This is a genomic window from Prevotella sp. BV3P1 (genome assembly GCF_000479005.1).
Lineage (GTDB): Bacteria > Bacteroidota > Bacteroidia > Bacteroidales > Bacteroidaceae > Prevotella.
The window spans coordinates 1-83937 of record NZ_AWXC01000021.1 but is presented as its reverse complement, the minus strand read 5'-3'; the positions used below and the strand labels follow the sequence as shown (position 1 = coordinate 83937).

Here is an 83937-nt window from a genome sequence, read left to right as displayed (position 1 = left end):
CATTTTATCATGGTTCGAATAAGGCACAAAAGAAGCCGCATGGCTCTTTTGAAGTTGAATGCAGCCGCAGCGAGCATCACATTGATGGCATCACCCAAGAGACCCTTGTAGAAGTTCCTCCCCAATCGATGATCTGCCTTGCAGTGCCCTATGACAGGTTCTATTCCTGCTCTCTTGCGGAAGAACCTTTGTTTTTTCTTTTTCGTGTGTGGCGAGTAGCTTGCCTTGGGAACACCGGGTATCATGATGTTCATCTCTCCGCACATTTCCTGCCCGCGATACCCTCTGTCCCTCGCAAGTCTTTTGATTTTCCTGCCATAGACCCTGCCGACCTGCTCCATTGCCTTGTCTATCGTATGACCGTCGTATTCATTGCGGAAAGATAATGCACCGACAATGAGACCATTCCACAGTCTGACAAGGGAAACTTTATGGCCGAACTCGTATTTCTTGTGGTCCTTCCCCTTGCTGATGCACAACACGTCCGGCTCATGAAGGGAGTAGATCTTGTGACCGTCCATTCTCTCGCCGTTAACAGACTTCAATACGTTCTTGGTAAGAGTTCTCAGGGGGCAAATTCCGAACCAGTTCGCGCAACAGCTTTCCGGCGATGGTGCGCATCCGACGATCGGCTTTCCTTACCTTGGTTGAACTGTTCTTCCTGCCACGGAAACGCTGCACAAGCTTAAGTCTCTTGATTTCCCCGGCATAGCTTTGGCGCACCTTGAGATGCTCTGCATGAGCCACGTCGCGGCAGAAACCGATGCATAGAGTCAACCAGCAAGTGCAAAATTACAAAACGTGTTTGAAGAACTCTCGTTTTGGTGTAGAAAAGTTTAATTTTTCTCTCTGCACTGTATCTATAACGTTAACTACCATGTGTACTGTACGCCAAATAGATGTTTCTCCTTCCCTTATGATGAAGCCTCGGAGATAGTTCTTTGATAACTGCTCTTCCGTCGCACCCAAAGCTTCGAAGACGTTCCCCTCCCAATCCTTGGAAGTCGTTACGCTGGTTGGCTTCCGCTTTGCTGTCATAAAGCCGTCAATCACGTTGAACACTCTTTTTAGATCGCTCTTGCTACCCTCAATACGATAGCTTGTTGTTGCCCAGTTTGCCATATTCTCGATGTTTATGATGATACGTTTCCCTTTCGTTCTGCTGTTTTGCAGCATCGCTGTCGGGATTTCAAATTTTACTTGCGTGAGGTAAGCAAGCCCGTAAGGCAGATAAGCGAAATAATTTTGGTAGATTATTATGGAAAACCCAAATCTATGATTTGTGGAAGGCTGCCATAAGAATATTCCAAAATAGCGCAGCGGTACTTCGGCGTTCTGACAGGACTTGCTACCTTTGCTTAGTAAAATTAAATCCAGACAGTGACGGCAGGAGTGTAAACGACAACATACATAAGGCATAAAGTGCAGACATAGGGGAACAAGTAAGGATTGCCTGATAAGGCACTACAATAAGACATTGACCTTACCGCTCTCCCGAAGTCGCACGAAAAACTCTGTTGATGATTCAGTATGAGCGGCAACCGTGTTTTTCGTGGAATTAAAACAGCACAGACTGTTTTAAGGGTTTCTTGTGGAGCAGGTGTTCCGCAAGGCAAAAAGTCGCACATCCTCATTCTGAGCGTAGTGAAAGTATGACGACAGTATGCTTTCCGCATAGCGTGAATGACAATGTGCAAACTGATGCCTGGAGGAACACTGGCTCCACAAGGGGCAAATAGGTGTAGGAATAAGGGTATTGGTTGCTCGACCAAAACTTACGTCAGTGTGTTTTGTAAATGGCCGAACAGAAGCGGCTGTCATGGCAGCGTCTTCAAATTCACGGCATTGGGCTGTAAGACTTAGGGCTGTTGTAAAAAGTGTTGCGAGCATGGCCGCAGTACACGGAAAAAACGATTTTAACATTTCAGTTTTTGACACAAAAACGGCAAAAATGATATAATTTGAAACAAAGGTTCGATTCCGCCCTTCTAATAAAACTGTAAATCTTTAATTATCAGTAATATGTGAATTATAAAAATACTTTACACCAAATAAAAAATATTTCATGCAGAATTTTTCTTCGGAGAAAAAAGTGGGTCAAAAAGTGGGTCAAAAAGTGGGTCAAAGAAAAACTAAGAGCATTAAAAAAGCCTTTAAGTTATTGAAACTTAAAGGCTTTCTCAAATTTTTTAAGCGGAGAGAGAGGAGATGAAAATGCAAAGCACCATTGGCTATGAAATGTGTAACCAATGGTGCTTTGTGAATCGTTATAGAATTTTCGTTTCAAAGAAATTCTTTATCTTGTATATACCTATATCATGCTTATAGCGTCCGAACAGAAGTTGTGGATTGACATTATGTTTTTCTGCTTCTGTCTGAATATATGGTGCTATTTTATAAGGTACAACATCACGAGTCCTTGCCATGAACTTTTTCCACTCCGCATTTGGTAGGGCCGCATTTAAAGCAAACTCGTCAGCCTCAGACTCCTCGATGTTCTTCTTGTCCTCCATGAGATTAATCATTGCCTTACCATTTTGGGTAATGTGCTTGAATACATGACCGACCTCATGTAAAGTGGTGAAAGCAAAATTGTCAATGGAAGCTATTCTCTCAGTGATGACAATCGTTGGTGTATCTCCTATCCAAAAGGACATTCCATCAACAGGAACTTGCCCAACCTTATTGACTACAAGAAAACGAATGCCATACTTGTTAAGAACCTCTTGGGTTTTGTTCACCGTATTCTTGTTTTCTTTAAACACATTGTTCAGCTCTCTTGCCAGCATCTCTGTATCTGCCCCCTTGTCAAATGTGCATAAAGTTGAATCATCATTTTTAGAGAGATGATAGCAATAATATTTCCAAGACAGAATGTCCACGGGATTGGTTTTCACCTTTTCTGACTTGCGGTAATAAGAAAGTTCCATTTCTTCTGCCTTCAAACCAAAGAAATCATCCAAGTTATCCACGGAAAAGACCTCGAAGATGCGTTTTACATCCTCGATGATGTTTCCTCTAACGATACCGACTTTTCTGAAAAAGGGAATTGATACTTGGTCTTTGAGTACATTCCAAATCTCAAGCATTTTAGTCTGCAACACAACCCTTTCGCTCTGTTTGGCGCAATCCAATTCGTATTGCGTCTGGATGTTCATGAAATATGTCGCAGAAATGCCGAGAGCGTTTTCCAACAACAATGCCATTTCAGGTGTCAGAGAACGTTTACCTTTTATGACATCATTCAGAATGGATTTCTGTATGCCAGTGAGTTCGGACAATTCGCTCTGCTTCATATTACGAGCAGACAATTCGTCCTTAATCACCTCGCCCACATGAGTTGCCTCAAATGGGACTGCCTGATTGAAACTAAACTTAGTCATAATGATGTGATATTTCAATTAATTCTATTTCGGTAATGATAATACTGCCATCGGCAGGAGAGCTTTGGAAAATCAATCGCCAGACATCATTGCATCTTACGGATTCTTGATCTTTTCTGTTTCCATGCAATCTTTCGTAGCGCAAGCCATGATCACGCATAATGTCTTCAATTCTTGTTGCAGCTCTCATTTTGTTGACAGCCTTAACATAACCCTTGATTGCGGCTACAGGAAGTCTTTTATACTTCTTGTCAGATGTCTTTCCATTTTCGAACAGTTCCAACAAAGCCTCGTCTTCACTTGTTATGTTCATATATATTATTCAGCCATGTTATTTTTATTTGTGTGCAAAATTACGATAAATATTTCGATTATCAAAATTGATAACTAATTATTATCTATATTATAATCATTTTTAACTATTATTCTTGGCACTCGCGGAAAAAGCAATAGGACAAACCTATTTATATTCAACTGTGAAAAGCGCATTTATGCCTTTTGTATCAAGTGCTTCAAATTCTCATCGTTGGCGATACGCCCCAGCTCATCCTTGACTATCTGCTTGACATCCTCCTTGATTTGGTTGTAGTTGTCCTGTATGGTCTGCTTCATGCAGTCGTTGCCATCCGCATCCAAGAAATCGTTGATGATGGGGAGTTTCTGATAACGACTTTCCTCCCGTTTCAACTTTTCGGTATCAACTACTATCTCGGCATGGAATATCTTCTGCTCGATACGCTCGTTGAAGTTATCGGAAACAGAGCCGACAAACATTCCTTGGGTGAGTCCGCTAATCTTGCTCGGCGGAATGAGACTGGCCATTTGGGTATTGATGGATGTAGAAACATCCTGACGGTTGATGGAAATAGACTGGCGCTTTTGGAGTACTTTTCCAAAACGCTCGGATAAAGTCTCCTGACTTCGTCATTGCGTACCCCAAAAATCTTCGTCAAAGAGTTTAGCTATTCTCTGATGTCTTGCCATCAGCATAGGCTGCGTATAAACCTCCTTGTTCAGAGGTAGCTTGATTTGCATCGTTGTAATGGTCTTTGCCAATGTAAGCACCTTGTCTATGCTCATCTTAATCTCTGAGACTTTCAACATACGCTCCAATTCCTTGTATACTTTCAAAGCCACGAAACAGATACATATATGGGCTTCGATTCTTTTGCGTGTAAAATGGAACATGGGACGTATTTCTATCTTTGATTTGGCTATGCGGAAAGCCCGTTCCACATGCCAAAGGTTGTGATATGCCGTGTATACATCCTGTATTGGTATATCCGTATTGGTGAGATATCCTTTAAGACCATCCCATTTGGAGTCGTCGGCAACACGGTCATAGTTGATGGCGACTCTCACTTCGCCATCCATCGATAAAAACTTATTATAGCCTCTTTTGTTAATATTGCCTTTCGTGAGCGCACCATGCTTGTAAGCCTTTTCCAGCCTGCGTATACCCTTTTCCCGGTTATAGGCATCTTTCTTTGCACGGTCATCTGTATAGCCAACCAGGAGACGGCGTCCGCCTCCTTTGTTATATTCAACCATCTGGCAGTCGCGCTTGGGCTGTTCCAGTATCCAGTTCTTGACTTCCTGACTTTCATTCTTTATCTTCGCACCTATTATATACTTGTAGCCTTGCAATTCAAGTTCTGCTATGTTGGCATTGTTCATCAGACCGGAGTCTGCCACCACAACGAAGTTCTCCAAACCGTATTTACTAACAAACTCATTTATTGTCGGCAACATCGTGTGACCTTCATATTTGTTGCCCTCATGGATGCAATAGGCAAGCGGATAGCCACCAAGACTGACAAGCAGTCCAAGTATGATTTGAGGATTACTGTGACGTCCCTCTTTCGAGAAACCTGTCTTGCGTAATTCGTCCTCATAATCCGCTTCAAAGTAAAGTGTGGTAACATCATAGAATAACACACCGATATTTCCACCGAACAGTTTAGCTGTATGTTGCACGCTTATATCCTGTACAATTTCGTGCTGATGGTCGCTAAGCTTGTCAAGATAACGATAGATTTTTGAGAGATCCACATCTTCGTCAAAGTGGTTTTTCAGGTATTCCACCGTGGCAGCCTTACTTGTTGGATATGCCAAACGAGCCTTTACAAGCTTGCGGAATACATCATCGTCAATACGATTGAAACCAATCCTGTCAAACGTGCGGTCCAATATCAAGTCGCATCCGTTGAGAAAGATATTGCTGACATTGGACAGGACACGGCGGACTTCTTCACGCTCACGGTCGCAGGCCTCACGTTCCTCACCATACAAATCGAGCTGAGGATGACGGCGACATTCTTCTTTGGAAATCCATTCATGACCTGCATTTACAAGACTTTCTATTTCGTTTGAATCTTTGGCGACACCAATAGTAATCAATTTTTTTATAAATGCCCTTTGTTTTTTCTGCAACAACAATGCTTGTTGTTCCAGACCGATTCTTCTTTCTTTTGACAAACATAGTTAAAAAATCTTTTGCGTACCCCAAAATTAGGGTATGCAAAGATACAAAATGTTGTTTATCAATCAATTACAAAATGGATATTTTTGAGTGACGAAGTCAGGAAAAAGTCGCACATCCTCATTCAGAGCGTAGTGAAAGTATGACGACAGTATGCTTTCCGCATAGCGTGAATGACAATGTGCAAACTGATGCCTGGAGGAACACTGGCTCCACAAGGGGCAAATAGGTGTAGGAATAAGGGTATTGGTTGCTCGACCAAAACTTACGCCAGTGTGTTTTGTAAATGGCTGAACAGAAGCGGCTGTCATGGCAGCGGCTTCAAATTCACGGCATTGGGCTGTAAGACTTAGGGCTGTTGTAAAAAGTGTTGCGAGCATTGCCGCAATACACGGAAAAAACGATTTTAACATTTCAGTTTTAGACACCAAAACGGCAAAAATGATATAATTTGAAACAAAGGTTCGATTCCGCCCTTCTAATAAAACTGTAAATCTTTAATTATCAGTAATATGTGAATTATGAAAATACTTTACAACAAATAAAAAATATTTCATTCTGAATTATTCTTCGGAGAAAAAAGTGGGGCAAAAACCGGGGCAAAAACCGGGGCAAAAAGTGGGGCAAAATAAAATAACAACCAAACAAAAAGTCCCTAAGTTGTTATAACTTAGGGACTTGGCTCGCTATGCGAAGCGGAGAGAGAGGGATAAAGACTATAAAACAAAATCATTTAACATCATTATCAAATAATATCAAAACATCTTGAAAATCAACTCCTTGTTAATATGTTTTGAAAATATATTGTTCGATTGATAGTGTTAGTTCCAATAATCCGCCTCAAAAAGTGGGTCAAGCGGTGGGTCAAGAAAAGGAGTTCAAAAATTCCTTCACTAATATAACTCGCCCAATTATTCAAAAAAAAATTTTTACAAAACCATTTTACAGCCAAAAAGTGGGTCAAAAGATAGGTAAAAGATGATGTATTTGATTAACTTTGAAATAAAAGTTATCAGATATGATCATCAAGCGAACGATAAAATACTCTATTCAAAACCAGCGTAATGCTGGAAGCAGACTTCGTATGCGTGTTTCGTACAATGGTTGCAGGGTGGATTTTCAGACAGGAATCGTTTTGAACAAGGAGTATTGGGATGATGTGCAACAGCGTGTATTACCTTTGAACTCTAATGTTGTCATGGCTACTGATCTAAACGATCAGCTTTCTCAGATGTTGACAGATATGATAGCAGTATTTCGAGAATATGAACTTCTAAATGTAGTACCGACGGTGCCAGAACTTCGCAATTCTTTCACAAAACAACGTTCCTCTCACACACAAACCGCACAACAGAGCAAGAAAAAAGATAGTACTCTAACCGTTCAACAAGTAGATAAAAAAAGGAACGGAACAAAAGATAAGGGTTTCTGGAAGTATTTTGATGAATTTGTCAAAGTTAATGGAAAACTGAATGATTGGACTTCTGCAACCTATGAAAAATTTGCTGCACTTCGGAATCATCTATTTACTTTCGACAAAAAGCTCACCTTTGACAAGTTTGATGAAGATGGCATAGCGAACTTTATTGACTATCTTGGCAAAAAAGGTATGAAAAACAGTACCATCAACAAGCAACTTGGTTTCTTGCGGTGGTTTTTGCGCTGGTGCTACGAGAAAGGCTATCATACAAACCATACATTTGAATACTACAAGCCAAAGTTGAAAAATACGACCAAACGTGTTGTGTTCTTGACAGCAGAAGAACTGAATACGCTTGAAACATTTCAAATACCTGACAAGTATGTAGCCCTCGGTCCTGTACGTGATGTATTTCTCTTCACTTGCTACACTGGCCTACGTTACTCGGACGCTTGCAACCTTACATGGGATGATATACATAATGGAAAGATAGAGATTGTAACCGTCAAGACCTCTGATCGTCTTCTCATAGAAATCAATTCGAAGGCACAAGCTATACTGGATAAGTACGCAGAAATACATTTTCCTAACAAGAAGGTTTTGCCGGTAGTAAGTAATCAAAAGATGAACAAACACCTGCATACACTTTGTAAGTTGGCAGGCATAGATGGATCTATCAAATCAACCCACTATGAGGGAAATAAGCGAGTTGACGAAGTACACCCCAAATACGAACTTATAGGTACACACTGTGGACGACGTACTTTCATTTGCACCGCATTGGCAAAAGGAATACCGCCCAGTGTAATAATGAAGTGGACAGGTCATAGTGATTATAAGGCCATGAAACCCTATATCGATATAGCCGACGAGGTAAAATCTGAATATATGAAACAGTTTGATCAATAAAAGCATAGCTCAAAACACGCATTATGAAATAATTTTTATTATATTTGCAATGTCGTTACGATGCACTTTAATACATTTGTCGATTTGGTAGATAGTTTTCTTCCCGACAGCCTTTAATACATTTTCGAAACGACAAGTGACCTTCCAAACCAAAGGTCATCATTATGTCTAAACGTATTAAAGTGTAAAATATGGAATTATCAGAATCATTCTTGAAAACCCCATTGGCAGAGCTATCCGTTAAGGATTTCGTTAGTCTTTTGAAAGAATACCAAGGCAGCTATGAAACATCATCAGAACAGTTGTTTGATGAAGACGTATGGGTGTCAGGGTATAAGAACCTTGCCAAATATTTGCATTGCAGTGTACCTACCGTATGCCGTCTTGTAAAAACTGGTAAAATTGATCCTGCCATCAGGAAGATAGGCGCAACCTATTGGTTTAACAAGAATAAGATACGAGATTTAATGAAGGTATGAGGCATGAAGAAATTCTTTAAATCAATAAATTTAGTAGAATGGCTCCAGATTAGAAAAAAAAGGAATTATCAGTTCCATACTACTAAATGCAGAATAAATTCTTGGCAGCAGTTTTCAGATACTATGTCACTATTGGCTATCGTTGCTGGTGTCATAACTATCATTACTAAAAGAATAAACAAAAAAAGTGAATTAGCGATATAACTTATGCTTTAGCAACCATATTCACGTCAGACCGCAACAAGGATGAATAAACTTATCAAAAGAAGGTATAACTTGGTATATTGTTTGAGAAAGAAGGGAGTCAGATGCCTGTCCAAGGAGTGTATGAGGGTGCTCAAACCCAATGGCACACTCATCTTCAAGTGGAATGAGGTGCAGATACCTATTCGTAAAATCATTGATGTGATAGGATGCGAGCCCCTCTTCGGGCACACGACCAGACGCAGCAGTACAACTGTTTGGATGGCATTTATGAAGTAATATATACAATTTTTGAAAGAACATAGCAATGAATAATATAAGATTACTCTATATTGACCTGTTTTGCGGTGCCGGAGGAACTTCTACCGGCGTTGAAAAGGCAACATTGGACGGTCAGAAATGCGCAAGAGTGATTGCCTGTGTCAACCATGATCTTAATGCAATCCTCTCTCATCAGGCAAACCACCCCGACACCCTTCATTTTAGGGAAGATATCCGCACTCTTGACCTGACAGGCTTGCTTGCCCACTTGAACCGAATGAGACAAAAATATCCTGATGCACTGGTGGTGTTATGGGCCTCGTTGGAATGTACCAATTTCTCCAAGGCCAAGGGAGGACAGCCTCGTGACGCAGACAGTCGGACACTTGCGGAACATCTTTTTCGCTATATCGAGCAACTCACCCCAGACTACATACAAATTGAGAATGTAGAGGAGTTCATGAGTTGGGGAGATATGGATGATAAAGGTCATCCAATTTCAAGGTTGAAAGGACGCAGTTTTGTCCGCTGGTGCAATAAGATTATGTCTTATGGCTATCATTATGACTGGCGTTTACTAAATGCTGCCGACTTCGGGGCTTACACCTCACGCAAAAGGTTTTTCGGTCAATTTGCAAAGATAGGACTGCCAATAGCTTTTCCTATACCGACTTACTCAAAGGATGGTGATGATGGAATATTCCATATATACAATAAATGGAAGCCTGCTAGGGAAGTTCTTGATATGAATGATTCCGGACAAAGTATCTTTGACAGGAAAAAAGCCTTGTGCGAAAAGACCTTGAATAGAATCTATGCCGGTCTTATCAAGTTTGTGGCAGGAGGAAAAGATGCCTTCTTGATTAAATACAACTCAATGAACCAAAGAGGCAGGTATGTGGCCCCAGGAGTAGACGAACCTTGCCCAACGGTCGCTTGCCAAAATCGTCTGGGCATTGCCAATGTCTGTTTTATATCCAAGGCTTTCAGCGGAGATCCGTACTCCAAGAACCAATCAATAGACGCACCTGCAGGTACCATCACAACAAAAGACCATCATTGCTTTGTAACTGCTTACTACGGTAATGGTGGAAACCGTTCCGTTGATGCCCCATGTCCAACACCTACTACAAAAGATAGGCTGGGACTTGTTTCAAGTAGATTTCTTGCTAATGAATATTCTTGCGGCGGCCAACTGTCAAGTATTGAAGTTCCTTGCCCTGCCGTGCTGACAACACCCAATCAGAAAGTGGTAGATTGCTTCCTGATGAACCCACAGTTCAACTCGGCAGGAGGTGATGTGAACAAGCCATGTTTTACGTTGATTGCCAGGATGGATAAGATGCCTCCCTATCTTGTTACAACAGAACATGGAGTCGGTATCAGGATTTTCGACAATGACAGTGAAATGACCGTCAGGATTAAGGAGTTTATGGCTATGTACGGCATTATTGATATAAAAATGCGGATGCTTAACATCGGTGAACTCAAACGCATAATGGGCTTTCCTGACAGTTATATTCTCGTCGGGACACAAGCAGAACAGAAGAAGTACATTGGCAACGCTGTAGAGGTGAACATGAGCAAGGTGCTCTGTGAATCGCTTTGTGCAGCTTTAATATCCAAGGCAATAGCAATATAAATTTAACCAAAGAAAAAAATATGACACGAAAAGAATTTTATACACGACTAAAACAAGAAGAGATATCTATTAACGAAGAGATTCTAAACGAAGTGCTCGACTTTATGAGTGAATTGGATTTTGATGAAGTTATGGACGTAATAACAAATTGCTAAACGCAATCAGGCAGATAAGTTGCTTGTGTCGAGAATATCACTTTCACGTTCAGTTAGAATTGTAAAAAATAAATAGTTATGCGCAAAGAAAATAAAATTTTAGTAACCAAAATTGGTGATATTGAAGAGGCAGATGTCATCTTTGATGATAATAATAACCTATATTTATATTCTTTTAGTGGAGAAGACGAGTTTTATAGACTAGATGGGGCTTATAAAATATTCGATAATAAGGAACAAGCCGAAGAGTATGTGAGAGAAAACATAATTCCGTTCGACAAAAATAAAGTCAAAGAATATCTTACTAAAAGATATGAAGTTAATTCTATCAGAGAAATGGAAGATATTTTACCTGACAGTATTATTAAGAGGTTTTCGCGCCCCTTCCTTCACATATGCGATTTGGGGAGTATTCAATATGGTCTTCTTAGAAATGCACTAAAAGGTATTTTCTGTATTAATGCAATAACCTTTAGAAAAGAAGAAGTTGCATACATCAAGCATGGGAAAGATGACTGGGTTGAAATTACATTAAAAGATGGTACAAAAGTAACACCTCGAAATGAGGATGAAAATTTAATCATCCTCTGGTGCTTCGGAGGCAATCCTTCAGGAGTCCATTATACGAATATAAAAAAACCTGTGGAAACAGAAGAGGATTAAGCAAAAAATAAAAAATACCAGAATAAAGTAATATAAACTAAACATATTATTGTATCTTTGCACCATAAAAGATACATTATGACAAAGTTTACTAAAGCTAACTGGATGACCAGAGCATTACAAGAGAAGTTAAACGTGGTGGGCGAGCAGTTTCGCCTTGCCCGATTACGTCGAGACCTTACAATGGACCAAGTGGCACAACGTGCGCAATGTACAAGGCTTACCCTCTCACGTTTGGAGAAGGGTGAGCCTACAGTGTCTGTCGGTGTGCTAATGCGAGTACTCAATGCCCTGCAACTCGAAGATGACATTCTTCATTTGGCTAAAGACGATGAGTTAGGACACATGATACAGGACTTGGGAATCAAGAATAAGAAACGAGCTTCAAAAAGATAACACATGGAAAAGTTAGATGTTATAGCCAGTTTTGACTGGATGGATAAAGAAGAAAAAGTGGGTACCCTTGGATATGAATACCTAAGAGGCTCTGACGTGTTCTCCTTTGAGTTTGATAAGAACTGGCTCAAAGCCTACCCCAAAATTGACTTGGGACAAGATCTCCGTCCTTATACTGGTGTGCAATATAGCCAAGGCAATCACATATTCGGTTGTTTCTCTGATGCACTTCCTGACAGATGGGGACGGCGACTGATAGACCTCCGTACATCACTGGAAACAGAAGGGAAAGCAAGCCACACCTTATCTGATTGGGACTATCTCAAAGGTGTGGAAGATGAGATGCGTATGGGTGGCTTCCGCTTCCAAGACCCAGCAGACGGTACTTTTATCAGTTCTACCCCCGGTTACAGTGTTCCACCCATCATACACATTGACGAACTTTTGCAAGCAGCCAAGGAGATTGAGAAAAGCGAATACAAGCATTTGGAGCCTGAAAAGAAATGGGTACAACGACTCTTTCAGCCTGGTTCCTCGATGGGAGGCGCACGTCCGAAGGCTTGTGTGCAAAGTGGCGGTCAGCTTTATCTTGCCAAATTCCCTTCCATCAATGACGACATCAACGTATCTCGATGGGAACACTTTGCCCACCTGATGGCTAAGGAGTGTGGCATCACCGTGGCAGAAACACAAGTCATCAAAGCTGGCACAGGCCAGGACATACTTCTATCTAAGCGATTTGACAGAACCGAAGACAACAAGAGAATCCATATGGCGTCCTCGCTCACTGTCCTCGGCCTTACTGACGGCGACGGACAAAGGAATGGCAAAGGCTATTTGGATATAGTGGACTTTATCATTTCAGGCGGTGGCAACCATATAGAGGCTAACTTGGAAGAATTATACAGGCGAGTTGCCTTCAATATCTGCATTGGCAATACCGACGACCACTTTAGAAATCATGCCTTCTTGCTTGGAAAAGACGGCTGGGAGTTATCCCCTGCCTACGACATGAACCCAACAAACAGTATGTTTCAGGCTTTGCTTATTGATACCAATACAAATGATAGCTCCCTCAATCACCTTTACAATGCTCATGAGCTTTATATGCTGGATGAGACAACTGCAAGAGGCGTTATCTTGGACATAACAAGGAACATGAAGTATTGGGAGAATATGGCAGAGGATACAGGACTCCCCCGACGAGAGATCACATACTTCACGGATCGTTTTGAGCAAGGTTTGGAATTTCAATATGGAGCAGGACTTCGTCGATAAGGTTAAAAAAGGGAGGCATTCTATCTGCCTCCCCCTTTTGCTTATATTGTATAAAAACATCATTTATGCTTTTATGCAAGATAACTTAACATAAATGCAAAATAACAAATAAGCATAAAAACAAAACATATACTTTCCAAACAAGCATAAAGTTTGCCAAACAAGAAATTTGATTTTATGTAAAACAAAAAATTATGCCTTTTTTCTTGCAACATTGGCAGACTTTTTCTATCTTTGCAACATCATATTAATTGCTCTCCCCCTTTGTTCGGGTGTCAAGGCAGACTTGTACTGTTGTGAGCGAATTACATGTTATGGGGTCCCTCTCCAATGGGTATTTACCCAAGTGACCTACCAAACTATGGAGATTGTTGTTTTAGCAGGTTTTCTTTAAAACCGCAACAATCACGCCCTAAGTGGGTGCATAGTTTAGTAACGTGTATTTAAATATGATAAAAATGAAGAAACATTATTTTTTGATTGCAGCAATGGTAGCGAGTCTATCTTTGCCAGTGTCCTTTACCTCGTGTGGTTCTAACGGCTCCGATGACGGTATTGAAGCTATTGATGCAGCAAACTCTGTCCTCAGAATGGAGATCTCCATGTCAGGCACTTATGCCAAATTCAATCCGTTCCTTTCCTTTAATGCCTGGGACTTGAAAGGCAAGGGTAAGGATATTCACACCTCGACAGGTAAGGACGTGAATATGATTTGGGAGCAGCATTATGAGAAAAGTCCATTCTCTACGGCATCTGCTCAAATCAAAGGCTCTTATTCGTCTTTTTCTGCCTCACTTATTCTTACTAACTCTGACAGACAGGAGGGTAAAGTAAGTGTCCGTGCCACGGTGTACAAAGATGAAAAAGTTATTCGTGACCAGACTTTGAACGTCGAAATACTTCCTTCTGACATATCAATCAGTATAGGCTATGTACCAGAAGAAGGTTTTACCAAAATCAATTAGGAGGACTGACGATGGAACAACAAGAAAACAGAATCGTCCTTTTTGCAAACCAAAAAGGCGGAGTCGGTAAGACAACCTTATGCGGTTTATTCGCAAACTATCTCTCCGTTGAGAAAGAAGTGCCATTACTTGTTATTGATGCTGACCCACAACAGACTTTCTCCGGTCGCCGTAAAGACGATTTGCGCAGACAGACAGATGTACCTTATGTAGTTCAGTCTATGACCATTAAAAGTACTGATAGTACCCGCACCATCATGCAGAATTTGCGCACACTGCCAGGTACGACGGTGATTGATACCCCAGGTAGTTTGACACAAGACGGTATGCTCCAGCTCTTGATCAATGCCGATTACATCATTTGCCCCTATCACTACGATCTCAACACGATAGATTCCACTCGTGCCTTTATCCTTGCGGTATTCCGTTTGCGTCAGACTCACCCACAAATCAAAGCACAATTCATCTTCGTCTGCAACAAGTACGATGTGCGAGTTGGAAAAAGTAGCGAGCTGAAAGCATGGAAGATTGTGGATGAGTATTTCCAGAAGTTCGGTATTCTTGCCCCTCGTATCGGTAGTTATGCTGATTTGGAACGTTACAATACCATCGGCAACAATGACAAGGTGGCAAAACACACCAAACGTTGCTTCGATTTCATTTACAAAACCATATATAACATAGATGACAATGACTAAGTATAAATCAGATATAACCGACTCTGCATCGAATATGATGCAGTTGCCAGGAACGTTGGAAGGGATGCTCCAGGATATTCATGGACAAAAGGAAGTTTCAACTTCACAAGAAGAGAGTATTGAAATTGCAACACCAACAGCGCCACCTCCTACACCAGTAGCCCCGAAAAAGGCTAAAAGGCAGAAACAGCCTGTTTTATCCCAGGCTCCTGCTCCGACAATGGTAGATGGTGATGAGCTTTGGACAGCCTTCTGTACCCAGTGTGCAGAAGAAGACAACTTGCCCAAAGTAGTAGGGAAAGGTGGCAATATGACCCTTTGCAAAGTTAACAAGGATATTCTTGCCACATTCCGTAAATATGCGGTCGGTGGCTACTCCACCCAAACCATCGTCAACGCCATCCTTCATAGTTTTGTGCTGTATTACAAGAAGGAGTTTAGTCAATACAAGGTTACAGGTAAGCCTCTGTTATAACACCGGTATGCTTAAAGAGTATTTTCAGAAACTTGGCAGAAATGCTATTTCCAAATGTTCGAAATGGCTCTTGATTGCGGTCATTGCTTGCATCACATGGATTGGCTTCATTGATGAGCAAGTCAAATCAACAGGCCAAAGACTATACGAACAAGGGCAGCAGCTTTACAAAGAGACTGAAAGCCTGCCTTTGCCTCCAGCTAAGAAAGACAGTGTGCTTAATAAGTATATCGAAAAGAATAAACACTATGAGTAGAATTGCAACCATATGGAACACCGACAAGATTAACTTCTTGGTCGAGAACTATGCACATGCGAGCAATCGCAAGTTAGCAGATACCCTTAATGTATCAATCCCTTCTGTTAAAATCAAGGCTCGTGAACTGGGATTAAAGAAAGAGTGCGCCAAGCGCAAGATATTTTCTTCCTTGGAGGCTAATATTCTTAGAATGAGCGAAAGCAGCTCCTATCGGACGATTGCGGACAAGCTGAACATATCCGTTTCTTCGGTACACTCTACCATCAACGATGCTGTTACAAAAGGCTTTCAAAAACGTAGCCGTGAGAAGACCCTCAAGATAATGTCCGAAACAAGGGTGCGTCTCATCAAGAAAGAGCGAGCAAGAGCCGTCTTCGGACTCAACCAGAAGACAAAAATCAAGCTGTTCCCCAACAAACAGAAATACCATATGCGAGACCGCCTGAAAAGATGCAGATATGAAGTTGAGCATAATGGGATGGATGTTTATATTGATGATGAGACACGCCGTCATGCCAATATCGAGACGGAAGCACAGAAAATAGGATTTAATATACAACTCCCCTACATAACATATTATCCATTAGACTTTGTTACGGAAAACGGTGATGCAGAAGAAGATATTTTCACCGAGCTTAAAAAAAAGAACATTCATGATTAAAAGATTAACTTAAAACAAAAAAATTATGTCACAATGTAAAGGAAAGGTCATCGCAATAGGCGAGACCAAAACTGGCGAAAGTCAGAGAGGTAAGTGGGCATCCCAACAGTGGGTGGTCGAGGAGCAAGGGCAGCAATACCCTGAACATTGGGTGCTTGAAACCTTCGGTGAAGAGAACATCAACAAATACGACCTTCATGTTGGCGATGTGGTGGATGTGAAATACAATGCACGCTACACGGAGAAGAATGGCAGCTATTACCCTTCAAACCGTCCATGGGAGGTGGTGAAGGAACAACAACAAGCCTAATCCACAGAACCAGCTAATGATAGATACGGACAGCATAAAAAGTGTTGTCCGTATCTTTTTTGTTACACTATGTGGATAATAAAGCCATTTAATCACTGAAAAAGCAATCAACAAGTCAGTTTCTTTCCCTTGATAGTTATAAAAGACACAAGTATTATTGTGTTTTGGTTCCAAAGCCATACTTTTGTAATCGTTTTTGCAAAGAACTTTATTTGAACTTTGAAATTTTGCAAAAAACAAAGAAACATAAAACTTATTTGCGTCTATGTTTGGAACATTCATGACCGTTATCATTATCGGGTATATAGGCTATTATGGATATAACATCATTCATGATCTGTACTTTGACAAGTCAGGTGAGATAGTCGTTGCTGCCCACGTCGAGGAGCAGGAAGTAGACATCAAAGACGAATTAGGAAGTTTTACCCAATACGATGCCAATGAAGACCGAAAGATTGCCGAACAAAAGAAAATGCAAGCCAAAGCTACCGAAGGAAAGTCAGCGGAGGAAAACGGTTCTGCCTTCTCTCAAAAGTCTGCCATACCCAATCCTGATGAGCCAGCCACCATGACTGGAGGGATAGAGGCAGACCAATTGCCTAATCTTGTTGATTCTTTGGAAAACACCGAGGAAGGTTCCGACTTCTTTGTCATCAAGTCGGCCTTTACACCTGCTGGTCTATAGCGTTATCATTTTTAAATACACGATAGGTTCAAAGCCGTCCTGTGCAGTTTCCTGTTGTATGGGAAATTACCGAAAGGCTTCTTTGTACGGTACTTTAATTCGAAATATTATAAAGATTTAAATTTACATGTTTCAATTAAAGCAAGTTTTCAAATCAGTAAAGAAAGGATTAGAAAGAGTCAATGGCTCATGCAAGCGTGGCTTCGCTGCCTTCGTTCTCGGTGCCATGTATGGCGTTCAGACCTTTGCACAAAGTGTAGGTGGAAAAGGATTTGCTTCTGCTACAACCGAAATTCAAAGCTATGCCACTCCTGTCAAGAATCTCATGTATGCTATCGCTGCGGTGATTGCACTGGTAGGTGCGTTCAATGTGTACTTCAAGATGCAGAACGGCGATCAGGATGTAAAGAAGACCATCATGATGACAATCGGCGGTTGCGTCGCAATGGTTGCCATGGCTACCGCTCTCCCAATGTTTTTCAAGTAAGAATAGGCAAGATATACCCGATATTAGGATTGCAAAATCCTCTTATCGGTGTATATCACGCTAACTTAAAGAATCTTATCTATGGAAGAGATCATTAGTTTTCCAGTATTCAAAGGACTTCAAAAACCCTTAGAGTTCATGGGAATCCGTGGCAAATTCATCTATTATGCTGCTGCCACCTTTCTCTGTGGGTTTATTGGCTTTTTGGTATTCAATATCTTGATGGGATTCTTTACAGGACTGATTGCTTTGGTTGCTATCGCTGGTACTGGTATCATTACCATTTTTATTAAGCAGAAACTCGGCTTGCACGCCAAGAAACGTTATAAGGGTCTTATACATTACACTGGTTTATTTGATTATTGATAGTCCTAAGATACACCCAAAATATGCAAATATAGATGGCAAAGAAGAAAGAACGCCCATTTGACAAACTATACGCAGAACTCGAAGACATCAAGGATGCTCGTGGCGACCTGATGAATACTGTTCTTTTCTCGAAGAATGGCAATTGGTCTGTTATTATCGAAATAGAAAACCCTGTGCAACAGTACTGCACGGACTCCGCCTTGTACTATGGCTATGCAGATATTCTAAGCAATATCATTCAGACTTTGGGTGAAGGCTACTGTCTGCAAAAGCAGGATGTGTTTTGCAGACAAGGCTATGAGCATGAAATTACCGATGATATGAGCTTCTTGTATCAGTCGTATTTTAAGTATTTCAAAGGGCGCGAATACACCAACATTCGTACTTTCCTTATTATCACCCAGGAAGTCAAACAAAGCTCCTTTGTGAAGTATGATCCGAAGGCATGGCTCGACTTTCACTCAAAAATCGGCAAGGTCATCAATATCTTAGCCGAAAAGGGCATCCCATACTATAAATTGAACAAGAAAGAAGTGGCCGAGTACGTCCACCGCTTCCTTGCCTTCGACTTCAAACCGCATCCATTCTCGTTGAACAACATGAATGTTACGGATGAGTACATCAAGACAGGTGACCGTGCCATTAAGTCGTTTTCGCTTGTCAATATCGACACGATAGACCTGCCCACCTTTATTTGTCCATTCAACACGATGGCAGTAAACGGTTTCAACATAGCTACCGACCTATTATCGTTTCTCGCTGATATACCATTTACCGACTGTGTAATCTACAATCAGGTCATACAGATACCACAACAGCGTCCGCTGATGCGGAAACTGCAAGGGAAAGCAAAGAGACACGACTCCATGCCTGACCCAAGCAACAAGATTGCCAAGGCCGACATCGACCTTGTGTTAGACCTCCTTGCCAAAGAAAGCCAGTTGCTCGTCTATACCAACTTCAACATTATCACATCTTGTCCTCTTGCTAAGGTCAATGGTGTTACCTCATATTTGGAAACCAAGCTATACGACTGTGGCATCATGCCTTCAAAGGCCTGCTACAATCAGCTGGAGCTCTTCACGTGCAGCTTTCCTGGCAATGGCTATGCCTTCAATCATGATTACGACCTATTCCTGACGCTCGCCAACTCTGCCCTCTGCCTGATGTACAAAGAGCACATGAAGCATAGTGAGGAATCAAGGCTCAATGTGTTCTACACCGATCGCCAGGGCATCCCTGTTTCCATTGATATTACTGGTAAGGAAGGTAAGGTCAAATACACCGACAATGCCAACTTCTTTTGTCTCGGTCCAAGTGGAAGCGGTAAGAGTTTCCACATGAACTCCGTTGTTGCTCAACTCCTTATGCAAGATACCGATGTCGTGATGATTGACACTGGTGATAGTTATGAAGGCATCAGCCATTATTTTCATGGAACCTATATAGCCTATAGCAAGGAAAAGCCAATCTCGATGAATCCCTTTAGCATTACTCCAGAAGAGTACAACCTAAACTTCGGAGAGAAAAAGCAGTTTCTCAAATCCCTTATCTTCCTCATCTTTAAGGGCAATGAGGAGCCTACAAAGATCGAGGATAAAATTATCAATCAGACCCTCGTGGAGTATTACGACGAATACTTCAACCCCTTTGAGAAGTTCTCCGAGAGGGATCGTGAGAAATTGCGTGAACGCTTGATGCTCGAAGACAAGAAGAATGGCGAGTATGAGCGTTATGAAGAGAAACTGGAGGAGAAATATGGCGATGACTATACCATTAGTGAACTGGAGGTAAAAGAAACAACCACTTCCGTTGCTGGTAATAATGATGATGAGAAAACAAACAAAGAATCGGAAGAATTAGAGTTTACCAAAGAAGAGAAAGACCATCATGTCAAGATAGAGCGACTAGTAAACAAACTGCGTGGTGTAATCAGTGACAATGCGGCCACAGATGGTGAAAAGGTCAACGCCAATCGTCAGCTTGTACGCTTAATGCCAGAACTGATAGAAGGCAAATATCTCATGCGCATTGAGAAGAAGATAGACAAGATAGAAAAGCAGCGTAAGAAACTGAATGTCAAAAATCTATCATTCAACACCTACTATGAGTTTGCGCTGGAACGCATCCCTCAAATCATGACAGAGAAGAAGATTGACTTTGATATAGACAACTTCGCTGCCATATTGGAGCAATTTTACATCGGCGGAGAGTTGGAGCACACCCTTAACAACGACCTCGACAAGTCACTCTTCGATGAGAAATTCATCGTTTTCGAGATAGACAAAATTAAGGATGACCCTATTCTCTTCCCTATAGTTGTACTGATTATTATGGACGTATTCCTACAGAAGATGCGTCTTAAAAAGGGGCGAAAGGCACTTATCATTGAAGAAGCATGGAAGGCTATTTCTTCCCCGACTATGGCTGGGTATATAAAATATCTTTATAAAACGGTTCGTAAATTCAATGGTATTGCAGGAGTTGTAACACAAGAGTTGAATGACGTGATAGACTCGCCCATTGTAAAAGAGGCAATTATCAACAACTCTGATGTGAAGATACTCTTGGATCAGAGCAAGTTCAAAGACCGTTACAGTGATATATCCGCAATCCTCGGTTTGACCGATGTGCAGAGGCAACAGATCTTTACGGTCAATGCCTTACCACCCAAAGAAGGCATCCCTTATCATAAGGAGGTATGGATTGCTCGTGGCCAGTATTCAGACGTGTATTCTGTGGAAGTTCCCCCTGAATGGTATTGGGCATTCACCACCGAGCGAGTAGAGAAAGAGGCTTTAAAAATCTATGAGCGTGCCTTTGATAACAACATCGAGCAAGCCATCACACATATTGAGGAAGATCGCAAGAAGATGAAGATAGGACGTTACTTTGATTTTGCCGTACTGGTCAATAAACATCAAAACATAATGAGCTTATGGGAAAGATAAAAAAACTGATGATTGTCATGGCAATCATGTTGTTCTCGGTCAATTCTGCCAATGCCTGGGTCAAAGTGGTGTTTGATAAGAACGCTATCGCTGCCGTTGGTGCCAATACAGCCTTTCAGACACTTATAGAAAATAAACATAATGCCCAGCTGGACTCTATCCGTTCCAAACAAGACAAGATTATGTCCTATACTGCTTCGATGGCATCCATCAAGGAACTCTACCGTATATCTATGCAGAATATTAGTGGTTTTGGCGAGGAATCGGCTTATTACAGACAGATGGCAGAGCAGTTTATTCAGGTGCCAGGCAATACAGCAAGAGCTGTCAAAGCCATAGGCAGATGCCCCGGTATCAATTACATCAACAGTCTCAATGAGATTGTTAATATCCAGGCGGAGGTAGTCGGCTTGATAGAAGATTTCGTGGATATTGTCAATAATGGTAAGATCGACATTTCTGCATTTACCAGTGGGAAGAGCAATGATAAGATTTCTGCATTTTTGAAGAACGCCCACTTAGGCAAAGGTGATGGTTACAACTTCCTTGACCGTTACGAGCGTCTGACACTCGCCAATAAGCTACTCTCACATATCGTTGATATAAATATGCGCCTCCAGCAGATTGAGTACATCTGTGAGTTTTGCTGCACATTCAGCAATCTTATGTATTCCATCGATCCTTTGACGTGGGCAACTTTCTTTTCGGGGAAGAACATAGTGGATGATGTCGTCAGCGACTGGAACTATCATATGAATAGCTAACAATAAGTAGAATCTAAAAATGAGAATCGTATGAAAAAAACACTTCTATCCTTGCTACTGCTTGTTAGTTTCCTAACATCAAGCCAAGCAGGTATTATTGGTCCAGATGACCTACTAACCATTTCAGCCTTGATAGAGCTTCACAAGAAGATGGCCAAGGCCGAAGATGTTGCCGTAAAGCAAGTAGGCACAAGTTATGGTGAGCAGAAAATTGCAACCAACAATTCATCGAAGTTCAACGATGTGCGCACAACGCTCAACACCAAACTCAACAACGCCAACCAGTGGATCTTTCTTGCAGCAGCCGTTTCCAAGACCACACTCGACATTGGAAATACTACCAAAGAATACATACAGTTTGTAGAGCTTACAGAGAAAAATATCTTCCGCAAACCCCAGATTGCGTGGTATTTTGCCGAGGCCAACTATAATGTCAGCAAGCGAGTGTCACTGTTAAAGAAATCCGTGGCTATGTTGGTAGCCTCTGAAACAAACATTCTCAAAGCCTCTCTAAGCGAGAGAATCCAAATGATATGTGAGATACAAGACCAAATTGCCGTGATACGAGGAATCATCAGTCAGGCTCTATTTTGGAGCAGGTGTGTTGATATTGGGGGGTTTAAGTATGACTACGTTTGGGATATTCTTAACAGCGATGTGTATGACGGAATTGCTCATGATATTATTGGGGAATGGAACCAAAACCTCACAACAATATGAAAAAATATTTATCCATATTATTCACCCTCTTTTTCTCTACGGCAGTGTTTGCCCAAGTGCCAGTAAGGGACAAGCAGAAGGAGAATCAAATCCGTTCTATGGAGCAAGGTCATTGGGACTTTTCCCCTGATTGGTGGTATTATCTCTTTCATCAAAATTATAGTGGTGCATCTCTGAAATGGCATTGGAGAGGATTGAAGTCAGGGTATAGGGTTCACTTTGATGAAAGCAGATCAAATGTAAAGACGGTTGGACCACGACGTGAAGCACAACTTGCAACATTGTTGCTGAAAAAGAAAATTGTTGAAACTGAGCGTAAGCAGATAGAGGAACTCAACAAAGAAGAAATAGCTCGTGCAGCCGACCGCAATGTTGACCTTGTATATGGAAAGTATAAAGACCTATTCGCTGGTATGCAATCTTCCATTACCGAAGGTCTTACCTATTGCATGATTCGGAGTAAGGGGAAGCTTTCCAAGAGCATAAAGGAACTCACAGATAGGAATGAAGTCATTACCTCTAACATCTCCTACCTCCGAAAAACAGGGATAGGTTATGAACTTGAAAATGTCAAAAGGGAAAAAGGCTTTGCCCAAGCCAAGAAAGACATGGAAGAGTTGGTGAAGAAAGTAACCTCCCTTGCTCGTGTTGCCAAAGCCTTCTATTAAGATAACATTATAAATCAAGATTATGAATGATTTACTGTTAAGTATAAATCTTACTTTGTCCATCTTCATTGATCAGTTGCTGACAATGGGATTGCCTGTCATTGATGAAAGCCTTAACAAATTGTTGGGCGTAATGAAGTCTGCGCCAACGCAGGGCTTATATGGTGAGATGGTAAATATGGCAAAGTGGTTGGGTGTTAGTTTTGCTCTTTGTGTCGGTTCATACGAATGTTGGATGATGATGTTGGGTCGTCGTGGTATGGATGTAATGAAAATTGCTCGTATTATAGGTCTTGCCCTCTGCATACAGTTTTCAGATACAATTTGTAGTGCATTAGATATTCCAGGGAATTGGCTTGAAAGCAGGACGCACGGTATGGCCACTGATCTCAACAAGAAAGTTGCAACATATGAGCTTGACGTGGCAAAAAAGCAGCAAGAATATGTAGATTCTCTCCGCAGTCAGCAGGCTAAACAAGAAGAACAAAAAGCAGCCCAGGACGCAGCTACAGAAGATGGATTATTGGATAAAATCCAGCACAGTGTGGAGAATATTGGTAATAGCATTAAGAATTATGCCCAACAAGCAGCAGTTCTTGTAGAAACAAAGATTAGCGAGTGGGCTAACGATATTATCCGATTTATCGGCGAAATTATCTTCCAAATGACCTATTACGGAATGTTGCTCGGGCAAAGGATTTTCCTAAGCGTACTAAAATTGTTCTGTCCTGTAATGTTTGCACTGTCTATTGTACCACCATGGAGAAGTGCATGGTCGCAGTGGATTTCTAAATATCTGACTGTTTCCCTTTGGGGATTCCTCGTCTATCTTATCGTATATTATGTCGATTTTATAATCATATATTATTTAAGATCTGACTTGACAGCTTATAACAGCCTTCTTCATAACGCAGCCGACTGGAACAATATTGGTGCCCTTGGTATGCAAGCTATTGGTACAACCTGTATGTACGTTGTTGGTATGCTTGCTGGAGCCAAGATATTAAGCATGGTGCCAGAGGTATGCTCATGGCTTATCCCAGGCGGCGTGTCGTCAAGCGCAGGTTCTGCTGCCGGAGGAGTCGCCGCTGCCGCAGGTGCTGCTGGAGTTAGTGCTGCCGTAGGAGCTGCTGCTGGTGCAGCTTCTGTTGCAATGCCAGCTGCAGGAAGTGTTATAAGTCATACTGCGACAACAGGAGCAGCTGCCGTCGGAGGTGCCATGAGCGGTGCTCGTGGAACAGTTGATGGTGGTCTTAACACACTGGCAGGTGCAGTTGGGGGAGGAATTATGGCTGCAGGTCGCCAAATGGGGCATGACATGTCCCAATCATCTTTAGGAAAATCAGTAAAAGGCGCAGCTGGCACAATGAAGGATGCCTATAATCGAGGCAAAAAATAAAGAAGATAATTATGCTTATACAAAGTTTAGAAAAAAAGACAAGGCTTGCCCTTACAACCGTATTGCTAACCATCGTTGGCAATGTGGTCGTATGTGGTATGCTGATAGCCTATGGAGCAAAGATACTATCCGAGGAGCGCAGTCAGGTATATGTTCTCGACGGAGATATACCGTTCCTTGCTCAACGTAGCCAACAAGAGGCCAACTTCGTCATGGAAGCGAAGGCCGCTATACAACTCTTTCATCAATACTTCTTCACCTTGCCACCTGATGACGACTATATCAAATGGACGCTGGGCAAAGCTATGTACATGGTCGATGGAACAGGTATGAAGCAGAAGCAAGCCATGGAAGAAAACGGTTTCTTCTCTGATATAGTCTCTTCGTCGGCTACTTGTACAATCATGTGTGATAGTATCAAGTTGGATGAACACAGCAGAAAGTTCACCTATTATGGAACGCAGAACATCAGACGGCGTACCAAGAGCATCCGCCGTACCCTGATCACCAGTGGAGAACTGGAGAATGTGCCAAGGACACAGAACAATCCTCATGGATTGCTCATCACCCATTGGAAGACATTGAAGAATATAGACCTTGAATATTAACGACATGACAACAAAAGGGAAACAGAAAGAACTGCCCAAGTATAAGCGGCAGATACGTTATGTATGTTGGAAACTCGCCAAAGGGTGGAATGTTAAGAACAAGATAGAGAAGATCAATCAATGGGCATCGGAAAATCGCAAGACCTTCTTTGCATTGGTGGTCGGCATTCTCTCCTTTGCTTTCGTGACAACAGCCATCTCTATTCTGTATGATATGACCCGGCCCAGCACTGATACAGCACAGATGGATTTCAGTGGAAAGACCGAGTCGATTGAGAATATCCAACCCATGATGAATGGACTTCGGCAAATTGATGAAAGAAAGAAAAGCGAGAAGATAGAACTCAAACAGCTCACAGATAAAGGAGTAGCCATCCACAAGGAGCTGGATTCTCTGCTTGCCATTGACGTGAAGAGTCATGAAGATTCTGTTCGCATCATACAGGACTACCGTCAGTTAGAAAACATCGTAAACTTTTTAAAGAAAGGAAAATAATGAAGAAACTAAATCTTAAACAGCCGAAATACATCTTTCCGCTTGTTGTTTTCCTCCCTTTGACGTTCCTTGCATATGAGGTTTCCAATATGTTTGACGGTAACAGTACCGCATCCACAAAGGTTGCTACCGACTCTCTCAATATGGAACTTCCCGATGCCGATAATCAGGCAATGAAGGATAAAATGGCATCAATGGGAGACCGTGGAATGGGCGAAGATGGCTATTCGGCTATTGATGGACTCGGCAGCGATGAGCAAGAGAAAGACTCTTCGGGTAACGGCTATAGTGAAGGAGAATTGGATCAGATTGACAAAGACAATGCCGATCGTATAGCCCAGCAAAAGGCACAGGAAGAAATGGAGCGCAGTCTTGCCGAATCAAGAAAACATATCAACCCCTATTCAGGCGGTGGATATGGTGGCAGCTACGGCGGAGGATCAAGAAGAAGCAGTGGTAGCAACAGCCGTCGGGACGAACTTGATGACTATGCCAAGGAGCTTGAATACATACAGAAGCGCAGTCAGGCAGCACAGCGTGCCATTGATGCTGGCAGTGGCAACTATGGAGGCTATAGAGACGACAATGATTCTTATGGCAATTATGACAACCCTTATGCAGGAGGCTATGGTGGAAACAGACGTTCTAATCGCCAGACTGGAGGGAAACCAAAGAAGAATAGTGAAAAGGTGCAGACTGTAGAAAAGGTAAACAGTCCTAATGCCGACCGTTTCAACACCGTGTCTGCCACGAAGAATGTAGATGCTCCTCTCATCAAGGCTATGATCGACAAGACCACCAAAGCCCATGAAGGAACTCGACTGCGCTTCAAGCTGCTCGACGATGTTACCATCAATAAGGTACTCTTGAAAAAGGGTACTTATCTCTATGGTCTTGTCACTGGCTTTGGACAGCAACGAGTCAGAGCTAATATCACGAGTATTCTTGTGGGTAGCAAGTTTATCAAGGTTAACCTGTCTGTTTATGACAATGATGGTATGGAAGGCTTTTATGTGCCTGAATCAGCTTTTAGAGACTTGATGAAAGAGGCTGGTTCGCAAGCCATGCAGCAGAATATGCAGTTTGGCAACAACTACGGATCGACGCTCAACGGCGAGTCGGTAGCACTGCAAGCACTGCAAAACATCTATCAGTCAGCAAGCAATGCCGTCTCTGCCAATATGCGCAAGAATAAGGCTCGCATCAAATATAACACTATCGTCTATCTTATCAACACTTCTGCCGAAGAATGACACCATTAGTCGTTAACGGACATACAGAATCAAAACAAATAAACCAATGAGAAATTTAGTTTTTACGCTATTAGCAATCCTTTGCACCACTTCAACCTGGGCGCAGAAGAAATACCGTGACATCGTACCCGATACATCCAAGGTACATTATATCCATCGTGAGAGTATGGAGGATGCCTATCTCTTTGATAGCGATCTCCGCAAGAATACGGTATATGTGAATGAGCAGGTGACTACACATATCGTCATGCCAGAGAATATCAAGCTCGTCGATATTTCCACCAATAGTATTATTGGCAACCAGTGTGCCGATAACATTGTCCGTATCAAACCTGCTGGCAGAATGTACGACCATGAACTGGCTGGCACTATGACAGTGATTGGTGAACGACATATTGCCCAGTTTAATGTCGTCTATGTCAAGGGGCCAGCTCGTGCCAACTCCATCTTCAACATCGACATCAAGGACACCAAGCGTTACAACAACCCCGATGTACTGATGCCCGAAGCAGACATGGCTCGCTTTGCATGGGCGATATACGGTATGCCAGCGAAGTTTCACAATATACATTATAAAAGATATGGCATCAAAGTCGTGGTCAATAACATCTATGCCATCGACGACTACTTTTTTATCGATTTCTCTCTTTACAACAGTACGAAGATTAAATTTGATATTGACGAGATACGTATTAAACTCACCGATAAGAAAGAAACCAAGGCAACCAATACTCAAACGATAGAACTTACCCCAACCTATATGCTCAACAAGGTCAATTCATTCAAAAAGGGCTACCGCAATGTGATTGTGCTGAACAAGCTCACCTTCCCTGATGAGAAAATCCTCAATTTGGAGATTTCCGAAAGTCAAATTTCAGGTCGTGTTATCTATATCCCTATAGAATATTCTGATATTCTTCATGCCGATGGATTCGATGAGCAGATGATGAAGAGCCTAACGAGAAACTATAATTATAAAAAAGGAGGACAGCGATGAAAAAGATATTCTTATCCCTGATGTTGGCTTTCTGCCTACTTCCGCAAACCCATGCTGGCGAGGATGACGAACATATCACCCTCAATACAGGACTTTTGTTCCAAAATACCCTCAATGCTACATTTGGGTATGAGAAGGAACTGAAATATGACAATGCCTTTGAAATCTTCGGTGAAGTTGGCAACCGCTGGGCTAAAGACCCTGAATGTGGCAAAGTATGCAACAAGTCCTTTTGGAAGAACTACTACTGGAATGGCGGAATCTTATACAAGAAGAGTTTGGTGCGTTGGAAAAATTCAACGCTCCGTCTCGACCTCGGTCCAGTGGCAGGTGCCTTTCGTGGAGATTACTTCTTTGGGGCAGAGGGCAGCTTTGAATACAGCTATACCTTTACGAATGGTTGGAAGTTCGCTCTCAAACAAAAGAACAACGTGAATTTCATGCACGGTGATACCTTCCGTAATGGTTTCACCATTGGTGTGAAGATACCTCTTTAACGATAACTGATATGAACCAAAAAGTATGAAAAGAAAAGTCAACTTTATGATATGGGCAGTAGCTATAATGCTACTGTCTTTTCAGATGTCTTCATGTTCAGAACATATAGAAGACTGGCATGGTAATGTTACGGTAGGATCTATCCTTCTGTCAAACTACAGTATCATATCCGCACAGGGATATGACGCTTCAAAGATGACCGCAGTGGGTGTCGTCATTGGAACAAGACAGGATAGTATGTGGGTTATCTCTACAAAGAACTTGGGACAAGCTGCTTATCTTGATACACTCATGAGTGTTCCCAGCGTTTCGGCAGACGAAAACGCACTTTGTGGCATCGACAACACATCCGCCATACTCAAATCTGATCGCAAGAGTCCTGCCGTCAAATCTATTATCGATTATCCTTCGCCAGTGAAAGGTTGGGCATTGCCTTCCATTGGGGAGTTAAGGATGTTGGCAGCTAATGTTGGGACAATAGGGAATGTTATGGATACCATTGACGGTGATGCCTTCCTTACAGTTCCTTACCTTAGCTCCACACAGGACGGTTCTTCCACACAGACAGAAGAACTGTATGCCAAATGTATATCTTTACATTCGGGCTACATATCCTCTATCCTCAAAACCGACCCTGCACAGGTTCGCCCGATCCTGCGCATGAAAATGAACTAACCGATTATCCACTCTTGATATGGCAACAGAAGAAACCAAAGAGCAGCAACAGATATACAATATATTCCGCAGTTGTATCTATATCGTCCTGATATTTGAGATTGTGATGAATCTACCCATCGCTTCCAGCGATCCCATCGCAAAATTTCTCTTATCCTTCCTATACAAACTCAAACTGTTTAACAGTGTCCTTGGCTGTAAGTTTATGGAGCTTGTTTGTATCGGTGTGACGTGTATAGGTACTAAGGCCCGAAAGGAATTGAAGTTTAATATGAAAACAATGGTCATCTATCCGTTGTCCATAGGCTTCTACCTTATACTAACCAGTGTCCTTGTGCATAAGGACACCTGGGGGGGTACAATGATGGGCTTCCCGACCAACCGAATTATCTATGTCGTTTGTTCCGTCATTGGTATCATGCTTGTCCATCAAGGGTTAGATGCCATCAGTAAGTATTTCAACCATAAGCTGGGAGACGACCGTTTCAACTTTGAGGAAGAGAGTTTCCAACAGATGGAAGAGAAGATAGAGAATGATTACTCGGTCAATATACCCATGATTTTCTATTTCAAGAAACGTATGAGAAAGGGATGGATCAACATTATCAACCCCTTCCGTGCCACTCTTGTCCTCGGTACTCCAGGTTCGGGTAAGTCGTTCGGCATCATCGACCCTTTCATCAGGCAGCACAGTGCCAAGGGGTTTACTATGATGGTGTACGATTACAAGTTCCCGACGCTGGCCAAGAACTTGCTCTATCAGTACTGTAAGAACAAAAAATATGGTCATCTACCAGAAAACTGCGGATTTCACGTCATCAACTTTGCCAATGTACGCTATTCCAACCGCATCAATCCTATTCAGAAAAAATATATCCCCGATCTCGCTGCTGCCTCCGAAACGGCAGCGACTCTGCTTGAATCTTTGAACAAGGGAGGTGGCGACAAGAAAGGTGGTTCAGAGGCTTTCTTTAAGAACGCTTCCGAGAACTTCCTTGCTGCCATCATTTATTTCTTCGTCAACTTTCACCCTATGGGATATTCTAAAGGGAAGAAACTGAAACGCTTCTTCCGCTATACAAGGGTCGTTAATATAGACAATGTAGAAGAGGGTACACTCCAATTGGTCTATAAAAACTGGACAGATTACGCTGGTGTCAATGAAAAGGGTGAGATAGTCCTTGATTTCAATAATAAGAATTGGAGCAACGTTTCCATTGACGACAACGGATTGTATGTTGAATTGGACGATTTCTCTTATGAAGATACAGAAGGATGTTTGGTGACCATACAAGAAACTTGGTATGAGGACAACAAGGGAAATAGAGTTGTTCCTGATACACGAACAGGCGAGTTCTCTGACATGGCTCATGTTCTCCAGTTTTTGAATAAGCCCTACAATGACGTATTCAACATTCTGATGAGTGATCGTGCCATCAAGCCACTTATGGCTCCCTTTGAGTCTGCTTTTAAAAACAAGGCTATGGACCAGTTGGAAGGTATGGTGGGTACGTTGCGTGTCGCAGCAGGTCGTCTTGCCACACAGGAAGCCTATTGGGTGTTTACTGGTGATGATTTTGACCTAAAGATTTCAGACCGTGAGCATCCCAGCTATCTTGTCATTGCCAACGACCCAGAGAAGGAGCAGGTCATTGGCTCACTCAATGCCCTTATCCTCAATCGTCTTGTCATGAAGATTAACAGTAAGAACAACTATCCCTGTAGTCTGATTGTCGATGAGTTGCCAACGCTATACTTTCACAAGATTGACCGCTTGATAGGTACGGCCCGAAGCAATAAGGTTTCCGTAACGTTGGGTTTTCAAGAGTTACCACAGCTGGAGGCGGACTATGGCAAGAATGGTATGCAGAAGATAATATCCACTTGTGGTAATGTATTCATGGGTGCAGCTCGCAACAAGGAAACATTGGAATGGGCGCAGAACGATATATTCGGTAAAGTCAAGCAGACAACAAAGTCTATTTCTATCAACGATCAAAAGGTTTCCACCTCCATATCCGAGAAGATGGACAACCTCTTACCAGCCGCAAAGATTGCGGATATGGCCACTGGTTGGTTAGCTGGTCAAGTAGCAAGAGACTTCACACCCACGCCTAACGATGCGATGAATACCTTTGAAATAGAGAACTCGACGGAGTTTAAGACTTCAAAGTATTTCTGCAAAACTAATTTCGATATGAAGAAGATCAAGACCGAAGAAGCCTTGTATGAGGATATACCGCCTATTTACAAATTCGGTTCTGACCGCGACATGGAAGTCATCCTTAATCGAAATTTCATTAAGGTCGATGATGATATTACCAGGATGATCAAGGAATTATATCCCGAAGGCGAAAAAGTAAAGTCAAAATAAGACAACAACATGTACAAAGATACCACTGATCAAATAGAGAATATTGGCGAGCGTCTAAAAAACGTTCGTCAATACCTTATCATGACGCAACATCAGGTCTCTCAATCAACAGGAATACCAGTTATTACCATATCGAAAATAGAACATAACAAGATTGTAAACTCAGATTCCTTTATCAAAATACTGCAATTCTATTCGAACTATATATCCGTGGACTTCCTACTGGCCAAAGATTTTAAGATTGCAGATGCTGACCAATTCGCAAAATCATTTTCTATCAACACGATAGTAAAGGCTAAGTTGGAGCTTTTCCAGCAGCAGTTTGTCAAGCAAATCGAAAATACGAGGAATGATTTTATACAAAAGGTCTCTGCGACTATAGACCTACTTTAGCCGTAAAAATCCCTTTGGAAGTTGGATATAGTGAAAATATTTTGTATCTTTGATAAAAGAGTATATCATAATCTGATACAAAAATCAATTATTCACTAATATTCGTTTGCTATGCTTACACTGATTGCTGGATTGATAGGCTATTTGAGCTACTGCATATTTGCGTTTCTCACTAAAATTGTGATTTGGACCGCCTATGCAATAGGTGTCGTTCTTTGTTTCATGATAAGGCATGGTATCAAACTCTTAGGATATTGTGCCAAGTTCCTACTCCTTGTCGGTTATTGGATTTTTCAGCAGTTCTATCTTTTCTATCAGAAAAGACAAGTAAAAAATAAAAACGCTGCCTTTTACGCAGAGCCGAAAACATAGAATTATAATAACCACAATAAGTGGATAAAAATATAATTTAGGTAATTTTTTGCCCTGTAAGGAAAGAAATTTACTCACGAAAAAAGAAGGGAAATAGATGCTGAAATCTGTCTCCCTTTTTTACCTTATTCTTGTCAAAAAATAGCTATAAAGAATTACTAATACTCTTCACCTTATATAGATAGTTTGAATCCTCCGCATAACCTATACGCTGGAGAAAGCGGAAATAGTCTCCGCCTTTGTATTTGTACTGCACATAATCTTTGTACGCCTTCACCGACTCTTCCCAATTGTTGAAGAGATAATAACTTCCATCGTTTGGTTTCCGTAGTCCGAATAGGTTATTGTAGTTTAGACAGACGTTAGAGGTGAAATAACCAGTTTCCAGCAGTGCCTGTGCAACTACAATCTTAGGAAAGGCAACCCCATACTTATCCAATGCCTGATAGAGATTGTTGATATTCAGTTCCTTCGGTGGTCGTGTTCCAAACCTAACATAGGCTATCTTATCACGAAGCCCTGTTATGTACTTATTCAAATAGGCAATGAACGGTGCAGGATTAAGACTCTTTCCGTTGGCAGTAATCTTGATATGCAAGTGTGGTCCCGTCGATTTGCCTGTATTTCCTGATATTCCGACGATTGTACCAGCATATACCTCGTCGCCCTCCCTGACCGTAACAGCTGCCAAATGACCATAGAGGCACTGTATATGACCGTAGTCGAGAACGACATGATTGCCATATCCCTTCTTGCTATAAACCACCTTCGTCACCCTTCCTGGGAGCATGGAATACACATGGCTCATATTACATTCAAGGTCAACACCGTCATGGAAGGAAGAACACTTCTTAAAGGGATCCTGCCGAAAACCATACCGAGACGTAACGCTGATAAAATCCAATGGAAGACACACATCCATCCTCTCCTTAATCAATCCAAAAAGCATACTGTCTTTGACATTGACAAAGACAGGCACATCCTTCTCAATGGATATTTCATGCCCCTCCGCTGTAGAGAAGAAATCAGTAAAATCCATTTTTGCATCACGTTCTTTTGAAGAAACTTTCATTGAATCTTGATAGGCATAAAAGTAGTCCTCATCTATCTTATCCGATTTGGCTTTGTTTATCACTTGCTTTTTATCCTCGCTTTCACGCATAATTGTGTAGAATTGTGCCCTTGATTGATAAGGAAAAGCGAGAAGTGAAACGCCTACAAATAACAACGATTTTACTTTCATCTTAAACTATTTTTTCCTAAATTTGAATCAAAATTACTACAAAAAATAATGTTATGGCAATGGTAAATCGTTTTTTAGAAAAAGACATTCCATATGGTAAGTTGGCCAATCTTGGCATCAGCAAAGAGAAAACGCTCTCTATGCCGAAGGACTTGTTGGAAACTTTTTTAAGTGGCAAGGTCACGCCACTTATTCAGGCCCAGGTTCAATCCCAAAGTGGCAAGGTCTATGATATTCCGTTAAAGTTACAGCTCGTCCAAGACAGGGCTGGGAAGATACAGTTGATGACCTATCCTGTCAGAAAGGAAATGGTCAGCGACATATCGCTCACTGATAACGACAAGGAGCGACTGCGCCGAGGTGATACTATTCGCAAGGAGGTTAAGGAAGATGGCATCCGCCGTACTCAATTCATCCAAATGGATAATGAAACAAAGTCGCTTATCAAGCGCAATGCGAGTAATTTGCGTATTCCAGAGCAGATTGCCCAAATGGAGAAGATCAATGACATACAGTTGGGTGCCAATCAGAAGCAAGCCATCAAGGAAGGCAAGCCTATTGAACTCGAAGTCGGCCATGAGAAGGTTTCCGTTGGTGTAGATCTGAAAGAGCCACAAGGTTTTAAGGTCGTCAAAGGAGACATGGCAGAATGGGATCGCCAACAGAAGATAAAATACGACATCGCCAACGAAGGTTTCATGGGCTATGTTCTCACAGACCAAAACCGCTGGGAATACAAGCAGGTAGTCGATAAACTGCAATACAAGGAACAAAAGCGTGAGGTCAAAGAAGAGCAAAAAGTTTCTACTGGTATGAAGCTATAACCCATATTATCTTCTTATCACAACACTAAGAGTTCAATAAAACTCAATCTATAACCAATCCCTTGATTGGGACTCTTTAATACAATTACCGAACACAGCTGACAGTCGTCTTCTCGGTAGTCTTTAATATATTTCCCCAGTTTTAAAGACTGATTTTCAAGGAGCATAAGATCATTGTTTTATGCCCAGAGAAGACTATTCTCCTGTCACGGGGAATCACACAAAAAACATACATTTCTATCAGAGACATGCCTATGTTTCTGACGGGACTTACCGTATGCTCGGCTTTGGCAATCTCGATTTACAGATTGTCATGGCCGGGCTTTTTGCGTTTTGTCTTCTCTGCTTTTCCATAACACATAATTCATTTCACCTATGACTAAGGAAATTAAACCGTTGGTGGAGCAGGAAGATGCCATTCAGAAGCAAGCGAAGTCTGTTTCTGATAAAAAGACTGCAAACAAGTTAGAGGTGTACTACTCATCTGTTGCGTATCTGCAATTTGAGGAAGACACCCAAGTGTTGGCCAACCTACACAAAAAAGGCCATGTCAACAAGCTCCTGAAAGAAGCTGCCAACTACGACCAGGGCGATGCCATCGGACTTGACAAGACCTTCAAGTCGCCTCTGCAAAACAAAGGCGATGACCTCGTGAAGGAAGATAAAAACTATGCGATAGTCTATAATAATTCTGTTGGTGGTACCTATGAGGTGTATCGCAAAGTGAGCGAACAGAACGTAAAAGAGAACATTGAGCGTTATGGACTACCCGATAATGCTACCCAAGATGTAAAAGACCTTGCTCGTGCCGCAGAAAAACAGCAGCATGCAGCCTCTCCAACAGAGGAAAAGCTTTCGCCAATGTTGAATCAATACGACTCGATGAAGGCAAAGCATCCTGATGCAATGCTACTCTTTCGCTCTGGCGACTTCTACATGGTCTATCGTGAAGATGCCGCAAAAGCTTCGAAAGTGCTTAACCTTTCGCTCACACAAAAGGCCCCTGGCATCGACATGGTAAGTTTTCCGCATCATGCCCTCGACACCTATCTTCCCAAACTTATCCGTGCAGGTGAGCGTGTGGCCATCTGCGATCAGCTCGAAATGTCCCGAAAGGAAAAGGTGGAGCAAACGAAGGCTGCTAAGAACGCCACTGATGCTAAAGAGCTAAGGGATCAGCTTGCCGGCAAGATAGTCGAGACCGTAGGGAAAAACAATCATCATGCCTTTGTACTCCCTCTTTCTGATAAAGTCGTAAGCGTGGAGACGGTCAAGGGTGAAACCATAGAACTGGCTAAGATGCAGGTGTTGCGTGGACGTGTTACCTTCACGGACACCGAAGGTAATAAGCTCCAACTGCGAGATCTAAAGCCTGATGCCATTCAGCAGCTCACCGAAAAGCTGCCAACTATTGCCAAAAACCATATAGACGGATTGCGAGCCAAGGAGACTCTTTCGCAACCAAATCAGCAGTCTGCCTCTGCATCTACCTCTCCCCATACGGCCACTACCGATCAGCAACAGCAATTCATCGATGACATCAAGGCTGCAATGGGCAGCTCTAAGATGGTTGTTCTCCCTGACTTCGGTACGAAGAAGGGCGTGGTTGCTGGCACAGACGAAGACAAGGGCATATCGCTAAACCGTGTTTATGCCTGGAATGACAATATATCATTTGCAGGTTCTGTACCTGGTGACGACTCAAAGAAGCGCAGATACTATCACCCAGAAAACATCCGTCCCGATTTTTACAACTACCTCATTAGCGAAGTGAAGAAGGCCGTTGCCCCTCAACTCATCACGGAGAATGGTCAGAAGGTAACTTCTGCCAACCTCTTCGAATCGCCCAAGCAAGAGGGAAAGTATTTCTTCTATGCACGCCTCGACGGTGTGGGCTTGCACCCCAAGGCCGTCAAGGAGCAGGACGTGGATGCTTTTATGAAGAAAGAAATATCTGTCAAGGATATGTTCGCCAAGTACTATCCTTCCAAGATGGCCAAGCAGCTTAGTAAGGAGGACTTCGACAACCTGAAACTTTCTGATGGCAGGGAGCTGACAACTTTCCGTGTTTACAAGCAGCGTAACGAAAGCAAGCCTCATTTCGGAGAATACATGTTGTATGCCGAAATGGGAGACAAGCGATTCCATGCCACACCTCTCACGCACGACCAACTGGATGTGTATTTTGATCGAACACAGAGCAAAAGTCAGATTGCGGAGAAGGTCATTGGTGAGCAGCTGCATCTTAAATCAGCCTACGAAAAATACAGATTCCCAGAGAATATCCCAGTGCAGGAAATCCGTGTCAGGAAAGATGCGGAGGGTGCATGGCTCATATCTGCGACTGTCCAAGACAGAGGTCAAACGCCCGAAAGGAAGATGTCTAACAACGACCTCTATTCTCTTTTCAAGTCGAAGACGGCCTCTAGAGAACAACTCGGAGCTAAGTATCTGACGGAGGATGTAAAGGAGCTTTCCCTTACCAAGAAGTTAGACCGTTCGCAGGGGTTAAAGCTTTGATTTCTCATTAGCAATTCAAGACAAAATTATAAACCTAATGTCATTCCCCTCACCGATGAGGGAGAATGACAATCATACAAACAATACTAATTCAAAATGGAAAGTAAGTCATTCGAAGAACTTGAGCGCCTCAAACAGGAAGGGCGCATAGGCTGGGTCGAATTCCTCCAGCAGAGTGAATACAGTGAGAGTTATCAGCAGTGGCTCGCTGATCGAGGTGCCGAGCCTGACGAGGACAATGCCGAGTTGTTCCTTGAACAAACCGATGCTATGTTTCTCGAAAGTCAAGATTTATTGATGTAAGTTATGGCGTATCAATATCACAACAATTCGCAGTCATCCAGCGACAGAGCCATTGAGAAATTTTCAGAAATGATGATTTCTCGACTCGAAGAAGCCAAGACAAACAACTGGCAAAAAGGCTGGATAGGTGGTGAGGGAAACTTCGGTATGCCACAGAATCTGAACGGCCGAAACTATTCAGGTACAAACTCTCTATTCCTCTTCATGGACACGGCCATCAATCATTATGCAGCCCCTGTATATATGACCTTCCTGCAAAAGGAGAAAGAAGGATTGCGCCTAAAGAAAGGCTCGGAGGCCATGCCAGTTATCTACTGGGACATGAGCATCAAGGACGGCAATGGCAAGAAGGTGTCCGTTGCAGATTACAAGAACATGAGCAAAGCAGAGAAGGAGGCGTGCGAGATTCGCCCATTTCTCCGCTCGTTCCGTGTTTACAACATTGACCAGACCAATATGCAGGAGGTCAACAAGGAAAAGTATGACCAAATTATAGCACGTTTTCAAAGTCCTAAGATTGCTGACACCGAAGGTATGTATCAGAATAAAGCCCTTGACAGAATGTTTGAGCGTCAGGAATGGCTATGCCGTATTCAGTATGATAAGCCTTCTGATGGTGCCTACTTTAGTCCATCACGTGATATGATTGTCCTTCCTCAAAAGGGACAATTCAAGAAAGGTACATCGGAGTCGGAGATTTACAAGGATGGTATGGAGTTTTATTCCACTGCTCTCCATGAAATGGCTCATTCCACTGGTACGGAGGAACGGTTGAACCGCAATATTCATAACCATTTTGGCGACCCGAAATATGCCAAGGAAGAGCTTGTGGCAGAACTTTCATCAGCTATGGTTGGGAACACCATGGGATTTGATCGCCGTATTCAGGACAACAACGTTGCATACATCGATGGCTGGCTCAAAGCATTGCATGAAGAGCCTAAGTTTATTGTATCAGTAATGGCTGATGTCAACAAGGCTTCCAATATGATTTTGGAAAAGGTAGATGCACAGAAAATTGCTTTGGGGGAGTCTCCAATTCTTGGTGCCAAGCACGTTGAGCCACCTGATCTGACGCAGGGGAAACATAAGACACAAACCGTTGCTTCTTCTAAGACCGAAAAGCAAGGAGAAGAGAAAAAGGCAATCACGGCAAGTGTCTATAAACTGCCAACTGGATCCTATGTCATTCAGGCTTCTGTCAATGGTCAGAATTTAGATCAGAAACCTATCGACAACAAAACCGCAGTAACCTATCTCCGCCTTAGTGATGACTCGCAGAAAGCAACAATGCTATCCTCCATTGTGAAGGATAAGTATGGTGATGAATTGCAACATCCCAAGGCAGAACGGCAAGTATCAACAGGATTAAAACTATGAGAGACTTATGAGAGAACATCAAGTAGATTTCAAGGCTTTGAAGGCTAAGGTTGGTATTGACGACATAGCCTACAGTCTCGGTTATCAAATTGACAGAAAAGCAGGAATGGGACGGTACGTTGAATTTGTACTGCCCGATTCCGCAGGAGGAAGAAAGGACACCATCATAGTTAGTCATATTCACGATAAGGCACAACAAACTTTCTTCCGTCGTAACGGTCAGCGTGGCGACGTAATCAACTTTATCCAAGAGAACGCCAATTCCTTCGGTGTGAGTGGTCGTAACAACTGGGATTTAATCAGTAAAGTCATAGCGAAGTTTGCCAACCAACCCATCGACGATAAGCCACAGAGGGCATACGCTCAACTCAACGGTGCGAGTAAGCCTTTCGACCCCAAACTTTATCATACAGAACCAATCCTGCAAAATATGGACGCTGCCCAATACATCTTCCGTCAGCGCAACATCAAGAAAGAGACTATCGAGGATTTTGCGCCCTGGATTCAGAGAGTGAAGGACACACGTTTTAACAGCGATTATGTCAATATAGGCTTTCCTTACGTCAAGCCTGGATCAGATAAGGTGGAAGGTTATGAGATACGAGGCTATGGCAGCTTCAAGCGCAAGGCCACTGGCACCAATTCCACTACCGCTGCATGGATTGTGGACTTCTCAAAAAATAACAATCCGCAGGACATCAAGCATGTCTATTTTGCCGAAAGTGCCTACGATGTGATGGCTTTCTATCAGGCAAACAAGGCAAAACTAAAGGGAGAACTGGAGCAGTCAGTCTTTGTCTCCATTGGTGGAACATTCTCCAATCAGCAGGTCTGTGGTATTATGGATTACTACTCCAATGCTCGTGCCGTCGATTGTTTCGACAATGATGTGCCTGGGCGTATCTATGGGATGCGTATGGTGGGGGTCGTAGAGAAGATACCTTTCAATATCGTACAGGCCGATGAAGCTATCAGGGTAAGTTTCAATGGTGTTGAGCATAAGCTGGATCCACGAAAGGCAACGCTGAATAGCCTTCATGATTTTATACGCTTCAAACGTAAATATGGAGTCGAGAAAGCACCTGCTGCTTTCAAAGATTGGAATGATGTTGTGATGAATAAGCCTACGTTTCAAATCCTTTCCAAAAGTAAGTTCGAGCGTGAGGACAATCTTAGGGAAAAGCGGATGGGTGGGCTAAAGATGTAGAGACTATGGACGTATATATCAAACCGGATTACAGACAGTTCTTTGCCGAGCAAACAGGGCTGACCCTGATGTTTATAATGTCGATCATTGCCACGCCTTTTTCCTCCATCTTAGGCAACGGATATATCCAAATCTGCTTATCAGCACTTTCCCTGCTGTTGGCTATCGTGGGCATCGTAAGGTATATCACACTTACGGCCATAGTGTGGATTATCAGCGATAATAAGCTCTGCCGTATTCGTGGCGTATTCTCACGCCACACCGACTATTTAGAACTATATCGTGTGGTGGACTATAGCGAGTCGCAGAGTTTTTTGCAAAAGCTATGGAAGGTAAAGACGGTAAGTGTCATTTCCACTGACAAGACAGATAGTACGATGGTGATGTATGGCGTGAATGCCAGGCATGATATAGTCCAGCTTATCAGAAACAGAGTAGAAAATTGTAAAAAAGAAAAGAGAATATATGAAATCACAAATCAGTAAAAAAGGATTATTCCTCATCGCTTTGGTGTGCTGTTTCAAAAGTTCTATCCAAGCTGCTGTCGTACAGGTAGATCCTGCTTTGGCAGGTGCTATTACATTGCAGATGAATACTTTGAAAAACATCTATTCTAAGCGTGAGAAGACGCAGAATAAGATTATTGCTGCCGAAGCATCAGTAACGGTAGCCTTGGATCAGATGCACAAGGTAGAGGATAAAGTGTTGGGGTATATGGCAAACGTGCAAGGTGCCTTTAAAAACCTTTATCAGATAAAGCGTGCTGGTGAATTAGTTGTGAAGGAAATTCCCTCCAACATGAATAATGTGCGTCATGCCATCAAGGTTGGTGGCTTTGAAGGAACGTTTCTGGCTACAACGGTTGGTACGGAGCTTAGCAGTATGACCATGGATATGATGAGCCTCTATCCTTTCTTAGAGCAGCTGGTGACCACTGGCACATACAACACGACCGATTACGATAGCCAGGGAAACATTATCAAAAAGAAGAACAAGGTGAATCTTCTCAACTCCGCAGAACGCTATTACATCTGCAACACCGTGGTTGACAAACTTGAAAGCATCAATACCTCGCTTTATCTTCTCGCTTGGGAGATACAGACCATGCGCTGGCGTGACCTCTTCTTCAAACTCGATCCCGAAGGATGGGCAGCGGTCATGACTGGAAAGAATATCGTGGAAGGCGTTGTGAGCGACTGGAATTATAATCTACGCAGATACAATTAAACATTAACCATAATAAAAAGGTACTTTAATGGAACAATCAGATAGAGAGTTTGGCCTATGCCCTGTATGTGGGCATGGTCATATTATCAAAACTAATAGAGATTACGTTTGTACTAACCGATTAAATCCATCATCAGAGCATGGTGGCTGTCGTTTTTCAATACCTCTGCATACACATGGTATTGATATAACCGATGGAATGATTCGCCAGCTAATAAGAAATGGTTGCACTGAATATACGAAAATGTGCGATCAGAAAGGATTCCCTTATCAGGGACGCTTTATTATTAACCCTGGTAAGGGTTATGATATAGAGACCGAAACACGACCTATTGATGCAGTGTGTCCTAACTGTGGAGGACAAATCATTCAGACAAGGTTTGGGTATGCTTGCGTCAACCATCTATCCGTCAACTCACTATGTAACTTCATCATACCCAACTTCATCTGTAATCGCTATATCACCGTTGAAGAAGCAGAAGCCTTCTGTAATGGGAATGGTGATATTCTCGACGGTTTTTTCAACAAGCAAGGCAAGTGGTTTTCTGCCTACCTCACAAGGACAGAGAATGGTAATGTGGAACTATCTTCAATCATTGGCAAATGTCCAGTATGTGGACAAGACGTTTTGGTTGGTCCGACAGCCTTTAACTGTTCCAATTATAGACACGGATGCGATTTCAAAATATGGAGGCACTACTATGGCCATAAGGTAAATCTCCAGGACGCAAAGGAACTGCTGGATCATGGTAAGCTAAAAATGCCTTTCGAGGCCTTCGATAAGCTCGGTCACGTACATGCCCTCACGTTGAAAGTTGGCCTTCATAACGAAATACAAGTAACATCATATAAATAAAGATGAACATGAAAGAGAATCAAGTTTCTTTAAATGAACTTTTGCGAAAGGCAAAAGAACGGTCAGGCTTGTCGCAGGAAGTATTGCGACAGAGCCTTCATGCCCTGTTGGGTGCAATCAGTGAGATTATGGACGATGGCAAGGGGGTCGTACTGGACAACTTTGGTAGTTTCGAGCTACGAACTGTCAAGGAGCGTACCATGACCCCTCCACCGCCCAACAACACACCCATCGTTGTGCCAGAGCATCAGGTGGTGCGCTTTAAGCCATACAAGAATTTACTCATTTACCACATGAAATATTAAGGAACGATGAAAAAACTGACATATATTCTCATCTTCGCAGTATGCGCCTTTGTAAGTGCGTGCCATTCACCCAAGGACGGAATGTTTGAAAAGGCGCAGGAAAATCTTAAAGCCTCGCTTGACTATCCCAAGCAGCTGAAACTGACTGCCCATACAGAGCCTGATTCAGCCTTCGGCGTAAACTACTTTACTCGTAAAGAGATTACTGGTATGCTAAAGGTGATGGACGTTGTGACGAAGAACCTCATGGCCAAAACACAGGGAGTAACTGATATATCCAAAGCTGATGTATATACGGTAAATCTGATGCGTCGGCAGATGAACGCAGCCACAGAAGTACAGACGATGATTTTCAAGAACACTCCAAAAGGTGAATGGTCGGGCTGGAAAGTGAAGCTCGACTATGAATGTGTCGATAAAGACGGTATCAAATATCGTGCTGAACGCTGGGTATTCTTCGACCGAGAAGGCAAGAATGTAGTAAAGACCTTTGAAATACCTTTGCCGTGATAGAATCTACAAAGAGGTTAGAAAACCTCGTGAAAGAATTGTACAAGTGCCACTCTCTGCATGATGCAGAGAAGGCACTTGTACTTTTTGATGTCGGTACCTCTTTTGTCGTCATTGGTGCCGATGCCGATAAGCTATACCTTACGTTGGGCTGGGAAATCACCGATTTCTCTGACGGAGATACCATCTATTCCTATATGGTTATTTCTCGCTACGGTGCAAAGATTTTGCTGGATTTACGACTCCATATTGAGACGTCCAACGTTAGGAAAAACAATCAAATCAGCGTCCTGACTACAGCGACAACCCAACAAACACTGGACTATTTGCGCATACTGGTTGGCCAGGATTGCCTGAACTATCCTATCATAACTATCCCTGTTACAATGGAAGGAGTCGGATATATCAGAGAGGTACGCATTACTTCGATCGTTATTACAGCACATTCTGTTGCGGTATGCATCGACAATAACGAACAGATTGAGTTGGTCAAAAATCATGAATGGAATTTCAGCCGTATAGGACTTACTCTGTTAGGTTATCTATCAGATTTGATTGCACAGCAAGCACCTTATATGATAAGCCTTATACAAGCCACTGCGCAGACTCTTAGAAACCAAAGAACACAGAACACGGCATTATATAAGATGTTCCTTGATAAGAAACGTGAAATCTCGCCTGATACCATCGTTTTTATTCAGGTCGAGGATTCTTATCTGACCTTCGATGATGATGCAATTGATGCTTTTGCCTGTCAGAAGGGAGTGTTCTTGTATGAATATAATGTGTTTGGCTTGCGTGGCCGAACCGTTGCGCTATTGGATAATAGCCAAGTCGAGACTTTGCGTTCCGTCCAACCTCTATTAGTAGTGAATAGTAAGAAAGACGTTCCATTATATAAGTTAGGATTAAAGGAAAGTTTCCTCAACCTGAAATGCAATGATGAACTTACCTATTCTGATGTACTCATCCGTAAACAAAAAGATGGTGAATACGTCATTTCAGCAAGCTATTGTGGGCATCCACTTCCCGAAACACCAATCCTCAATACCATTGGAGGATATTACTGTAATTTGCCGTCCTGTAAGGAACGCAGTGCCATACTCTCATCACTCGCTCACCGTACCTACGACAGCCTGGTTTCGTCAGTTTTTGGCTCCAGTGAGTGAAATAAATGACAAATAGCAATAAAAATCCATATCATAACGTTATCTTTGTAGTCTTTAATCAAAAACAGTAATGTATGATTCGTCGATACACCCTACTAATCCTATCAGTGCTTTTCTCATGCACCGTCTTTGCGCAGGAGGACACTGGTAATAAGCCACAAGAGCCTATCTTGGGCTATTATCAGTTGGGAATGAACTTTGATGAATACTGGAGCCAAACACAGAAGAAGAAAGAGGCAACAGAAGTAACAGATTCCATTACCATGCTGTCAAAATATATTCTTTCCATCAATGGGATTGGTTTCGATGTTGATAATATTATCTCCCCAGCCGCCGACATCACGGCTTCTGACAATGAAAACTATACAAAAGGAACATCACCACTTTATTTTACAGATTGCGACTATTTCCTTGAAAACAAATTAGTTTCTGTTACAGTTAAAACTCCTTTACCTGAAACGGAAGGTTTTTGTTATATGCCATCAGCCTTATATGAGCAAGAGCGTTTGCCCAAGAATCAATGTTTATTTGATGTCCATAATGTTGATCAGCACAACCAACTGGTTAGCCTTACTGAAAGATTAGAAACCTATCTCTCTCAAAAGTACGGCAAACCAACCAAGGAGTACTCCATTGTTAAACTGCAACCTTTGCACCAAGGTGAGCTTTTCCGCCAATTCTCTGCTCACTGGTTTAGCTTATGTAAATCGGGGGCAATCTTGCCCAAAGCAGAGTGGCAATCAGGGAATATGAAAGTTATAATGGGAATAACCAATTCAGCGACCATCTTCATATCCTTCTTAGATGAAGTTTCGTTATCTCATCAGAATCTTAACAGAATCTTTGCACCAGCAAAGCAACCAAAGCCTACTGCCGAGTGGTAGTCATGGCTTAACGCTTAAACCTTCTCTCGTCGTCTATATCATCCCAGTTACTTCCTCCGCCAACTTCCCACTCACGATTAGAATTATGGGCAGAGCCAGTAGGACGCAATAAGTTCCCAGCATTGATATGTTGGGAATTTGTGTTTTGTGGACTTGTAGGAGGTGGCATAGCTACCGCCCCCCTCTCGTGCGTTGCAAACTGGGATAGGTCTATATCCGTATCCCGCAGATTGACGATTGTGGAGTTACCCATATCGACGGCATAGACCGAAACCTCTCTTCTGAATATAAGGATTTTAGCAATACGTAGATTGTCATATAGTTGTCCTCTTTCAGCAGTCCCCAATATCTCCTTGATTTGGTTTACAGTACCATCACTCTTTTCTTTGTTCCTATCAGGACAGATCTGAATAACACCCTCATCATCGATATGTCCAAGCTTGCAAAGGATAGCCCTCTCTTCTTCGGTCGCAGGATTGAATCCCTGGATCCATTGCCTCCTGAAATTCTTGCGTAAAATAGAAAAGTCCTTCTCATCAACCGCAATCGAAATTTTGCGCTGCTTATCTCTGATATACCCATCGTGATAGATATTGACCCTATATTTCCACCACAGCGACTTGTTTATCTCGCCGATAGTAAGTTTATCGTTTTCCTCAATCAGTTTGTGTACAAAGCCTAAAATAGCCTTCTCACTTTCTCCGACAAGTATATCTTGCTGCTGCTTGAAAGCAAGTAAAGTCTTTATGTCTAAGATGTCGCTACCTTTATATACTGCCTTGTTTTTGTGATCCACCACCATATATCCATAAGGAACATCTTTCTTCCCTATAAAGACGAGAGATATGCCCAGCTTCTTTTTCAGCATCTTATTTAGATCTTCTTTGTTTGAAGTCAATCCCCTATATTTCAAAAGGATGGCCTTTAACCTTTTGCGCTGCTTGCTGCTTTCCTCCTTCGTCGTCTTTGTCATCGCCAGTTCTATCTCTTTGATGACAATGCTATCAAGCACAGTACCCCCTTTCTTGACATTGAGCTGGTCATCTTCCACATAGCTCTCATACCCATTGCTCTCCAGAATAGCCTGAAATTGTCCCAACGTTGCAAAAGAATACTCCATAGCCTTCTGAATGATACTCTTTGCTTCATGCTTTGGTTCTATTCCCATGATTTTATTGATGATAGCCTGAGAACGTAGTCTTTCGTTGTCATGTTCTATCTTCTTGCCTTGTGGATTAACTCTGCTCGTCACAATGTGGATATGATTGTTGCCTGTATCGTGGTGCGCATAGATCAAGACTGGTTGTCCCTTGTCAGCATACCCCATTTCTTTAAGGTACTGATGCGCAATATCCAGTAACTGGTCATGCGTATATTCCTGCTTCTTACATGATATGGAGACATGAAACTGGGTATTCTTGATGTTTTGATTGATAGACGAATACTTCATTAGATACTCCTGTAAGTTGGCAGCTGTAACGTTTCCTGTTTTTTGAAGATAGTCAAAATTTGAGATTTCCAAGAGTTCTGCCGAACCCTTAGACACCTTTCTTTCGTTATAATTGACAGCATTGAATGTGCTGCTTGAATGGAGAATAGTTGCTATCATCGCACTTTAATTGATGTAAAGGTAGTTTCGATAAAGATAACCAGGATGGCATCTGCTAAATCACATTGGTCAATAAATTAAAGTGCCTCGAAACTACGATGCAAATATAACATTTTTAGCTGAATTAAAGTTCTATAGCCTCGCCGAATTTTAGTATCTTTAAGTAAGAATATCATTGAATCAGCGCATGAAAGAAGACAAAAGGACAAATCGTATCAATCTCCATCTTAACAAAAAGGAGTTGGACTTATTCAAAAATAAAGCCAAAAATTACAATCAAATGGCTTCTATGATTCGTGATGCAGTGGCACAATTCGATGACAAAGGAACTGTAAAACGCATCGAATCTTTGAATAAATTAGCCGACTTGATAACCGAATTTAATCACGAAATTTCTAAGCAAGGAGTAAATCTTAATCAGATTACCAAGCGTGCTAATGAACTAATTTACAAAGGAGCATTAGACAAAGAATACTACGAAGAAATTATTCTCCCTCATGTTTCTGACCTAAAAAAAGTGATGGCCACCATGAAAAAGCAGCAATCTGATATCTTCAAAAGATTGCTAAAAATCTAAAAGACGCATCATTTTTTTGTCCTAATATCGGAGTTGCGACGATATTTCTCCCACTTTTGTGGGCAAGTAACCTTTATGTGCCGATTTGAAAAATAGGCGCCTAAAGGTACAACTTGCTACACATTTTCTACGCCCTGTTTCAATCCCTTTGTACATGATGTTTCTATCTCATTTTCCCCATTTCTTTCTAAATTCATCCTGAAACCCTGTGCTAAGTTCGATTTGTCGATATGTTTTATTGTTAATCAAAAAACCAAAATAACAAACAAACAATAAAACAAAGTATATGCTTTTCAACCGAATATAATCGTTGCTAAACAAAAAAACAAAATATATGTTATTCAAACAATCATAAACTTTACCAATCAAAAAACCAAAATAATAAACAAGCAATAAAACAAAGTATATGTTTAGCAACCGAATATAAACGTTGCTAAACAAAAAGGCAAAATATATGTTATTCAAACAACCATAAACTTTGCAAATCATAAAAACAAAATAGCAAACAAGTATAAAAACAAAATATATGTTATTCAAATAACCATAATCTTTGCCAATCATAAAACCAAAATAACAAACAAGCATAAAAACAAAAAGGGTAAAAGGTAATCGGTGACACCACTACTCGGAATGGTAGAACTGGAGGGAAAAGGTCGATCTGACATCAATGCTGCATATAGTCTTACTGGTTGCCTTTGAAAAAGTCGTAATCTTATCGTTGTTTTATCGGGATAAAAATAAAATAACCTTGATTTTTTTGGGGAGTTTATGAAAAATATCCACGGTCATTAGTCCACTTCGTAACCTTTTGAGAAGACTGGAGACTCGGCTTCTGTACGGCATCGACCTTATTTTTTTCCCTTTAGTTAAAAGTTTCTCTCGCGCGCGTATAAAGCTTTATTTATTATTTTTATTTATAAGCTTTATTTAAGAGCGTTGTAAGCTCTTGAAAATCAGAGTGCTTACCTGTTATTAAGTAACCTTTTGAGAACGATTAAGTAACCTTTTGAGAACGATTAAGTAACCTTTTGAGAACGATTAAGTAACCTTTTGAGAAGAGTCCTCCTTCTTTTCCTTGATTATTTAAGGCAACAATCTGACTTTTTGAATTTTTGTCGCATTTCCTTTGCTCTGTCTTGTAATTTACCTACATTTGAATTGTCGTTTCGATGCGCTTTAATACAATTACCGAACCAGCTGACAGTTGTCTTCCCGGTACCCTTTAATCAAATTTTCGCTACGACATCAAGGATTATCAATTCTGAAAATTTAATTAAAGGGGTTAACAATGACAAAAAGACGAATCACCCTCATTGAAAATGGCGACGTGGGCAAATGCTCATTCAGTTTCAACAACCTTATTCTTCGTTCTCCTCTTCGCTATACGATGATGGAACGCCGTTTTCTCTATAAACTATCGGAGGCTATCAAGATGCGGTATGAGGAAATGAGATTGGAGATGCGTGATAACTGGCAGAACCTCGTGTTCAATATGACGGATCGGGATTTGGCTTCGGTCGGTGGAAATACCAACGTTATGCGTACCTACAAGACGGTGCGGTCTCTGGCCCAAAAAGCAATCATCCAGTTTCATGAGAATGAAGACAAACAGCTGGTGGTGGATTACTTTCACTGGATAGATGCTTTCAGATGGAACACCTCGACAAATGATTATACCATACGTGTCTCTCCAGAACTGTATGAGTACGTAATCAATCTTACCAAGTCGTTTACCATCCTCAATCTGCATACGGCAATCTTGCTGAATTCGAAATACTCGCAAAAATTCTATGAGATATGCTGCCTCTATTCGGGTGATTTCCGCTATATCGACCCTACGACTCCCGATGAAACTTACAAGAAGAGAATCTTGAAAATGTCGGTCGAAACCTTCCGCTTTACCTTCGGACTATCAGAACTCCATGATCCTAAGACTGGAGAGCTGCTGGAAAAAGAGAAATATCAGCGTTTCAAAACGATGGTAGAGAAAGTTATCCTGCCAGCACAACGAGAATTGTATGAGCTTTATCAAAACAATCAATGTGATGTGTGGTTCGATTTTGAAGTGGCAGACCGTTATGGGCGTGGCAGAAACGGCTCACCCAGGAACCTGCGCTTTTACGTTTATTCAAGAGAGTTTCCAAAGTCTAAAGATGCCGATAAGGATCGACCATGGCAGGAAGGCGATACTCCGCTATTTCCATTCGAAAAGAAAGATGACAAAAAGATTTCAAAGGAAAGGACTTATAAGCAAACTGACTGGCTTAGCCTCGATGGAGATTTCCAAAGAGACACGGTACGCCAACTGCTGAATTTTTATTTGGATGCCGATGCAGCAGATTACTATATGGCCAAGATTGACGAGGAACAACGGCAAAACAACGATACCTATTCACAGGTGATTCAGGTAATCTACGAAAAACAGAAGCAGCCAAAATTTCAACAGGGTTCTAAGAAATACCAACAGAAATGCTTAATAGATTTTGTTTTTTCTAAAAATTTAAAAGTATATGGCTGGCATATAGATCCAATAAATATTAAACCAAATAATTATTCAAAATGAAACATTTTAATTTATTACATTCAATGGCTTTGTTTATAGCCATGTTATCATTGGGCTTCACGTCTTGTACGGAAGAAGAGCTGGAGGATAGAAGCAAGATGCCGAGCGATGCCATTAAGTTCACTGTTTCCGAAGAGAAAACAGGAACTCGCACTTCGTTTGACTCGCAAAACTATGTCAAGAAATTGAAAAACTTTTATGTGTATGCGTTCCTTGACGACCCAGGAGAAGAAGAACCATATATGGATAATGTTGAAATAGTCAATCAAGGTAATGGCATATTCTCATATAAAGACAAGAAAGAGAGAAAGAGATGGTTGGAAAATGAACCCCTGCATTTTGTTGCGGTCAACTCTCCCAATAATTTTGGAAGCAGACCGGAAATAGATGTATGGAGCAACCACGAGGTAAGCCTTGGTGCATATTCGGGGGGAAACGAGGATTATATGGCAGCTTTCGAATCAGATGAATATAAACAAACAAATCATGGTACCGTAAAATTACAATTCCATCACCTCCTTTCACAAATCAAGTTTGGAATTTCCAATAAGTCAAACAATCTTGAAATCATGGACATCAAGCAAATCGGCTTAAAGGGGGTGTATCATGAAGCAGAGTTTACAATGCTGGGAAATGGGGCGGTTCAAACACGCATGGCAAGGGATTTATTAGGACTTGGCGAATATTCATTTGATATAGACAACTTTGAAAAAGCAGATAAATCATATCTTAATGCCAGCCAAGACATTTTTTTAGTTCCGTTGAATCATCAACCGTGGAATCCCAAGTCAGGCGTTAGAATTGCAGACATTAATAAGGCTATTGATGAGAATGACGAACAAAACGTTTATTCCTATGTATGGATGAAATGTAAAATTTATGACCACAGCACAGGTCAATATGTTGTTGGCGACTACAATAGTTATGGCATTACTTATTTTCCTTTCAAAGCTGATTTGAAAGCAGGAAAAAGATACAAATACACGATTACTATAACGGATGACTTTATTGGTTACCCAGACCAAAAACCTAAATTACAAGAACCTAAACTGGGTTGGGTCATTTCCGATGCTGGAAATATTTACCAATATAGTGAGGATGCTATTGCAGCTCACGAAAATCCCGTCGCTATGATAGCATATATAAACGAGAATGGCAGTGGACAAGCACCTTATAGTAAGCATGGACTTGCCATTTCATTGAGATGGTTGCGAAAATATGACGGTAATATATTTTTCTCTTACTCGGATTTAGAAAATATAAATACATGGTTTTCACAAAACAAATATTTAGGCAAAGCTCCTTCATGGACTCAATGGTATGTACCAGGTTTCCGTGAATTTGATTTGATATTTGCTGCTTGTGGCGGTACTCAATATGATGGGCAGCTACACTATAAAAACCAGCCCAGGGATTATGGTGCTCTTGATAAATTGTTGTCAGGGACCGAACAGTATCCAGGGTCAATTCACGGAGGAGAAAGACGCTTAGCTTATAATTCTTTTTATGTATGGGACTTGGGACATGATGACGAGTATTGTCGGTACTGGCTAAATCCATCTGAAAATATAGACCCTTCGAAGGTATGGTTTTATAATACCAGAGTGAAGCAATACCGGCAATGGGCACGTACAACAAAAACTGAAAACATGGTACGCCCTGTTTTTGAATTCTGATGTCTAACAAATAAAATGATAGGAAAAGAAAAATATACATAAGATGAAAAAGAAATATATATCACCTGAAATTACTATTTTTGAAGTGGGTGAACCCATATTGGCAGCTGCTTCTCCAGGTAAAGATCCAAAAATGAACATAGATGTTGATGACTGGGAAGATGAAGAAATCGGACCAAATGGTGCTAAGTACTTTGACTTTCCTATGAATAAATAGAAGTTAGGTAACCATACTATAAATATAGGGGCATAGTATCAATAATCTATGTCCCTATATTTTTCTTCAAAATATTAACTAATTATCAACTACAACATTAAAATGGATATCGTCGTCATTTTCATTGTGAAGTCCGTCCCCTTCATGTCTTTTATCAGCAAAAGATTTGTCGCTGTAGAAAATTATCCATGCTTTTGGTTCTTTTAAGTTGATTGTATAAGTTACTTCACGTACCAATTTATCTTTGATAAAAGCTTTAATATTTACATTTATATCGCCGCTTTCCTCTTTTCTGTAGTTTGGCTTTGTAACAGTTTGGCTAAAATCTTCATAGTACCCAAAGCAGGCAATATCTGCATACGTATAGTATGTTCTACTAATCAATTTTTGTTTTTGATCCAATACTGTAGAAGGCAAATAGATTTTATTCAATGTAGGCAGTTCATTACCTTGCATTACCCAATTTAATCCAGTATAAAAGTCTTCTTTGTTATCAACAAACACACTATGCCGAGATAGTTTATGGGCATCAATGGCATAAACATAACTTTTAGAACTAAACATGGTTGTATCGCCTGTGTAAGTTACAATCAGTTTGGCTGTCACTGGCTTAGTTGTTTCTTTCGTGTCATTCAAGTCTTCTTTCTCGCAAGCGGTTAAGCAGAATACAGCTACACAAAGAATAAATAAGTGAAATAAATTTAGTCTTTTCATATGGCAGATTTTTTTGTGTGAAACAATTTTGTTTAATGTTTTATCAATTTTGTGTGTAAAGATACATATAATAATTTTAAAAATATTGTTTTTATCAGGAAATTACTATTATGTTCAATTTTTATGTAAACGAAACTTTCATACACTGCTTTGAAAGCAATATCAATTCGTTGTTTTGTCTGTTGCCACTTTCGTCTAAGGTATCAATAACAACCTTTCCTTGTTGTAACAAGGTCTTGATTTCACCTACGGTTATCTGATGACCATTATACATACGCTGAACTCTGAACTTAATAGATTTTTCTCGTTGGAAAGGCTCACAAACAAAAGATTTGGTACCCACCACAATACGTCCTTGTTGAAGTAGGGCTATTGTATTGTCAAGAACAATCGTATAGTTTTGTATAACCGGAATGGAAGAGAACATTTTTCCAGTATTAGTAGAAAAACCGTCTATTATTATTTCTTCTCCCATTAGTACTTTTTCTATTTCTTCTTTATTAAAATGTCGATTACAAATATAATTTTTTACTTGAAAATTACAGTGTTCACATTGATAGCCATGACTATTACGATAGATGCGACTACCACAATAAGGACAATGAGCTGATAAATATTCTTTATTCATAGTTGTTCAAATAGTTTAATAATGATTGACCATTCTTTGAGTAAAACAGCCACAAAAATGCAGAAACAATAAACAGCAGAAAGAAAGCGCATTTCATCAAGTCGGATAACTGATTCGCAACAATTAAGTTTATACTGTTTACAACGAAACAAGTTAATAACATAAAATCTTTCATTGGAAGTTATTTTGTAGAGGGATGGTTAGTCCCTCCGTTTCCTTGTTAGTCTGTTACCTCGTAGAAGTATTGCAACTCCTTACCGTGCAGATTCTCCTGCGCCCACTCATCAGCTTTGCGCCAAAGCTTGTCGTACACCCTTGCGATGGTGTCGTTCTTCTCATACCACTGCCAAATCTTGTGGTTGAGCACCATCACAAGCTCGGTGAGGTAGATGTGGTCGGTGTGCCACTCCTTGAAAGCACGATTGAAAGTATCAACGATAGCCTCGATACCAAACTTGTCTGCAATCGAAAAGTCCATCCAAAAGGTGGTCTTCGGTTCATAGCCAATCATCGACATCGCTGTATCGACACTGGCAGGAATTTGAATTGTTACCATGTTTTAAGTTTTAATGATGTGATACTTTTCCCTTTAGTTTTCCACTGCTTGCCAGTGGGAGCTGACCGGGATTGAATTTTATGTGCATGGTAATAGTGGGGACGCAATGGATGCGCAAGGAATTTTCAGGGAATTTTGGATGGATACCCAATTTTGATAGAAATTGTGGAGGGTTTGTCCAAAATTCCCTGAAAATAGCTTCTGCGGTACTTTCGCAGGAATGGAGGCCACACTACCTTTGCACAATAAAATCAATACTGGCAGCTACCTGGTAAGAAGTAGGCAACGCTTACTGAATAAATAACTCCGCAGGAGTAATGGAGGGATTGGGATAAGAACAAAACTTACGATAGTGTGTTTTGCATGGGCTAAATGAAGTCTGTGCCATTGGCTCAGACGAAATGGAGAAAAGACTTTAGGGAAAAGGCAAAGATACCAGGGCTGTGTAGGTTGGCAGTGCGTTGAATACCGCCAACTGATTTGGGACTTACTCGCAGATCGGAAATCAAGGTCGGACACAGTACGAAAAAGATAAAAGTTAATCGAACTCTAAAATTAGATGCAGAAATACCGCTTTAGAGTTGTTTTTGTGTTCGATTTGCATTATCTTTGCAAACAAATAATAATCGAACACTATATGGCGAATATAGGTTATGCAAGGGTATCAAGTAGAGAGCAGCATCTTGATATGCAGCTCACAGCTTTGAGGGATAAGGGATGCCAGACTATCTTCCAAGAGAAGGTGTCGGGCATCAGACAACGCCCAGAGCTTGAAAAGTGCCTTTCCTTTCTTAGGGAAGGCGATACGCTTGTGGTTTATAAGTTTGACCGATTGGGGCGGTCGCTCAAAAACCTGCTGGAGATTTTCGACTCCCTCCACAATCGAGGCATCACCCTCATATCGATCAAAGACGGCATAGACGGCAATTCCAACACAGGCAAACTCATGATGACCTTGATGGCAGCATTGGCCGAGTTTGAACGGTCGGTGATTGCCGAAAGATGTTCGGCTGGGCGAAAAGAGGCCCAACTTAAAGGAAAGAGATTGGGAAGAGCACCAGGCATCAATCAGAATAAGATTGATGCTGTTGTGGGTCTTTATAAACAGGGCATGGGAATCGAACCGATTATGCAGCAGCTTGGGATTAAGTCAAAATCCACCGTTTACAGGTATTTGAATATCAGGAAAATTAAGTTGGACAGGAAATGACATATGGTAGCATTAAGTGAAACTATAAATAGGACTTCGTCTTTTGTCTGTGGAAATTCCAAAGCAGACAGAAAGAAGTACGGTCAGTTCTTTACACCAGGTACAACGGCAAAGTTCATGGCTTCTATGTTTGATATAGACATGGATAGGCGCAGCTTGAAAGTTCTTGATGCTGGTGCTGGAAGTGGAATCTTATCAGTAGCTCTTATAAGCAGAATGCGTGAGAGCGGATATAATGGGAACATCCATTTAGTGTGCTATGAAAATGATGTAAAGGTACTCGGACTACTCGAAGAAAACCTTGCCTCTATCAAAGACGCTAACTTTTCTTTTGAAATTCGTCAGGAGAACTATATCACATCACAGCCTTTTGGAAATAAGGCTTCCATTTTTGCACAGGCTAATATGGATGAATATGATTTGATAATAGGTAATCCACCATATAAGAAAATATCAAAAGATGCTCCAGAAGCGAAGCATATGCCAGAGGTCTGTTATGGTGCCCCCAATCTCTACTTCCTCTTTTGGGCAATGGGAATATATAATCTTAAAGAAGGTGGAGAACTGGTTTATATTATTCCGAGATCTTGGACTTCGGGAGCATATTTTGAGAAGTTTAGGAAATATTTGCTGGCACATGGAATAATTACCCGAATACATCTTTTTGGGAGTAGAGACAAGGTGTTTGACGGTGATTCCGTTCTGCAGGAAACCATAATCGTAAAGATAAAGAAAGAACAGACCTTCCCTAAAAAGATAAGGATGTCTTTCTCCCAAACTTCTAATTTTTCTGATATAAGATTTTTCGATGTAGACTATAATACTATCGTAGCGCCCAATGGGTACATCTATTTGGTGACAAACCAAAAAGAAATAGAGGTGCTATCAACATTGGGAAAGTTGTCTGAAACCCTTGTTTCAGATGATTTACGCATGAAGACTGGCATTATAGTAGACTTTCGTACCAGAGAAGTTCTAAGAAGCAAAGGTGAGAAAGGGGCATATCCTTTGTTCTACGCTCAACACATTAAAGACGGTAGAATAAAGTGGCCAACAGGCAAAGAAGACGAATATATCTGTACAGATAAGAGTGGGTATTTGCAAGAGAATGCAAACTATTTGTTCATTAAAAGGTTCACATCAAAAGAGGAAAAAAGACGTTTGCAATGTGGTATATATCTCCGATCGGATTACCCAGAGTATAAATACATAAGTACACAGAACAAGATCAATTATATAAAATGCAATAGTATGGAGGAAGTTTTTGGGTTGTATGTCCTCCTGAACTCAACCATATATGATCAATACTACAGAATCCTTAATGGTTCCACACAGGTCAATTCAACAGAAATAAACAAGATGCCTGTTCCATCGAAAGACACAATATGTTTGATGGGTAGAGAACTTATAGGAAAAGATTATAGTGAACTAACGTGTAATAGAATATTATCAAGATGGATAAGATAGAAGCCATTAAGAAACTATTGGCAGACTTAGACATGCCTGTAGCGCAACAATCTGACCTATGCGCCTTAACTATATTGGCCATGGGAGGAATAAAAGAGGAAGATAATTTTAGTGATGCAACGAATGAATGGATTAGAATACATGATGTAATTGCTTTTATCAATGCCTATTACAATGTATCCTATGCCGAAAATTCGAGAGAAACTTTCCGCAAACAGGCAATGCATCACTTTAGAAATGCTGCCCTCATCGAGGATAATGGTAAGGCTACGAATAGTCCAAATTACAGATACCGCTTGACCAATGAGTTTTTGGCGGTACTCCGAGAGGTAACAGAACTTGATTGTGGCGTCGGTGAAGAAGGTGCTGCTTTGACATCATTTTTAAAAAGGCACCAAAGCCTCACTGAAATTTATGCTTCAAAAAAGGTCATGCAAAAAATGCCAGTAAAGATAAATAACCAAGACTTCACCTTTAGTCCTGGTTCACACAACAGATTACAAAAAGCCATTATTGAAGAATTTGCTCCACGATTCGCCCCTGGGTCAGAATGTCTTTATGTAGGTGATACTATAAAGAAAGACATGATCAAGAACGAGTCAAAACTCAAAGACTTAGGTTTCGAGATTACACTACACGATAAGATGCCTGACGTAGTTCTATACCGTGAAGATAAAGATTGGATTTACTTCATTGAGGCTGTAGATTCGGTTGGTCCCATGGATCCAGAGCGTATCAAGGATATAAGCAAGATGACAGAAAAGGTAAAATCAGGAAAGATTTTTGTTACAGCATTTCTGAATTTCAGCAAGTTTAAAAAGTTTTCTGAACAATTAGCTTGGGAGACAGAGGTTTGGATCGCTGATATGCCTGACCACATGATACATCTGAACGGTGATAAGTTTTTAGGACCTCGATAAGAATTGAAAGAAAGAATTCCACATTATGTATCAAATGTTGATTTTGCTGTTGCTATCAACATTCAGGACTCCCAATCGAAAACTGGAGGTGCAAATATAGAAGTATTTTCAGTACTGAATATAGGTGGGAAAGGAGAAAAAGGTATAATAAACACATCAATAAATAGGATTAAGTTTACTCTTCCCTTGGCACTTCCAACAGAACCAGAAGACAAACATTTTACAACAAGGCTTACTCCTCCAAAGAGACCCGAATTTAAATAAAGACATATAGCCAGTCAAATTCCCATGACTGGCTACTGTACTTCTTTAATCGTCCTCGTCGGGTAGGGCTTCAAGGATGATGGCTATGTCGTCGGGCTGGAGTTCAGTCCAACCAACTTCATAATATTCTCTGTCCTCGTCGGGCATGATCAAAATACCGCTATGCTCGGTTATAGGGTACTTTACTGCCATAACTTTTGCTTCAACTTGACCTTCCATACCACCAATGGCTGCCTCGACATAAGGGTAATCGGCGAACCAATGGTATTCCTGATCGAGACGGTTTCGCATATTCTCATTGAGTGAGCGTACTACTTCCTGTAATCCGCTGGTAGGCTGTTGTAAAATATCTTTCTGTTTCATTTTTGTCTTTTTTGTGGAGGGGTGGTTAGCCCCTCCGTTACCTATATAGAATTACTTTAATAGCGTCTAAGCGATACAGACCACCCTTCCAACAAGAGATCCTTATGTATGACTTTTTGTCTATCAAAGTCTGCTTGTGCAGCATCCTCATTATTAATATAAACCTGTTGATAATTAACACCTGTCTCTGATGATACAACTGTTACAACCTGTATTGATATTGGTATATTCATGATTTTATCTATTGTGGAGGGGGTGGTTATCCCCCTCCATTACCTTTGTTATGCAACTACCTTATACTCGTGAACGTAGATGTAAGCATCGTAGTCTTCCTGTTCTTCATTCCACTTATCAAGTTCTTCCTTGCTCACGTTCTCTCTACCCAACAGTTCTGCTACATAGCTCATAGCATCTTTTTTCTCTGTGAAGTACTCGTGAGCATAATTGTTATTGACCGCAGATTCCACATAGAACCTATCAGCAAAATACTTACCCTCGGCATCGTTGGTGGTGTATATCTCACATCCCGGCTCCTCCACACTGAAATAGATAGTCAGGTTAGGCATAAGCTCTCCCAAAACCTCGTAGAAATCCGTTGCACCCCATGCCTCTTCTGCGTCGATGCGAAGTACATCCCCATCATATTCATAATACTGGATGAAACCACGAAGATATTTCTTCATCTGCTCGTCGGTAGCTCCCAACATCTTTACGATGTTACCTTCCCAACCGTCGCTTGCCGTTTCTGCCACTGGCTGTTTGCGACCGCTCATAAAGTCGTCGATGACTTGATAAACCTTGCTTACCTCTGCCTTGCTACCCTCGATAACGTAGCTTGTACTTGCCCAATTTGCCATAATTCTAAAAGTTTTGATTGTTATGATATGTCTATTATCACGCTTTCCCTTAGTCTGTAAAAGCATTGAGACGCTGCGCCTCAAACTCCCACTCATATCCTCGGTTGTTACATTGTGTCTGCAAGATGCACCTTATCGCCTTGGCATCGTCCTCGGTCATCCCCCGATGCGCTATCAGTTGTGCGATAATGTCCTCCATATCCTCACCGATATAGACAAGCTCCCTCGATGCGAGGGAGTGCCATTCGTCTGTTCGGTAAACAAGTAAATAACCTTTGTTTCCATCATCGAAATGTTAGAAGTGAAAATCTATGATACCGCCAACATAAATCTTGCTGCCTACCTCCAAATTTTCAATCCAGCGCATCAGCTCCACCGACTCTTCGGCATAGGTCTGGTCGGTCTCTGCGCTCAGATAGAACTGTGATGCGGTGTCGAGTGGGTTCTTTAGCTCCCTTTCGAGCTTGTAGGAATGCCCAACAAATTTCAAAATATTCTCGACATTCAACTCCGATGCAAGGTCTTGAATACGCTCTACCCACTGCTCCTTCCACTCATCGATACCACCTTGATACTCAAAGGTTGTCTCATCTATCTGTCGAAACATACCAAAAGGTAGAATGTAGCCTTTCAGTGTTTCGATAGCACTCTTGCGACCTTCTTCCGAAATTTCTGCACAATAGTCGTAGTCTGTGCCGTCACCCTGATATAGTGTGTCCTCGTTGATAGTCTCCTTAATTGGAGTGTCTGAAATCTGATAAATCCATGCGTGCATAGTCGTAATGTTTTAAGTGATACATTTCCCTTTAGTTTAGCTGCTATTGCAGCATCGCTGACGGGATTTCAAATTTTATGTGCAAATGGTAAGCAAGTCCATAAGGCAGATAAGCCAGGTAATTTTGCGATATTGTTATGGAAATCCCAAATCTCTGATTTGTGGAAGGCTGCCATAAGAATATCACAAAATAGCGCAGCGGTACTTCGGTGTTCTGACGGACTTGCTACCTTTGCTAAGTAAAATTAAATCCAGGCAGTGATTGCAGAAGTGTAAACGATACATATAGGGCTATGATTATGACACCAGGTGTAATTTAGTAGCTATTGCCTGGCAAGGCACCAATATTGGAAGATGTCCTAACCTCTCTCCCGAAGTCCCTTGAAAGACTCTGTTGGCGATCCTGAAAGGTCAGAAACAGTGTCTTACATGGGATAAAAACGGCATAGACCGTTTTAGGGTTTCTGCGTAGCCTGTGTTCTATCAACCTGCCTCCCTCTTAGCCGTTGTCGAAGTGAAGCGGATGCGAAACAGGACTGAGGCGTAGATGGGTGCAGAATGATGGTACACTGGCGGAGCAGCTGAGAAATGAGGTAATACAACATAAGGGAAAATGTATAGACCAAAACTTGCAGCAGCGTGTTTTGAAGGGGGCGGTAATAGCTATTACGCAAAGTAATGGCTTTTGCTAACCAGGGCTAAGTCTTAATGAATAGGGCATAGAAAAAGTATGCTGCGAACTGTGGGAGCAGCACCTGGCGCACAAAATGCCCCTACGACAAAGTAGGGACATCATGCAAGTGGATTATGGACGAAAAGTATTCAAATCTACCATCATTGAGTTGTACACTGCTTTTGTGTAGCCTTCTTCTTTCAACTTGGCGACCTCTCGCCTTGAATATGCCATTGCTTGACTTTTATCCATACCAAACTTACTTTTCATTGGGCGATTAGGGCGCATAGTTTGTACCTCGTAATGCTCTTGATAGATGGGGACGTATGTCTTGCGCTTGATAATTTCTACTCTTGGATAACGTAACATATAAGAAGAAATTTGCGCCCTGATGGTTGGTCAGGGCATTACCTTAGATTTAGAGGGTTGCAAGCCTTTCAGCTGCCTTGCAAATGAGGTCTTTTAGTTGCTCTTTGTTGAGTTCGGGCAAAAGGTCTATGACCGTAAACTTTTCTGTGTCCTCGATAGCTACACCTCGCTTGACAAGGATAGACTTGATGTCTAAACTGCTGAAATCGTTGTATGCCTTACCACTACCAACTTCATTGCTTGGCTCAGCATTTGTGAAAGATGCGTGGTTGCTACTTTCCAACTCGGCAGGTTCTCCAATACCGATGAAAGCATCAATACGAAACTTGCGTTCTTCGCCCTTGTCGGTGTCGAAATAGACAAAGTATCTGCCAGATACATCAATGTTGTCTGAAAGGATGCCATGTGCATATCTGATGGTTCCGTCTGCCTTGCGGTAGGCAAAAGCTGTCTTGCCCTCTTTCTTCATCTTCTCTTTGAGTTTGACTACCAATGCAAGGCAAATGTCGTGATGCTCGTCAATGGTACTTTGACGAAGTTCGCCCACCTCGACAAGGTTCTCAATTATAAATGACCTCCAACCTTTGCAATCTACATCATAGTAGGCAAGTGTATAGCTGCACTGATGATGGGTAGTTGTGCCTTTGATAGTATGTCCGATGCCGTATAAAGTGCCACACGCATGACGTTCTGTGCCGTCTTTCTTACGATACACAAAGGAAACGATACCCATACGAAGTTTCCCAACCAATGTTTCAAATAGTTTTTCCATATCTTGAATATTATTTTAATGATACATTTCCCTTTAGTTTAGCTGCTTTTACAGCATCGCTGACGGGATTTCAAATTTTATGTGCAAATGGTAAGCAAGTCCATAAGGCAGATAAGCCAGGTAATTTTGCGATATTGTTATGGAAAACCCAAATCTTTGATTTGTGGAAGGATGCCATAACAATATAGCAAAATAGCGCAGCGGTACTTCGGCGTTCTGCCGGACTTGCTACCTTTGCTAAGTAAAATTAAATTCCTGCAGTGATTGCAGGAGTGTAAACGACCCACATAGGGTTATGGAAATAACGATTTAAGGGAAAGAAGCTAAGATAGCCTGGCAAGGCAACCAAATAAGATGCTGACACTACCGCTCTCCCAAAGTCCCTTGAAAGACTCTGTTGGCGATCCTGCAAGGTCAGAAGCAGTGTCTTTCATGGGATGAAAACGGCTACGACCGTTTTAAGGGTCTTTGCGTAGCCTGTGTTCCATTAAGCAGTCTGCCATCTTCGCCGCTGTCGCAGTGGATCGAAAGAGGAACAGGACAAAGGCGAAGATGACTGCAGCGTGATGGAACTCTGGCGGAGCAGGCATGAGGAGCAAGCCGAAAGGGAAAGAAGTTGTAACAAAAACTTGCGTTAGCGTTTTTTTGCTATGGGTAAAAGAAACGATAGCTTTAGTAATAACTTGCAATTTCAGAAAACAGCGTGGATGATAGGTAGTAGGAATGGAGTGTGCTGCGAACTAAGAGAGCAGCACACGGCAAATGTTGTATATGGAAAGTCAATTTATGTTTTCGGAATGCGAAAAGACATGCTTACACTGCAACTGTTTTTCAAATCGACACCCGTCGAGTAGGCGGGTGTCGATGTTCCTTTAATCTTCGTTATTGTCAATAAGTCCTATCACATAGTGTTTCGTGTCGTAACTATATTGCATTGTTTGTTCTTTGATAGTCTCAACATACACATCACCCTCTGCAATAACGATTTCATCGTCATCGGCTATTACTATCTCATCATATAGCTCTCTTATACCTTTGATATAGTCTTCGATTCTATCAAGACCATCTTCTTCATGTGCCAGCCCATGAATAAAGTCCGCAGCACCTATTTGCTGCAAAAAATCATCCTGGCTCATATTCGATTCAAACTGTTGATAGTTCTCGCCATAGTCGCTTGCAGAACGATCAAACGCATCGTATGCATGATTGTTGTCTCTGTTCCAAAGCTGCCAACCGTCACGCTTTGTGAATATCTCGATGTCAAGATGATATTCTTCGGCAAGATTCTCTGCTTGCTCAAAATTTTCAAATCCAATAATAGCCTTTTTCAAAAACTGTGGATAACCGTTCAAACCAGTAGTCGTGTTGATTACATGTAAACCATTCTCGCTTGCAATTTCATTGATTGATTTCATATTAAAATATTTTTGTGGAGGGGTGGTTAGTCCCTCCATTTCCTTTAGCATTCAACAATTTCAAATTCATGAATGCAGATAAAATTGTCACCTTCCCTGTACATTTTTTTTAGCATGGTCGCCAATTTGATTTTTCTGCACTCGTAGCTATTGTATATTTCTAACAATTTTTGTTCGGCTTCATTTTTTTTTCATAACCTTGTATTTTGAAGTTTATTATTATTCTGGGAAAATTGTTTTAGTTCCTTGTCGGTATAATACTCTTGCTCTGACCTTTTAACTGCGATGGTAAGCTGACTGAGTATCTTCTGTGTTGTTGATAGTCCTTTATCCATTATCATATCTTTGAAGATTTGTGTCCCGATGGTTGGTCGTGGCATTACCTTTATGTTAGCGTTATGCAATTTTTTCTATCTCGTCGATGCAGTTCACCTCGGTCTGCTTAAAATAGAAATGAGTGTCGAGCGAGCCGTTGACCCAACAATCAAACATTTCACGCTCGCAACCTTTGTTCTCAAACTCGTCCACCACTTTGAGCCAAAGTATTTCCATCAAACAATTTCGTACACTGGTAAGGTCGTAACCTGCTACCTCGATAGCCTCGTTCAAGTCCTCATCCGTCCAATCATAGCCAAAGTTGGAACGGAAGTTATCAAGTTTGTAATCGTTCTTGAAGAATCCTAACGATGTGAGTACCATTTCTTGGTTTGTCATATTTATAGCCATAATGATTGAAGATTATATTTCCACTATTTGGTCCACTCTGTCGCACAAGTAAGCCCGAAGACTTGTCTTGTCGGGTGCATAATACTCGCTCCAGTGTCCGTACTGATTGACCACATATTTTTTCAGTACATCGAGGAAGTCAAAACAATATCCCATCAACGGCACTGCTGTACGAAAATAGGTATTGGTATTCACTTTCTCTGCGAGCCAGTTCTTCTCTTCACGGCTCATCTTCTGTCTTCTATTAAGTTTTTCACGCAACATATAAACCTTGCTTGTGCGTAATTTGCTCAATGGTTCAACATCCCACTTAACAAACTTCCATGCTTTTACTTCTGTGTTTTGCTTTATACTTTCCATATCGAATTAGTTTTAATGTGATACTTTTCCCTTTAGTTCTCTGCTTTTAACAGCAGGAGAGCGTCAGGATTTTAATTTTCGAGCAAGAAGGCAAGCAAGGCAAAGAACAGATAAGCAAAGGAATTTGAGGATATTGTTATGGAAAACCCAAATCTTTGATTTGCGGAAGGCTGCCGTAACAATATCCTCAAATAGCGTAGCGATGATTTGCGTTCTGGTCGCCTTGCTAACTTTGCATAGAAAAATGAAAGCTGATGATCGACTGTTGAATAGTTGAAAACTATGCCAACGGCTTATAAAATACAAAATAAAATATAATTGAAATATCGTATATAATAACTATTTTGTAATTTTAGGGTAATAACAACATATAAAAGTATGACAAAGGTAATACATGTTCATCTGATCCAGGGACGAAAGAATTATTATTTTGGATCTATACCTGCTATATATAGCACCCTAACTGCAGACGATATAGGTATTAAACAATGCTCTTTGGAGCGTGTTGGGCTTAGCAAAGGTGGTGTAGTACTCAATAAGAAGGCCATTATAAGGGCTGGAGAATTGATACGTTCGAAAGTTGGAAAAGACAGAGGGGAAAAGGAGTGAGGTATATCCATAATTGAGATAAAAAACAAGAATGATAACTTTTGATATAAAAGGTTCGAATTCACCCTTTGCCAAAATCACGTAAAAAGTTGATAATCAACAAATAGAATAATTCTGAATTATTTTTACAACGATTAAAAAATATTTCGTGTTAAAAAGTGTTCAGACCAAAAGTGGGTCAAAAAGTGGGTCAAAAAGTGGGTCAAAAAGTGGGTCAAGAAATAAACAAGGGGAAATAAAAATTCCCTAAGTTGTTGTAACTTAGGGAATTACGCTTAATGCGGTTGCGGAGAGAGAGGGATTCGAACCCCCGGCACCTCTCAGTGCGACGGTTTTCAAGACCGTTGTAATCGACCACTCTACCATCTCTCCTTGATCATCATCTGTGATGAGGTATCAGCCGAAAAGCGAGTGCAAAGGTAAGGGATTTCATAGAAACAAAAGAATAAAAACAAAAAAGAATGATATAATTAAAATTTGTTAACAATTATTGGGTGGTTGGCGGATTCCATAAGCAAGTGCAGAGGTTTCCTATTTTTAGGCGACCTCCATGTTCTGCTTGCATGGCGCAGCACTGAGAAAAATGGGAAATATCGTTTGTCGCCATCAAGAATGAAACGGCGTACGAGGAGTTAGGATGATCCACGGTTTCTCCCCTACTCTTTTAGCTCGTCCAGGTAATAACTGATGCGGCCGCCAGAATCACCAATCTCTACTTCTGCGTGGTACCAACTCACGATTTGCAATTTGAAATAACGCTTGCCGTCGGCCGTGCGCACGACGTAGGTGTGAAAAGAAGGAGTGTAGACAGGGGGCGGACCCAAAAAGGTAATGGCGTTGGACAAAATGGGGTTGGCGCTCGTGTGTGTGGTGGCCGGTCCGCTGTTGGGATCGAACCAAGGATATTCGTCGATGTCGAGATTGTGGGTGACGCAATGGTGTATCCAGTCTTTCTTCGAGTAGGTGACAGACACGGTGGAATCGTCTACCGCCCATGTCAAATTCTTGGGCAGCTGACTTACCGTCATCCACTTGTCGTACACACCATAGCCCAAGTCGGCCGCTCCTCCTTTTCCGATTCCAGACGTTCCGCTGTTGGTGCGCAGACGATGTCCGCAGAAAGCCAAGTCCCAGTCGGTACGGTGGTACTGTTCGCCCTCGCTGATATCCTGGTTGGGCGCGGTGCGGTTGAACACCTGTCCTGTACGCAGGTTGAAGTACATCCAATCGTTGGTGACGCCTGTGTTGTAACCGGTGATGCGGGGCAGCGTATGTCCCGTGAACTCCTCGGCATCGTACCGCACGCATGAACCGAAGAGGGTGAGCGTGAGAAGAAGGACTATGTATTTTTTCATCGTTTTCGTTTCAGAGATTTTACGAGCTGGTCAACCAAGAACTCCACCTGCACATAGCCGCGTGCGCCACAGGTTCCGGGTACGTTGAACAAGGTGACACCCGAGCCCAAGGTAGTGGGCTTGTAGTTGAAGAGGTTGTCGATGCCCAGGGTTACTTTGGCCTGGTTCCAGAACGTTTGCACCACCGACAGGTTGCAGATGACGTAGGCGGGAAGCGTGCAGCGGAAATAAGCATCGTAACTTTTTTGTTGGCTGCCCACCCAAATGCGGTCTTGCACGTCGAAGCGTTTCTCTCCCATGAAAGAAGCGCTGAAGATGGCTTTCAAACGATAGTCGGGCTTGTTCAGCGTGTAGTCTAAGCTGCCTGTCGCCGCATGGGGCGAGATAGTGTTGAGCTGCAAACCCTCCAGCTTGCTGACATTGACGTAGCTGTAAGTTCCGTTGAAGGTGAAGCGTTGCGCGAAATTCCATTTCAAGATGGTTTCGAGTCCCACGAACCGCTGGTTGGTGAGATTGGTGTACTCAAAGTTGTACTGCAAGTCGTAGATGCGCCACACCCCCTCTATCTTCTTTCTGAAAAAGTTAGCGTAGGCGTTGACGTTTACAAACACCTTGCCGTCACTATACTCAGTTCCCAAGGCGATATAGTGGTTTTTCTCTGGTTTTAGCTGATCGTTTCCCCGTATCTGGAACATCCCCATGTGGTCCCAATTGAAAAACAACTCCTTGATGCTGGGTGCCCGGTAACCCATGGAGTAGTTGGCCCGCAAGGCCCAATGGTCATCGGGCGAATACTTGGCTGCAATCTTTGGCATCCACATCAGTCCAAAGGTTTTTGAGAAGTTGGTGCGCACGCCCGTTGACAGCATCCATTGACTGTTCACCTGCCATTCGTCTTGCACGAAATATTCGGTTTCGTGCAAGGCGCGCGTTGTCATGCGTCGGTTCACAAAACGGTCGCTGGTGAGGTTGTCGGTGACATGCTCCACACCCAAAATCAAATCATGGTTGGGAAAGTAGTTGCTGGTGATGCTGAACCGTGGCTCGAAGATGGTGCTTCGATACACCTTCTTTCGCAAGTCCATGCGCTCGTGTCGCTTGAACCGATCGTAGAAGTCGCCGTGCAGACTTAGATGAATGCTGAACCAATTCTTGACATCGTAGCGCAACTTCAGTCCGGCCATGTAGTCACGGCTTTGCGAGAAGTTCATGTCCTGCAACAAGTCATACGAGTTCATGAAAAAAGCCGACCCATAGAGCTGCAGCGACAAGTGCTTGGACGGTTCGTAATACAGCTTCTGCGACACGGACAGATGTTCTGTTCCACTTATTCCCAGCGGCGGACGGTCGGCTGATGAAACAAGCGTGGTGTCGCGTGGCAAAAAGGGATTGGCCTCCTTCGTGTAGGTCTTGCTGTCGTGTTTGGCTTGGTACAGGTAAAAAGCATCCGACGAGCTGTACCACACGTCGGTTTGCGTTGTCCACGCCCCTTGTTTTGCTCCAGCCGAGAGCCACGCTTGCAGATTGGGCCGGTCGGCGTTTTTCTCGAACATGTATGGGAAGTCGGCCGGCGTGGGATTCTTGTAGTTGCGTTGGTTCATCTGTCCCCAGCGCATGCCGGCTCTTACATCCAGCGGTCTGTCTACTTTCTTGGAGATGAGATTGATGACCGCACCCGACGCCCTACTGCCATAAAGGGTGCTGCTGGCTCCCTTCACGATTTCAATGCGGTCGATGGCGTGCAGATTGAAGCGTTCGTAGTCCAGATTGCCCGCCATCTCGCCGGTCATCCGTTCTCCATCCTGCAAGAACAGCACATGGCGGGCATCCAGTCCCTGCATGGATATTTCGTTTCCAAAGCCCACTTTCTGAATGTTCAGTCCCGGTGTTTCCTGCTGCAAGACGTGCTGCAGGTCGCTGTATCCCGCATCGACGAGTTGTTTTCCTCCCAGGACTTGTGTAGTCACGGGCGACAACTTGATGGGACGTTCGGTGCGCGAACCCGTCACCACCACGTCGTGCAGATGCAAGACATCCTCATGCAGAATGACGTTCACCACCGTATCATGGGGTTGTATGTCGCCCTTTTTGGGAACATAGCCAATAGCCGATACTTGATAATAAAGTGTTTTAGGTGTTTCGTTACGAATGTAGGCGTTGCCCAGGCGGTCGGTCACGATATGGTTGGCGCCGGCCATGGCTCTATTGTCAGCCACGGTGACATGAGCCGCTTCCATGGGCTGCCTTGTTCCCTCTTGGTGTACGGTTATGCGAAGGGTGCGTTGAGCTTTAACCGAAGTACAACAGAAAAAGACTAAAAGCAGCGACAGGATAAAGAGTTTGGTGTTGAATTTGTTTTTTCTAATCATCTTTCAGGTTTGCCGTTGGGCAGACCATGAGCTACAGCTCACCCTTCTGCTTTTTATAAGCCGCCAGATCGGCTTCATATTGTTTCACTTCCTCATCGTATCTATCAATGCGATGTTTGTCCACTTTCTGCAAGAAACAATCGGAGTGCACGTTCATCATGTTGTAGTTGATGTCCATGTTGATTTCGTGGGTCAGCACGTTGTAATATCCCTGGATGGTGGCTCCCTGCTTTTTACCCACCGGTTTTCCCTGCCTATCGGCGGTTCTCGACAGACCGTCCGTGCCATAAATCTTGACCCATCCGCTGCCTTTGTATTCTTTTTGCTCCCACGAGTTGAGTGTGTACAGTCGGGCTTTTGACTGAAAGTTGACGATGAACGGCATGTTGCCAACATGAAAATCGAGCAGCCGAATCTCCATCTCGTCGCCCTGCCAAGTGAAATTGAATTTCGTGGGGCACCCTGTCTCCAGCCGCGTTAAGTCCACGTCATGCCCCATGAACGTTCTCGTAGACAACACCACATTGCCTGTGAGAACCTCTTTGGCCTGCGCTATATATTCGCCATTCACCGGAGTTAACTGTAAATCGTCATCTCCATGGCAGGAAGACAGAATCAGTGCCAAAAGACTGAGGAGAATACTGAGTGGGGCATGTTTTTGTATGAAAGGGTTCATTGTCAATATTGCTTTATGGTTGGACTATCAAAACAATGGGAGTTGGCCGAAGTTAGTATACACATCTCCCGCCAACTCCCATTTCTACACGAGGATTAATTATTTCCCACCGTGTTGTTTTTCCTTCTCCTTGGCCTCATTGAATTTTTTCTCGAATTCTTTCATCTCAGCATCATAGTTCTTCAGCCTGTTCTTGTCAACCACCTGACGATCACACTTGGCGATGATAGGCATGGTTGGGCCCAAGTTAAAATCAATGGTGAATTCAATCTCGCGTGACTTGGCATTGTAATATCCCTTCACCGTAGCGCCACTGTCCTTTCTGTAATCGCCTATTTCTGTTCCCGGCATGGCAAAACAGCCGTCGGTTCCACTAATCTTCATCCAGCCATCGCCCTTCGGTGCGTCTTTGTCATCGGCCGTTACATCTTCGAGCTTTGTGCGACAGCCAAAGTTGATGGGAAATGGCATCGACCCAAATCTAAAGTTGACTATTTTGACGATAAGTACTTCCTTGTCCCATGCCAACTTGTATTTCACCGGACATCCTTCGGGCAAGCGAGTGAGGTTAAAGTCGTTCATGAAAGCTGTCGTAGAGAGTACCGCCTCGCCATTGAGGTGAGCTTTGGCCAACTCGATATTAGACACTTTGGCTTCTTCTTCCTCCTTGTCGCACGATGACAATCCTAGAACGGCAAAAGCCATTAAACAAACGGCTGCGAAAACATTTCTCATTTTCATAACGTATTAAATACTGGTGGATCCTATAAATTAGCTCGGTCTGACACATGCCTCTTCTTCTCTAAAGAACACAAGCAGAACAAAACGTAACCCACATCATTTTTAATTGAATTTGAATAATTCAGGGGTGGTAATTTATAGAACCCACCTTGGTTTGTTAGTAAATGTTTTTTTGATTCGCCGGCAAAGGTAGAGAGATTTTTAAAACTACACTATCCTCATTTGTATGGAAAATAAAGTAGAACTTTAGTTGGAAAATAAAGTAGAAATTTAATTAAAAATAAAGCAGGAAACCGCCTCACGCCAACCCTTCTATCTTCAGCCGGATGGTGCCGGCAGGAACGTTCACGCTCACCTCGTCGCCCACCCGCTTGCCAAGCAAAGCCTGGGCGATGGGCGACTTGATAGATATCTTCCCCTCGCGCATATTAGCTTCATGCGGACTCACGATGGTGTAGGTCATCTTGGCTTGATTGCCAAGATTGAGCATCTCTACCCTACTCAGCAAGCCCACTTTCCCTTTGTCAAGTCGGGAGGTGTCCACCACGCGGGCAAACTCCAACACCTTCTGTTTGAACCTAATCTTACTCAACAATTTACCCTGTTCGCGTTTGGCAGCATGATATTCAAAGTTCTCGCTCAGGTCACCTTTGTCACGCGCTTCAGCGATGGCGTCACGCACACGCGGCAGTTCAACGCCTTCCAACTCTCTCAGTTCGGCTACCAACTTATCGTAGCCCTCTTGCGACATATATTCCATCTATATATATTCTTTTGGTTTTAATCATCCTACATAACCACATCTCCTCTCGCAGGGGATTCACGGAGAGGACGTGGGGGTTGGAAGATTTGGCTTCATGGAAAAAGCCAAGATGAAACGATTCACCTTGGCCTCTTACTTCATGCACCTTTCATGCTGCTGTGGCAGCGATGCTTATATCTCCCAACCAATGGCACTGGCTCCCAACACAGCGGCCGATGAACCATCAAGCCCACTAATCAAGAACTTGGCCTTGTCTTTAAATATCTTTAGTACACACTTGTCGTAGCTTTCCTTTAAAGGCTTCATCAGCAGATCGCCAGCCTTGGTCAAGCCACCGAAGAAGATAAATGCCTCGGGAGAAGAGAAAGCGGCAAAGTTGGCACAAGCCTCACCGAGCATTTCGCCCGTCATTTGATAAACATGCTGCGACAGCTTGTCACCCTTACCTGCAGCAATGCTCACATCCAGTGACGTGATTTCTTCCGGAATCATCTCGCGCAAGAGAGAGGGTTCTTCGGTAGTTTCGAGCAATTCGCGGGCCGTGCGGGCAACACCGGTGGCAGAGCAATAAGCCTCCAAACAACCGAAGCGACCGCAACCACACGAACGTCCGTTCTCACGACGCACAACGACGTGTCCCAACTCGCCAGCGAATCCATCGCTGCCATACACCAACTGGCCATTCACAACGATGCCCGAGCCGACACCTGTACCGAGGGTGATGACGATGAAATTCTTCATACCGCGTGCTACGCCATAGGTCATCTCACCGATAGCTGCCGCATTGGCATCGTTGGTGAGTGCCACGGGAATGCCCAACTTATCGGAGAACAGCTTGGCCAAAGGCACAATGCCATTGTGTCCCCAGCTAAGGTTGGGTGCAAACTCGATGGTTCCGTTGTAGAAGTTACCGTTGGGTGCACCAATACCCATACCTTTGATATTGTCGATGCCGCCCACTTGGTCGATAATCAACTGCAAAGCCTCTATGGAAGCGTCTACATAGTCGTCTACATTTTCGTATCCTTGTGTCTTGATGGATGTGGTGGCCTTGATGTCACCACGGCTGTCAACGATGCCGAAGACAGAGTTGGTTCCACCTAAGTCTAAACCGATTACATACGGTTTCAATTTAGAAACTGCTTTCATGTGATGTTTTTGTTTTTATTTTAAGTTAGTATAGAAATCGTTTACTACCTCCCTTTGCAGGCGTAGATGCATGTCAGTTCTCGGTTGCACCGGCATTGCACCCTTCGGCTTGCATGAGGTACGGGATGGCTTTCCGCATGCAGGTGAGCCCTACAAGGAAGACCCAATGAGGGGTTCTCACCCGTTTCGCAAAGGTATTAAAAAACTTGTAGAACACAAACTTTAGCATCATAAATTTGTGCATCTCGCATAATTTTCGCAATTTTGCATACGCTATGCCGTTTGAGTTTCACATCGATATCATCGACCAGATTTGTAAGGGCATCATCATCGGAGTGATTGCTTCGGGATTGATGGGACCCGTAGGTGTGTTGTGCGTTCAGCGAACGTTGAACAAGGGGCGCTGGTATGGTTTGGTGACAGGCCTTGGTGCCACATGCTCTGACATCATCTACGCCCTGCTCACGGGTTTGGGCATGAGTTTTATGATGGATTTGATTACCAACCCCAAGAATCTTTTTGTTTTGCAGATATTGGGTAGCATTTTGCTATTGCTGTTTGGCATTTACAGTTTTCGTAACAACCCCACTAAGCACATGCACGTTAGCGGTAAAACGAAGGGTACATACCTGTACAACGGCATCACGGCTTTCTGGATAACGTTTTTAAATCCTCTCATCATCCTGCTGTTCATCGCCATGTACGCGCAGTTCAAGTTTGTCGTCCCCGACCATCCTGTCGAGATGGTGAGCGGCTACTTAGGCATCTTTGGCGGCGCACTGCTGTGGTGGTACGGTCTGACTTGGATTATCGACAAGGTGCGTGGCAAATTTGACGACAACGGCATCGTGATTATCAATAAGATTATTGGGAGCATCGTCATCGTGTGTTCCATCATCATCCTCATCGGGACGGTGTTCAATCTTTACACCTTCCACTATTAGCCAGTTATTGCCAAACCGCTGACTGGCACAGCAAACCGCTGTCGTTTCACTTGGAAACGCCGAATCACCTCATCGAATATTCAACCTCATAATACAACATCAAACGTGTATATCTCACAACAACTACGCAAAAAGAGCATCGCCGAATACATATTATATATGTGGCAGGTGGAAGACATCATCCGCGTGTACGATTGCTCGCTGTCGCGCATCCGCCGCGAATACATCAGTCAGTTCGACTACACGGACGAACAGAAGGAAGAAATGGTTGACTGGTACGGCAACCTCATTCGCATGATGAACGAGGAAGGCAAACGACAGGGCGGACACCTGCAGATTAACCAGGTCATCGTCACCGACCTCATTGACCTGCACCGCAGACTGCTGCAAAGCACCAAGTTTCCCTTCTACTCGGCACAGTACTACAAGGTGCTGCCGTTCATCGTGGAACTGAGGCGAAAAGGCGAACATGAGGAAGACGAGATACAGGTATGCCTCAACGCTTTGTACGGCGTGATGCTATTGCGGCTGCAACAGAAGGACATCTCGCCCGACACCACACATGCCATTCAGGAGATTACTACCTTCATCGGCATGCTGTCTGATTATTATATCAAGGATCGCAACGAAGGACTTCAATTTGAGGAGGATTAAAACAATGAACATACTCATTACAGGCTGCAACGGCCAACTGGGAAACGAAATGCAGGTTCTGCAGAAGGATTATCCGGAGCACCACTGGTTTAACACGGACGTCAACGAACTGGACATCACCGACAGCGACGCCATCAACAGGTTCGTGGAAGAACACAAAATCGATGGCATCGTGAACTGCGCCGCCTACACGGCCGTGGACAAGGCCGAGAGTAACAAGCGACTGGCAACGGCCCTCAATGCCGAGGCACCAACTTACCTGGCTGTTGCCATGGCTAAGCGTGACGGATGGATGGTGCAAATCAGCACCGACTATGTTTTTGATGGCACGCAACACACGCCTTACGTCGAGACCGACACGCCTTGTCCCAACAGTGTGTATGGTGCTACTAAGTTGGCTGGTGAGGTGGCCGTGGCGAAGACATGTCCAAAACATGTCATCATCCGCACGGCATGGCTCTACTCTACTTTCGGCAACAACTTCGTCAAGACGATGTTGCGACTGGGGCAAGAGAAACAGCAGTTGGGCGTAATCTTCGACCAGATAGGCACGCCCACCTACGCTCACGACCTGGCATTGGCCATCATGACCATCATCAACAAGGGCATCGTGCCGGGCATCTACCACTTTTCCAACGAGGGAGTCACGAGCTGGTACGACTTCACCAAGGCCATTCACCGCATTGCCGGCATCACCACTTGCCACGTCAAACCACTGCACACCGCTGAATATCCCACACCGGCTCACCGACCTGCTTACAGCGTGTTGGACAAGACAAAAATTAAGGAAACCTTCGGCATCGAAATCCCTCATTGGGAAGAGAGCCTCACAAAGTGCATGCATACGAAATAACGATTTATGAACGAAATACAACGCAGGCGAACCTTCGCCATCATCTCACACCCCGACGCAGGTAAAACCACCCTCACCGAGAAGTTCTTGCTTTTCGGTGGACAGATTCAAGTGGCCGGAGCGGTCAAGAACAACAAAATCAAGAAAACGGCCACCAGCGACTGGATGGACATCGAGAAACAAAGAGGTATCTCGGTATCTACCTCGGTCATGGAGTTTGATTATGAGGGCTACAAGGTCAACATTCTCGACACGCCGGGCCACCAAGACTTTGCTGAGGACACTTACCGCACCCTCACGGCCGTTGACTCGGCCATCATCGTGGTCGATTCGGCCAAAGGTGTGGAGGCACAAACCCGAAAGTTGATGGAGGTGTGCCGCATGCGCAAGACGCCGGTGATTATCTTCATCAACAAGATGGATCGCGAGGGACGTGACCCATTCGACGTGCTGGACGAACTGGAGAAAGAACTCCAAATCAAGGTGCGCCCACTGAGTTGGCCCATCGGACAAGGAAGAAAGTTCAAGGGCGTGTACAACATCTACGAACAGCAGCTCAACCTCTTCACGCCCAACAAACAACGGGTGACCGAGAAGGTGGAGGTTGACATCCAAAGCGAAGAACTGGACAGACAGGTGGGCGAACAAGGAGCTTCCCAACTGCGCGATGACCTTGAACTAATAGACGGCGTGTACCCCGCTTTCGACAAGCAAACCTACCTTTCGGCTGATGTGGCGCCGGTGTTCTTCGGCTCTGCACTCAACAACTTCGGTGTTCAGGAACTGCTCAACTGTTTTGTAGAAATTGCGCCAAGTCCCAAACCCACACAGGCAGAAGAACGCATCATCCGCCCCGAAGAACCCAAGTTCACGGGATTCATCTTCAAAATCACGGCCAACATCGACCCCAACCACCGTTCGTGCATCGCCTTCTGCAAGGTATGCTCGGGCAAGTTCGTGCGCAACCAGCCTTATCTGCACGTTCGCAACGGCAAAACGGTTCGCTTCTCATCACCCACCCAGTTCATGGCGCAGCGCAAGAGTACCATCGAAGAAGCCTATCCCGGCGACATCGTGGGTCTGCCAGACAACGGCATCTTCAAGATTGGTGACACGCTGACCGAGGGAGAAGAGATTCATTTCAAGGGATTGCCGTCGTTCTCACCCGAGATGTTCAAATACATTGAGAACGAAGACCCCATGAAGTCAAAACAGCTCAACAAAGGCATCGAGCAGCTCATGGACGAGGGTGTGGCACAGTTGTTTATCAACCAGTTCAACCAACGCAAGATTATCGGCACCGTAGGACAACTGCAATTCGAGGTGATTCAATACCGCCTGGAGAACGAGTACAATGCCAAGTGCCGCTGGGAACCAGTTCGACTGTACAAGGCTTGCTGGATAGAAGCCGACAACCACGAGGAGCTGGAAAACTTCAAGAAGCGCAAATACCAGTACATGGCGAAGGATCGACAGGGACGCGACGTGTTTCTGGCCGATTCAAGCTACATGCTGAGCATGGCGCAGCAAGACTTCAAGCACATCAAATTCCACTTTACCAGCGAATTTTGATGGACAGGCATCTCCGTACACGCTCACGAAGAGAAAGACATCTGGGGCACAGCTCTTTTATTTAGGGCATGTTATTGAACAACGAATGAAGCGAACATGGCGGAACACACATCTTTTTACAACGAATTGAAACAATCGAACCAATTCGAATGTTGTAAACAATGAAGGCCTGGCGTTAACCCAATGAAAATGAATTTATTATTTCTGTTCCGCTACAGATAAAGGAGTTGTTGTTTCATTCCCATCGAAAGAGAATACCAAATGGTACTTTCCTTGAGAGGGTATTGTGAGATGCCCGATTTTAATAATGAGGTTGGCTTCAAGAAAATCCTCTTTGTTGTCAGAGAGATCCAACGGTGCGGCAATGGGTCCGAATACAGGTTCTGCTTCTCCATCCTTCTTTATGGCTATCTCCACGTCGTGCTTTCTGTTTTCAGGTTTCTCCAAAGCTATTTTTGCCACAAATGAGACATCCGTGATGTCGACAGGAAACTTTTGTGCGTTTATGGAAGAGAATGCTCCAACTATCGTCAATCTGTCTCTGTATGTCTGTGCGAAATCGCATAAAGTTAATATTTCAACTTTCATTTTTACTTTTCAGTTATGCTGTTTGGAGAGTACCCCAAGAGCTTGTTAAATACCGCTACGTTATATTTCAATTTACCAATCGTTCTCTTTTTCGTGTCAACGAGACATGCTCCGTGCCGTCCGCTTTGTCCCTCCTTGACCGTGAACGTGATAGGTCGAAAGGTGTCGACGTACATTTGTATGGCATCTCCCATGAGACAATCTCCGAGTTTCATCCCCACCTTTTTCACCAATCGCAAGTGCAAGTCATCTTCAGACAGTTCCATGCACTGCGTTATCTCTACACTGCAATTTCTGTCTAATTCGTACATGACCATGTTCTTTTTCGTTATTGGGTCTTTCTGCAACCTTTTAAACTCATATTTGCGCGTCATCACATGGCATTTCTTCCCCTCCACAATATCTCCCGGAGTAATATACTTTGTCATTTGGCTTCAATTTCCTTTATCGTGGATTCTGGATTAAAAGAAAAGAGGGCAGCGAAGTCGTCAATATCCCTGACATCTTTTATCTGCTTGGCAGCCTCGCACGCCAGCATCAAATCTTCCCGTGACGGTGTTCCGTCAGCTGTGACGACATAATCATCTTCATTTTCTTCAATCGCCTTGTCAAACTCTTCTTCCGTAACCTCACCTTGAAAGAGTTCCACCAGTTTCTTGAAATAGTTGCGTTCCCTTGTTCTGTTATTCACAGCCTTGATGAGCAGTTCAGAGAGTCTGTCAACATGAACGATTCTCGTAACAATGCCTTGTAAGGTTGATGTTGGCACGACGGCTTCAAAACGTGAAGGGGTGTCACGCTGTTGTACTACAATATGCCATTGGCTACTGTTAAAGTTTGATATGTTGGAATGATTAATTGCCATGTGTGTAATTGTTTGTTGATAAGATGTTATGGTGCAAATATAGAAATAATCAGGATAAGGGACAAATATTTCGTTGTCTTTTTTACAATCAAATTGATTGTAAAAAATATCTTTGATGTTTTATTTCTTATATGGATTGTTTGTATTGTCAAACATGACAAATGTAGTGTAATATTTCACAATATGCAAACTTAGTGTGTAATATTTTATATTTTTCTCACAGATTTTTTAATAAAAAAGGTGTTTTGTTTTCAGGTACAATTCTGTTTTTAACAACGAATTGAACTAATCAATATGATTGTTTTTGACAATAAACGGCCTATTAAATGTAAGAGCAGTGTATAAGGGCTGAGAAATGTTGACCTACCTCATTGATTTCTCAGCCCCTATGCTTGTCGTTTGAAATATTATTCGTACATTTGCATCATCGCACAAGCCAGCAATGGTGATGCGAAACATACATTGAAAAAACAAAACCACTAACCATAGCACCCAGGCAGATGCCTACGCTGCCAGTGAGTTTCTCACCAGATGGGCAGCCCGTGGTGCTCAATACAAACATTGATATTATGTTAGGAACACCGGAAATTGTACTCATCGTACTTGTTGTTCTTCTCCTGTTTGGAGGAAAGAAAATCCCTGAGCTGATGAAAGGCTTGGGCAAAGGAGTGAAAAGTTTCAAAGATGGCGTGAACGGCATCGAGAAAGACCTCGATCCAGACCAACAAACCAAAGATACTGAAACGAAGAAATAAGACGACAGCCGCCTTTCTTACACTCCCCTATCTCAACACATTAGGAAGGGATTGACACACCACCCATGGAGGGTTTCATGATGGAAGAAGATTTAGAACTCACCTTCTGGGAACATTTGGACGTGCTTCGTGGCACGCTCATACGCATTATTGCCGTAGCCCTCATCTGTGGCATCGCGGCATTCATGTTCAAGGAAGAGATTTTTAACATTGTACTGGCACCCAAAGACTGCCACTTCGTGACGTATCGCCTGCTGGGCGTAGAGCCGTTCAACATCCAACTGGTGAACATCGGGCTCACCGAGCAGTTCATGATACACATGAAGACGGCACTCTGCTTCGGAGTTTTGTGCGCCTCACCTTACATCTTGTACGTGTTGTACAAGTTCATCGCACCCGCTCTGTACCAGCGAGAACAACGATATGCCCTGAAGATTGTGGGCAGCGGGTACATCATGTTCATCATTGGCATTCTCGTCAATTATTATCTCATCTTCCCGCTCACCGTCCGCTTTTTAGGTACCTACCAGGTCAGCGACGAAGTGCAAACCATGCTGTCGCTGGAGTCGTACATGGACACGATGCTCATGATGAGCTTGGTGTTTGGCATTGTGTTTGAGATTCCCGTCATCAGTTGGCTATTGGCCATTTTCGGATTGCTGCGGGCCGAATGGATGTCTAAATACCGCCGACAAGCCATTGTCGTCATTCTCATCCTGGCAGCCATCGTCACACCCACGGCCGACGTGTTCACCCTGCTCATCGTATCTCTGCCTATTTGGATGCTGTACGAAGTGAGTATCGTGATTGTGAGGATGACCAATATAGGCGATTCCAAACAAGCCGAAGAGGCTGTTCCCTCAACAGAAGAAGAAGATAACGACTAACGCCAGCCACATCTAGACATTGGTGCGTATCCTGCGCGATTCATCATCAAATATTTCCACTACTGACTGTTGCCCACTTTTGGTCATCAGTCATCAGTGGATTTTTTTTATTCATCCTTCAGAGATGCCCAGAACAATCAAGATTTCTCCACGCACTGCCCCGTCAGACATTTTTAAGGAAGCGTTTTCCGTGGCACGACAGGCAGACGATGCTGATTGCGCATCTTGCCCATCCCAACCATGGGTGGCATCATTTTCTACAACCCTGAACTTCACATCCTTACCATCAAACGGCATGCCGTATATTTTTTCGCTCGACCGTTGGTAAGCCGGACGCGGATCAAGAGAGAGCACTTCTTTCAAAGTGTGCAACTTGTCAGGCGTGAACTGACGCGCCACCTCATCGGGAATCACCACCTTCAACCGCTGAATCTTCGACAAATCGGTAAACCCGCTTCGGGCATCCGGATGACAGTCGGCATATGGCACGTAGGGTTTGATGTCGTAGATGGGCGTCCCATCCATCAAGTCTGCCCCCAGCACATGCAGCACAGGTCCCTGCGGGGTGTCCCACTCCACACGCTCCAGCAACACCGATGACAGACCGATGGGGTTGGGGCGAAAGGGTGAACGACTGGCAAACACGCCTACCTTCTGGTTTCCTCCTAACACGGGCGGGCGCACCAACAGACTGTCCGACTGATGTGGATTGGCGTTGAACTGCCAAATGAGCCACAGATAGTCAAAACCCTCGATGCCCCGCAAGGCATCAGCTTGGCGATAGGGAGGCTCAAAGACAAGCGTGCCGTGCAAACCAGCTGCCAGTCCGCTCTGCTTGGGAATGCCAAACTTGGACGTGAAGGGTGAGTGAAAATAAGCAATGGGATGAAAAGACTCACCACAGCGGGCAACCTGATTCCCGACAGGTGTTGAATCGGCAGCACCGTTGTCGCCGCATGATTCTTGCAAGGATTCGTCTAATCGTTGATGTTGATTGGTCATGTTTTCAGCTCCATTCGTTGTTCTGCATTGTTTAGGCTGGTTCTATAAATTAGCTTTGTTAGATTTTGAACTTATTTTTGAGGTCAAAATGCGAGAGAGTGAAGGAGTGTAGCGAGCTACACGACTGAACGAACTTACATTTTGAACCAAAAAGAAGCCAAAAGATAACAAAACGTGTTTCATAAAAATTTAATGACTTTATGCGGTGGTAATTTATAGAACCAGCCTTTAGTTCCTGCCGCTAACAGCTCAGTACCACCATCACCACCATCGTAAGACAACCCACGGCGAAGGGACTGTTTACGTGCACCATCGTTTTGGGCTTCAACTCATCTGCATCGACATATCGTCTTAACAATAAACGAAACAAATAGTAGATGACGCTGGCACACAGCACACCAATACACATGCCTGCCAACAAGTCGCCGGGATAGTGAACGCCCAGATACAGGCGCGAATAACACGTCAGCAAGGCCCAGAAAATCAGAAACAGGCAGAGGTATCGCCGTCGCAAGAGAAGAATCATAAAGCTGGTGAGTCCCCAGCTATTGGCGGCATGGGCCGACGGAAAGCTGAAGGCTCCACCACGGTATCCATCCACAATATGGACAAGTGGTGAGATGGGATTATCCAAATGACTCGGCCGCAGCCTCCCCACCCAAGGACGAATCAACGTGGATGTGATTTGGTCGCCACATGTAATAACCAACGTGATGCACAGCACAAACAGGAGGCTTGCTTTCAGCGAAAAGTTGCGAAACACCACATAAGCCAAACTGATATAGAACGGCACCCAGGTCCACTTGTAACTGTACATCCACATGAAACGGTCCCAAAATTCAGAATGGTAGCCGTTCACAGCCAACAACGCCGTGTGGTCCCAATTCAAAAGTATATTGTAAAAATGGAGTATCGCGTCAACCATTTGTCATCCGCATGCAATAAAAATGTGCTGTAAATTACTAATTTACGTGCAAATTTAGGCATTCATCCACACCAAACCAAGAAAAAACGCATGAAATATCTACTACAACCCTAAAAATGATACTTTTTTCCAACAAATAGTTTTCACCAAACCGATTGTGCCACTCCCATTCTGTGGTCAGATTCGCCTCTCTGTAAAAGCAACAAATCATTGACGCATCAACCAAAGACAAAGCCAACCGTGACAGGTTGGCTTTGCATTATTTCAGGACGGTTCTATCAATTAGCTTTGTTTGTGAACCACCCTTCAGAGAATCCTCGAGCAACTGAGAATAGCCACGATGGCTGCCAGAAGCAAAAGTACGTTCGTCACGAGGCGCAGTCGTACGTTCCATTGTTCGATACGCCCAGTCCAACGGTCCTCCCGTGATGCTCTTCAATTTTCGTTGTAAGGCAGTTTGTCTTGCGAGTTGAGCATGCCCAGGATGGCGGTGGCGGTGGCGATGGTGATAATGAGCTTGAATATAAGTTTCCAATTAATGCGTTTCATAGTGATTCATGTTTTTTTCCAAAATTCCTCCCCACCCGTGAGGGCAGGGAGGATGGAAGATTTAAGGTTTCGGATTGGGAGTTGCGTTTTCCTCAGGTTTTCCTGCAACGGGTTTCTTCGTGTCCACGGGGTTCTTGGGAGCCTCCTGAACCTTGATACCGTCGAGGAACCTGCGGTTGCGCTTCTTGCCTTTGCCGCCGCCACCCGTCATCTCAGGAAGGAAGTTCACGCGATAGTTCACCACATTGCTGGTCACGTTAAAATCGGCTGCCTTGTTGGCCGGTTTAGTTTTCAAGCCAATTTTAAACGAACCAAATCCGTTAAGTTTCACCACGCGGCTCTGTTGCAATTCGTCTTGCATCACCTCTACCAACTCGGCCAGTACGGCCACCACGTCACTGCGCTTCACGGTACAGTTGCGCTGGATGCGTTCGGCCAGAGCGTCGGTTTCGATCACTTGTGGATGAATGGCGCGGGCATACCACTTGTCCTTGGTTGTAGAACTCATTCTCTTGTCTTGATACAGTTTATACATTACTGCCATAATAATTGTGTGTTTTTAAATGATTGATTATTAATTCTCGGCTGTGTGTTTTTCATGGTACGCGGTTTCCTGTTCAATGCCGGCTTATCGTCCGGGTTACCGCTTCATGGTTTGTCTGCCGAATCAGTCTCTCTGACTGACGATGCAAAGGTACAATAGAATAAAGGTGAAAACAAGAAACATCAATAGGCATCAAAGGAGCAAAATGAAGAATGTGAAATTTTCCTGATTTCATCACACTATCATTAAAGGTATACGCGAGTTCGGGATAAGAAAATCTTTAGAAAAGTTCCAATTCCCTTGATTTCTCTATGTGTACCGGCAGGCCTTCCGGCTTATTGTCAAAGAAACAACAGGCTGTAAGAGCAGAACACAAGTTCATGATGAAATTATACGAGAGTTCGGAATAAGTGACAAAAAGAGACCCTTTTTAGATCTCTTTTTGTCATATAAGCTGAAATCGACCGCCTGTGGCGGTATTTATGAGCGGGTTCTTTTAAAGGGCCCGCTCAAAATAAAACGATCGGAGAGACTACTCGAAAGGCTGCGCTACATTCCCGTTTTCGCGGCTGTTGTTGGACAGGTACACGTTACCACTGCCGAAGCTCAGGAAGTAAGCGTGAAAACTATTGCTGGGTGAAGAAGCACTGGACGACCAGTAGTAACCTTCTGAACCGATGTCGCAAAGACAACCATTGCTGTAACAGCCCAACGCAGGGAGAAAGAAGTAATTACTAATTTCACTATCAGCTGGCTTGCCGGATTTTGCAAAAGTGTTGTAGTCGGCGTAAAAAGGGGGGTAGACGTAGGCATAAGTCAGCAAGTTTCTACCATCGGGATCTGCCTTCTTTAAGTCGGCAAGTTCCTTACCGTTTTCTTTAGCGATGACGCTGAGCTTCTTCAACCATATACCACGGGTATAAGTCTTGCCGAAAACCGTCCACTGGGTGGTAATATCCCAATGGGCATCACCCTTCAATACGTACCAAGCCATTTCGTTGGCATTGGGAAGCTGCTTGAAGAGAGGATTGACGGAAGCCTCGAAAGAACCTTCACCTTCGTGATACCAACGAGCGCCATCAGTTGCCTTAGACTTAGGATAATTATCGTTTTCTGCACCTTCCGTTGTTGGCTGCCAAGGTGTAGCAGCGTCCCACTCGTGGCCTGACCAAAAGTTCTCGGCGGCATCCCACATGTAATAATTGCGACCGCTGTAATGTCTGACACCAAGATTGACGGTAATATCACAAATCTTATTGGCACCAAAGGTATGTGATTTATAACTTTTGGTTATTGTCATATCCGTATTCTTTGCGTCTGAAACTGTATATGTTACTTTCAAGGCATGGGTGCCGGGAGCTATAACTACGTAAAGTGAGTTTTTAATACTTTTAGTTGCTGTTGCTTGATCAGCAAGCTTAAGACCGCTAGTACCTACATTCAGCGTAATTGTCTTTGAATCACCCGTACCGGAAAGACCTGATTGGCTAAGATTATAAGTACCGGCAATATTGTTATCAGAGGTTATCTCTATACTTTTAATCTTATAGTTTTTGCGTTGTTCCTCAGAAGTCATATAGGGAAGGAAGCAAAGATAAGATGCCTTGTGCTCCAAGTCGAACTTATAACCGCTCTTGCCTGCAACGGTAGTCTTCGTTGCCTTTGCCACACCGCAATCGCCGGCGGCACCAAAATGCTTGGTATTGTTAAAGGCTACTTGGGTCTGATTGTTAGCGATAACAACTTTCTTTTTTTCGGCACTGGGGTTAGTACCACAATAGTACACATTGTATTCCTCTTTGGTGTAAGAACCATCTACCAAGAATGTAGTGCAATCTACAGCATCTTTGATTGTATTCTGACTCTGAAACAACGTCTTATTATCGTCCTCTACATAGATCACGTCTTTAGGCTCCCAAAGGAAGACTCCTTGAACACCGATGTCGTTACGATTCATAGAGGTGCGAGTGAGAAAGCCAGGGACTTCTGTTGAAATTTCAGGAGTACTAAGCTGCATACGCTCCATAGGAGCCTCTGTTACGATACCTCCTGTAAAGGCAGTAAGCTGACCATTACTATTACTATTATTATTACTATCAGCACTCTCTTCGTCAGAACAGCTGCACATCAGCACAGATACAGCCACGCAAACAGCAAATGAGATAAATAATTTTATTTTCATCTGTTTCAATTGTTTATAAAATTAATTCATTAAAAATGGTTATTACGAATAAAGTATTTAAGAGTTGGGCTCAACTAATGAATGAGGAGAACATTCGCATCCTCATCTTCAAGAAGATCGGAATCGAATTCAGCTTTCTTATGTCCACCACCAATTGGGCTTGCGGCACAGAGCGAATACTCTACTGAAAAGCAAACTATGCGAGGACTAATGTAAGCCGCCTTTTTAACTGCGGCTCTGGTTTCTGTTTTACTCATAACGATACAATAAATTTTTATTTGACTTTTAGTTTCTGAATATACAACCATACAAGGATGGCAAAGAATTACCTTCCAAAAAGAGAAACAAAGCTTCGCTGCGCACTAAAGCATAATGCACAGAAAGAGGTATAGTATAAAAGAAGATATACCTTATATATATATTAGAGAGAGAGAGAGAGAGAGAGAGAGAGAGAGAGAGAGAGAGAG

Annotated in this window: 91 protein-coding genes, 1 tRNA gene and 4 pseudogenes; 56 read left to right on the top strand and 40 right to left on the bottom strand. The window is 42.8% G+C overall.

Annotated elements, in window-relative coordinates; genetic code table 11:
- From HMPREF1254_RS04470 to HMPREF1254_RS04445, 7 genes and pseudogenes are all read right to left on the bottom strand, one after another.
- A partial coding sequence (locus tag HMPREF1254_RS04470) for a transposase (RefSeq protein WP_231385801.1) occupies positions 1-521 on the bottom strand: 521 nt, incomplete at its 3' end.
- Between the two features lie 10 nt (positions 522-531).
- Positions 532-777, bottom strand: a complete 246-nt coding sequence (locus HMPREF1254_RS12280; protein WP_036880770.1) for a hypothetical protein — start codon at positions 775-777, stop codon at positions 532-534.
- 15 nt (positions 778-792) lie between these two features.
- Positions 793-1122, bottom strand: coding sequence for a hypothetical protein (locus HMPREF1254_RS12455; RefSeq protein WP_196806288.1), 330 nt, complete (start codon positions 1120-1122; stop codon positions 793-795).
- Between the two features lie 1145 nt (positions 1123-2267).
- Positions 2268-3383 carry a HigA family addiction module antitoxin gene (locus tag HMPREF1254_RS04460; RefSeq protein WP_023057405.1) on the bottom strand — a complete coding sequence of 372 codons (1116 nt, stop codon included), beginning with the start codon at positions 3381-3383 and terminating at the stop codon, positions 2268-2270.
- The gene (locus HMPREF1254_RS04455; protein WP_023057434.1) at positions 3376-3696 is read right to left on the bottom strand and encodes a type II toxin-antitoxin system RelE/ParE family toxin; all 321 of its coding nucleotides are present in this window, start codon (positions 3694-3696) and stop codon (positions 3376-3378) included. Before HMPREF1254_RS04455 ends, HMPREF1254_RS04460 begins: the two co-directional genes overlap by 8 nt.
- A 176-nt stretch (positions 3697-3872) precedes the next feature.
- Positions 3873-4298: pseudogene (locus HMPREF1254_RS04450) on the bottom strand (TraM recognition domain-containing protein); the annotation flags it as partial.
- 9 nt (positions 4299-4307) lie between these two features.
- A pseudogene (locus HMPREF1254_RS04445) lies at positions 4308-5865 on the bottom strand (IS1634 family transposase).
- 1018 nt (positions 5866-6883) lie between these two features.
- Between HMPREF1254_RS04445 and HMPREF1254_RS04440 the strand changes: the two are divergent.
- The 29 genes from HMPREF1254_RS04440 to HMPREF1254_RS04300 all read left to right on the top strand — a co-directional run bounded on the left by HMPREF1254_RS04440 (position 6884) and on the right by HMPREF1254_RS04300 (position 31977).
- Positions 6884-8194, top strand: coding sequence for a site-specific integrase (locus tag HMPREF1254_RS04440; protein WP_023057454.1), 1311 nt, complete (start codon positions 6884-6886; stop codon positions 8192-8194).
- A gap of 191 nt (positions 8195-8385) precedes the next feature.
- A complete protein-coding gene (locus HMPREF1254_RS04435) occupies positions 8386-8673 on the top strand; it encodes a DUF3853 family protein (protein WP_023057426.1) in 288 nt (95 codons plus the stop codon).
- A 246-nt stretch (positions 8674-8919) separates the two neighbouring features.
- Entirely contained in the window at positions 8920-9156 is a 237-nt protein-coding gene (locus HMPREF1254_RS11675) for a hypothetical protein (RefSeq protein ID WP_196806287.1), read from the top strand.
- 28 nt (positions 9157-9184) lie between these two features.
- A complete protein-coding gene (locus HMPREF1254_RS04425; protein ID WP_023057435.1) occupies positions 9185-10780 on the top strand; it encodes a DNA cytosine methyltransferase in 1596 nt (531 codons plus the stop codon).
- Positions 10781-11013: 233 nt separating this feature from the next.
- Positions 11014-11598, top strand: a complete 585-nt coding sequence (locus tag HMPREF1254_RS04420) for a hypothetical protein (RefSeq protein WP_023057408.1) — start codon at positions 11014-11016, stop codon at positions 11596-11598.
- A gap of 78 nt (positions 11599-11676) precedes the next feature.
- Positions 11677-11994: a helix-turn-helix domain-containing protein gene (locus HMPREF1254_RS04415; protein ID WP_036891007.1), complete on the top strand. Its 318-nt coding sequence runs from the start codon at positions 11677-11679 to the stop codon at positions 11992-11994.
- 3 nt (positions 11995-11997) lie between these two features.
- Complete coding sequence (locus HMPREF1254_RS04410) at positions 11998-13272, top strand: type II toxin-antitoxin system HipA family toxin (RefSeq protein ID WP_036891005.1); 1275 nt, start codon at positions 11998-12000, stop codon at positions 13270-13272.
- Between the two features lie 488 nt (positions 13273-13760).
- Positions 13761-14237: a hypothetical protein gene (locus tag HMPREF1254_RS04405; protein ID WP_231385799.1), complete on the top strand. Its 477-nt coding sequence runs from the start codon at positions 13761-13763 to the stop codon at positions 14235-14237.
- A gap of 11 nt (positions 14238-14248) precedes the next feature.
- Positions 14249-14935, top strand: coding sequence for a ParA family protein (locus tag HMPREF1254_RS04400; RefSeq protein ID WP_023057437.1), 687 nt, complete (start codon positions 14249-14251; stop codon positions 14933-14935).
- Complete coding sequence (locus HMPREF1254_RS04395; protein ID WP_036891003.1) at positions 14928-15410, top strand: hypothetical protein; 483 nt, start codon at positions 14928-14930, stop codon at positions 15408-15410. The genes HMPREF1254_RS04400 and HMPREF1254_RS04395 overlap by 8 nt, the downstream gene beginning before the upstream one ends.
- Positions 15411-15417: 7 nt before the next feature.
- Entirely contained in the window at positions 15418-15666 is a 249-nt protein-coding gene (locus HMPREF1254_RS04390; RefSeq protein WP_023057444.1) for a hypothetical protein, read from the top strand.
- A complete protein-coding gene (locus HMPREF1254_RS04385; RefSeq protein ID WP_023057448.1) occupies positions 15659-16330 on the top strand; it encodes a hypothetical protein in 672 nt (223 codons plus the stop codon). Before HMPREF1254_RS04390 ends, HMPREF1254_RS04385 begins: the two co-directional genes overlap by 8 nt.
- Positions 16331-16355: 25 nt before the next feature.
- Positions 16356-16640, top strand: coding sequence for a DUF3127 domain-containing protein (locus HMPREF1254_RS04380; protein ID WP_023057394.1), 285 nt, complete (start codon positions 16356-16358; stop codon positions 16638-16640).
- A gap of 265 nt (positions 16641-16905) precedes the next feature.
- On the top strand, positions 16906-17325 hold the full coding sequence (locus tag HMPREF1254_RS04375; protein ID WP_023057391.1) for a hypothetical protein: 420 nt from the start codon (positions 16906-16908) through the stop codon (positions 17323-17325).
- 127 nt (positions 17326-17452) lie between these two features.
- Entirely contained in the window at positions 17453-17812 is a 360-nt protein-coding gene (locus HMPREF1254_RS04370) for a DUF4134 domain-containing protein (RefSeq protein ID WP_023057457.1), read from the top strand.
- Positions 17813-17893: 81 nt separating this feature from the next.
- Entirely contained in the window at positions 17894-18178 is a 285-nt protein-coding gene (locus HMPREF1254_RS04365) for a DUF4133 domain-containing protein (RefSeq protein WP_023057395.1), read from the top strand.
- Between the two features lie 35 nt (positions 18179-18213).
- Positions 18214-21132: a TraG family conjugative transposon ATPase gene (locus HMPREF1254_RS04360; protein ID WP_023057404.1), complete on the top strand. Its 2919-nt coding sequence runs from the start codon at positions 18214-18216 to the stop codon at positions 21130-21132.
- Positions 21120-21896, top strand: a complete 777-nt coding sequence (locus tag HMPREF1254_RS04355) for a hypothetical protein (RefSeq protein ID WP_023057387.1) — start codon at positions 21120-21122, stop codon at positions 21894-21896. Before HMPREF1254_RS04360 ends, HMPREF1254_RS04355 begins: the two co-directional genes overlap by 13 nt.
- 30 nt (positions 21897-21926) lie before the next feature.
- Positions 21927-22616, top strand: coding sequence for a hypothetical protein (locus HMPREF1254_RS04350; RefSeq protein WP_023057415.1), 690 nt, complete (start codon positions 21927-21929; stop codon positions 22614-22616).
- A complete protein-coding gene (locus HMPREF1254_RS04345; RefSeq protein ID WP_036891020.1) occupies positions 22613-23284 on the top strand; it encodes a DUF5045 domain-containing protein in 672 nt (223 codons plus the stop codon). The genes HMPREF1254_RS04350 and HMPREF1254_RS04345 overlap by 4 nt, the downstream gene beginning before the upstream one ends.
- Before the next feature lie 22 nt (positions 23285-23306).
- Entirely contained in the window at positions 23307-24683 is a 1377-nt protein-coding gene (locus HMPREF1254_RS04340; RefSeq protein WP_023057376.1) for a putative membrane protein, read from the top strand.
- An 11-nt stretch (positions 24684-24694) separates the two neighbouring features.
- Positions 24695-25291 carry a conjugative transposon protein TraK gene (gene traK, locus HMPREF1254_RS04335; protein WP_023057440.1) on the top strand — a complete coding sequence of 199 codons (597 nt, stop codon included), beginning with the start codon at positions 24695-24697 and terminating at the stop codon, positions 25289-25291.
- A 4-nt stretch (positions 25292-25295) separates the two neighbouring features.
- Positions 25296-25787 (top strand): hypothetical protein, encoded by a 492-nt coding sequence (locus HMPREF1254_RS04330; RefSeq protein ID WP_023057438.1) that lies wholly within the window; start codon positions 25296-25298, stop codon positions 25785-25787.
- Positions 25787-27040, top strand: coding sequence for a conjugative transposon protein TraM (locus HMPREF1254_RS04325; protein ID WP_023057390.1), 1254 nt, complete (start codon positions 25787-25789; stop codon positions 27038-27040). The genes HMPREF1254_RS04330 and HMPREF1254_RS04325 overlap by 1 nt, the downstream gene beginning before the upstream one ends.
- A 46-nt stretch (positions 27041-27086) precedes the next feature.
- Complete coding sequence (gene traN / locus HMPREF1254_RS04320; RefSeq protein WP_023057398.1) at positions 27087-28037, top strand: conjugative transposon protein TraN; 951 nt, start codon at positions 27087-27089, stop codon at positions 28035-28037.
- Positions 28034-28534: a hypothetical protein gene (locus tag HMPREF1254_RS04315; RefSeq protein ID WP_023057456.1), complete on the top strand. Its 501-nt coding sequence runs from the start codon at positions 28034-28036 to the stop codon at positions 28532-28534. The genes traN and HMPREF1254_RS04315 overlap by 4 nt, the downstream gene beginning before the upstream one ends.
- A gap of 25 nt (positions 28535-28559) precedes the next feature.
- Positions 28560-29210, top strand: coding sequence for a hypothetical protein (locus tag HMPREF1254_RS04310; RefSeq protein ID WP_023057464.1), 651 nt, complete (start codon positions 28560-28562; stop codon positions 29208-29210).
- A 19-nt stretch (positions 29211-29229) separates the two neighbouring features.
- Positions 29230-31584, top strand: coding sequence for a type IV secretory system conjugative DNA transfer family protein (locus HMPREF1254_RS04305; protein ID WP_023057411.1), 2355 nt, complete (start codon positions 29230-29232; stop codon positions 31582-31584).
- Between the two features lie 9 nt (positions 31585-31593).
- Positions 31594-31977 (top strand): helix-turn-helix domain-containing protein, encoded by a 384-nt coding sequence (locus HMPREF1254_RS04300; RefSeq protein ID WP_023057406.1) that lies wholly within the window; start codon positions 31594-31596, stop codon positions 31975-31977.
- A 517-nt stretch (positions 31978-32494) separates the two neighbouring features.
- Here HMPREF1254_RS04300 and HMPREF1254_RS04290 read toward each other — a convergent pair.
- Entirely contained in the window at positions 32495-33592 is a 1098-nt protein-coding gene (locus HMPREF1254_RS04290; protein WP_036890999.1) for a peptidoglycan DD-metalloendopeptidase family protein, read from the bottom strand.
- A gap of 53 nt (positions 33593-33645) precedes the next feature.
- Here HMPREF1254_RS04290 and HMPREF1254_RS04285 point away from each other — a divergent pair, with 53 nt between their 5' ends.
- The 12 genes from HMPREF1254_RS04285 to HMPREF1254_RS04225 all read left to right on the top strand — a co-directional run bounded on the left by HMPREF1254_RS04285 (position 33646) and on the right by HMPREF1254_RS04225 (position 44777).
- On the top strand, positions 33646-34416 hold the full coding sequence (locus tag HMPREF1254_RS04285; RefSeq protein ID WP_023057389.1) for a DUF4099 domain-containing protein: 771 nt from the start codon (positions 33646-33648) through the stop codon (positions 34414-34416).
- 375 nt (positions 34417-34791) lie between these two features.
- A complete protein-coding gene (locus tag HMPREF1254_RS12270; protein WP_023057400.1) occupies positions 34792-36936 on the top strand; it encodes a MutS domain I protein in 2145 nt (714 codons plus the stop codon).
- A gap of 96 nt (positions 36937-37032) precedes the next feature.
- A complete protein-coding gene (locus tag HMPREF1254_RS04270; RefSeq protein WP_023057377.1) occupies positions 37033-37239 on the top strand; it encodes a hypothetical protein in 207 nt (68 codons plus the stop codon).
- 3 nt (positions 37240-37242) lie between these two features.
- Positions 37243-38619: an ArdC family protein gene (locus HMPREF1254_RS04265; protein WP_023057455.1), complete on the top strand. Its 1377-nt coding sequence runs from the start codon at positions 37243-37245 to the stop codon at positions 38617-38619.
- Positions 38620-38626: 7 nt separating this feature from the next.
- Positions 38627-39826, top strand: a complete 1200-nt coding sequence (locus HMPREF1254_RS04260; protein WP_023057396.1) for a toprim domain-containing protein — start codon at positions 38627-38629, stop codon at positions 39824-39826.
- A 5-nt stretch (positions 39827-39831) separates the two neighbouring features.
- Positions 39832-40311 carry a PH domain-containing protein gene (locus tag HMPREF1254_RS04255; RefSeq protein ID WP_023057463.1) on the top strand — a complete coding sequence of 160 codons (480 nt, stop codon included), beginning with the start codon at positions 39832-39834 and terminating at the stop codon, positions 40309-40311.
- Positions 40292-41053 (top strand): hypothetical protein, encoded by a 762-nt coding sequence (locus HMPREF1254_RS04250; protein ID WP_023057431.1) that lies wholly within the window; start codon positions 40292-40294, stop codon positions 41051-41053. The genes HMPREF1254_RS04255 and HMPREF1254_RS04250 overlap by 20 nt, the downstream gene beginning before the upstream one ends.
- 244 nt (positions 41054-41297) lie before the next feature.
- Positions 41298-41909, top strand: a complete 612-nt coding sequence (locus tag HMPREF1254_RS04245) for a topoisomerase C-terminal repeat-containing protein (protein WP_231385798.1) — start codon at positions 41298-41300, stop codon at positions 41907-41909.
- An 8-nt stretch (positions 41910-41917) separates the two neighbouring features.
- Positions 41918-42214 (top strand): HU family DNA-binding protein, encoded by a 297-nt coding sequence (locus HMPREF1254_RS04240; protein ID WP_036891015.1) that lies wholly within the window; start codon positions 41918-41920, stop codon positions 42212-42214.
- A 6-nt stretch (positions 42215-42220) separates the two neighbouring features.
- Positions 42221-42724: a hypothetical protein gene (locus HMPREF1254_RS04235; protein ID WP_036890998.1), complete on the top strand. Its 504-nt coding sequence runs from the start codon at positions 42221-42223 to the stop codon at positions 42722-42724.
- 29 nt (positions 42725-42753) lie between these two features.
- Positions 42754-43893 carry a hypothetical protein gene (locus tag HMPREF1254_RS04230; protein WP_023057378.1) on the top strand — a complete coding sequence of 380 codons (1140 nt, stop codon included), beginning with the start codon at positions 42754-42756 and terminating at the stop codon, positions 43891-43893.
- 74 nt (positions 43894-43967) lie between these two features.
- The gene (locus HMPREF1254_RS04225; RefSeq protein ID WP_023057428.1) at positions 43968-44777 is read left to right on the top strand and encodes a hypothetical protein; all 810 of its coding nucleotides are present in this window, start codon (positions 43968-43970) and stop codon (positions 44775-44777) included.
- 7 nt (positions 44778-44784) lie between these two features.
- On the opposite strand, the gene HMPREF1254_RS04220 is transcribed toward HMPREF1254_RS04225, so the two are convergent.
- Positions 44785-46386 (bottom strand): relaxase/mobilization nuclease domain-containing protein, encoded by a 1602-nt coding sequence (locus HMPREF1254_RS04220; protein WP_023057407.1) that lies wholly within the window; start codon positions 46384-46386, stop codon positions 44785-44787.
- A 187-nt stretch (positions 46387-46573) separates the two neighbouring features.
- Here HMPREF1254_RS04220 and HMPREF1254_RS04215 point away from each other — a divergent pair, with 187 nt between their 5' ends.
- The 4 genes from HMPREF1254_RS04215 (at position 46574) to HMPREF1254_RS12140 (ending at position 51419) form a co-directional block, all read left to right on the top strand.
- On the top strand, positions 46574-46963 hold the full coding sequence (locus tag HMPREF1254_RS04215) for a plasmid mobilization relaxosome protein MobC (protein WP_023057433.1): 390 nt from the start codon (positions 46574-46576) through the stop codon (positions 46961-46963).
- A gap of 1288 nt (positions 46964-48251) precedes the next feature.
- Positions 48252-49526 (top strand): replication initiation protein, encoded by a 1275-nt coding sequence (locus HMPREF1254_RS04205; RefSeq protein ID WP_023057462.1) that lies wholly within the window; start codon positions 48252-48254, stop codon positions 49524-49526.
- Complete coding sequence (locus HMPREF1254_RS04200; protein ID WP_036890988.1) at positions 49523-51202, top strand: fimbrillin family protein; 1680 nt, start codon at positions 49523-49525, stop codon at positions 51200-51202. The genes HMPREF1254_RS04205 and HMPREF1254_RS04200 overlap by 4 nt, the downstream gene beginning before the upstream one ends.
- Before the next feature lie 43 nt (positions 51203-51245).
- Positions 51246-51419 (top strand): hypothetical protein, encoded by a 174-nt coding sequence (locus HMPREF1254_RS12140; protein WP_023057379.1) that lies wholly within the window; start codon positions 51246-51248, stop codon positions 51417-51419.
- Positions 51420-51497: 78 nt separating this feature from the next.
- Here HMPREF1254_RS12140 and HMPREF1254_RS04195 read toward each other — a convergent pair whose 3' ends face one another.
- The 3 genes from HMPREF1254_RS04195 to HMPREF1254_RS04185 all read right to left on the bottom strand — a co-directional run bounded on the left by HMPREF1254_RS04195 (position 51498) and on the right by HMPREF1254_RS04185 (position 53317).
- Complete coding sequence (locus HMPREF1254_RS04195; RefSeq protein WP_023057386.1) at positions 51498-52133, bottom strand: hypothetical protein; 636 nt, start codon at positions 52131-52133, stop codon at positions 51498-51500.
- 121 nt (positions 52134-52254) lie between these two features.
- Positions 52255-52761, bottom strand: a complete 507-nt coding sequence (locus HMPREF1254_RS04190; RefSeq protein WP_036890986.1) for a hypothetical protein — start codon at positions 52759-52761, stop codon at positions 52255-52257.
- A 220-nt stretch (positions 52762-52981) separates the two neighbouring features.
- A complete protein-coding gene (locus tag HMPREF1254_RS04185) occupies positions 52982-53317 on the bottom strand; it encodes a hypothetical protein (RefSeq protein WP_051331276.1) in 336 nt (111 codons plus the stop codon).
- A 637-nt stretch (positions 53318-53954) separates the two neighbouring features.
- Here HMPREF1254_RS04185 and HMPREF1254_RS04180 point away from each other — a divergent pair.
- From HMPREF1254_RS04180 to HMPREF1254_RS04165, 4 genes are read left to right on the top strand one after another with little or no spacing between them, the layout of a single operon-like run.
- Positions 53955-54527, top strand: coding sequence for a recombinase family protein (locus HMPREF1254_RS04180; protein ID WP_036890981.1), 573 nt, complete (start codon positions 53955-53957; stop codon positions 54525-54527).
- A gap of 3 nt (positions 54528-54530) precedes the next feature.
- Positions 54531-55994, top strand: a complete 1464-nt coding sequence (locus HMPREF1254_RS04175) for an Eco57I restriction-modification methylase domain-containing protein (RefSeq protein ID WP_023057460.1) — start codon at positions 54531-54533, stop codon at positions 55992-55994.
- On the top strand, positions 55982-56914 hold the full coding sequence (locus HMPREF1254_RS04170) for a BsuBI/PstI family type II restriction endonuclease (protein WP_023057461.1): 933 nt from the start codon (positions 55982-55984) through the stop codon (positions 56912-56914). The genes HMPREF1254_RS04175 and HMPREF1254_RS04170 overlap by 13 nt, the downstream gene beginning before the upstream one ends.
- 3 nt (positions 56915-56917) lie before the next feature.
- A complete protein-coding gene (locus HMPREF1254_RS04165) occupies positions 56918-57178 on the top strand; it encodes a hypothetical protein (protein ID WP_036890980.1) in 261 nt (86 codons plus the stop codon).
- 45 nt (positions 57179-57223) lie between these two features.
- On the opposite strand, the gene HMPREF1254_RS04160 is transcribed toward HMPREF1254_RS04165, so the two are convergent.
- The 10 genes from HMPREF1254_RS04160 to HMPREF1254_RS04105 form a co-directional block, all read right to left on the bottom strand.
- Complete coding sequence (locus HMPREF1254_RS04160) at positions 57224-57541, bottom strand: hypothetical protein (protein WP_023057465.1); 318 nt, start codon at positions 57539-57541, stop codon at positions 57224-57226.
- A gap of 56 nt (positions 57542-57597) precedes the next feature.
- Complete coding sequence (locus HMPREF1254_RS11665) at positions 57598-57774, bottom strand: hypothetical protein (protein ID WP_231385797.1); 177 nt, start codon at positions 57772-57774, stop codon at positions 57598-57600.
- Between the two features lie 48 nt (positions 57775-57822).
- Positions 57823-58398, bottom strand: coding sequence for a hypothetical protein (locus HMPREF1254_RS04155; RefSeq protein ID WP_023057446.1), 576 nt, complete (start codon positions 58396-58398; stop codon positions 57823-57825).
- Between the two features lie 49 nt (positions 58399-58447).
- Entirely contained in the window at positions 58448-58597 is a 150-nt protein-coding gene (locus HMPREF1254_RS04150; RefSeq protein WP_196806286.1) for a hypothetical protein, read from the bottom strand.
- Positions 58598-58693: 96 nt separating this feature from the next.
- Complete coding sequence (locus HMPREF1254_RS04145) at positions 58694-59173, bottom strand: hypothetical protein (protein WP_023057452.1); 480 nt, start codon at positions 59171-59173, stop codon at positions 58694-58696.
- 805 nt (positions 59174-59978) lie between these two features.
- A complete protein-coding gene (locus HMPREF1254_RS04140; protein WP_023057458.1) occupies positions 59979-60215 on the bottom strand; it encodes a hypothetical protein in 237 nt (78 codons plus the stop codon).
- Between the two features lie 49 nt (positions 60216-60264).
- Positions 60265-60987, bottom strand: a complete 723-nt coding sequence (locus tag HMPREF1254_RS04135) for an SH3 beta-barrel fold-containing protein (protein ID WP_023057399.1) — start codon at positions 60985-60987, stop codon at positions 60265-60267.
- 872 nt (positions 60988-61859) lie between these two features.
- A complete protein-coding gene (locus tag HMPREF1254_RS04120) occupies positions 61860-62402 on the bottom strand; it encodes a hypothetical protein (RefSeq protein WP_036891010.1) in 543 nt (180 codons plus the stop codon).
- A 396-nt stretch (positions 62403-62798) separates the two neighbouring features.
- On the bottom strand, positions 62799-63116 hold the full coding sequence (locus tag HMPREF1254_RS04110; protein ID WP_023057380.1) for a hypothetical protein: 318 nt from the start codon (positions 63114-63116) through the stop codon (positions 62799-62801).
- A gap of 24 nt (positions 63117-63140) precedes the next feature.
- Positions 63141-63488: a hypothetical protein gene (locus HMPREF1254_RS04105; protein ID WP_023057402.1), complete on the bottom strand. Its 348-nt coding sequence runs from the start codon at positions 63486-63488 to the stop codon at positions 63141-63143.
- A 378-nt stretch (positions 63489-63866) separates the two neighbouring features.
- Here HMPREF1254_RS04105 and HMPREF1254_RS12265 point away from each other — a divergent pair, with 378 nt between their 5' ends.
- Positions 63867-64097, top strand: a complete 231-nt coding sequence (locus tag HMPREF1254_RS12265; RefSeq protein ID WP_036890975.1) for a hypothetical protein — start codon at positions 63867-63869, stop codon at positions 64095-64097.
- A 287-nt stretch (positions 64098-64384) separates the two neighbouring features.
- Here HMPREF1254_RS12265 and HMPREF1254_RS04095 read toward each other — a convergent pair.
- The 8 genes from HMPREF1254_RS04095 to HMPREF1254_RS11970 form a co-directional block, all read right to left on the bottom strand.
- A tRNA-Ser gene (locus HMPREF1254_RS04095) sits at positions 64385-64469 on the bottom strand.
- A gap of 284 nt (positions 64470-64753) precedes the next feature.
- On the bottom strand, positions 64754-65452 hold the full coding sequence (locus HMPREF1254_RS04090) for an HmuY family protein (protein ID WP_023057459.1): 699 nt from the start codon (positions 65450-65452) through the stop codon (positions 64754-64756).
- Entirely contained in the window at positions 65449-67821 is a 2373-nt protein-coding gene (locus tag HMPREF1254_RS04085; RefSeq protein WP_023057441.1) for a TonB-dependent receptor plug domain-containing protein, read from the bottom strand. Before HMPREF1254_RS04085 ends, HMPREF1254_RS04090 begins: the two co-directional genes overlap by 4 nt.
- A 31-nt stretch (positions 67822-67852) precedes the next feature.
- Positions 67853-68497, bottom strand: a complete 645-nt coding sequence (locus HMPREF1254_RS04080; RefSeq protein WP_023057453.1) for a DUF4903 family protein — start codon at positions 68495-68497, stop codon at positions 67853-67855.
- A gap of 99 nt (positions 68498-68596) precedes the next feature.
- A complete protein-coding gene (locus HMPREF1254_RS04075) occupies positions 68597-69232 on the bottom strand; it encodes a DUF4903 family protein (RefSeq protein WP_196806285.1) in 636 nt (211 codons plus the stop codon).
- A 304-nt stretch (positions 69233-69536) separates the two neighbouring features.
- Positions 69537-69998, bottom strand: a complete 462-nt coding sequence (greA, locus tag HMPREF1254_RS04070; protein ID WP_023057401.1) for a transcription elongation factor GreA — start codon at positions 69996-69998, stop codon at positions 69537-69539.
- 174 nt (positions 69999-70172) lie between these two features.
- Positions 70173-71150 carry an ROK family protein gene (locus HMPREF1254_RS04065; protein ID WP_023057432.1) on the bottom strand — a complete coding sequence of 326 codons (978 nt, stop codon included), beginning with the start codon at positions 71148-71150 and terminating at the stop codon, positions 70173-70175.
- A 73-nt stretch (positions 71151-71223) separates the two neighbouring features.
- Positions 71224-71382, bottom strand: a complete 159-nt coding sequence (locus HMPREF1254_RS11970; RefSeq protein ID WP_155945421.1) for a hypothetical protein — start codon at positions 71380-71382, stop codon at positions 71224-71226.
- Positions 71383-71425: 43 nt separating this feature from the next.
- On the opposite strand from HMPREF1254_RS11970, the gene HMPREF1254_RS04060 reads away from it, so the two are divergent.
- The 4 genes from HMPREF1254_RS04060 to HMPREF1254_RS04045 all read left to right on the top strand — a co-directional run bounded on the left by HMPREF1254_RS04060 (position 71426) and on the right by HMPREF1254_RS04045 (position 75173).
- Complete coding sequence (locus HMPREF1254_RS04060) at positions 71426-72094, top strand: LysE family translocator (RefSeq protein WP_023057381.1); 669 nt, start codon at positions 71426-71428, stop codon at positions 72092-72094.
- 105 nt (positions 72095-72199) lie between these two features.
- On the top strand, positions 72200-72748 hold the full coding sequence (locus HMPREF1254_RS04055; RefSeq protein WP_023057397.1) for a DUF4924 family protein: 549 nt from the start codon (positions 72200-72202) through the stop codon (positions 72746-72748).
- 4 nt (positions 72749-72752) lie between these two features.
- Entirely contained in the window at positions 72753-73601 is an 849-nt protein-coding gene (rfbD, locus tag HMPREF1254_RS04050) for a dTDP-4-dehydrorhamnose reductase (protein ID WP_023057443.1), read from the top strand.
- Positions 73602-73607: 6 nt separating this feature from the next.
- Positions 73608-75173, top strand: coding sequence for a peptide chain release factor 3 (locus tag HMPREF1254_RS04045; protein ID WP_023057466.1), 1566 nt, complete (start codon positions 73608-73610; stop codon positions 75171-75173).
- A 198-nt stretch (positions 75174-75371) separates the two neighbouring features.
- Here HMPREF1254_RS04045 and HMPREF1254_RS04040 read toward each other — a convergent pair whose 3' ends face one another.
- From HMPREF1254_RS04040 to HMPREF1254_RS04030, 3 genes are read right to left on the bottom strand one after another with little or no spacing between them, the layout of a single operon-like run.
- A complete protein-coding gene (locus HMPREF1254_RS04040; protein WP_023057422.1) occupies positions 75372-75761 on the bottom strand; it encodes a DUF6941 family protein in 390 nt (129 codons plus the stop codon).
- Positions 75762-75763: 2 nt separating this feature from the next.
- Positions 75764-76189 carry a hypothetical protein gene (locus HMPREF1254_RS04035; protein WP_036880452.1) on the bottom strand — a complete coding sequence of 142 codons (426 nt, stop codon included), beginning with the start codon at positions 76187-76189 and terminating at the stop codon, positions 75764-75766.
- Positions 76186-76626: a hypothetical protein gene (locus HMPREF1254_RS04030; protein WP_023057388.1), complete on the bottom strand. Its 441-nt coding sequence runs from the start codon at positions 76624-76626 to the stop codon at positions 76186-76188. Before HMPREF1254_RS04030 ends, HMPREF1254_RS04035 begins: the two co-directional genes overlap by 4 nt.
- Positions 76627-77195: 569 nt before the next feature.
- Here HMPREF1254_RS04030 and HMPREF1254_RS04025 point away from each other — a divergent pair.
- Positions 77196-77381 (top strand): Sec-independent protein translocase subunit TatA/TatB, encoded by a 186-nt coding sequence (locus HMPREF1254_RS04025; RefSeq protein ID WP_023057393.1) that lies wholly within the window; start codon positions 77196-77198, stop codon positions 77379-77381.
- Positions 77382-77458: 77 nt separating this feature from the next.
- Positions 77459-78268 (top strand): twin-arginine translocase subunit TatC, encoded by an 810-nt coding sequence (gene tatC, locus HMPREF1254_RS04020; RefSeq protein WP_408939372.1) that lies wholly within the window; start codon positions 77459-77461, stop codon positions 78266-78268.
- A 261-nt stretch (positions 78269-78529) separates the two neighbouring features.
- Here tatC and tsaA read toward each other — a convergent pair.
- The 7 genes and pseudogenes from tsaA to HMPREF1254_RS03995 form a co-directional block, all read right to left on the bottom strand.
- Positions 78530-79150: pseudogene (gene tsaA / locus HMPREF1254_RS04015) on the bottom strand (tRNA (N6-threonylcarbamoyladenosine(37)-N6)-methyltransferase TrmO); the annotation flags it as partial.
- A 361-nt stretch (positions 79151-79511) separates the two neighbouring features.
- Entirely contained in the window at positions 79512-80159 is a 648-nt protein-coding gene (locus HMPREF1254_RS04010; protein ID WP_023057427.1) for a phosphatase PAP2 family protein, read from the bottom strand.
- Positions 80160-80630: 471 nt separating this feature from the next.
- Entirely contained in the window at positions 80631-80744 is a 114-nt protein-coding gene (locus HMPREF1254_RS12260) for a DUF6486 family protein (RefSeq protein WP_231385796.1), read from the bottom strand.
- A 61-nt stretch (positions 80745-80805) separates the two neighbouring features.
- Positions 80806-81288: an HU family DNA-binding protein gene (locus HMPREF1254_RS04005; RefSeq protein ID WP_023057416.1), complete on the bottom strand. Its 483-nt coding sequence runs from the start codon at positions 81286-81288 to the stop codon at positions 80806-80808.
- 280 nt (positions 81289-81568) lie between these two features.
- Positions 81569-81682 (bottom strand): annotated as a pseudogene (locus HMPREF1254_RS12255) (IS982 family transposase); the annotation flags it as partial.
- 138 nt (positions 81683-81820) lie between these two features.
- Positions 81821-83470 carry a hypothetical protein gene (locus tag HMPREF1254_RS04000; protein WP_023057392.1) on the bottom strand — a complete coding sequence of 550 codons (1650 nt, stop codon included), beginning with the start codon at positions 83468-83470 and terminating at the stop codon, positions 81821-81823.
- A 74-nt stretch (positions 83471-83544) separates the two neighbouring features.
- Entirely contained in the window at positions 83545-83727 is a 183-nt protein-coding gene (locus HMPREF1254_RS03995; RefSeq protein ID WP_155945420.1) for a hypothetical protein, read from the bottom strand.
- Between the last annotated feature and the right edge of the window lie 210 nt (positions 83728-83937).

Coding starts and splice junctions, on each gene's coding strand:
- HMPREF1254_RS04265 (WP_023057455.1), top strand. CDS start 37,243: ATGGCGTATCAATATCACAACAATTCGCAGTCATCCAGCGACAGAGCC.
- HMPREF1254_RS12455 (WP_196806288.1), bottom strand. CDS start 1,122: ATGGCAAACTGGGCAACAACAAGCTATCGTATTGAGGGTAGCAAGAGC.
- HMPREF1254_RS04090 (WP_023057459.1), bottom strand. CDS start 65,452: ATGAAAAAATACATAGTCCTTCTTCTCACGCTCACCCTCTTCGGTTCA.
- HMPREF1254_RS04290 (WP_036890999.1), bottom strand. CDS start 33,592: ATGAAAGTAAAATCGTTGTTATTTGTAGGCGTTTCACTTCTCGCTTTT.
- HMPREF1254_RS04145 (WP_023057452.1), bottom strand. CDS start 59,173: ATGCACGCATGGATTTATCAGATTTCAGACACTCCAATTAAGGAGACT.
- HMPREF1254_RS04060 (WP_023057381.1), top strand. CDS start 71,426: ATGCCGTTTGAGTTTCACATCGATATCATCGACCAGATTTGTAAGGGC.
- HMPREF1254_RS04040 (WP_023057422.1), bottom strand. CDS start 75,761: ATGAAAGTTGAAATATTAACTTTATGCGATTTCGCACAGACATACAGA.
- HMPREF1254_RS04200 (WP_036890988.1), top strand. CDS start 49,523: ATGAAACATTTTAATTTATTACATTCAATGGCTTTGTTTATAGCCATG.
- HMPREF1254_RS04370 (WP_023057457.1), top strand. CDS start 17,453: ATGTTTCAATTAAAGCAAGTTTTCAAATCAGTAAAGAAAGGATTAGAA.
- HMPREF1254_RS04235 (WP_036890998.1), top strand. CDS start 42,221: ATGAAAAAACTGACATATATTCTCATCTTCGCAGTATGCGCCTTTGTA.
- HMPREF1254_RS04440 (WP_023057454.1), top strand. CDS start 6,884: ATGATCATCAAGCGAACGATAAAATACTCTATTCAAAACCAGCGTAAT.
- HMPREF1254_RS04075 (WP_196806285.1), bottom strand. CDS start 69,232: ATGAGAAATGTTTTCGCAGCCGTTTGTTTAATGGCTTTTGCCGTTCTA.
- HMPREF1254_RS04400 (WP_023057437.1), top strand. CDS start 14,249: ATGGAACAACAAGAAAACAGAATCGTCCTTTTTGCAAACCAAAAAGGC.
- HMPREF1254_RS04355 (WP_023057387.1), top strand. CDS start 21,120: ATGGGAAAGATAAAAAAACTGATGATTGTCATGGCAATCATGTTGTTC.
- HMPREF1254_RS04175 (WP_023057460.1), top strand. CDS start 54,531: ATGGTAGCATTAAGTGAAACTATAAATAGGACTTCGTCTTTTGTCTGT.
- HMPREF1254_RS04195 (WP_023057386.1), bottom strand. CDS start 52,133: ATGAAAAGACTAAATTTATTTCACTTATTTATTCTTTGTGTAGCTGTA.
- HMPREF1254_RS04180 (WP_036890981.1), top strand. CDS start 53,955: ATGGCGAATATAGGTTATGCAAGGGTATCAAGTAGAGAGCAGCATCTT.
- HMPREF1254_RS04365 (WP_023057395.1), top strand. CDS start 17,894: ATGGAAGAGATCATTAGTTTTCCAGTATTCAAAGGACTTCAAAAACCC.
- HMPREF1254_RS04390 (WP_023057444.1), top strand. CDS start 15,418: ATGCTTAAAGAGTATTTTCAGAAACTTGGCAGAAATGCTATTTCCAAA.
- HMPREF1254_RS04080 (WP_023057453.1), bottom strand. CDS start 68,497: ATGAACCCTTTCATACAAAAACATGCCCCACTCAGTATTCTCCTCAGT.
- HMPREF1254_RS04160 (WP_023057465.1), bottom strand. CDS start 57,541: ATGAAACAGAAAGATATTTTACAACAGCCTACCAGCGGATTACAGGAA.
- HMPREF1254_RS04385 (WP_023057448.1), top strand. CDS start 15,659: ATGAGTAGAATTGCAACCATATGGAACACCGACAAGATTAACTTCTTG.
- HMPREF1254_RS12260 (WP_231385796.1), bottom strand. CDS start 80,744: ATGAAACGCATTAATTGGAAACTTATATTCAAGCTCATTATCACCATC.
- HMPREF1254_RS04305 (WP_023057411.1), top strand. CDS start 29,230: ATGGCAACAGAAGAAACCAAAGAGCAGCAACAGATATACAATATATTC.
- HMPREF1254_RS04340 (WP_023057376.1), top strand. CDS start 23,307: ATGAATGATTTACTGTTAAGTATAAATCTTACTTTGTCCATCTTCATT.
- HMPREF1254_RS04135 (WP_023057399.1), bottom strand. CDS start 60,987: ATGGAAAAACTATTTGAAACATTGGTTGGGAAACTTCGTATGGGTATC.
- HMPREF1254_RS04035 (WP_036880452.1), bottom strand. CDS start 76,189: ATGACAAAGTATATTACTCCGGGAGATATTGTGGAGGGGAAGAAATGC.
- HMPREF1254_RS04260 (WP_023057396.1), top strand. CDS start 38,627: ATGAGAGAACATCAAGTAGATTTCAAGGCTTTGAAGGCTAAGGTTGGT.
- HMPREF1254_RS04325 (WP_023057390.1), top strand. CDS start 25,787: ATGAAGAAACTAAATCTTAAACAGCCGAAATACATCTTTCCGCTTGTT.
- HMPREF1254_RS11970 (WP_155945421.1), bottom strand. CDS start 71,382: ATGATGCTAAAGTTTGTGTTCTACAAGTTTTTTAATACCTTTGCGAAA.
- HMPREF1254_RS04350 (WP_023057415.1), top strand. CDS start 21,927: ATGAAAAAAACACTTCTATCCTTGCTACTGCTTGTTAGTTTCCTAACA.
- HMPREF1254_RS04375 (WP_023057391.1), top strand. CDS start 16,906: ATGTTTGGAACATTCATGACCGTTATCATTATCGGGTATATAGGCTAT.
- HMPREF1254_RS04255 (WP_023057463.1), top strand. CDS start 39,832: ATGGACGTATATATCAAACCGGATTACAGACAGTTCTTTGCCGAGCAA.
- HMPREF1254_RS04425 (WP_023057435.1), top strand. CDS start 9,185: ATGAATAATATAAGATTACTCTATATTGACCTGTTTTGCGGTGCCGGA.
- HMPREF1254_RS04310 (WP_023057464.1), top strand. CDS start 28,560: ATGAAAAGAAAAGTCAACTTTATGATATGGGCAGTAGCTATAATGCTA.
- HMPREF1254_RS11675 (WP_196806287.1), top strand. CDS start 8,920: ATGAATAAACTTATCAAAAGAAGGTATAACTTGGTATATTGTTTGAGA.
- HMPREF1254_RS04360 (WP_023057404.1), top strand. CDS start 18,214: ATGGCAAAGAAGAAAGAACGCCCATTTGACAAACTATACGCAGAACTC.
- rfbD (WP_023057443.1), top strand. CDS start 72,753: ATGAACATACTCATTACAGGCTGCAACGGCCAACTGGGAAACGAAATG.
- HMPREF1254_RS04415 (WP_036891007.1), top strand. CDS start 11,677: ATGACAAAGTTTACTAAAGCTAACTGGATGACCAGAGCATTACAAGAG.
- HMPREF1254_RS12140 (WP_023057379.1), top strand. CDS start 51,246: ATGAAAAAGAAATATATATCACCTGAAATTACTATTTTTGAAGTGGGT.
- HMPREF1254_RS04405 (WP_231385799.1), top strand. CDS start 13,761: ATGGTAGCGAGTCTATCTTTGCCAGTGTCCTTTACCTCGTGTGGTTCT.
- HMPREF1254_RS04220 (WP_023057407.1), bottom strand. CDS start 46,386: ATGATAGCAACTATTCTCCATTCAAGCAGCACATTCAATGCTGTCAAT.
- HMPREF1254_RS04170 (WP_023057461.1), top strand. CDS start 55,982: ATGGATAAGATAGAAGCCATTAAGAAACTATTGGCAGACTTAGACATG.
- HMPREF1254_RS11665 (WP_231385797.1), bottom strand. CDS start 57,774: ATGAATATACCAATATCAATACAGGTTGTAACAGTTGTATCATCAGAG.
- HMPREF1254_RS03995 (WP_155945420.1), bottom strand. CDS start 83,727: ATGAGTAAAACAGAAACCAGAGCCGCAGTTAAAAAGGCGGCTTACATT.
- HMPREF1254_RS04420 (WP_023057408.1), top strand. CDS start 11,014: ATGCGCAAAGAAAATAAAATTTTAGTAACCAAAATTGGTGATATTGAA.
- tatC (WP_408939372.1), top strand. CDS start 77,459: ATGATGGAAGAAGATTTAGAACTCACCTTCTGGGAACATTTGGACGTG.
- traN (WP_023057398.1), top strand. CDS start 27,087: ATGAGAAATTTAGTTTTTACGCTATTAGCAATCCTTTGCACCACTTCA.
- HMPREF1254_RS04030 (WP_023057388.1), bottom strand. CDS start 76,626: ATGGCAATTAATCATTCCAACATATCAAACTTTAACAGTAGCCAATGG.
- HMPREF1254_RS04285 (WP_023057389.1), top strand. CDS start 33,646: ATGGCAATGGTAAATCGTTTTTTAGAAAAAGACATTCCATATGGTAAG.
- HMPREF1254_RS04205 (WP_023057462.1), top strand. CDS start 48,252: ATGACAAAAAGACGAATCACCCTCATTGAAAATGGCGACGTGGGCAAA.
- HMPREF1254_RS04215 (WP_023057433.1), top strand. CDS start 46,574: ATGAAAGAAGACAAAAGGACAAATCGTATCAATCTCCATCTTAACAAA.
- HMPREF1254_RS04300 (WP_023057406.1), top strand. CDS start 31,594: ATGTACAAAGATACCACTGATCAAATAGAGAATATTGGCGAGCGTCTA.
- HMPREF1254_RS04185 (WP_051331276.1), bottom strand. CDS start 53,317: ATGGTAACAATTCAAATTCCTGCCAGTGTCGATACAGCGATGTCGATG.
- HMPREF1254_RS04110 (WP_023057380.1), bottom strand. CDS start 63,116: ATGACAAACCAAGAAATGGTACTCACATCGTTAGGATTCTTCAAGAAC.
- HMPREF1254_RS04435 (WP_023057426.1), top strand. CDS start 8,386: ATGGAATTATCAGAATCATTCTTGAAAACCCCATTGGCAGAGCTATCC.
- HMPREF1254_RS04250 (WP_023057431.1), top strand. CDS start 40,292: ATGAAATCACAAATCAGTAAAAAAGGATTATTCCTCATCGCTTTGGTG.
- HMPREF1254_RS04380 (WP_023057394.1), top strand. CDS start 16,356: ATGTCACAATGTAAAGGAAAGGTCATCGCAATAGGCGAGACCAAAACT.
- HMPREF1254_RS04460 (WP_023057405.1), bottom strand. CDS start 3,383: ATGACTAAGTTTAGTTTCAATCAGGCAGTCCCATTTGAGGCAACTCAT.
- HMPREF1254_RS04240 (WP_036891015.1), top strand. CDS start 41,918: ATGAAAGAGAATCAAGTTTCTTTAAATGAACTTTTGCGAAAGGCAAAA.
- HMPREF1254_RS04245 (WP_231385798.1), top strand. CDS start 41,298: ATGTGCGATCAGAAAGGATTCCCTTATCAGGGACGCTTTATTATTAAC.
- HMPREF1254_RS04045 (WP_023057466.1), top strand. CDS start 73,608: ATGAACGAAATACAACGCAGGCGAACCTTCGCCATCATCTCACACCCC.
- HMPREF1254_RS04225 (WP_023057428.1), top strand. CDS start 43,968: ATGATTCGTCGATACACCCTACTAATCCTATCAGTGCTTTTCTCATGC.
- greA (WP_023057401.1), bottom strand. CDS start 69,998: ATGGAATATATGTCGCAAGAGGGCTACGATAAGTTGGTAGCCGAACTG.
- HMPREF1254_RS12270 (WP_023057400.1), top strand. CDS start 34,792: ATGACTAAGGAAATTAAACCGTTGGTGGAGCAGGAAGATGCCATTCAG.
- HMPREF1254_RS04155 (WP_023057446.1), bottom strand. CDS start 58,398: ATGGCAAATTGGGCAAGTACAAGCTACGTTATCGAGGGTAGCAAGGCA.
- HMPREF1254_RS04140 (WP_023057458.1), bottom strand. CDS start 60,215: ATGTTACGTTATCCAAGAGTAGAAATTATCAAGCGCAAGACATACGTC.
- HMPREF1254_RS04025 (WP_023057393.1), top strand. CDS start 77,196: ATGTTAGGAACACCGGAAATTGTACTCATCGTACTTGTTGTTCTTCTC.
- HMPREF1254_RS04345 (WP_036891020.1), top strand. CDS start 22,613: ATGAAAAAATATTTATCCATATTATTCACCCTCTTTTTCTCTACGGCA.
- HMPREF1254_RS04190 (WP_036890986.1), bottom strand. CDS start 52,761: ATGAATAAAGAATATTTATCAGCTCATTGTCCTTATTGTGGTAGTCGC.
- HMPREF1254_RS04315 (WP_023057456.1), top strand. CDS start 28,034: ATGAAAAAGATATTCTTATCCCTGATGTTGGCTTTCTGCCTACTTCCG.
- HMPREF1254_RS04105 (WP_023057402.1), bottom strand. CDS start 63,488: ATGGAAAGTATAAAGCAAAACACAGAAGTAAAAGCATGGAAGTTTGTT.
- HMPREF1254_RS04455 (WP_023057434.1), bottom strand. CDS start 3,696: ATGAACATAACAAGTGAAGACGAGGCTTTGTTGGAACTGTTCGAAAAT.
- HMPREF1254_RS04005 (WP_023057416.1), bottom strand. CDS start 81,288: ATGGCAGTAATGTATAAACTGTATCAAGACAAGAGAATGAGTTCTACA.
- HMPREF1254_RS04120 (WP_036891010.1), bottom strand. CDS start 62,402: ATGAAATCAATCAATGAAATTGCAAGCGAGAATGGTTTACATGTAATC.
- HMPREF1254_RS04330 (WP_023057438.1), top strand. CDS start 25,296: ATGACAACAAAAGGGAAACAGAAAGAACTGCCCAAGTATAAGCGGCAG.
- HMPREF1254_RS04085 (WP_023057441.1), bottom strand. CDS start 67,821: ATGATTAGAAAAAACAAATTCAACACCAAACTCTTTATCCTGTCGCTG.
- HMPREF1254_RS04395 (WP_036891003.1), top strand. CDS start 14,928: ATGACTAAGTATAAATCAGATATAACCGACTCTGCATCGAATATGATG.
- HMPREF1254_RS12265 (WP_036890975.1), top strand. CDS start 63,867: ATGACAAAGGTAATACATGTTCATCTGATCCAGGGACGAAAGAATTAT.
- HMPREF1254_RS04270 (WP_023057377.1), top strand. CDS start 37,033: ATGGAAAGTAAGTCATTCGAAGAACTTGAGCGCCTCAAACAGGAAGGG.
- HMPREF1254_RS04150 (WP_196806286.1), bottom strand. CDS start 58,597: ATGGAGGACATTATCGCACAACTGATAGCGCATCGGGGGATGACCGAG.
- traK (WP_023057440.1), top strand. CDS start 24,695: ATGCTTATACAAAGTTTAGAAAAAAAGACAAGGCTTGCCCTTACAACC.
- HMPREF1254_RS04065 (WP_023057432.1), bottom strand. CDS start 71,150: ATGAAAGCAGTTTCTAAATTGAAACCGTATGTAATCGGTTTAGACTTA.
- HMPREF1254_RS04000 (WP_023057392.1), bottom strand. CDS start 83,470: ATGAAAATAAAATTATTTATCTCATTTGCTGTTTGCGTGGCTGTATCT.
- HMPREF1254_RS04410 (WP_036891005.1), top strand. CDS start 11,998: ATGGAAAAGTTAGATGTTATAGCCAGTTTTGACTGGATGGATAAAGAA.